This is a genomic window from Streptomyces sp. TE5632 (assembly GCF_054061295.1).
In genome coordinates, this window is record NZ_JBSSEA010000003.1 from 2,647,844 (window position 1) to 2,761,402 (window position 113,559).

General features: G+C 71.7%; 98 protein-coding genes and 4 pseudogenes (2 of these 102 only partly in view). 52 read left to right on the top strand and 50 right to left on the bottom strand.

Features of this window, described 5'->3' with window-relative positions; all coding sequences use genetic code 11:
* Positions 1-363, top strand: partial view of a TrmH family RNA methyltransferase gene (locus tag ACVW19_RS17270; RefSeq protein ID WP_457460246.1) — the 3' end only. 447 nt of this gene lie to the left of the window's left edge; 363 of the gene's 810 nt are visible here — the last part of the coding sequence; its start codon lies beyond the left edge, outside the window; the stop codon is at positions 361-363.
* 36 nt (positions 364-399) lie between these two features.
* Here ACVW19_RS17270 and paaN read toward each other — a convergent pair whose 3' ends face one another.
* Positions 400-2,091: a phenylacetic acid degradation protein PaaN gene (gene paaN / locus ACVW19_RS17275; protein WP_457460247.1), complete on the bottom strand. Its 1,692-nt coding sequence runs from the start codon at positions 2,089-2,091 to the stop codon at positions 400-402.
* A 154-nt stretch (positions 2,092-2,245) separates the two neighbouring features.
* On the opposite strand from paaN, the gene ACVW19_RS17280 reads away from it, so the two are divergent.
* Positions 2,246-3,805: a 3-hydroxyacyl-CoA dehydrogenase gene (locus tag ACVW19_RS17280; RefSeq protein ID WP_457460248.1), complete on the top strand. Its 1,560-nt coding sequence runs from the start codon at positions 2,246-2,248 to the stop codon at positions 3,803-3,805.
* Positions 3,802-4,392, top strand: a complete 591-nt coding sequence (locus ACVW19_RS17285; RefSeq protein WP_457460249.1) for a TetR/AcrR family transcriptional regulator — start codon at positions 3,802-3,804, stop codon at positions 4,390-4,392. The genes ACVW19_RS17280 and ACVW19_RS17285 overlap by 4 nt, the downstream gene beginning before the upstream one ends.
* Before the next feature lie 30 nt (positions 4,393-4,422).
* Here the strand turns inward: ACVW19_RS17285 and ACVW19_RS17290 are convergent, their stop codons facing one another.
* Entirely contained in the window at positions 4,423-4,908 is a 486-nt protein-coding gene (locus tag ACVW19_RS17290; RefSeq protein ID WP_457460250.1) for an Lrp/AsnC family transcriptional regulator, read from the bottom strand.
* Positions 4,909-5,097: 189 nt separating this feature from the next.
* Between ACVW19_RS17290 and pdhA (ACVW19_RS17295) the strand changes: the two genes are divergently transcribed.
* The 6 genes from pdhA (ACVW19_RS17295) (at position 5,098) to ACVW19_RS17320 (ending at position 12,289) form a co-directional block, all read left to right on the top strand.
* Positions 5,098-6,246, top strand: coding sequence for a pyruvate dehydrogenase (acetyl-transferring) E1 component subunit alpha (gene pdhA / locus ACVW19_RS17295; protein WP_457460251.1), 1,149 nt, complete (start codon positions 5,098-5,100; stop codon positions 6,244-6,246).
* Positions 6,243-7,247, top strand: coding sequence for an alpha-ketoacid dehydrogenase subunit beta (locus ACVW19_RS17300; protein WP_457460252.1), 1,005 nt, complete (start codon positions 6,243-6,245; stop codon positions 7,245-7,247). The genes pdhA (ACVW19_RS17295) and ACVW19_RS17300 overlap by 4 nt, the downstream gene beginning before the upstream one ends.
* Positions 7,247-8,620, top strand: a complete 1,374-nt coding sequence (locus ACVW19_RS17305; RefSeq protein WP_457460253.1) for a dihydrolipoamide acetyltransferase family protein — start codon at positions 7,247-7,249, stop codon at positions 8,618-8,620. Before ACVW19_RS17300 ends, ACVW19_RS17305 begins: the two co-directional genes overlap by 1 nt.
* An 83-nt stretch (positions 8,621-8,703) precedes the next feature.
* Positions 8,704-9,762, top strand: a complete 1,059-nt coding sequence (locus tag ACVW19_RS17310; protein ID WP_457460254.1) for an NTP transferase domain-containing protein — start codon at positions 8,704-8,706, stop codon at positions 9,760-9,762.
* The gene (locus tag ACVW19_RS17315; protein ID WP_457460255.1) at positions 9,759-11,195 is read left to right on the top strand and encodes a molybdopterin molybdotransferase MoeA; all 1,437 of its coding nucleotides are present in this window, start codon (positions 9,759-9,761) and stop codon (positions 11,193-11,195) included. The genes ACVW19_RS17310 and ACVW19_RS17315 overlap by 4 nt, the downstream gene beginning before the upstream one ends.
* On the top strand, positions 11,192-12,289 hold the full coding sequence (locus tag ACVW19_RS17320) for a potassium channel family protein (RefSeq protein WP_457460256.1): 1,098 nt from the start codon (positions 11,192-11,194) through the stop codon (positions 12,287-12,289). Before ACVW19_RS17315 ends, ACVW19_RS17320 begins: the two co-directional genes overlap by 4 nt.
* A gap of 89 nt (positions 12,290-12,378) precedes the next feature.
* Here ACVW19_RS17320 and ACVW19_RS17325 read toward each other — a convergent pair whose 3' ends face one another.
* The gene (locus tag ACVW19_RS17325; RefSeq protein ID WP_457460257.1) at positions 12,379-13,230 is read right to left on the bottom strand and encodes an ABC transporter permease; all 852 of its coding nucleotides are present in this window, start codon (positions 13,228-13,230) and stop codon (positions 12,379-12,381) included.
* Positions 13,227-14,303, bottom strand: a complete 1,077-nt coding sequence (locus ACVW19_RS17330) for an ATP-binding cassette domain-containing protein (RefSeq protein ID WP_457460258.1) — start codon at positions 14,301-14,303, stop codon at positions 13,227-13,229. Before ACVW19_RS17330 ends, ACVW19_RS17325 begins: the two co-directional genes overlap by 4 nt.
* Before the next feature lie 194 nt (positions 14,304-14,497).
* On the opposite strand from ACVW19_RS17330, the gene ACVW19_RS17335 reads away from it, so the two are divergent.
* Positions 14,498-15,478 (top strand): NAD(P)H-quinone oxidoreductase, encoded by a 981-nt coding sequence (locus ACVW19_RS17335; RefSeq protein WP_457460259.1) that lies wholly within the window; start codon positions 14,498-14,500, stop codon positions 15,476-15,478.
* A gap of 35 nt (positions 15,479-15,513) precedes the next feature.
* Here the strand turns inward: ACVW19_RS17335 and ACVW19_RS17340 are convergent, their stop codons facing one another.
* Positions 15,514-16,008: a hypothetical protein gene (locus ACVW19_RS17340; RefSeq protein WP_457460260.1), complete on the bottom strand. Its 495-nt coding sequence runs from the start codon at positions 16,006-16,008 to the stop codon at positions 15,514-15,516.
* Between the two features lie 595 nt (positions 16,009-16,603).
* On the opposite strand from ACVW19_RS17340, the gene ACVW19_RS17345 reads away from it, so the two are divergent.
* Positions 16,604-17,146, top strand: coding sequence for a bacterial proteasome activator family protein (locus ACVW19_RS17345; protein WP_457460261.1), 543 nt, complete (start codon positions 16,604-16,606; stop codon positions 17,144-17,146).
* Between the two features lie 102 nt (positions 17,147-17,248).
* Here ACVW19_RS17345 and ACVW19_RS17350 read toward each other — a convergent pair whose 3' ends face one another.
* Entirely contained in the window at positions 17,249-18,925 is a 1,677-nt protein-coding gene (locus ACVW19_RS17350; protein ID WP_457460262.1) for a protein kinase domain-containing protein, read from the bottom strand.
* 358 nt (positions 18,926-19,283) lie between these two features.
* Between ACVW19_RS17350 and ACVW19_RS17355 the strand changes: the two genes are divergently transcribed.
* From ACVW19_RS17355 to ACVW19_RS17370, 4 genes are all read left to right on the top strand, one after another.
* Complete coding sequence (locus ACVW19_RS17355) at positions 19,284-20,894, top strand: protein kinase domain-containing protein (RefSeq protein ID WP_457460263.1); 1,611 nt, start codon at positions 19,284-19,286, stop codon at positions 20,892-20,894.
* Positions 20,895-21,571: 677 nt separating this feature from the next.
* On the top strand, positions 21,572-22,855 hold the full coding sequence (pdhA, locus tag ACVW19_RS17360; RefSeq protein ID WP_457460264.1) for a pyruvate dehydrogenase (acetyl-transferring) E1 component subunit alpha: 1,284 nt from the start codon (positions 21,572-21,574) through the stop codon (positions 22,853-22,855).
* Position 22,856: 1 nt separating this feature from the next.
* Positions 22,857-23,849, top strand: a complete 993-nt coding sequence (locus ACVW19_RS17365; RefSeq protein ID WP_457460265.1) for an alpha-ketoacid dehydrogenase subunit beta — start codon at positions 22,857-22,859, stop codon at positions 23,847-23,849.
* An 11-nt stretch (positions 23,850-23,860) separates the two neighbouring features.
* The gene (locus tag ACVW19_RS17370; RefSeq protein ID WP_457460266.1) at positions 23,861-25,267 is read left to right on the top strand and encodes a dihydrolipoamide acetyltransferase family protein; all 1,407 of its coding nucleotides are present in this window, start codon (positions 23,861-23,863) and stop codon (positions 25,265-25,267) included.
* Between the two features lie 106 nt (positions 25,268-25,373).
* Here the strand turns inward: ACVW19_RS17370 and ACVW19_RS17375 are convergent, their stop codons facing one another.
* A complete protein-coding gene (locus ACVW19_RS17375) occupies positions 25,374-26,372 on the bottom strand; it encodes a BRO-N domain-containing protein (protein WP_457460267.1) in 999 nt (332 codons plus the stop codon).
* A 194-nt stretch (positions 26,373-26,566) separates the two neighbouring features.
* Entirely contained in the window at positions 26,567-27,466 is a 900-nt protein-coding gene (locus ACVW19_RS17380) for a D-alanyl-D-alanine carboxypeptidase family protein (protein ID WP_457460268.1), read from the bottom strand.
* Between the two features lie 183 nt (positions 27,467-27,649).
* On the opposite strand from ACVW19_RS17380, the gene ACVW19_RS17385 reads away from it, so the two are divergent.
* On the top strand, positions 27,650-28,303 hold the full coding sequence (locus tag ACVW19_RS17385; RefSeq protein ID WP_457460269.1) for a GntR family transcriptional regulator: 654 nt from the start codon (positions 27,650-27,652) through the stop codon (positions 28,301-28,303).
* Positions 28,300-29,616 (top strand): MFS transporter, encoded by a 1,317-nt coding sequence (locus ACVW19_RS17390; protein WP_457460270.1) that lies wholly within the window; start codon positions 28,300-28,302, stop codon positions 29,614-29,616. The genes ACVW19_RS17385 and ACVW19_RS17390 overlap by 4 nt, the downstream gene beginning before the upstream one ends.
* 79 nt (positions 29,617-29,695) lie before the next feature.
* Here ACVW19_RS17390 and ACVW19_RS17395 read toward each other — a convergent pair whose 3' ends face one another.
* The gene (locus ACVW19_RS17395) at positions 29,696-30,520 is read right to left on the bottom strand and encodes a maleylpyruvate isomerase family mycothiol-dependent enzyme (RefSeq protein WP_457460271.1); all 825 of its coding nucleotides are present in this window, start codon (positions 30,518-30,520) and stop codon (positions 29,696-29,698) included.
* A 218-nt stretch (positions 30,521-30,738) separates the two neighbouring features.
* On the opposite strand from ACVW19_RS17395, the gene ACVW19_RS17400 reads away from it, so the two are divergent.
* Complete coding sequence (locus tag ACVW19_RS17400) at positions 30,739-31,557, top strand: carbon-nitrogen family hydrolase (RefSeq protein WP_457460272.1); 819 nt, start codon at positions 30,739-30,741, stop codon at positions 31,555-31,557.
* Positions 31,558-31,624: 67 nt separating this feature from the next.
* On the opposite strand, the gene ACVW19_RS17405 is transcribed toward ACVW19_RS17400, so the two are convergent.
* The 5 genes from ACVW19_RS17405 to ACVW19_RS17425 form a co-directional block, all read right to left on the bottom strand.
* Complete coding sequence (locus tag ACVW19_RS17405; protein WP_457460273.1) at positions 31,625-32,005, bottom strand: VOC family protein; 381 nt, start codon at positions 32,003-32,005, stop codon at positions 31,625-31,627.
* A 26-nt stretch (positions 32,006-32,031) separates the two neighbouring features.
* Positions 32,032-32,523, bottom strand: a complete 492-nt coding sequence (locus ACVW19_RS17410; RefSeq protein ID WP_457460274.1) for an LURP-one-related/scramblase family protein — start codon at positions 32,521-32,523, stop codon at positions 32,032-32,034.
* A 139-nt stretch (positions 32,524-32,662) separates the two neighbouring features.
* Positions 32,663-32,911, bottom strand: a complete 249-nt coding sequence (locus ACVW19_RS17415) for a DUF6458 family protein (protein ID WP_109381478.1) — start codon at positions 32,909-32,911, stop codon at positions 32,663-32,665.
* Between the two features lie 102 nt (positions 32,912-33,013).
* On the bottom strand, positions 33,014-34,321 hold the full coding sequence (locus tag ACVW19_RS17420) for a M18 family aminopeptidase (RefSeq protein WP_457460275.1): 1,308 nt from the start codon (positions 34,319-34,321) through the stop codon (positions 33,014-33,016).
* A gap of 442 nt (positions 34,322-34,763) precedes the next feature.
* Positions 34,764-36,590, bottom strand: coding sequence for an acyl-CoA dehydrogenase (locus ACVW19_RS17425; protein WP_457460276.1), 1,827 nt, complete (start codon positions 36,588-36,590; stop codon positions 34,764-34,766).
* 299 nt (positions 36,591-36,889) lie between these two features.
* Here ACVW19_RS17425 and ACVW19_RS17430 point away from each other — a divergent pair, with 299 nt between their 5' ends.
* From ACVW19_RS17430 to ACVW19_RS17440, 3 genes are all read left to right on the top strand, one after another.
* A complete protein-coding gene (locus ACVW19_RS17430) occupies positions 36,890-37,363 on the top strand; it encodes an SseB family protein (protein WP_457460277.1) in 474 nt (157 codons plus the stop codon).
* A 189-nt stretch (positions 37,364-37,552) separates the two neighbouring features.
* Entirely contained in the window at positions 37,553-38,533 is a 981-nt protein-coding gene (locus ACVW19_RS17435) for a pirin family protein (RefSeq protein ID WP_457460278.1), read from the top strand.
* A gap of 176 nt (positions 38,534-38,709) precedes the next feature.
* Positions 38,710-39,789, top strand: coding sequence for an AI-2E family transporter (locus ACVW19_RS17440; protein WP_457460279.1), 1,080 nt, complete (start codon positions 38,710-38,712; stop codon positions 39,787-39,789).
* Here ACVW19_RS17440 and ACVW19_RS17445 read toward each other — a convergent pair.
* Positions 39,781-41,955, bottom strand: a complete 2,175-nt coding sequence (locus ACVW19_RS17445; protein WP_457460280.1) for a SpoIIE family protein phosphatase — start codon at positions 41,953-41,955, stop codon at positions 39,781-39,783. The genes ACVW19_RS17440 and ACVW19_RS17445 overlap by 9 nt on opposite strands.
* A 170-nt stretch (positions 41,956-42,125) precedes the next feature.
* Here ACVW19_RS17445 and aspS point away from each other — a divergent pair, with 170 nt between their 5' ends.
* Positions 42,126-43,889, top strand: coding sequence for an aspartate--tRNA ligase (gene aspS, locus ACVW19_RS17450; protein WP_457460281.1), 1,764 nt, complete (start codon positions 42,126-42,128; stop codon positions 43,887-43,889).
* 70 nt (positions 43,890-43,959) lie between these two features.
* Here aspS and ACVW19_RS17455 read toward each other — a convergent pair whose 3' ends face one another.
* The 5 genes from ACVW19_RS17455 to ACVW19_RS17475 form a co-directional block, all read right to left on the bottom strand.
* Complete coding sequence (locus tag ACVW19_RS17455) at positions 43,960-47,055, bottom strand: FG-GAP repeat domain-containing protein (protein ID WP_457460282.1); 3,096 nt, start codon at positions 47,053-47,055, stop codon at positions 43,960-43,962.
* A gap of 304 nt (positions 47,056-47,359) precedes the next feature.
* On the bottom strand, positions 47,360-47,725 hold the full coding sequence (locus tag ACVW19_RS17460; protein WP_457460283.1) for a hypothetical protein: 366 nt from the start codon (positions 47,723-47,725) through the stop codon (positions 47,360-47,362).
* 99 nt (positions 47,726-47,824) lie between these two features.
* On the bottom strand, positions 47,825-48,190 hold the full coding sequence (locus ACVW19_RS17465; RefSeq protein WP_202274765.1) for a PH domain-containing protein: 366 nt from the start codon (positions 48,188-48,190) through the stop codon (positions 47,825-47,827).
* 101 nt (positions 48,191-48,291) lie between these two features.
* Complete coding sequence (gene metG / locus ACVW19_RS17470) at positions 48,292-50,019, bottom strand: methionine--tRNA ligase (RefSeq protein WP_457460284.1); 1,728 nt, start codon at positions 50,017-50,019, stop codon at positions 48,292-48,294.
* A 130-nt stretch (positions 50,020-50,149) separates the two neighbouring features.
* The gene (locus ACVW19_RS17475; protein WP_457460285.1) at positions 50,150-51,748 is read right to left on the bottom strand and encodes a VWA domain-containing protein; all 1,599 of its coding nucleotides are present in this window, start codon (positions 51,746-51,748) and stop codon (positions 50,150-50,152) included.
* Between the two features lie 276 nt (positions 51,749-52,024).
* Here ACVW19_RS17475 and ACVW19_RS17480 point away from each other — a divergent pair, with 276 nt between their 5' ends.
* A complete protein-coding gene (locus ACVW19_RS17480) occupies positions 52,025-54,112 on the top strand; it encodes a PhoX family protein (protein WP_457460286.1) in 2,088 nt (695 codons plus the stop codon).
* A 123-nt stretch (positions 54,113-54,235) separates the two neighbouring features.
* On the opposite strand, the gene ACVW19_RS17485 is transcribed toward ACVW19_RS17480, so the two are convergent.
* From ACVW19_RS17485 to ACVW19_RS17495, 3 genes are all read right to left on the bottom strand, one after another.
* Positions 54,236-55,237 (bottom strand): endonuclease/exonuclease/phosphatase family protein, encoded by a 1,002-nt coding sequence (locus tag ACVW19_RS17485; RefSeq protein ID WP_457460287.1) that lies wholly within the window; start codon positions 55,235-55,237, stop codon positions 54,236-54,238.
* Positions 55,238-55,334: 97 nt separating this feature from the next.
* Entirely contained in the window at positions 55,335-56,285 is a 951-nt protein-coding gene (locus tag ACVW19_RS17490) for a hypothetical protein (RefSeq protein WP_457460288.1), read from the bottom strand.
* A gap of 185 nt (positions 56,286-56,470) precedes the next feature.
* On the bottom strand, positions 56,471-56,911 hold the full coding sequence (locus tag ACVW19_RS17495) for a hypothetical protein (protein ID WP_457460289.1): 441 nt from the start codon (positions 56,909-56,911) through the stop codon (positions 56,471-56,473).
* A gap of 138 nt (positions 56,912-57,049) precedes the next feature.
* Between ACVW19_RS17495 and ACVW19_RS17500 the strand changes: the two genes are divergently transcribed.
* Both ACVW19_RS17500 and ACVW19_RS17505 read left to right on the top strand, forming a co-directional pair.
* Entirely contained in the window at positions 57,050-58,252 is a 1,203-nt protein-coding gene (locus ACVW19_RS17500) for a PP2C family protein-serine/threonine phosphatase (protein WP_457460290.1), read from the top strand.
* A gap of 100 nt (positions 58,253-58,352) precedes the next feature.
* Entirely contained in the window at positions 58,353-59,522 is a 1,170-nt protein-coding gene (locus ACVW19_RS17505) for a hypothetical protein (RefSeq protein ID WP_457460291.1), read from the top strand.
* Positions 59,523-59,774: 252 nt separating this feature from the next.
* Here ACVW19_RS17505 and ACVW19_RS17510 read toward each other — a convergent pair whose 3' ends face one another.
* Positions 59,775-59,942 carry a hypothetical protein gene (locus tag ACVW19_RS17510; protein ID WP_457460292.1) on the bottom strand — a complete coding sequence of 56 codons (168 nt, stop codon included), beginning with the start codon at positions 59,940-59,942 and terminating at the stop codon, positions 59,775-59,777.
* A gap of 98 nt (positions 59,943-60,040) precedes the next feature.
* Here ACVW19_RS17510 and ACVW19_RS17515 point away from each other — a divergent pair, with 98 nt between their 5' ends.
* Both ACVW19_RS17515 and ACVW19_RS17520 read left to right on the top strand, forming a co-directional pair.
* On the top strand, positions 60,041-61,384 hold the full coding sequence (locus ACVW19_RS17515; RefSeq protein ID WP_457460293.1) for a helix-turn-helix domain-containing protein: 1,344 nt from the start codon (positions 60,041-60,043) through the stop codon (positions 61,382-61,384).
* Positions 61,385-61,446: 62 nt separating this feature from the next.
* Positions 61,447-61,713: a ribosomal protein L7/L12 gene (locus tag ACVW19_RS17520; protein ID WP_457460294.1), complete on the top strand. Its 267-nt coding sequence runs from the start codon at positions 61,447-61,449 to the stop codon at positions 61,711-61,713.
* A gap of 26 nt (positions 61,714-61,739) precedes the next feature.
* Here the strand turns inward: ACVW19_RS17520 and ACVW19_RS17525 are convergent, their stop codons facing one another.
* Positions 61,740-62,543 carry a hypothetical protein gene (locus tag ACVW19_RS17525; protein ID WP_457460295.1) on the bottom strand — a complete coding sequence of 268 codons (804 nt, stop codon included), beginning with the start codon at positions 62,541-62,543 and terminating at the stop codon, positions 61,740-61,742.
* A gap of 421 nt (positions 62,544-62,964) precedes the next feature.
* Between ACVW19_RS17525 and ACVW19_RS17530 the strand changes: the two genes are divergently transcribed.
* Complete coding sequence (locus ACVW19_RS17530) at positions 62,965-63,960, top strand: nucleoside hydrolase (RefSeq protein ID WP_457460296.1); 996 nt, start codon at positions 62,965-62,967, stop codon at positions 63,958-63,960.
* A 75-nt stretch (positions 63,961-64,035) separates the two neighbouring features.
* Here the strand turns inward: ACVW19_RS17530 and ACVW19_RS17535 are convergent, their stop codons facing one another.
* Positions 64,036-64,995, bottom strand: coding sequence for an LAETG motif-containing sortase-dependent surface protein (locus tag ACVW19_RS17535; RefSeq protein ID WP_457460297.1), 960 nt, complete (start codon positions 64,993-64,995; stop codon positions 64,036-64,038).
* Between the two features lie 314 nt (positions 64,996-65,309).
* Here ACVW19_RS17535 and ACVW19_RS17540 point away from each other — a divergent pair, with 314 nt between their 5' ends.
* Complete coding sequence (locus ACVW19_RS17540; protein WP_457460298.1) at positions 65,310-67,100, top strand: glycoside hydrolase family 13 protein; 1,791 nt, start codon at positions 65,310-65,312, stop codon at positions 67,098-67,100.
* A gap of 27 nt (positions 67,101-67,127) precedes the next feature.
* Here the strand turns inward: ACVW19_RS17540 and ACVW19_RS17545 are convergent, their stop codons facing one another.
* Positions 67,128-67,829 (bottom strand): TetR/AcrR family transcriptional regulator, encoded by a 702-nt coding sequence (locus ACVW19_RS17545; RefSeq protein ID WP_457460299.1) that lies wholly within the window; start codon positions 67,827-67,829, stop codon positions 67,128-67,130.
* Between the two features lie 144 nt (positions 67,830-67,973).
* Between ACVW19_RS17545 and ACVW19_RS17550 the strand changes: the two genes are divergently transcribed.
* Positions 67,974-69,182: a cytochrome P450 family protein gene (locus ACVW19_RS17550; RefSeq protein WP_457460300.1), complete on the top strand. Its 1,209-nt coding sequence runs from the start codon at positions 67,974-67,976 to the stop codon at positions 69,180-69,182.
* Between the two features lie 60 nt (positions 69,183-69,242).
* Here the strand turns inward: ACVW19_RS17550 and ACVW19_RS17555 are convergent.
* Positions 69,243-69,746, bottom strand: a pseudogene (locus tag ACVW19_RS17555) (TerD family protein); the annotation flags it as partial.
* Positions 69,747-69,997: 251 nt separating this feature from the next.
* Here ACVW19_RS17555 and ACVW19_RS17560 point away from each other — a divergent pair.
* The 3 genes from ACVW19_RS17560 to ACVW19_RS17570 all read left to right on the top strand — a co-directional run bounded on the left by ACVW19_RS17560 (position 69,998) and on the right by ACVW19_RS17570 (position 71,417).
* On the top strand, positions 69,998-70,369 hold the full coding sequence (locus ACVW19_RS17560) for a DUF6479 family protein (protein WP_457460301.1): 372 nt from the start codon (positions 69,998-70,000) through the stop codon (positions 70,367-70,369).
* Positions 70,370-70,591: 222 nt separating this feature from the next.
* Positions 70,592-70,972: a MerR family transcriptional regulator gene (locus ACVW19_RS17565; protein ID WP_457460302.1), complete on the top strand. Its 381-nt coding sequence runs from the start codon at positions 70,592-70,594 to the stop codon at positions 70,970-70,972.
* Between the two features lie 241 nt (positions 70,973-71,213).
* Positions 71,214-71,417, top strand: a complete 204-nt coding sequence (locus ACVW19_RS17570) for a cold-shock protein (protein ID WP_004985680.1) — start codon at positions 71,214-71,216, stop codon at positions 71,415-71,417.
* 252 nt (positions 71,418-71,669) lie between these two features.
* Here the strand turns inward: ACVW19_RS17570 and ACVW19_RS17575 are convergent, their stop codons facing one another.
* Entirely contained in the window at positions 71,670-71,996 is a 327-nt protein-coding gene (locus tag ACVW19_RS17575) for an antibiotic biosynthesis monooxygenase family protein (protein ID WP_202274736.1), read from the bottom strand.
* Between the two features lie 46 nt (positions 71,997-72,042).
* The gene (locus ACVW19_RS17580) at positions 72,043-72,981 is read right to left on the bottom strand and encodes an SCO2400 family protein (RefSeq protein WP_457460303.1); all 939 of its coding nucleotides are present in this window, start codon (positions 72,979-72,981) and stop codon (positions 72,043-72,045) included.
* A 480-nt stretch (positions 72,982-73,461) separates the two neighbouring features.
* Between ACVW19_RS17580 and ACVW19_RS17585 the strand changes: the two genes are divergently transcribed.
* Positions 73,462-74,559: a sugar ABC transporter substrate-binding protein gene (locus ACVW19_RS17585; RefSeq protein WP_457460304.1), complete on the top strand. Its 1,098-nt coding sequence runs from the start codon at positions 73,462-73,464 to the stop codon at positions 74,557-74,559.
* Between the two features lie 29 nt (positions 74,560-74,588).
* Here the strand turns inward: ACVW19_RS17585 and ACVW19_RS17590 are convergent, their stop codons facing one another.
* A complete protein-coding gene (locus ACVW19_RS17590; protein ID WP_457460305.1) occupies positions 74,589-74,960 on the bottom strand; it encodes a hypothetical protein in 372 nt (123 codons plus the stop codon).
* Positions 74,961-75,087: 127 nt separating this feature from the next.
* Positions 75,088-76,420, bottom strand: a pseudogene (locus tag ACVW19_RS17595) (lipase family protein).
* Positions 76,421-76,671: 251 nt separating this feature from the next.
* Here ACVW19_RS17595 and ACVW19_RS17600 point away from each other — a divergent pair.
* Positions 76,672-77,332 (top strand): annotated as a pseudogene (locus ACVW19_RS17600) (response regulator); the annotation flags it as partial.
* A gap of 40 nt (positions 77,333-77,372) precedes the next feature.
* On the opposite strand, the gene ACVW19_RS17605 reads toward ACVW19_RS17600, so the two are convergent.
* Entirely contained in the window at positions 77,373-78,884 is a 1,512-nt protein-coding gene (locus ACVW19_RS17605) for a DEAD/DEAH box helicase (RefSeq protein ID WP_457460306.1), read from the bottom strand.
* 321 nt (positions 78,885-79,205) lie between these two features.
* On the bottom strand, positions 79,206-79,409 hold the full coding sequence (locus ACVW19_RS17610) for a cold-shock protein (protein ID WP_109379033.1): 204 nt from the start codon (positions 79,407-79,409) through the stop codon (positions 79,206-79,208).
* Between the two features lie 307 nt (positions 79,410-79,716).
* Between ACVW19_RS17610 and ACVW19_RS17615 the strand changes: the two genes are divergently transcribed.
* On the top strand, positions 79,717-81,633 hold the full coding sequence (locus ACVW19_RS17615) for a glycoside hydrolase family 5 protein (protein WP_457460307.1): 1,917 nt from the start codon (positions 79,717-79,719) through the stop codon (positions 81,631-81,633).
* A gap of 155 nt (positions 81,634-81,788) precedes the next feature.
* On the opposite strand, the gene ACVW19_RS17620 is transcribed toward ACVW19_RS17615, so the two are convergent.
* From ACVW19_RS17620 to ACVW19_RS17665, 10 genes are all read right to left on the bottom strand, one after another.
* On the bottom strand, positions 81,789-82,853 hold the full coding sequence (locus ACVW19_RS17620; protein ID WP_457460308.1) for an iron-containing redox enzyme family protein: 1,065 nt from the start codon (positions 82,851-82,853) through the stop codon (positions 81,789-81,791).
* Entirely contained in the window at positions 82,850-83,095 is a 246-nt protein-coding gene (locus ACVW19_RS17625; RefSeq protein WP_457460309.1) for a CDGSH iron-sulfur domain-containing protein, read from the bottom strand. The genes ACVW19_RS17620 and ACVW19_RS17625 overlap by 4 nt, the downstream gene beginning before the upstream one ends.
* Positions 83,079-83,792: a HemK2/MTQ2 family protein methyltransferase gene (locus ACVW19_RS17630; protein WP_457460310.1), complete on the bottom strand. Its 714-nt coding sequence runs from the start codon at positions 83,790-83,792 to the stop codon at positions 83,079-83,081. Before ACVW19_RS17630 ends, ACVW19_RS17625 begins: the two co-directional genes overlap by 17 nt.
* 11 nt (positions 83,793-83,803) lie before the next feature.
* Positions 83,804-84,406: a flavodoxin family protein gene (locus tag ACVW19_RS17635; protein ID WP_457460311.1), complete on the bottom strand. Its 603-nt coding sequence runs from the start codon at positions 84,404-84,406 to the stop codon at positions 83,804-83,806.
* A 179-nt stretch (positions 84,407-84,585) separates the two neighbouring features.
* Positions 84,586-85,215, bottom strand: a complete 630-nt coding sequence (locus ACVW19_RS17640) for a DUF4291 domain-containing protein (protein ID WP_457460312.1) — start codon at positions 85,213-85,215, stop codon at positions 84,586-84,588.
* Positions 85,216-85,554: 339 nt separating this feature from the next.
* Positions 85,555-85,875 carry a GYD domain-containing protein gene (locus ACVW19_RS17645; protein ID WP_457460313.1) on the bottom strand — a complete coding sequence of 107 codons (321 nt, stop codon included), beginning with the start codon at positions 85,873-85,875 and terminating at the stop codon, positions 85,555-85,557.
* Positions 85,876-86,111: 236 nt separating this feature from the next.
* Positions 86,112-86,822: a hypothetical protein gene (locus ACVW19_RS17650; RefSeq protein ID WP_457460314.1), complete on the bottom strand. Its 711-nt coding sequence runs from the start codon at positions 86,820-86,822 to the stop codon at positions 86,112-86,114.
* Complete coding sequence (locus ACVW19_RS17655; protein ID WP_457460315.1) at positions 86,819-87,370, bottom strand: RNA polymerase sigma factor; 552 nt, start codon at positions 87,368-87,370, stop codon at positions 86,819-86,821. Before ACVW19_RS17655 ends, ACVW19_RS17650 begins: the two co-directional genes overlap by 4 nt.
* Before the next feature lie 4 nt (positions 87,371-87,374).
* Positions 87,375-88,409, bottom strand: coding sequence for a serine/threonine-protein kinase (locus tag ACVW19_RS17660; protein ID WP_457460316.1), 1,035 nt, complete (start codon positions 88,407-88,409; stop codon positions 87,375-87,377).
* Complete coding sequence (locus ACVW19_RS17665) at positions 88,406-90,289, bottom strand: ABC transporter ATP-binding protein (protein WP_457460317.1); 1,884 nt, start codon at positions 90,287-90,289, stop codon at positions 88,406-88,408. The genes ACVW19_RS17660 and ACVW19_RS17665 overlap by 4 nt, the downstream gene beginning before the upstream one ends.
* Before the next feature lie 455 nt (positions 90,290-90,744).
* On the opposite strand from ACVW19_RS17665, the gene ACVW19_RS17670 reads away from it, so the two are divergent.
* A complete protein-coding gene (locus ACVW19_RS17670) occupies positions 90,745-91,221 on the top strand; it encodes an SRPBCC family protein (RefSeq protein WP_457460318.1) in 477 nt (158 codons plus the stop codon).
* A gap of 313 nt (positions 91,222-91,534) precedes the next feature.
* Here ACVW19_RS17670 and ACVW19_RS17675 read toward each other — a convergent pair whose 3' ends face one another.
* The 3 genes from ACVW19_RS17675 to ACVW19_RS17685 form a co-directional block, all read right to left on the bottom strand.
* Positions 91,535-91,762, bottom strand: a complete 228-nt coding sequence (locus ACVW19_RS17675; protein WP_457460319.1) for a DUF6480 family protein — start codon at positions 91,760-91,762, stop codon at positions 91,535-91,537.
* A gap of 85 nt (positions 91,763-91,847) precedes the next feature.
* Positions 91,848-92,084: a CBS domain-containing protein gene (locus tag ACVW19_RS17680; protein ID WP_457460320.1), complete on the bottom strand. Its 237-nt coding sequence runs from the start codon at positions 92,082-92,084 to the stop codon at positions 91,848-91,850.
* Positions 92,085-92,390: 306 nt separating this feature from the next.
* A complete protein-coding gene (locus ACVW19_RS17685) occupies positions 92,391-93,056 on the bottom strand; it encodes a histidine phosphatase family protein (protein ID WP_457460321.1) in 666 nt (221 codons plus the stop codon).
* A gap of 212 nt (positions 93,057-93,268) precedes the next feature.
* Between ACVW19_RS17685 and ACVW19_RS17690 the strand changes: the two genes are divergently transcribed.
* The 8 genes from ACVW19_RS17690 (at position 93,269) to ACVW19_RS17725 (ending at position 101,843) form a co-directional block, all read left to right on the top strand.
* Positions 93,269-93,934 (top strand): response regulator, encoded by a 666-nt coding sequence (locus ACVW19_RS17690; protein WP_457460322.1) that lies wholly within the window; start codon positions 93,269-93,271, stop codon positions 93,932-93,934.
* The gene (locus ACVW19_RS17695; protein ID WP_457460323.1) at positions 93,931-95,034 is read left to right on the top strand and encodes a sensor histidine kinase; all 1,104 of its coding nucleotides are present in this window, start codon (positions 93,931-93,933) and stop codon (positions 95,032-95,034) included. Before ACVW19_RS17690 ends, ACVW19_RS17695 begins: the two co-directional genes overlap by 4 nt.
* Before the next feature lie 111 nt (positions 95,035-95,145).
* Positions 95,146-96,792 (top strand): PucR family transcriptional regulator, encoded by a 1,647-nt coding sequence (locus ACVW19_RS17700; RefSeq protein WP_457460324.1) that lies wholly within the window; start codon positions 95,146-95,148, stop codon positions 96,790-96,792.
* A gap of 209 nt (positions 96,793-97,001) precedes the next feature.
* A complete protein-coding gene (locus tag ACVW19_RS17705) occupies positions 97,002-98,303 on the top strand; it encodes a diaminopimelate decarboxylase (RefSeq protein ID WP_457460325.1) in 1,302 nt (433 codons plus the stop codon).
* Between the two features lie 244 nt (positions 98,304-98,547).
* Positions 98,548-98,679, top strand: a complete 132-nt coding sequence (locus ACVW19_RS17710) for a hypothetical protein (RefSeq protein ID WP_457460326.1) — start codon at positions 98,548-98,550, stop codon at positions 98,677-98,679.
* A 304-nt stretch (positions 98,680-98,983) separates the two neighbouring features.
* The gene (locus ACVW19_RS17715; protein ID WP_457460327.1) at positions 98,984-99,793 is read left to right on the top strand and encodes a bestrophin-like domain; all 810 of its coding nucleotides are present in this window, start codon (positions 98,984-98,986) and stop codon (positions 99,791-99,793) included.
* Positions 99,794-100,131: 338 nt separating this feature from the next.
* Positions 100,132-100,770 (top strand): RNA polymerase sigma factor, encoded by a 639-nt coding sequence (locus ACVW19_RS17720; protein ID WP_457460328.1) that lies wholly within the window; start codon positions 100,132-100,134, stop codon positions 100,768-100,770.
* Positions 100,767-101,843 carry a CU044_5270 family protein gene (locus tag ACVW19_RS17725; protein WP_457460329.1) on the top strand — a complete coding sequence of 359 codons (1,077 nt, stop codon included), beginning with the start codon at positions 100,767-100,769 and terminating at the stop codon, positions 101,841-101,843. The genes ACVW19_RS17720 and ACVW19_RS17725 overlap by 4 nt, the downstream gene beginning before the upstream one ends.
* Positions 101,844-101,948: 105 nt before the next feature.
* Here the strand turns inward: ACVW19_RS17725 and ACVW19_RS17730 are convergent, their stop codons facing one another.
* On the bottom strand, positions 101,949-103,271 hold the full coding sequence (locus ACVW19_RS17730) for a helix-turn-helix domain-containing protein (RefSeq protein ID WP_457460330.1): 1,323 nt from the start codon (positions 103,269-103,271) through the stop codon (positions 101,949-101,951).
* Between the two features lie 210 nt (positions 103,272-103,481).
* Positions 103,482-103,832 carry a hypothetical protein gene (locus ACVW19_RS17735; protein ID WP_457460331.1) on the bottom strand — a complete coding sequence of 117 codons (351 nt, stop codon included), beginning with the start codon at positions 103,830-103,832 and terminating at the stop codon, positions 103,482-103,484.
* On the opposite strand from ACVW19_RS17735, the gene ACVW19_RS17740 reads away from it, so the two are divergent.
* The 7 genes and pseudogenes from ACVW19_RS17740 to ppk2 all read left to right on the top strand — a co-directional run bounded on the left by ACVW19_RS17740 (position 103,822) and on the right by ppk2 (position 113,122).
* Positions 103,822-104,199: a DUF4232 domain-containing protein gene (locus ACVW19_RS17740; protein ID WP_457460332.1), complete on the top strand. Its 378-nt coding sequence runs from the start codon at positions 103,822-103,824 to the stop codon at positions 104,197-104,199. The genes ACVW19_RS17735 and ACVW19_RS17740 overlap by 11 nt on opposite strands.
* A 203-nt stretch (positions 104,200-104,402) precedes the next feature.
* Positions 104,403-104,768, top strand: a pseudogene (locus ACVW19_RS17745) (IS200/IS605 family accessory protein TnpB-related protein); the annotation flags it as partial.
* A 494-nt stretch (positions 104,769-105,262) separates the two neighbouring features.
* Positions 105,263-106,582: a phosphatase PAP2 family protein gene (locus tag ACVW19_RS17750; RefSeq protein ID WP_457460333.1), complete on the top strand. Its 1,320-nt coding sequence runs from the start codon at positions 105,263-105,265 to the stop codon at positions 106,580-106,582.
* 594 nt (positions 106,583-107,176) lie between these two features.
* Positions 107,177-107,509 (top strand): CU044_2847 family protein, encoded by a 333-nt coding sequence (locus tag ACVW19_RS17755; RefSeq protein WP_457464651.1) that lies wholly within the window; start codon positions 107,177-107,179, stop codon positions 107,507-107,509.
* Positions 107,510-107,517: 8 nt separating this feature from the next.
* Complete coding sequence (locus tag ACVW19_RS17760; RefSeq protein WP_457460334.1) at positions 107,518-111,729, top strand: nSTAND1 domain-containing NTPase; 4,212 nt, start codon at positions 107,518-107,520, stop codon at positions 111,727-111,729.
* Positions 111,730-111,890: 161 nt separating this feature from the next.
* Positions 111,891-112,133 carry a DUF6411 family protein gene (locus tag ACVW19_RS17765; RefSeq protein ID WP_457460335.1) on the top strand — a complete coding sequence of 81 codons (243 nt, stop codon included), beginning with the start codon at positions 111,891-111,893 and terminating at the stop codon, positions 112,131-112,133.
* Positions 112,134-112,165: 32 nt separating this feature from the next.
* Positions 112,166-113,122, top strand: a complete 957-nt coding sequence (gene ppk2, locus ACVW19_RS17770; RefSeq protein WP_457460336.1) for a polyphosphate kinase 2 — start codon at positions 112,166-112,168, stop codon at positions 113,120-113,122.
* 159 nt (positions 113,123-113,281) lie between these two features.
* Here the strand turns inward: ppk2 and ACVW19_RS17775 are convergent, their stop codons facing one another.
* Positions 113,282-113,559: the 3' portion of a DUF4190 domain-containing protein gene (locus ACVW19_RS17775; protein ID WP_457460337.1), read on the bottom strand. The gene runs 10 nt beyond the window's last position; the window shows 278 of its 288 coding nt (coding positions 11-288); the start codon falls outside the window, past its right edge; the stop codon is at positions 113,282-113,284.

The following is a 113,559-nucleotide window of genomic DNA, read 5'->3' on the forward strand; positions in this document are numbered from 1 at the left end:
GCCGGTTTCGGGGCGACCGGTGTCGTCACCACCGGCACCCTCGACCCCTGGCACCCCACGGTCGTGCGTGGCGGGGCCGGGCTGCACTTCGCGACCGCCGTGGAGCGGCTGCCCGTCGACGAACTGCCCGCCGGCCCGGTGTTCGCGCTCGACCCGGAGGGCGAGGACATCCGCGCGCTGAAGCTGCCGGACGACGCGCTGCTCGCCTTCGGCTCGGAGCGCAGCGGGCTCTCGGCGGAACTGCGCGCGCGGGCCGACCACCTGGTGGCGCTGCCGATGCGCCCCCAGGTCTCCAGCTACAACCTCGCGACCAGTGTGGCCATGACGCTGTACCACTGGAGCGCCACCGGGGGCGCGTCCTAGCGGGGTCCGCGCGCCCGCGTCCGCCTCATCTGGCCGTCACGCCTCCCGGCGTACCTCGATCACCCGGAAGCGGTTGGCCACGAACGCCGCGTCGGTGAGGGCCGCGTTGGCCGCCGGGTTGCCGCCGGAGCCGTGGAAGTCGGAGAACGCGGCCGTCTGGTTGACGTACACCCCGCCGGTGAGGTTGAGGGAGAGCTGGGCCGCCTCCTCCAGGCACACCTCCCGCACGGTCTCCTCGACCTCGGGGGAGGTCGTGTACGCGCCGACGGTCATCGCGCCCTTCTCGCGGACGGTGCGCCGCAGGAGCTCCGCCGCGTCCGGGGCGGAGTCGACCGCGACGGCGAAGGAGACCGGTCCGAAGCATTCGCTCATGTAGGCGGCCTCGGCGTCCGGCTTCGAGCCGTCCAGCTTCACGATCACGGGGGTGCGGACCACCGCGTCCGGGAACTCCGGATGGGTGATCTCCCGGGAGGCGAGGGCGACTTCGCCGAGACCGGCGGCGGCCTCCAGACGGGCCTTGACGCCGGGGTTGACGATCGCGCCGAGCAGCGCGTTCGCGCGCGCGTCGTCGCCGAGCAGGCCGTCGACCGCCTTCGCGAGATCGGCGACGACCTCGTCGAAGGACTTGGGGCCCCGGTCGGTGGTGATGCCGTCGCGCGGGATCAGCAGGTTCTGCGGGGTGGTGCACATCTGGCCGCTGTAGAGCGAGAGGGAGAACGCCAGGTTGGCGAGCATGCCCTGGTAGTCGCCGGTCGACTCCACGATCACCGTGTTGACGCCGGCCTTCTCGGTGTAGACCTGCGCCTGGCGGGCGTTGGCCTCCAGCCAGTCGCCGAACTCCGTGGAGCCGGTGTAGTCGATGATCCGGATCTCCGGGCGCGTGGCGAGCGTCTTGGCGATGCCTTCGCCGGGCCTCTCGGCGGCCAGCGCCACCAGGTCGGGGTCGAAACCGGCTTCGGTGAGCACCTGGCGCGCGATCTGCACCGTGAGTGCGAGGGGCAGCACCGCGCGGGGGTGCGGCTTGACCAGGACCGCGTTGCCGGTGGCGAGGGAGGCGAACAGGCCGGGATAGCCGTTCCACGTCGGGAAGGTGTTGCAGCCGACGACCAGGCCGATGCCGCGCGGGACCGGGGTGAACCGCTTGGTCAGCGTCAGCGGGTCGCGCTTGCCCTGCGGCTTGGTCCACTCCGCGGTGTCGGGGGTGCGCGTCTGCTCGGCGTACGCGTACGCCACCGCCTCCATGCCGCGGTCCTGCGCGTGCGGGCCGCCGGCCTGGAACGCCATCATGAACGCCTGGCCGGAGGTGTGCATGACCGCGTGGGCGAACTCGAGCGTCCGGTCGCTGATCCGCTTGAGGATCTCGAGGCAGACCACCGCCCGGGTCTCGGCGCCCGCGTCCCGCCAGGCCCGCATCCCGGTCCGCATGGCGGGCAGCAGCACGTCGAGGTCCGCGTGCGGGTAGCTCACGCCCAGCTCGACGCCGTACGGGGAGGTCTCGCCGCCCACCCAGTCGTCCGTGCCGGGCTGGCCGAGGTCGAGGCGGGTGCCGAGCAGGGCGTCGAAGGCGGCCTTGCCCGCCGCCAGGTCCAGGCTGCCGTGCTCCCCGTAGGCCTTGGGGTGCTCGGGGTGCGGGGACCAGTACGCACGGGTGCGGATCGCTTCCAGTGCCCGGTCCAGGGTGGGCCGGTGCTGGGTGATCAGCTGCTGCGCGGTGAGTTCGGCGGCCATCGGGGACCAACTCCTCGTCGAGTTCGTGGGCCGGGCCCAAGCATGGGCGGGGGATGTCGGAACACGGGCGGTCAGGGTTAGAGTAACCGAACGATCGGTCGGGACAAGGGGTCCGCCGCATCTGTGGACCGGCTCGTGCGGGAGGATCGCGCACATGACAGCACTCGACCTCAGCAGTCCCGTGGCCGTCGTCGGCACCGGCACCATGGGCCAGGGCATCGCCCAGGTCGCACTGGTCGCGGGTCATCCCGTGCGGCTGTACGACGCCGTTCCCGGCCGGGCCCGGGAAGCGGCCGACGGGATCGTGGCCCGGCTCGACCGGCTGGTGGCCAAGGAGCGGCTCACCGCCGCCGACCGGGACGCGGCCCGCGCCCGCCTGCGGCCCGTCGACGACCTCGCGGGACTCGCGGACTGCGCCCTGGTGGTCGAGGCCGTCCTGGAACGCCTGGACGTCAAGCAGGAGCTGTTCCGGGCGCTGGAGGACGTCGTCGGTGACGACTGCCTGCTCGCCACCAACACCTCGTCCCTGTCGGTCACCGCCATCGGCGGCGCACTGAGAGTTCCCGGGCGCTTCGTGGGCCTGCACTTCTTCAACCCGGCCCCGCTGCTGCCGCTCGTCGAGGTCGTCTCCGGCTTCGCCACCGAGGTCGCGCACGCCACGCGCGCGTACGAGACGGCCCGCGCCTGGGGCAAGACGCCGGTCGCCTGCGCCGACACCCCCGGCTTCATCGTCAACCGGGTCGCCCGGCCCTTCTACGCCGAGGCCTTCGCGGTGTACGAGTCCCAGGGGGCCGACCCGGCCACGATCGACGCGGTGCTGCGCGAGTCCGGAGGCTTCCGCATGGGCGCCTTCGAACTGACCGACCTCATCGGGCAGGACGTCAACGAGTCCGTCACCCACTCGGTGTGGCAGGCCTTCTTCCAGGACGTGCGTTTCACGCCCTCCCTGGCCCAGCGCCGGCTGGTCGAGTCCGGCCGTCTCGGCCGCAAGAGCGGCCGGGGATGGTACGACTACTCCGACCACTCGGACCACTCGGACCACTCGGACCACTCCGACCGCACGGACGGCGCCGGGCGTCCCGAGCCGCACACCGCGGAGCAGGCGGCGCCGCCCGCGTACGTGGTCGCCGAGGGAGATCTGGGCCCGGCCTCGGACCTGCTCGCACTGATCCGGGAGGCGGGCATCCAGGTCCGCGCGGAGGACGAGGACAACGGCACCCGGCTGGTGCTGCCCGGCGGTGGTCAGCTGGTGCTCGCGGACGGTCAGACGTCGGTGGAGTTCCGCGACGTCGTCTATTTCGATCTCGCCCTCGACTACCGCGAGGCCGGCCGGATCGCCCTGTCCCACTCCCAGGACACCTCCCCGCGGACCGTCGCCGAGGCCACCGGCCTGTTCCAGGCGCTCGGCAAGAAGGTCAGCGTCATCGGCGACGTCCCCGGCATGATCGTCGCGCGCACGGTGGCACGGATCATCGACCTGGCGCACGAGGCCGTCGCCAAGGGCGTGGCCACCGAGGAGGACATAGACACCGCGATGCGCCTGGGCGTCAACTACCCGCTGGGGCCGCTGGAGTGGAGCCGACGGCTCGGTGGCACCTGGGCCTGCTCCGTGCTGGACAACCTGCACGAGTGCGACCCGTCCGGCCGCTACGCGCCGTCACTCGCGCTGTACCGCCACGCCTACACCTCGGACAAGCGGGAGGGCACCCCATGACCACCGCCAGGCGCGACACGTACACCCCGGAGACCCTGCTGTCCGTCGCCGTGCGGGTGTTCAACGAGCGTGGCTACGACGGCACCTCGATGGAGCACCTCTCCAAGGCGGCGGGCATCTCCAAGTCGTCGATATACCACCACGTGGCGGGCAAGGAGGAACTGCTGCGGCGTGCGGTGAGCCGGGCGCTGGACGGTCTCTTCGGCATCCTCGACGAGGAGCACGCGTGCGTGGGGCGTGCCGCCGAGCGGCTGGAGTACGTCGTGCGGCGCATGGTCGAGGTCCTGATCGCGGAGCTGCCGTACGTGACGCTGCTGCTGCGGGTGCGCGGCAACACGGACACCGAGCGGTGGGCCCTGGAGCGGCGGCGCGAGTTCGACCACCGGGTGGCGGCCTTGCTGAAGGCCGCGGCGGCGGAAGGGGACGTGCGCGGCGACATAGAGGTGCGCCTGGCGACCCGGCTGGTCTTCGGGATGATCAACTCGCTGGTCGAGTGGTACCGGCCCGACGGACGCGGCACCAGCGAGCGCGAGGTGGCCGACGCGGTGGTCCAGCTGGCCTTCTCGGGACTGCGCAGGGCGGCCTGACCGGGCCGGCGCCCCGCTGACGCCCCCGCTTCAGCCCTGCGGTTCCAGGTCCTCCTCCTCGAACACCAGCAGCGTGCGTGTGCTGAGCACCTCGGGGATCGCCTGGAGCCGGGTCAGCACCAGCTCGCGCAACGTCCGGTTGTCCGGCGTGTGTACCAGGAGCAGCACGTCGAAGTCGCCGCCCACCAGGGCGATGTGGGAGGCGCCGGGGAGCTGTCTGAGCTGCTCGCGGACCGTGCGCCAGGTGTTCTGGACGATTTTCAGGGTGATGTACGCGGACGTGCCGTGGCCGGCGCGTTCGTGGTCGACGCGGGCCCCGAAGCCGCGGATGACGCCGTCCTCCACGAGCCGGTTGATCCGGGCGTAGGCGTTGGCGCGCGAGACGTGGACCCGTTCGGCGACCGACCGGACCGAGGCGCGGCCGTCCGCCTGGAGCATGCGCAGGATGTCCTGGTCCACGGCGTCCAGGGGGCGTGCGGGCGGCAGCGGTCCGGTGCCCCCCGGTCCTTCGGCCATTTGTTCAGACGACACGCGCCCCCGCCTCTCCGTCATGGACGTACTGCGTCCATCTCAGGCTGTGGAGAACCGTTTGTCCACAGCCTGGTACCACCCGTAGCCAAAATGCACCGGCGACCGAACAATCGGTTGGTGAGGCGCGTCACAGACGCCGCGCCTCCACAGCCGCTCCCACGAGGAGGTGCCGTCATGACGGTCATGGAGCAGCGGGGCGCTTATCGGCCGACCCCGCCGCCCGCCTGGCAGCCCCGTACCGACCCCGCGCCGCTGCTGCCCGACGCGGAGCCGTACCGGGTGCTCGGCACCGAGGAGGCCGGCCAGGCCGACCCGGAGCTGCTGCGCCGGTTGTACGCGGAACTGGTGAAGGGCCGCCGCTACAACGCGCAGGCCACCGCCCTCACCAAGCAGGGCCGTCTCGCGGTCTACCCCTCCAGCACCGGCCAGGAGGCCTGCGAGGTAGCCGCCGCGCTGGTCCTGCAGGAGCAGGACTGGCTCTTCCCGAGCTACCGCGACACGCTCGCCGTCGTCGCACGCGGAGTGGACCCCGTGCAGGCGCTCACCCTGCTGCGCGGCGACTGGCACACCGGTTACGACCCCTACGAGCACCGGGTCGCGCCGCTGAGCACCCCGCTCGCCACCCAGCTGCCGCACGCCGTCGGACTCGCGCACGCCGCCCGCCTCAAGGGCGACGACGTGGTCGCGCTGGCCATGGTCGGCGACGGCGGCACCAGCGAGGGCGACTTCCACGAGGCGCTGAACTTCGCCGCCGTGTGGCGGGCCCCGGTCGTCTTCCTCGTCCAGAACAACGGCTTCGCGATCTCCGTTCCGCTTGCCAAGCAGACCGCGGCCCCGTCGCTGGCCCACAAGGCCGTCGGTTACGGCATGCCCGGTCGGCTGGTCGACGGCAACGACGCCGCCGCCGTCCACGAGGTCCTGGCCGACGCCGTACGCCACGCGCGTGCGGGTGGCGGCCCGACCCTGGTCGAGGCGATCACCTACCGCGTGGAGGCCCACACCAACGCCGACGACGCGACCCGCTACCGCGGCGACGCCGAGGTGGAGGCCTGGAAGAAACACGACCCCGTCGTGCTTCTGGAGCAGGAGCTGACCCGGCGCGGCCTCCTCGACGACGACCGCGTCGCCACCGCCCGCCAGGACGCCGAAAGCATGGCCGCCGACCTGCGGGAACGCATGAACCAGGACCCCGCGCTCGACCCCATGGACCTGTTCACCCACGTCTACGCCGAGCCCACCCCCCAGCTGCTGGAGCAGCGGGAACAGCTGCGGGCCGAGCTGGCGGCCGAGGCCGGGGCCGAGCCGGAAGGGACACAGCGATGACCACCGTCGCCGCCAAGCCGGCCACCATGGCGCAGGCACTCACCCGCGCGCTGCGCGACGCCATGGCCGCTGACCCGTCCGTGCACGTCCTGGGCGAGGACGTCGGCGCCCTCGGCGGTGTCTTCCGTATCACCGACGGACTCGCCGAGGAGTTCGGCGAGGACCGCTGCACGGACACCCCGCTGGCCGAGGCGGGCATCCTCGGCACGGCCGTCGGCATGGCGATGTACGGCCTGCGGCCGGTCGTGGAGATGCAGTTCGACGCGTTCGCCTACCCGGCGTTCGAGCAGCTGGTGTCGCACGTCGCCAGAATGCGCAACCGCACGCGCGGCAGGATGCCCCTGCCGCTCACCATCCGTATCCCCTACGGGGGTGGCATCGGCGGCGTCGAGCACCACAGCGACTCCTCCGAGGCGTACTACATGGCGACTCCGGGGCTCCATGTCGTCACGCCCGCGACCGTCCCGGACGCCTACGGGCTGCTGCGCGCCGCCATCGCCTCCGACGACCCGGTCGTCCTGCTCGAGCCCAAGCGGCTGTACTGGTCGAAGGACTCCTGGGACCCCGAGGAGCCGACATCCGTCGAACCGATAGGCCGTGCGGTGGTGCGGCGCTCCGGCCGGAGCGCCACGCTCATCACGTACGGGCCGTCCGTTCCCGTCTGCCTGGAGGCGGCCGAGGCGGCCCGGGCCGAGGGCTGGGACCTCGAAGTCGTCGATCTGCGTTCCCTGGTGCCGTTCGACGACGAGACGGTGTGCGCCTCGGTGCGGCGGACGGGACGCGCGGTCGTCGTCCATGAGTCGGGCGGCTTCGGCGGTCCCGGCGGGGAGATCGCGGCCCGGGTCACGGAGCGCTGCTTCCACCATCTGGAGGCACCGGTGCTGCGGGTGGCCGGGTTCGACCTCCCGTATCCGCCGCCGATGCTGGAGCGCCACCACCTGCCCGGCGTGGACCGGATCCTGGACGCCGTGGGGCGTCTGCAGTGGGAGGCCGAGAGCTGATGGCACAGGTGCTGGAGTTCAAGCTCCCCGACCTCGGTGAGGGGCTCACCGGGGCGGAAATCGTGCGCTGGCTGGTCGAGGTGGGCGATGTCGTCACCGTCGACCAGCCGGTGGTCGAGGTCGAGACGGCCAAGGCGATGGTGGACGTGCCCTGCCCGTACGGGGGTGTGGTCACCGCCCGCTTCGGCGAGGAGGGCACCGAACTGCCGGTGGGCGCCCCGCTGCTCACGGTGGCCGTGGGCGGACCGGACGCCGAGCGGCCGCCGGGTGAGGACCGCCCGTCCGCCGCCCCGAGCGAGGCCTCCGGCAACGTCCTGGTGGGTTACGGCACCTCGGAGGCTCCGGCCCGGCGCCGCAGGGTGCGGCCGGGACAGCCGGTGTCCGCCACGCGGACCACGCCCGCCACGCGCACCGCTTCCGCCCCCGCCGCTTCCGCGGCCGGGGCGCTGGACGGTCCGGTCCCCGTGATCTCACCCCTGGTGCGCAGGCTGGCCCGGCAGAACGGCCTGGACCTGCGGGAGATGACGGGCTCCGGGCCCGAGGGGCTGATCCTGCGGGCGGACGTGGAGCACGCGCTCCGGGCCGCCGACGCGCAGCAGGTCCGCAAGGACCGGACGGCCGTCACCGAGCCGCACGCGCGTGCGGCTCGGGCCCACACGCCGGCCGCCGGTACCGCGGTCCCGGGTGTCGTCCGCGTCCCCCTCAAGGGCATCCGGGGTGCCGTGGCCGACAAGCTCTCCCGCAGCCGCACCGAGATACCGGACGCGACCTGCTGGGTGGACGCCGACGCGACCGAGCTGATGCGGGCGCGGGCCGCGATGAACGCCTCGGGCGGTCCGAAGATCTCCGTGCTCGCCCTGCTGGCCCGGATCTGCACCGCCGCGCTGGCCCGCTTCCCCGAGCTCAACTCCTCCGTGGACACGGAGGCCAGGGAGGTCGTCCGGTACGCGGCCGTGCATCTCGGTTTCGCCGCGCAGACCGAGCGGGGGCTGGTCGTCCCCGTCGTCCGGGACGCGCACACGCGGGACGCGGAGTCGCTCACGGCGGAGTTCGCCCGGCTGACCGAGGCGGCCCGGTCCGGGGCGCTGACGCCCGCGGAACTCACGGGCGGCACCTTCACGTTGAACAATTACGGCGTCTTCGGCGTCGACGGCTCCACCCCGATCATCAACCATCCCGAGGCCGCCATGCTCGGCGTCGGCCGCATCGTCCCCAAGCCCTGGGTCCATGAGGGCGAGTTGGCGGTGCGACAGGTCGTGCAGCTCTCGCTCACCTTCGACCACCGGGTCTGCGACGGCGGCACGGCGGGTGGTTTCCTGCGCTACGTGGCGGACTGCGTAGAGCAACCGGCGGTGCTGCTGCGGACGCTGTGAGGTCCGCTTCCCCCCGCCGTGCCCGTTCCCGGACACCGTGCCCCCGCGTTCCCCGCGATCGCGGGGGCACGCATACTCGAGGGGTGACCGAGTACGAGCTCCCGGGTGCTCCCGGTGCCGGACCCGATGCCGTTGGTGACCGCGACCGCGAGCGCGACCGCGAGCGCGATCGGGACCCCGCGCCGGGCACGGCGGCGCCGCTCGAGCCCACCGCGTACGACGCCCTCGTGCTCGCCGGTGGTGGCGCCCGACGGCTCGGGGGCGCGGACAAGCCCGGCGTGCGGGTGGGCGGTCGGGCGTTGCTCGACCGGGTGCTCGCGGCCTGCGCCGACGCCCGCACCACCGTGGTCGTGGCCGAACCCCGCCCCACCCCCCGGCCCGTGCTCTGGGCGCGCGAGGAGCCGCCGGGCGGCGGACCGCTCGCCGCGCTCGACGCCGGGATTCGGCTCAGCACCGCGGAGTACGTCGTGCTGCTCTCCGCCGACCTGCCGTTCCTCGACGGCCGCACGGTCGACGAACTGCTGACCACCCTCCGTACGAGCCCGGGCGACGGGGTCGTACTGACCGACGCCGACGGCCGGGACCAGCCGCTCGTGGCCGCGTACCGCACGGCGGCCCTGCGCCGCGAACTCGCCGTGCTCGGCGAACGGCACGGCCGACTGGCCGGACTGCCGCTGCGCCGGCTGACCGGCTCGCTCCACCTCATCCGGATCTTCGGCCCGGTGGCGTCCTTCGACTGCGACACCTGGGACGACATCGCCGCCGCCAGAGCACGCATCAGGGAGCATGGACACGTGTTGGATGAATGGATTACCGCAGTCAAGGACGAGCTGGGCATCGATCTGGACGTCGACACCGGCGTACTCCTCGACCTCGCCCGTGACGCCGCCCACGGCGTGGCCAGGCCGGCGGCGCCGCTGACCACCTTCCTCGTCGGTTACGCGGCGGCCCGCGCGGGCGGTGACCGGGAAGCCGTGGCCGAGGCCGTCCGCAAGGCCGCGGCCCTCGCCACCCGCTGGGCCGACGAGGACACCCCCGCCGCCGCCCCCGCCGCCCCCGCCGCCCCCGCCGCCCCCGCCGCCTCCGACGCCGCCCCCGCCGCCTCCGACGCCGCTCCCGGCACGAGCCCGGACGCCCGATGACCGCGCCCGACGCCCGATCCGACGAGGACACCGAAAGCGCCGAGGACGCCGATGATCTAGACGTCGAGGAGGCTCTCGCCCTCGTGAACGAAGATTCCGGTCGCCCCCCCGGCCGCACTCCCGGTGCCCCCGGGCACGCCCCCTCCACGCCCCGCCCGCGCCGCCACGGCGTCCCCTGGACCGACGCCCGCGCCATCGCCGAGCGCGCCGGCCGCAACGGCACCGCCCGCCCCGGCACCGGAGGCCGTGCCACCCACCGTGCCCCGGTCTCCGTGCCGCTCGACGCCGCCCTCGGCCTCACCCTGGCCGCCCCCCTCACGGCCCTCACCGACCTGCCCTCCTTCGACACCTCGGCCATGGACGGCTGGGCGGTCTCCGGCCCGGGTCCCTGGACCGTGCGGGAGGAAGGCGTCCTCGCCGGGCACGCCGCGCACACGCCGCTCACCGACGGCGAAGCCGTCCGTATCGCCACCGGCGCCCGTGTCCCCCCGGACACCACCGCCGTCCTCCGCAGCGAACACGGCCGCACCGACGCCAAGGGCCGCCTGCACGCCATCGCACCCCGGGGCGGCAGCACGGCCCAGGCCGGGCCCGCCGCCCCGGTGGCGCACGGTCAGGACATCCGTCCCCGCGGCCAGGAATGCCGCAGCGGCGACCAGCTGCTGTCCGTCGGCACCCTGGTGACGCCCGCCGTGCTGGGCCTCGCCGCGGCCGCCGGATACGACACGCTCAGCACGTTCCCCCGGCCCCGCGTCGAGGTCCTCGTCCTCGGCGACGAGCTCCTCACGGCGGGCCTTCCGCACGACGGGCTGATCCGGGACGCCCTCGGCCCGATGCTGCCGCCCTGGCTGCGCGCACTCGGCGCCGAGGTCACCGCGGTCCGCCGGGTCCGCGACGACGCGCACACGCTGCACAAGGCGATCACAAGGTCCGACGCCGATGTCGTCGTCACCACCGGCGGCACCGCCGCGGGCCCGGTCGACCACGTCCACCCGACGCTGAGCCGCATCGGGGCCGAACTCCTCGTGAACGGGGTCGAGGTGCGCCCCGGCCACCCCATGCTCCTGGCCCGCACCAAGGAGAACCAGCACCTCGTCGGCCTGCCCGGCAACCCCCTCGCCGCCGTCTCCGGACTGCTCACGCTCGCCGAACCCCTGCTGCGTACCCTCGCGGCCCGCCCGGCTCCCGAGCCGTACACGATGCCGCTGCGGGACGCGGTCCACGGGCATCCGCACGACACCCGGCTCATCCCCGTCGTGCTGCGCGGGGACATCGCCCTGCCGCTGCACTACAACGGTCCCGCCATGCTGCGCGGCGTCGCGGCGGCCGACGCCCTCGCCGTCGTACCACCGGGCGGCACGCGGCCCGGCCAGGAGGCGGAACTGCTCGACCTCCCCTGGGCATCCGGGGGAATCGGGGTGTGTTTCACGTGAAACTTCCGGGTCAGGACGCCATTGCTCGCCAGGCGGACGAGCACTTGGTGACGCATCGGGTGAAACTGCCGAGGAAGGTGGTCGAGCACCCGATCCGCCAGGTCACCAAACGGCTGTCCATGGCTTTGCTGATCCTCGTGGTGACGGCGTTGATCGTGTACCTCGACCGCGGCGGCTACAACGACGGCGCCGACGGCACCCTCGACTTCCTCGATGCCTTCTACTACGCGACCGTCACCCTCTCCACCACGGGATACGGCGACATCACGCCGGTCAGCGACAGCGCCCGGCTGACCAATATCCTCATCATCACGCCGTTGCGCGTGATGTTCCTGATCATCCTGGTCGGCACCACCCTCGAAGCTCTCACCGAACGCACCCGGGAGGAGTGGCGACTGAACCGCTGGAGGTCCACGTTGCGTGATCACACCGTCGTCGTCGGATTCGGCACGAAGGGCAGGTCCGCGATCCGGACCATCTGCAAGACGGGGCTCCGCAAGGAGCAGGTCGTGGTGGTCGACCCCAGCGGCAAGGCGATCGAAGCCGCCGCGGCCGACGGATACGCGGGCGTCATAGGGGACGCGACGCGCAGCGAGGTGCTGAAGCGGGCCGAGGTGTACCGGGCGAAGCAGATCATCATCGCCACACAGCGCGACGACACCGCCGTGCTGGTGACGCTGACGGCCCGCCAGCTCAACCGCGGCGCGAAGATCGCGGTCGCGGTGCGCGAGGAGGAGAACGCTCCGTTGCTGAAGCAGTCCGGCGCCGACGCGGTCATCACCAGCGCCAGCGCGGCCGGCCGGCTGCTCGGGCTGTCGCTGCTCAGCCCCGCGGCCGGCGTGGTGATGGAGGACCTCATCCAGCAGGGCACGGGGCTCGACATGGTCGAACGGCCGGTCATAAAGGCCGAGGTGGGCAAAACGCCGCGAGAGCTCGACGATCTGGTGGTGAGCGTCCTGCGCGGGCACCGGTTGCTCGGCTACGACGACGAGAACGTCGGGACGCTCGAGCTGACCGACCGGCTGATCACGATCGTGCGGAGGACGCCGGCCAGGCAGGTGGCGCCCGACATGCGCCCGCTCCCCCGGGACTAGGGCCCGGGCAGGCCCTGACCACCGGCCACACGGACGACACGGGCCCCGGGGCTGCCCGCCCGGGGCCCGCACCGTCCGCGGGACCCGCGTCACTTGCGGTTGTAGAGCCGCATCGTGATGGGTCCGAAGACCAGGACGAACAGGGCGGACCAGCCCAGTGACCAGGCGACCTCGTCGGCCGGCCAGTCACCCGCCATCAGCCCGCGCACCGCGGACGCCAGGTGCGTGACGGGACTGTTGTTGACGAACGCCTGGAGCCAGCCCGGCATGGTGCGCGGGTCGACGAAGACGTTGGACAGGAAGGTGAGCGGGAAGATCACCATCATGCTGACGCCCATGACCGACTTCTCGGTGCGCAGCATCAGCCCGAACATCGTCCAGATCCACGAGAACGCGAACGCGAACGCGACCAGCAGCACGATCCCCGCGAGCACACCGGCCACCCCGCCGTCCGGGCGGTAGCCGAGGAGCACGCCCACGGTGAGCATCACGACCGACGCGATGGTGTACCGCAGGGCGTCGCCGAGCAGATAGCCGACCATCGTCGACGGACGCCAGATCGGCAGGGTGCGGAACCGGTCGAACACACCCTTCTCGATGTCCGTGTTGACCGAGACACCGGTGTACATCGTGATCATCACGACCGACATCACCAGGATGCCGGGCAGCAGGAACTGGATGTACTCCTTCGGCGAACCGGCCAGCGCCCCGCCGAAGAGGTACGTGTACATCAGCACCATCATGATCGGGAACGCGGTGACGTCGAACAACTGCTCCGGCACATGCTTGATCTTGAGGATCGCGCGCCAGCCGAAGGTCAGTGAGGCCGACCACGCGCCGGGCCGCGGCGGGCGCTCCTCGGCGACCAGCAGCTCGGCCAGGGAGTCGGTACGGACCGGGGCGAGTTCGGCGCTTTCGGTGGTCGTCGTCGCGGTACTCATGCCGCCACCTCGTCCTTCGGGTGGTGGGAGTGGTCGCCACCGGAGCCCGATCCCGAGTTCGGCCCTTGTCCCGAGCCGGGTCCCGAGCCCGAACCGGATGCGTGGGTGTCATGGCCGGTGAGGGCGAGGAACACCTCGTCCAGGCTGGGCTGGCCGAGCGAGAAGTTGTCGACGGTGATGCCGGCCGCGGCCAGTGCGCTCAGCGCGCGAGCGGCCCGTTCGGCGGCGGTGTCGTGGTGCGCGGCCGACCCCAGGCGGGCGGTGAGCGTCACCGGGTCGGGTTCGAGCTGCACCTGTGCGTCGAGTGCACGGCGCAGCAGGTCCGCCGCGCGGGGCCGGTGGTCCGGATCGCGCAGCCGCAGATGGACGGAGCCGGCGCCGACGGACGCCTTCAGCTCGCCCTTGGTGCCCTCGGCGATCACCTTCCCGCGGTCGATGACGGCGATCCGGGACGCCAGCTGGTCGGCCTCGTCCAGGTACTGCGTGGTCAGCAGCACGGTGGTGCCCTGGGCGACCACCGCGCGCACGATGTCCCACACCTGGTTGCGGCTGCGCGGGTCCAGGCCGGTCGTCGGTTCGTCGAGGAACAGCAGGTCGGGGGTGTTGAGGATGGACGCGGCGATGTCGATACGCCGCCGCATGCCGCCCGAGTAGTGCTTGACCTGCTTGGCCGCCGCCTCCGTCAGGCCGAAGGCCTCCAGAAGCTGGGCGGCACGGGTGCGGGCGGCCGGTTTGCGGTGGCCGAGGAGCCGGGCCAGCAGGATCAGGTTCTCCGCGCCGGTGAGGTCCTCGTCCACGGACGCGTACTGCCCGGTGAGGCTCACCAGGCCGCGCACCGTGTCGGCCTCGCGCACGACGTCGTGACCGAAGACATGCGCGTCGCCGCCGTCCGGTCGTAGGAGGGTGGCGAGCATTTTCACGGTGGTGGTCTTGCCTGCGCCGTTCGGTCCGAGGACGCCGTACACCGTGCCGGCCGGCACGGCGAGGTCGACCCCGTCCACGGCCCGTGTCTCACCGAAGGCCTTGACCAGGCCGGCGGTCTCGATCGCCAGGCCGGACGTCTGCGTGCTCATGCTGGGGGTCCTTCCGCATGCTTGGGCTACGCATGGAGAGACCATCACCGTCGCGCGAATTCATCGCTCTCGCACATGGTTTTCCCCGAGAACCGTTCCGACGACGGACCCGCCTCCGCCCATCGACCCGCGCCGGCCGACCGATGGCGCGCGGGCGGCGCGGGCGAAGTAGGCCAGGGAGTAGCGTCGCCCCCATGTATGCGATCACGATTCCCGAACCCGGTGGGCCCGAGGCGCTGGTGTGGGAGCAGGTCCCCGATCCCGTTCCCGGCCCGGGCGAGGTGCTTGTCGAGGTGGTGGCCGGCGCCGTCAACCGCGCCGACATCATGCAGCGGCAGGGCTTCTACGACCCCCCGCCCGGCGCCTCCCCCTACCCCGGCCTGGAGTGTTCCGGGCGGATCACCGCACTCGGACCCGGTGTGACCGGGTGGGCGGTCGGTGACGAGGTCTGCGCGCTGCTCGCCGGCGGCGGCTACGCCCAGCAGGTCGCCGTCCCGGTCGGACAGTTGCTCCCCGTCCCCAGGGGGCTCGACGTCAAGCAGGCGGCGGCGCTCCCGGAGGTCGTCTGCACGGTCTGGTCGAACGTCTTCATGGTGGCCCACCTCCGCCCCGGCGAGACCCTGCTCGTGCACGGTGGATCCAGCGGCATCGGCACCATGGCCATCCAGCTCGCCAAGGCCGTCGGTGCCAAGGTCGCCGTCACCGCCGGAACCAAGGAGAAGCTGGACCACTGCGCCGAACTGGGTGCCGACATCCTGATCAACTACCGCGAGCAGGACTTCGTCGCCGAGCTGAAGGAGGCGACCGACGGCGCGGGCGCGGACGTCATCCTCGACATCATGGGCGCCAAGTACCTGGACCGTAACGTCCAGGCCCTCGCCGTCAACGGCCGACTCGCGATCATCGGCATGCAGGGCGGCGTCAAGGGCGAACTGAACATCGGCGCCCTCCTGCGCAAGCGCGCCGCGATCAGCGCGACGTCGCTGCGCGCCCGGCCACTGGAGGAGAAGGCGGCGATCGTCGCGGCCGTCCGGGAACACGTGTGGCCCCTGATCGCCGACGGCCATGTCCGCCCCGTCGTCGACCGCGAGCTCCCGATGTCGGAGGCGGCCGACGCCCACCGTGTCGTGGAGGAGAGCGGCCACGTCGGCAAGGTGCTGCTGGTCGCGCCGTAAGGCCGCCGGACCACTGGATTCGTGGGCCCGGGGTTTCAGCTCCGCCGGAGTCTCAGGCCCACGAACGCCAGCCCCAGCCCGAGCCCCATGAGGACCAGCCCGCCCCCCAGCGGCAGGATGCGCACCATGGGCTCGGCGCCGGTGGCGGTGTTCGACGCGGGACTCCGTGACGTCCCGGAGGGCACCGGAACGGCCTCCCCCGACTCCGGCGCCCGGCGGGGGACGTCGACGCCGCCTTCCTCGGGCACGCGCGTACCGGCTGCGGCATCCGCGGCGTCCGGCGCTTCGGGCAGAACACCGACGCCTGCCTCCTTCGGCTCCCCGGCGCGCGCGCCGTCCCCGAGGCCGGAGGACTTCGGCACCGCGCTCACACCACCGCGCTCGGCCTCGCTTCCGCTGTCACGTGGTCCGCCGTCGTGTCCGCCACGCGGACCCGCCTCCCTGGATCTCCCGGATTCTTCAGGCGTCCCGGGCTCCCCGGGTTTCCTGTGCTCGTCGGTCTTCTCCGTCTCCTCGCTCTGCTCCGTCATCTCGGGCACCTCCCGCCCCGGCCGCTTCCGTCCTTCCCCCGGCCGGCTTCCGGCCCTGGAGGGCTCGGCGGAGGGCGCCGGTGACGGCGACTCCGCAGACGAGAGGGGTGAGAGGCGCGAGGAAGGTGAGAAAGGAGAGAGGGGCGAAAAAGGCGAGAAAGGTGAGAAAGGTGAGAAGGGGGAGAGGGGTGAGAGCGGTGAGAGGGGTGCGTGGAAAGGAGAGGGCAAGGGCTCTCGGGACGGCACGTCCGTGTGCTCGTCCGGCGCTTCCTGGGGTCCGGCGCCCGCCCTCTCGGCCCCGAAAGCCGCAGTCGTACCGAAAGGCGCCAGGGCCGGGCCGTACGGCATCACCACCCCCGCACCTGCCGCCACCCCGAGCACGACGCCCGCTCGCAGGGCGATCCCCGCCCCCACTACACGCAGCCATGGAGCCACGACTGTGACCTCCCGCGCCGGGCCGGTGCCCGTTCGCACCGTCGGCTAGATGGGCCGGATGGACTCCCACAGGTTCCCATTCCTCCGCACACCCGGCATTACGGATACCCCCGTCAGGGGGGCCCGGAAGCGTGCGGTGGACGTGCGAGAGAATGGCCGTATGGAGATGCCGAGGAACGAACGGTCGCCGGACAATCCGCAGGTACTGGTCGTCGGCCAGGACGGCATGGCGCTCGGTGGCGGCACCGGGGACGAGGACTCCCGCGAGGTTCCGGTGACGGAGCAGGTGGAGCAGCCCGCGAAGGTCATGCGGATCGGCAGCATGATCAAGCAACTGCTGGAGGAGGTGCGCGCGGCTCCTCTGGACGAGGCCAGCCGGGCGCGGCTCAAGGAGATCCACGCCAGCTCGGTGAAGGAGCTGGAGGACGGGCTCGCGCCGCAGCTGGTCGAGGAGCTGGAGCGGCTCTCCCTGCCCTTCACGGACGAGGCGACCCCGAGCGACGCCGAACTGCGGATCGCGCAGGCCCAGCTGGTGGGCTGGCTGGAGGGCCTCTTCCACGGCATTCAGACCACGCTCTTCGCCCAGCAGATGGCCGCGCGTGCCCAGTTGGAGCAGATGCGCCGCGCCCTCCCGCCGGGCATGGGCGACAGCGGCCAGGAGGAACCCCCGTTGGGCGGCCGCGCGGGCGGTCCGTACCTGTAGTCGTCCCGGCGCGGGACACGAACCCACGCGGCACACGAACATAAAGGGGTCCGGCCCGGAAGCCGGGCCCCTTTCACATGAGCCGTACCCGGTGGTGCCCGGTCAGGCGGACGGCGGGTTGCCCGTGGAGACGTAGAGCTGGATCGTGGGCATGTCCTCGGGGTCGACGTTTGTGCCGGCGGCGGGGAACTGGTTCATGACCGCTCCTTCGCCGTAGGTGTTCTCGTCGACGTCGCGCACGTCCAGGTCCCAGCCGGCTTCCTGGAAGCACTCCTTGACCGACTTGATGTACTTGAACTTCAGGTTCGGCATCTCGATCTTGTCGGGGTCGTTGTACGACTCCTTGGGCTCCGTGCACTCGTCCGGGTCGATCGTCCTGGCCGGATCGGGCCCGCGGAACCCGGCCACCTTCTCGGCGGACGCGGACGCCGACGCGGTGCTGCCCCCGCCGCCCTGGTCGTTGCCGGTTCCCCCGCCGTTGGACAGCAGCGCCGCGACCAGGCCGCCGACGGCGAGCACGGACACGACGATCGAGCCGATGATCACCGGCTTGTTGTCCCTGCCGCGGCCCGAACCGCCCGGAGCCGGGTTCTGGGGTGTCAGGTTGTACGGCGGCGGGGTCGACGGGCCGCCCTGCTGCGGGGCGTACGGCGACGGGTGGGGCGTCTGGTAGCCGCCCTGCTGCGGATAGCCGTACCCCGCAGACGGCACGGACGGCGCAGACGGCGCGGGGACCGGAGTGCCGTACGGGTTCGGGTGCGGGGCCGGCTGGTACGGCGTCTGGACGCCGCCCTGGGCCCCCGGCGCCGACGACTGGTCGACCGGCGGGAACACCGCGGAGCCGACCCCCGAGCCGCTCTGCCCGTGGGGACCGGGGACGATGTTCGGCGGGGCCGCCTGGAAGGACTGGCTCACCCGCAGGCACTCGCCGCGCATGGCCTCGGCGCTGGGAAAACGCTCGTTCGGATTCTTCTTCAGCGCGCGGGTGATCAGCGCGTCGACGGCCGGGGGCAGCGCGCGGTTGACCGAGGAGGCGAGCGGTGGCTCCTCCTGCACGTGCGCGTACGCGATGGCCAGCGGTGAGTCCGCGTCGAACGGGAGTCGCCCGGTGACCAGTTGGAAGAGCATGATGCCGACCGAGTACAGGTCGGAGCGCGCGTCGACGCCCCGGCCGAGCGCCTGCTCCGGCGAGAGGTACTGCGGGGTGCCGACGACCATGCCGGTCTGCGTCATCGACGTCACGCCGGACTGCATGGCGCGGGCGATGCCGAAGTCCATCACCTTGACCACGCCGCGCTTGGTCATCATCACGTTGCCCGGCTTGATGTCCCGGTGGACCAGGCCCTTCTCGTGGCTGATCTCCAGGGCGGCCAGCACGTCGGCGGTGATCTTCAACGCCTTGTCGGCGGGCATCGCGCCCTGCTGCCGCACGTCCTCGTCGAGCACGGAGCCGAGCGGGCGGCCCTCGACGTACTCCATGACGATGTACGGCGTCGTCATGCCGTCCACATCGTCCTCGCCGGTGTCGAAGACCGAGACGATGTTGGTGTGCGTGAGTTTCGCCACGGCCTGGGCCTCGCGGCGGAAGCGCTCGCGGAAGGCCTGCTCCCGGCCGAGTTCCGTGTGCAAGGTCTTGATGGCGACCTGGCGGTCGAGCACGCTGTCGTACGCGAGGTGGACCGAGGCCATGCCGCCCTGGCCGAGCAGGTCCCGCAGTTGGTAGCGGCCACCGGCGAGCGCCCGCCCCGGATTCTGGCCCTGTGCGCCGTCCTGGCTCATGTTCCGCGTCCCCCGTAGCCTCTCCGGCGCTGCCGTCGGCGACCGATGCCTCATAGATCGAATGCGCTATTCCCGGCCAAGTCTGCCGCAGGCCACTGACACGTCAAGCAGGGGGCCCGTTCCGTGACGGTACGGAAAAGAAGCGTCGCGGAAGCGTTACAGGGGAGGTGTGGCCGAAGCACCACCTGGTACACAGAATTTGCATGACGATACGGAGAACGGGTTTCATGGCCGGTCCGTCTCGTGCTGGTCCTGGCAACCCGTCTCGGACCGGAGGCCCCCGTAGAGGCTGTAGCGTGGCCGACGGAGACCGTGACAACACCGCGCGCACCGCGGGCAGAAACGACGGCGAGGACCGATGGCACAGCAGCAGCGCGCTCAGGGCCCGTCCGACCCCGAGGCGACTGGCGGCGGAATGTCGGACGCGCCGGACAACTGGGGTAACGGCGGGCTCATCGGCGATGGCCGTTACCGGCTGACGCACCGACTCGGCCGGGGCGGCATGGCCGAGGTGTTCGCCGCCGAGGACGTGCGCCTCGGGCGTACGGTCGCGGTCAAACTGATGCGTGCCGATCTCGCCGAGGACCCGATCGCCAAAGCGCGGTTCACGCGCGAGGCGCAGTCGGTGGCCGGCCTCAACCACCATGCGATCGTCGCCGTGTACGACTCCGGCGAGGACACGGTGGGCGGCCAGGCCGTGCCGTACATCGTCATGGAGATCGTCGAGGGCCGCACGATCCGCGATCTCCTGCTCAACGCCGAGGCGCCCGGCCCCGAACAGGCGCTGATCATCGTCTCCGGAGTTCTGGAGGCGCTGGCCTACTCGCACCAGCACGGCATCGTGCACCGCGACATCAAGCCCGCCAACGTCATCATCACCCACAACGGCGCCGTGAAGGTGATGGACTTCGGCATCGCCCGCGCCATGCACGGCGCGTCCACGACGATGACGCAGACCGGCATGGTCATGGGCACCCCGCAGTACCTCTCGCCGGAGCAGGCGCTCGGCAAGGCCGTCGACCACCGGTCCGACCTGTACGCGACCGGCTGCATGCTGTACGAACTCCTGGCGCTGCGGCCCCCGTTCACCGGTGAGACGCCGCTGTCCGTGGTCTACCAGCACGTCCAGGACATCCCCACGCCCCCGTCGGAGGTCTCGGACGCCAGCCCGCCGGAGCTGGACGGGCTTGTCATGCGCTCACTCGCCAAGGAGCCGGACGACCGGTTCCAGACGGCGGAGGAGATGCGCGGGCTGATCCAGTACGGGCTGCAGATGCTCTACGACCAGGGCGGCCACACCGGCACCTGGAACACCGGCGTGGTCGACGTGCACGACGGCCGGCACACCCCGTCGGCCGGTTTCGCCGGTACGACGGCGATGCCGCACCCGGACACCACCGGCACCGCGGCCATCCCGCAGCCGATCCTGCCCAACCGGTACGGGAGCGGGGACGACGGCGGCTTCGAGGGCGGCGGCAGCCAGGGCAGCGGCCGCGGCAAGCTGTGGATCCTCGCGGTGCTCGCGGTGATCGCCATCACGGCGGGTGTCGCACTGGCGTTGAGCAGCGACGACACGGGCAAGGGCGGCGGCAGGACGACCGAGTCCCCGACCTCCTCGCAGTCCAGCGAGAAGGAGAAGGAGAAGACCAGCGAGTCGCCGAGCGACGACGTCACCGAGGAGCCGCAGGCGCCGAACACGGACACCGGCAACGGCAACGGCAACGGCAACGGCGGCGGCAGCTGGAACCAGCCGTACAACCCGGCGCCGGAGCCGACGCAGACCCAGTCGGAGACCGAGGACCCGACGGACGACCCGACGGACGTCCCGACCACGCCGACGGAGACGGAGACGAACGAGGAGCCGCCGCCACCGCCGGAGACCGAACCGGAGACGGGCGGCGCGGACGGCGGCCCGGTCAACGGCGGTACGGAGGGCGGCGGAGACATCGGCGCCGTGACCGGCGGCTGACCAGGGGCGGGCCTCGTGCCCGCCCCGCTCCGTGAGTACCTCCGGGAGCCGTGGAGGCGGCCCTGCCCCACGCGGCGCACTGCGGTGGGGCCGCGATCCCGCCCCGGCCGAGCGGGCTGAACGGGTGGACACCGCCGCACCCACCCCGCGTGCCCCGCGCGGCGGACGTCGGTCGGCGTGCCGCTGCGCCCAGTGGGGGGCGCGTGAGGAGCGGGGGGCGGTCCACGTAAGCCCGACACTCCGCCGGATGGCCGAGCTTCGCGCACCCCTGTGAGCTGGGAATTGTCTCGCTCGGTAATTATTAGTCGCATTGTGTGCTCGATCTGGCGCGGGGCGCGAAACTCAACCCTTCCCGAGCCCGGGGTCCCCGGGATAACGTGCCGTTGCTCCGGCCTCCTGCAAGGCTGTGACCAGCGCGCCTTCCCGGCCTTTCCGATTTACTTGGAAATCCAAGCAAAATCCCAGGTCAGGGGGGTTTCACAGAAATGTGGCGCACTGGGTAACGTGCTTGTTGCAGGTCGCTCGCCGGGGCACCTGTCACGCCTGTTCCCGGCCGAGCGGCACCCACCCCGTGCCCGTGGTCGAGAAGAGGTGAGCCTCCCCCAGGCCTTGACGAGCTGGAGGAGGACCCCAGACCTACCGGCAACCCCGGGGGTCGGACCGACGGAGGAGCACACGTGACCGTGGAGAGCACTGCCGCGCACGCACCGCGACGCAGCGCCGGAAGCAACGCCGGCGCCACCGGCACCAAACGCACCACCAGCACCACTGGCAAGAAGACCACCGCGGCCAAGAAGGCCACCACGGCCAAGAAGCCCGCCCCCGCCAAGAAGGCCGCCACCGCCGCGAAGAAGGCCGGCGGCGCGGTGAAGAGCGCCGAGCCCCGTCTCGTGCAACTGCTGACGCCCGAGGGCGAGCGCGTCAAGAACGCCGAGTTCGACCAGTACGTCGAGGGCATCACCGCCGAGGACCTCCGCGGCCTGTACCGCGACATGGTGCTCACCCGCCGCTTCGACGCCGAGGCGACCTCACTGCAGCGCCAGGGCGAGCTGGGCCTGTGGGCCTCGCTGCTGGGCCAGGAGGCGGCGCAGATCGGCTCCGGCCGGGCGCTGCGCGACGACGACTACGTCTTCCCCACCTACCGGGAGCACGGCGTCGCCTGGTGCCGGGGGGTGGACCCGACCAACCTGCTCGGCATGTTCCGCGGCGTCAACAACGGCGGCTGGGACCCGAACGGCAACAACTTCCACCTGTACACGATCGTCATCGGTTCCCAGGCGCTGCACGCCACGGGCTACGCGATGGGCGTCGCCAAGGACGGTGCGGACAGCGCGGTGATCGCCTACTTCGGCGACGGCGCCTCCAGCCAGGGCGACGTGGCCGAGGCGTTCACCTTCTCCGCGGTCTACAACGCCCCGGTGGTGTTCTTCTGCCAGAACAACCAGTGGGCGATCTCCGAGCCGACCGAGAAGCAGTCCCGCGTCCCGCTGTACCAGCGCGCGCAGGGCTTCGGCTTCCCGGGCGTGCGGGTGGACGGCAACGACGTGCTGGCGAGCCTCGCCGTCACCCGGTGGGCCCTGGAGCGGGCCCGCGCCGGTGAGGGGCCGACGCTGATCGAGGCGTTCACCTACCGCATGGGCGCCCACACCACCTCCGACGACCCCACCCGCTACCGCCACGACGACGAGCGGGCCGCCTGGGAGGCCAAGGACCCGATCCTGCGCCTTCGCCGCTACCTGGAGTCCGCACACCACGCGGACGAGGGATTCTTCGCGGAACTGGAGAGCGAGAGCGAGGCGTTGGGTAAACGAGTGCGCGAAGTGGTCCGCGCCATGCCGGACCCGGACCACTTCGCCATCTTCGAGAACGCGTATGCGGACGGACACGCCCTCGTCGACGAGGAGCGGGCGCAGTTCGCCGCCTACCAGGCGTCGTTCGACGACGCGGACGGGGGCAAGTGACATGGCGGAGACCGTGACATTCAAAAACATGGCCCTGGCCAAGGCGATCAACGAATCGCTGCGCCGTGCCCTGGACACCGACCCCAAGGTCCTCGTCATGGGCGAGGACGTCGGCAAGCTCGGCGGCGTGTTCCGGGTGACGGACGGGCTGCAGAAGGACTTCGGCGAGAGCCGCGTCATCGACACCCCGCTCGCCGAGTCGGGCATCGTCGGCACGGCGATCGGCCTCGCCCTGCGCGGCTACCGCCCGGTGGTCGAGATCCAGTTCGACGGTTTCGTCTTCCCGGCGTACGACCAGATCGTCACGCAGCTGGCGAAGATGCACGCCCGTTCACTGGGCAAGGTGAAGCTCCCGGTCGTCGTGCGCATTCCCTACGGCGGCGGCATCGGCGCGGTCGAGCACCACTCCGAGTCCCCGGAGGCGCTGTTCGCCCATGTGGCGGGCCTGAAGGTGGTCTCCCCGTCCGACGCGTCGGACGCGTACTGGATGATGCAGCAGGCCATCCAGAGCGACGACCCGGTGATCTTCTTCGAGCCCAAGCGGCGCTACTGGGACAAGGCCGAGGTCAACACCGAGGCGATCCCGGGACCGCTGCACACCGCGCGCGTGGTCCGCGAGGGCACCGACCTGACGCTGGCGGCCTACGGGCCGATGGTGAAGCTCTGCCGGGAGGTCGCGGACGCCGCCGCCGAGGAGGGCCGCTCCCTGGAGGTGCTGGACCTGCGCTCGGTCTCCCCGCTCGACTTCGACTCGATCCAGGCGTCGGTGGAGAAGACCCGCCGTCTGGTCGTCGTCCACGAGGCGCCGGTGTTCTTCGGTTCGGGCGCGGAGATCGCCGCGCGGATCACGGAGCGCTGCTTCTACCACCTGGAGGCCCCGGTCCTGCGGGTGGGCGGCTACCACGCCCCGTACCCGCCGGCCCGCCTGGAGGAGTCCTACCTCCCGGACCTGGACCGGGTGCTGGACGCCGTCGACCGCTCGCTGGCGTACTGAGGGAGAGGGTCGTGACGACGATGACGAACGCGTCCGTACGCGAGTTCAAGATGCCGGACGTGGGCGAGGGGCTGACCGAGGCCGAGATCCTCAAGTGGTACGTCCAGCCCGGTGACACGGTCACCGACGGCCAGGTGGTGTGCGAGGTCGAGACGGCGAAGGCCGCCGTCGAACTCCCCATCCCCTACACCGGCGTGGTCCGCGAGCTGCACTTCCCCGAGGGCACCACGGTGGACGTGGGCACGTCCATCATCGCGGTGGACGTCTCGGGCGGGGCGGCACCGGCCGCGGAGGAGACACCCGCCCCGGTCGCCGAGCCCGAGCAGGCGCCGGAGGAGCCGGCGGCCGGGCCCCCGGCCCGCCAGCCGGTCCTGGTCGGCTACGGCGTGGCGACGTCCTCGACGCGCCGCCGCCCGCGCAAGGCGGCCCCGGACGCCGCTGCCCAGCCGACGGCGGCGCCCGTCCAGGCGGAACTGAACGGCTACGGTGCCCCGGCCGCTCCTCAGGAACGCCCGCTGGCCAAGCCGCCGGTGCGCAAGCTGGCGAAGGACCTCGGCGTCGACCTGGCGACGGTCACCCCGACCGGCCCGGACGGCATCATCACCCGTGAGGACGTCCACGCGGCGGTGGCCGCGCCCGAGGTCCCGGCACCCGAGGCCCCGGCTGCCGCTCCGGCCGTCCCGGCCCCGGCTCCGGCCCCGGTGTCGTACGACACGGCGCGCGAGACCCGCATCCCGGTCAAGGGCGTCCGCAAGGCGACGGCGGCCGCGATGGTCGGCTCGGCGTTCACGGCGCCGCATGTCACGGAGTTCGTGACGGTCGACGTGACGCGCACGATGAAGCTGGTCGAGGAGCTCAAGCAGGACAAGGAGTTCACCGGCCTGCGGGTGAGCCCCCTGCTGCTGATCGCCAAGGCCCTGCTGGTCGCGATCAGACGCAACCCCGAGGTCAACGCCTCGTGGGACGAGGCGGCCCAGGAGATCGTGGTCAAGCACTACGTCAACCTGGGCATCGCGGCGGCCACTCCGCGCGGCCTGATCGTCCCGAACATCAAGGACGCCCACGCCAAGACGCTGCCCCGGCTCGCCGAGTCCCTGGGCGAGCTGGTGTCCACGGCGCGGGAGGGCAAGACCTCCCCGTCCGCGATGCAGAACGGCACGGTGACGATCACCAACGTCGGCGTCTTCGGCGTCGACACGGGCACGCCGATCCTCAACCCCGGCGAGTCGGCGATCCTCGCCGTCGGCACGATCAAGCTCCAGCCGTGGGTCCACAAGGGCAAGGTGAAGCCCCGTCAGGTCACCACCCTGGCCCTGAGCTTCGACCACCGCCTGATCGACGGCGAACTCGGCTCCAAGTTCCTGGCCGACGTGGCCGCGATCCTGGAACAGCCGAAACGGTTGATCAGCTGGGCGTGACGGGGTCCGATCGAGTAGCGTCAGGGACCTGAAGGGGGCGGTCGCAACTACGGTTTGCGACCGCCCCCTTCGCCTTGCCCCAGGGCTGCTGATGCCCGATCAGGGATCAGGCCTGGTGGAGCACATACACGGGCGTACCGTCCTCCGCGCCACCCTGCGACCGGATGCAGGCGTGCTTGCGCAGCATGCGCAGACACTCGTTCACACGGCGCACCGGCAGACCCGTACGGGCCGCGATCGATTCGAGCGGCTCACGGAGCTCGCCCCGCTCCACGAGAACGGGGGCGATCACCACGGCCACCGCCCACACGTCCTCCGCCACGGACAGCCGCTGCCGCCAGTCGGCCAGGACCGTTTCGGTGGTGGGCAGCGCGGCGAGGTGGACCTCGGGCGGCCGACGTTCGAGGACGAGGGTGTCGAACCGGTCAGCGATGCGTTCCATCGCCCGGACCATGGCCTGCTGCACGGCGAGGGTGGCCTGTTGCACGGCGAGCGTGCCCTGCTGTGCGGCCAGCATTTCCCTCTGCAGGGCCAGCGTCTCCTTGTGCAAAGCGATCGATTCGCGCTGCCCGTCGGCCAGCTCCTCGTCCAGCTGAAGGTTGTGTGCTTCCAGTCGGACGATGGCCTCGGCGACCTGTTCCGGCATGGCGTAGGCGATGGGGGCACCCGGCTCGGGTGACTGCACCTCGGCCTCGTCGAGGGAGTAGGACCCCTCGCGCTGCACGGTCTCGATGACTTCGGCGACCCACTGCTTGAAGGGCGCGCAGGCCGGTTTGGTGCAGGCGTTGACGAGCAGGATGAGACCTTGGAGATCGATGAGTTGCAGGTCTCGTCGCCAGCTCCTACCTGCGGGAATGCTGAGACAGTGACTTCCAGTCACTGTCTCGAGATTGTCTCGATGCTCCTCTGGAACATGGTCGAGGAGCGCCTTTCGGGGCGTGGTGTAGCCCAACTGCTTGCAGACGTCCACCGCCGGAAACCAGTGTGTTCCGTCCGGCGTCGTCAGCCTTCGGACCCGGGCGCCGGTCGCCGCGTAGACGAAGTCGCTGACGTCGATCGCCTCGTGCCGCTCGGCATGCTTCGGTCGTTTGCTGGGTTCGTTCATGCGAACCACCTCCGCTGCGGAAAGTAGAGCGGGGCGGAGTGAATATGCCAGCCGGTTCGAGGATGTTCACGACTGCGAGCGAAGAAGATCGAAACCGCTGCCCCGGCCGACGGGAGTGTGTATGGCGGACGGCAGCGTGAGGCACGGGAAAGGGGCCCACATGAAACTGTGGGCCCCTGCCCCGGCCCGTGATGTCAGGCCTTGCTGAAGCCGTAGCCCAGGAGCTTCTTGGCGTCCGTCTCGCGCTGGGCGGACGAGGTGGAGGCGAGGACCGTGCCGATGACGGTCTTGCCGTTCCGCGTCGCGGCGAAGACCAGGCAGTACTTGGCGGTCGGTCCCGAGCCGGTCTTCACGCCGATCGTGCCGCTGTAGCTGCTGAGCAGACCGTTGGTGTTGGTCCACGGCGCCATGGTGCGGGTGCTGCCCGTCTTCGTGACGGTCTTCGCCGTGTAGGTCTTCGTCTTGACGATCGCGCGGAAGTTGGCGCTCTTCATCGCACTGCTCGCGATCTTCGTCAGATCGCGCGGCGTGGAGTAGTTGTTGCCCTTGCCGATGCCGTCGAACGAGTCGAAGTGGGTGTTCTTCAGACCCAGGTTCTTCGCGTCGGCGTTCATCTTGCCGATGAAGGACTTCACGCGCGCGGCCCGCGTCGAGCCGGTGCCGAACTTGTCCGCCAGGGCGTACGCGGCGTCGCAGCCGGACGGCAGCATCAGCCCGTACAGCAGCTGGCGCACGGTGACCTTGTCGCCGACGATCAGCCGCGCGGACGACGCGTTGTTCGCCACGATGTAGTCGCTGTACGCCATCTGGATCGTGACCTTGGCGTCGAGGTTCAGGTTCTTCTGTGCGAGCACGACCTTCGCGGTCATGATCTTCGTCGTGGAACCGGTCGAGAGGCGGGTGTCGGCGGCCTTGGTGTAGAGGGACTTGCCGGTCCCGTTGTTCATCACGTAGCCGCCCTTGGCGGCGATCGTGGGCGCGGCGGCGGCCTGTGCGGGCGCCGCGGAGAGGGCTCCGGAGGCCAGCACGGCGCCAGTGGTCACGACGACGCCGACGGCTCTGCGAATACGGATGCCCTGAATGACGGTATTCAAGTAAGGTACCCCGATTGCGTTGAATGCCCTAATGGTGCGGCCGAGTTGAGGCGCGGCCGACAGGGGCCGCACATTTCTGACGCATACCTGGCACGGATGGTTGTGCGCGGGGGGCGGGTGGCTTCGGGGTCCGCATCGTGGACGGATGCTTCCATGGGTACGTGTTGTATCTATCCTGTCGGCATGAGCCTGGCCCCCGTGAAGCAACCCCCCGCCGCCGATCGCGTCTACACCCATGTCAAGCAGGGCGTCCTCGACCGCCGTTACGAGGGCGGCACGCTCCTGACGGAGGGTGAGCTGGCCGAGGCCGTCGGGGTCTCGCGCACGCCGGTGCGTGAGGCGCTGCTGCGGCTGGAGGCCGAAGGGCTGATCCGGCTCTACCCGAAGAAGGGTGCCCTCGTCCTGCCCGTCTCCGCGCAGGAGATCGCCGACGTCGTCGAGACCCGGCTGCTCGTCGAGGAACACGCGGTGCGCAAGGCCGTGCCCGCACCCCCCGGGCTCATCGAGCGCCTGGAGGGACTGCTCGCCCGGCAGCGGGAACAGGCCGCCGCCGGTGACTTCGCCGCCGCGTCCGTCACCGACCGCTGCTTCCACGCGGAGATCGTCCGCAGCGGCGGCAACGAGATCCTCTCCCGTCTCTACGACCAGCTCCGCGACCGCCAACTGCGCATGGGCGTCGCCGTCATGCAGTCGCACCCCGACCGCGTCGCCAAGACCCTCGCCGAGCACCGGGAGATCCTCGACGCGCTGCGCTCGGGGGACCCGGAGGCGGCCGCCGGCGCGGTCAACCGGCATGTCGGCTGGTTCTCCCACCTGGCCCGGGGAGAAGTGCGATGACCCGCGCGAACAACGGTGCCCCGAGTGCCCGTCCGCCCGGTGACCCCCCGGGCGGACGACGTGCCCTCGCGGTGTGGGGGGTGGGCGTGGCGGTCTACTTCGTCGCGGTCATCTTCCGTACGTCCCTGGGCGTGGCCGGTCTCGACGCGGCCGACCGCTTCGATGTCAACGCCTCCGCCCTGTCCACCTTCTCCATCCTCCAGCTGCTGGTCTACGCGGGCATGCAGATACCCGTCGGCCTGCTGGTCGACCGGCTCGGCACCAAGAAGGTGCTGGGCATCGGTGCCGTGCTGTTCACGGTCGGGCAACTCGGGTTCGCGCTCTCCCCGACGTACGGCATGGCGCTCGCCTCCCGCGCCCTGCTCGGCTGCGGGGACGCCATGACGTTCATCAGCGTGCTGCGGCTGGGCACCCGGTGGTTCCCGGCCCGGCGCGGTCCGCTGGTCGCGCAGTTCGCCGCGCTGGCCGGGATGGCGGGCAATCTCGTCTCCACGCTGGTCCTGGCCCGGCTGCTGCACGGCATCGGCTGGACGGCTGCCTTCGCGGGCAGTGCGCTCGCCGGTGTCGTGGTGCTCGTCCTGCTCGTGCTGTTCCTCAAGGACCACCCCGAGGGCCGCGAACCGGAGCCCGCCCCGCACCAGGGCGCCGCCTACGTACGCCGTCAGATCGCGGCCTCCTGGCGGGAACCGGGGACCCGGCTCGGGATGTGGGTGCACTTCTCCACCCAGTTCCCGGGGATGGTGTTCCTGCTGTTGTGGGGCATGCCGTTCCTCGTCGAGGCACAGGGGCTGTCCCGGGCCACGGCCGGTGAACTCCTCACCCTCGTGGTGCTGTCCAACATGGTCCTCGGGGTCGTCTACGGCCAGATCATCGCCCGGAACCACGGTGCGCGGCTGCCGCTGGTCCTGGGGACCGTGGGGGTGACGGCCCTGCTGTGGGCGGTCACGCTGTTCCACCCGGCCGAGACGGCGCCGATGTGGCTGCTGGTGGTGCTGTGCACGGGGCTGGGTGCCTGCGGTCCGGCCTCGATGATCGGCTTCGACTTCTCCCGCCCGGTGAATCCGTCGGAGCGGCAGGGAACCGCGGCCGGCATCACCAACATGGGCGGTTTCACCGCCTCGATCACGACTCTGCTGGCCGTCGGCGTCCTGCTGGACGCCACCGGCGACGACTACGCCGTCGCCTTCTCCGCCGTCTTCGTCCTCCAGGCCCTCGGGCTCACCCAGATCCTGCGGCTGCGCGGGCAGGCGGCGCGCAGGGAGCGGGAGCGGCTCGTCGCCGGCCGGGTGGAGAGCGTGCACGTGCCGGTGTGAGGCCGCGTGCGGCTGCGGACAGGCGGGGCAGGGCCCGGGAACGGCGCCCCGGGCCCTGCGCGCCGTGTCGGCCCGGACCCTACGGAGTCACCGCGAAGTGCCGCAGGATCGCCGCCGCCAGGTCCGGGTCGCCCTCCGTCTTCACCCGGTCCGACACCGCGTCCGGTGTCACCCGGCCGCAGGCCATGCGGACGTACGTCTCCCAGTCGAGGGTGAGGGTGACGGCGGGGCCGAGCGCCGGGGCGGTCTCCAGCGTGCCGCGGCCCTGGATGTCGACGCGGATGGTGCGCAGGAACTCCACGGGGCCGTGGACGTCGATGACCACGGCCGAGCTGCGCGGCGCCTGCGCCAGATCGGCCACCACCCGGGGCAGCTCGGCGAGCAGCACGTCGCGGGCGACGTGCGCGCCGGGGGAGTCGAGGTTGCCGGGGCGGCCGAGGGCCGCGCGCAGGTCCTGCTCGTGCACCCACACGTCGCACGCGTGCCGGCGCATGGACTCCTCCAGCGTGAGCTCCGTGCCGAGCGGGCCGCGCACCTTCGCGGCCGGGTCCCGCGACTCGTTCCGCAGCTGGCGGTTGCGGCGGATGATCATGTACTCCAGCTCGGAGGTCATCTCCGGCGCCGTGTGGTGGCGGCGCACGTCGACCTGCATCTCCGTGTAGCGCTGCTGGTCGTTGGTGACGTGGAACAGGTCGCGCGGCAGCGTGTGGATGGGGCGGGGGTCGCCCAGCATCTCGGAGTCCAGTCCGATGACGTGGGAGACCACGTCGCGGACCGACCACCCCGGGCACGGCGTCCGCCGGTTCCAGTCGGCCTCCACGAGGGGCCGCACCAGCTCGGATATCGCCTCGACGGAGTGGGTCCAGGCGTCGGCGTAGGGCTGGAGGGTGGGATGCAGGCTCACGGAACGGGACCCCTCGGCGGTCGGTACACGGGCAGGTGGTGGCGGCGGTGCCAGTGGGCGGTGGCTGCACTCGGCGGGCGTCTCGGGACTCCCCAGGTTCTCGGCTTCGCTCGAACCGGGAGGGCCCCAAGTTACGCTGTCGTGAGGCACCCCGGCAGTGCTTTCGTGTGACGATCGTAGGCCGTGCCGACAAGTCGAATGCCAGGACGGGTGGTATTGTGCGCGCTTCTTTGCTCCAAGTCGCCGTGAACGGGGGCGAAACGGTCGAATCGCGTCGTCGTCGGGTTGCCGCTCTGGTACGGGAACAGGCCGGAGCCGATCTCGTCGTCCTGCCGGAGCTGTGGACGACGGGCGCGTTCTCCTACGAGGACTTCGGGCGCGAGGCGGAACCCCTCGACGGGCCGACCCACGAGGCGATGGCCGAGGCCGCGCGCGACGCGGGCGTATGGCTGCACGCGGGCTCCGTCCCGGAGCGGGGCGCCCCGGACGGCGGCTCCGCCGCGGACGAGGGCCCGCTCTACAACACCTCGCTCGTCTTCTCCCCCTCCGGTGAGCTGGCCGCCGTCTACCGCAAGATCCACCGCTTCGGCTTCGACAAGGGTGAGGCCGTGCTGATGAGCGCGGGCGACGCACTGGTGACGGTGCCGCTGCCGCACACCACGCTCGGGGTGGCGACCTGCTACGACCTCCGTTTCCCCGAACTCTTCCGCTCGCTCGTCGACGCCGGTGCCGAGACGCTCGTCGTCCCGGCGGGCTGGCCGGACCGCCGCCGCTCCCACTGGACGCTGCTGGCCCGGGCGCGGGCCGTGGAGAACCAGGCGTTCGTCCTCGCGTGCGGAACGGCCGGGACGCACGCCGGGGTTCCGCAGGCGGGTCACTCGATCGTGGTCGATCCGTGGGGCGAGGTCCTCGCGGAGGCCGGTCCCGACGAGCAGGTCCTCACGGTCGACTTCGACCCGGCGAAGGTCGCGAAGACCCGCGAGCAGTTCCCGGCACTGAAGGACCGGGTGCTCGGCCTGGCCCGACCGCGCGGCTGACCGACCGCGCGCCTGACCGACCGCGCGCCTGACCGCCCGCAGCCGGTGCGGCCCGCCTCGACTGCCGCTACCCGTGCCTGACCAGGCAGAAGGGGTGCCCGGCAGGGTCGGCGTACACCCGCCAGCCGCGACCGCCGGACCCCGCGTCCAGGACGGTCGCGCCGAGCGCCGTCACCCGTTCCTCCGCGCGGTCCAGGTCCGGCACCCCGAAGTCCAGGTGGAACTGCTGCGGCACCGAGGGATCCGGCCAGGTCGGCGGCCGGTGGTCCGGGACCCGTTGGAAGGCGAGGGCCGGCCCGGTGGGAGTGTGCAGGGTCGCCCAGTCGTCACCGGACGCCCACCGCCGGTCGGGCCGGTCCACCTCGCCCCCGAGCAGCTCCCGGTAGAAGGAGGCGAGAGCCGCCGGGCGGGGGCAGTCCAGCACCACGCACTGCAGTTCGGCGATCACATCGCCCATCCTACGGGCGCGAAGTACTACTCCCCCCGCTCCTTCTCCGCCAGGTGGATCACGCACACCGCCACCGCGATCAGCAGGGCCGGGTCCGCGTCCTCGCGTACGACGTCGACGCCGTAGGTCTCCCGGATGTGCAGCCAACGCCGCGAGACCACGGCGAGCAGTTCGCCGTCGTACTCGACGGCGAACTCACGGTCGAGGATCCTGCCGCTGACGTCCAGCTCGGAGCCGTCGGCCAGGGCGACCCGGTAGTGGTTGCGGAGCAGGGACAGCCGCTTGCGCCGGATCGTCGCCAGCGCCTCGCCGTCCCGCTCGATCACCATCGTGTCCCGCAGGGCGAACATCTTCTTGTGGATGTCGATGAGGACGCGGCCCTGGACGTCCTTCAGCTCGAAGGTGTCCCGCAGCCGCATGGCCTTGCCGTCGACGAGGAAGACCCTGTTGCCCCGGTCGTCCTCGATCCAGTAGTCGTCACCGATCCCGAGGATCCGGTCGCGTACGAGGAATCTCATGACACCAGGGGTGCCCTCTCTCCCGTTCTCCGACGCCGCCGCTGGGCCGATTGCCGGAACCGGCCGTCGACGTCCCGTCGGACTCCTTACTCGTCGGCACTCGTCGGCACTCGTCGGCACTCGTCGGCCCCCGTGCTCGTCAGACTCCGTACCCGTCGCTGTAGCCGTCGCGGCCGTGCGGGCGGGTGTCGTCGACGACCGGTGTGGCGGGCGGTACGACGACCCGCCGACGCCGGGCGATGCTGCTGAAGACCGCCACACCGATCAGCCCGACGACCATGAAGATGACGCCGACCAGGTTCACGTTGACGCCCTGCATGTCCCAGTCGGTCGCGAACGTGAGAATCGCTCCCACGGCGATGAGGATGATGCATCCGCCGAGGCCCATGAGTGCCGCCTTCCTGCCCGGTCCTTCCGGTTGCATCCGGGTACCCGGTCGGCCATCACTCATGCAGTACCGGCGGGTTGACCGACCGTCGGCAGCCCGCGACTACGACTCCAGGAACGCCACCAGCGCGTTCGCCAGCAGGAACGGGTCCTGGGCGCCGCACAGTTCGCGCGCGCTGTGCATCGACAGGATGGCCACGCCGATGTCGACGGTCCGGATGCCGTGCCGGGCCGCGGTGATCGGGCCGATGGTGGTGCCGCACGGCATGGCGTTGTTGGAGACGAACGACTGGAAGGGCACGCCCGCCTTCTCGCAGGCGGCGGCGAACACCGCCCGGCCCGAACCGTCCGTGGCGTAACGGTTGTTGACGTTGACCTTGAGGAGGGGGCCGCCGTCGATACGCGGGTGGTGCGTCGGGTCGTGCCGCTCCGCGTAGTTGGGGTGGACGGCGTGACCGGTGTCCGAGGAGAGGCAGACGGTGCCGGCGAAGGCACGCGCCCGGTCCTCGTACGAGCCGCCGCGGGCGAACACCGAGCGCTCCAGCACGCTGCCGAGCAGCGGCCCGTCCGCGCCGGTGTCGGACTGGGAGCCGTTCTCCTCGTGGTCGAAGGCGGCGAGGACGGGGATGCAGGACAGTCCGGCCGGTCCGGCCCCGGCCGTCGCGACCGCCGCCAGTGCGGCCGTGCCGGCGTGCACGGACAGCAGGTTGTCCATGCGGGGGCCGGCCAGCAGCTCCTTGTCACGGCCCAGGTACGCCGGCGGCTCCACGGAGTGCACCATCAGGTCCCAGCCGGTGACCTCGCCGGAGGGGATGCCCGCGGTCTCCTCGAGGAAGGCGATGAGGTCGCCGTCGCGCACGTCGTCGCCCAGGCCCCAGACGGGCTGCATGTGGCGCTGCTTGTCGAGCTTGAGGCCGTCGGCGTTGACCGAGCGGTCCAGGTGGATGGCGAGCTGCGGGACGCGCAGCAGCGGCCGGTCGACGTTCACCAGCCGGGTGGAGCCGTCCCGCAGGGACAGCCGACCGGCCAGGCCCAGGTCGCGGTCGAGCCAGGAGTTGAGCAGCGGACCGCCGTAGATCTCCACGGCCACCTGGCGCCAGCCCTGCGCCCCGCTGTCGGGCCGCGGCTTCACCCGCAGGTTGGGGGAGTCGGTGTGGGCGCCGACGATCCGGAACGGGGTGTGCGGGTCCGCGCCCTCGGGGACGTACCAGGCGACGATGGCGCCGCCGCGCAGCACGTACTTGCCGCCCGACGTCCCGTCCCAGGCGTCCGTCTCCACGACCTGCCGGAAGCCTGCCTTCTCCAGCCGCTCGGCGGCGTTCGCCACCGCGTGGTACGGCGTGGGTGAGGCGGCGAGGTAGGTCATGAGGTCGTCGGTGTGGCCGCGGTCGAAGGGGGAGGGGGCGCTCATCATGTTCCTCCGTGGATACTCCGCCCTTCGGGGCGGAGAGGAAGCGGACTCCTGCGGAGCAGGGCAGGGGGAACCGCCATCGTGACGGATCCCGGCGCTCTGACCCGCAGGTTTGTTGGCTGTGGGTGGTTACGCTAGCTCGTGGACGTTAACGCGAAGTATGTGAAGCGGGCGTTTGAGTGCCGCTTCCGGCCGCCGGGCCGGCGGTGCCTGGCTGTGGAGCTGGTGCAAGACCTCAACGGAGTTCTCCGGGCGGGCGGCGGTCGGCGGTGAAGCGGAAAATCCCACGGCGCGAGCCGTGGGAACCCCCTCGTTCACGAGGGGGAGGGAGCCAAGGGTTCACCTTAACGAGGCGAGGGCCCGCTTCCCCTGTGCGGAAGCGGGCCCTCGTGCGGGCTCGGAGGGGATCGGACGGATCCCGTGCGGTCTGTGCCGGAAGGTCCTAGAAGGCGGCCTCGTCCAGTTCCATCAGGTCCAGCTCGACGCCCTCGGCGACCTTGCGGGCCAGCGTGACACCGGGCAGGACCTCGGCCGCGAAGAACCTCGCCGCGGCGATCTTGCCGGTGTAGAAGGCGACATCCTTGGCGGAGGCCGTCTGGAGCTTGTCGGCGGCGACCGCGGCACCCTTGAGCAGCAGGTAGCCGACGATCACGTCACCGGAGGCCATCAGCAGGCGGGTGGTGTTCAGACCCACCTTGTAGATGTTCTTGACGTCCTTCTCGGTGGCCGCGAGGTCCGTGAGCATCAGGCCGACGATGGCCTCCAGCTCGACGGCGGCCTTGGCCAGGTGCTCGCGGGCGCCCGCCAGCTGCTCGCCGCCGATGCCGAGGGCGAGGAACTGCTTGATGTCCTCGGCGAGCGAGTTCAGGGCCGCGCCCTGGTTGCGGACGATCTTCCGGAAGAAGAAGTCCTGGCCCTGGATCGCCGTGGTGCCCTCGTACAGGGTGTCGATCTTGGCGTCGCGGATGTACTGCTCGATCGGGTACTCCTGCAGGAAGCCGGAGCCGCCGAAGGTCTGCAGCGACTGGGCGAGCTGCTCGTAGCCCTTCTCGGAGCCGTAGCCCTTGACGATGGGCAGGAGGAGGTCGTTGAGCGCGTGCTCCGCCGACACGTCCTCGCCCGCCGCCTCCTTGATCGCGATGCCGTCCTGCACCGAGGCGGTGTAGAGGACGAGCGCGCGCATGCCCTCCGCGTACGCCTTCTGCGTCATCAGCGAGCGGCGCACGTCGGGGTGGTGGGTGATGGTGACCTTGGGCGCGGCCTTGTCCATGAAGTTGGCGAGGTCCGGGCCCTGGACGCGCTCCTTGGCGTACTCCAGCGCGTTGAGGTAGCCGGTGGAGAGGGTGGAGATCGCCTTCGTGCCGACCATCATGCGGGCGAACTCGATGATGCGGAACATCTGGCGGATGCCGTCGTGCTTGTCGCCGATCAGCCAGCCCTTGGCGGGGTGCCGGTCGCCGAACGTCATCTCGCAGGTGTTGGACGCCTTCAGGCCCATCTTGTGCTCGACGTTCGTGGCGTAGACGCCGTTGCGCTCGCCCAGTTCGCCGGTCTCGGCGTCGAAGAGGTACTTCGGGACGAGGAAGAGCGACAGGCCCTTGGTGCCGGGTCCGGCGCCCTCGGGACGCGCGAGCACGTAGTGGAGGATGTTCTCCGACATGTCGTGCTCACCGGAGGTGATGAAGCGCTTCACGCCCTCGATGTGCCAGGAGCCGTCCTCCTGCTGCACGGCCTTGGTGCGGCCGGCGCCCACGTCCGAGCCGGCGTCCGGCTCGGTGAGGACCATGGTGGAGCCCCACTGCTTCTCGACGGCGATCTGGGCGATCTTCTTCTGGGTGTCGTTGCCCTCGTCGTACAGGATCCCGGCGAAGGCGGGACCGGACGAGTACATCCACACGGCGGGGTTGGCGCCCAGGATCAGCTCGGCGTACGACCAGATCAGCGAGGGGGGAGCCGTCGTGCCGCCGATGGCCTCGGACACGCCCAGGCGCCAGTACTCGGAGTCCATGAAGGCCTGGTAGCTCTTCTTGAAGGACGCCGGGACCGGCGCGGTGTTGGTCTCCGGGTCGAAGACCGGCGGGTTGCGGTCGGCGTCGGTGAAGGACTCGGCCAGCTCGTTCTCCGAGAGGCGGGTCAGCTCCTCGAGGACGCTCTTGGCGGTCTCGACGTCCATCTCCTCGAACGGCCCGGTGCCGTACAGCTTGTCGCGTCCGAGTACTTCGAAGAGGTTGAACTCGATGTCGCGGAGATTGGACTTGTAGTGCCCCATGGTGACGGCTCCCGGCTCCGTAGAGAGATCGGCGAGGCACTTCGTTCCTCGCACGGGTTTGCATACCAGCAAGTAGCTACGACTATGCTACCCGCCAGTAATAAGAAGCAAGCCTGATCCGGTCATCTGTGACGCGTTACGCGTCACGCGTCACGCGCTCCGCCGGCGGCCGGCGGGCGGCCCGCACCGGCGTCGCGAGACGCCGAAGTGCCCTCGAAGTGTGCTCGAAGTGCCTTCGGTGCGGCCCGTACCCGCCCGTACCGGCCCGGGGCTCCGGCGCTCTCGGTACGCTTGCGCGCATGTACGGCTACGACCAGAACGTAGGGGCACAGCAGGGGTACGTCCCACCGCAACAGCAGCAGCAGATGCCGGGCGGCTACGGGCAGCAGCAGCCGCCGCTGTACCCGGAGCCGTCCCCGCCCTCGCTCGCGGACGCGGTGCGCGCGTTCACCACGGGCCAGGTGGCCGCCGAGGACTTCCAGCAGGTCTTCGCGACGTCCAAGGTGTACTGCCCGCGCGGCGACAATCCCGGGTTCCTCGCCCTGCACAACACCCAGCAGCCGGTGATCCCGATGTTCACCTCGCTGAAGGAGTTGCGGCGGTACGCGGGCAAGGAGTCCAAGTACTTCGTGATCACCGGCGCCGAGGTGATCGACCTGCTGCCCACCGGCTACGGCTTCGTGCTCGACATGGAGGGTGAGCACCGGATGGTGTTCGACGCGAAGGCCGTCGAGCAGATGGTCGAGTTCGCGATGCGACGCATGTATGGCTGAACGCCGCGGTCGTAGCCGGCAGCGCCGTGAGCGCCACCGCGACCGCCACCGTCACGTGCCGGGCGGGTGACTCCCGCCCGCCCCGGAATCTCTGCAGCCCGGAGGGAATGCCCTCCGGGCTTTCTTCGTTGGGAGTGGCAGGAAGTTCAACGTTCAACTAAGATGGCCGTACAAGAGGGAGGTACCGACATGCCTGCAGTGACCGTCGAGAACCCGCTGACGCTGCCCCGTGTGGCCGCGCCCGCCGACGCCGTGGCCCGACCCGTGCTCACCGTCACGACCGCGCCGAGCGGTTTCGAGGGTGAGGGCTTCCCGGTGCGCCGGGCGTTCGCCGGGATCAACTACCGCCATCTCGACCCGTTCATCATGATGGATCAGATGGGTGAGGTGGACTACGCGCCGGGTGAGCCCAAGGGCACCCCCTGGCACCCGCACCGCGGATTCGAGACCGTCACCTACATCATCGACGGCGCCTTCGACCACCAGGACTCCAACGGTGGCGGCGGTTCCATCACCGACGGTGACACCCAGTGGATGACGGCCGGTGCGGGTCTGCTGCACATCGAGGCGCCGCCGGAGCAGCTCGTCATGTCGGGCGGGCTGTTCCACGGTCTGCAGCTGTGGGTGAACCTCCCGGCCAAGGACAAGATGATGGCGCCGCGCTACCAGGACATCCGCGGCGGCAGCGTCCAGCTGCTCACCTCCCCCGACGGCGGCGCGCTGCTGCGCGTCATCGCCGGTGAGCTGGACGGCCACGAGGGCCCCGGCATCACGCACACGCCGATCACGATGGTCCACGCGACGCTTGCGCCGGGTGCGGAGCTGACCCTGCCGTGGCGCGAGGACTTCAACGGGCTGGCGTACGTCATGGCCGGGCGCGGCGCGGTCGGCACCGAGCGCCGTCCGGTGCGCATGGGGCAGACGGCCGTCTTCGGCGCCGGTGGCACGCTGACCGTCCGCGCGGACGAGAAGCAGGACTCGAACACGCCGGACCTGGAGGTCGTCCTCCTCGGCGGCCGGCCGATCCGCGAACCGATGGCCCACTACGGCCCGTTCGTGATGAACACCCGTGAGGAGCTCCAGCAGGCCTTCGAGGACTTCCAGAAGGGCCGTCTGGGCACGATCCCGGCGGTGCACGGGATGGCGGGTTCGGGACCGCGGGAGTCCTGACCGGCCGAGTGTGTGGGGTGGCCCCGTCCGATTCCGGGCGGGGCCACTCGCCGTTCCCGGGCGGAGGCTGTTCGGCCATGCGCCGTTTTCGGGTGGGCCAATCGCCGTTTCTAGAGCAGGGCCCGGGCGGGGCGGCGGAGTTGGACAGGGTGTGTCGGGCGTGATCGTGTGGGGGTGTGCAGGACTCCTCTCCGCCTCCGCTGCTGCCCGAATCCGTCCGGCGTCTCGCCGCCTGGTGTGCCGTCGCCCTGCTCGTCTCCGGGGTCGGCTACGTCGGGATCCTGCTGTGTGTGCAGCTCCGGACGGCCGTGATCCCCGTACTGCTGGCCCTCCTCGGTACGGCGCTGTTGCTGCCCCTGCACCGGCGGCTGGTGCGGGCCGGGGTGCAGCGGTCCCTGGCGGCGGGGCTCACATGTGTCGCGGTCGTCGCCGTGGTCGGCGGCGCGGTGTACATCGTCGTGTCCGCGCTGATCGACTCCGGGGACCAGATCATCGCCTCGCTCAGGATCGCGGCGCGGGATCTCACCCGGCACTTCGGGGCGGCCGGCACCTCGCTGGACGACATCGCGGGGAACGCGCGCGAACTGCTGTCCAAGTTCGGCGGTACGGCCGCGTCGGGTGTCCTCAGCGGGGTCAGCGTGGTGGGCCAGGCAATCGCCATGGCGGTGCTCGCGCTGCTGCTGGTGTTCTTCTTCCTGCGTGATTCCGACCGCGCCGCCGACACCCTGCGCGGGCTGGTGCCGCGCGGCTCCGGGGACACGGCGATGGCCGTGGCCCGCCGGGCCTTCCAGGCAGTCGAGGGGTTCATGCGCGGGACCACCTTCATCGCACTCATCGACGCCCTCTGCATCACCGTCGGGCTGCTCGTCCTCAAGGTGCCGGGCGCCGTCGGTCTGGGCGCGCTGGTCTTCGTCGGGGCGTACATCCCCTACCTCGGGGCGTTCATCTCCGGGGCGGTGGCCGTGCTGGTGGCGCTGGCCGACCGGGGGTTCGTCATCGCGCTGTGGGTGTTCGGCGTGGTGCTCGCGGTGCAGTTGCTGGAGGGGCACGTGCTCCAGCCGATGATCCAGAGCCGCACCGTGCAGATGCATCCGGCGGTCGTGATGCTCGCCATCACCGCGGGTGCCTCGGTCGCCGGGATCGTCGGCATGCTGATGGCGGTGCCGCTGACGGCGGCGGCCGTCGGCGTCCTGAGCGAACTGCGCCGGCGCCACACCGCACCGGGGGAACAGGCTCCGCCGCAGGCATCACCGTGAGGGCCCGGCCCTCGCCCGAGCGGCGGCGTCCGGCGCGGCAGCCGGTTCGTGCAGCTCGTGCAGCTCGTCCGGTTCATGGGGTTCACGCGGTTCGTGCAGCTCGAACCAGATGCTCTTCCCCTTGCCCCGGGGGGCGACGCCCCAGGTGTGGGCCAGGAGTTCGATCAGGAGGAGGCCGCGGCCGGACGAGGCCAGCTCGCCGGGTGTGCGCCGGTGCGGGAGGGCGTCGCCCGCGTCGGTGACCTCGATCCGCATCCGGCGTCCCTCCCGTCCGTCGACGACCTCGGCGAGGAGCAGCGCGTCGGTGTCGGTGTGCACGAGGACGTTGGTGAGCATCTCCGACAGCAGCAGTACCGCCGAGTCGACCTGGTCCGGCGAGCACCAGTCGTGCAGCAGTTCGCGCAGGTGCTGCCGGGCCTCCGAGACCCGTTCCGGCTCGGCCTGCTCCACCGTCAGCATGGTGCGGCGCACCCACGGCTGTTCGGTGCCGTGGCCCTGTCGGGAGAGCAGCAGCAGGGCGATGTCGTCCTCGCGGCGGTCGATCAGGGGCCCGGTGGTGTGGTGCGAGGAGGGGCCGTGGACGGCCTGCACCAGGGCGTCGGCCAGCCCCTCCAGGTCGCCCCGGTGGTGTTCGAGGATGCCGCGCAGCCGCTGCCAGCCGGTGTCCAGGTCATGGCCGCCGGTCTCGATCAGACCGTCCGTGCAGACCAGCATGGTCTCGCCGGGCTCCAGGACCATTCGGGTGGTGGGGTAGTCGGCGTCCGGGTCGATGCCCAGCGGGAGCCCGCCGGCCGTCGGCCGGGTCAGCACGGTCGCGTCGGGCATGCGGACCGCCGGATCGGGGTGTCCCGCACGGGCGAGTTCCAGTACCCCGCCGACGGGGTCGACCTCGACGTACAGGCAGGTCGCGAAGCGCAGCTCGTAGGGGTCGGCCTCGCCGATCCCGTACAGGAAGCGGGAGGCGCGGGAGAGCACGGCGTCGGGCCGGTGCCCCTCGGAGGCGTACGCCCGCAGGGCTATGCGCAGCTGGCCCATGATCCCGGCCGCCTGGACGTCATGGCCCTGCACATCGCCGATGACCAGGGCGAACCGTCCGCTCGGCAGCGGGATGACGTCGTACCAGTCGCCGCCGACCTGGAGGCCGCCGCCGGTGGGGACGTACCGGGCGGCGACGCTCATTCCCGGGATGCGCTGCGGGCCGAGTTTCGGCAGCATCGAGCGCTGCAGGCCGTCGGTGAGGGCCCGCTCGCTCTCGGCGGTCCCCGCGCGGGACAGCGCCTGGGCCAGCATCCGTGCCACGGTGGTCAGCACCGACCGCTCGTCGGGGGTGAAGGCGACCGGGTGGGCGAAGGCCGCCAGCCAGGTGCCCATCGTGTGGCCGGACACGACCAGCGGCAGGAACGCCCAGGACTGACGGCCGAAGCGCTCGGCGAGCGGCCAGGTGAGGGGGTAGCGGGCTTTGTACTGCTCCGGGCTGGAGAGATAGACGGCGCGGCCCGTTCGTATCACCTCGGCGGCCGGGTAGGCGGTGTCCAGCGGCATGTGGAACGAGCCCTCGGCGCCGGGTTCGTGCCCGTGGTGGCCGATGACGGTGAGCTGGTCGCCCGCGACGCCGAACAACGCGAACCCGTCCGGTGAGAAGCCCGGCATCGCCAGGTTGGCCGCGACCCGCAGTACCTCCTGGGTCGAGCGCGCCTCGGCCAGCGCCCGGCCGGCGTCCAGCAGGAACGCCTCCCGTGACCGGCGCCAGTCACCGATGACCGCCCTGCGTCCCGCGGGGGTGCCCGGCGCCGGCTCGGTGACCTCCTGAAGGGTGCCGGTCAGTACGTACGCCTTGCGCAGGGGGTCGAAGGTCGGCTTGGAGCGGCTGCGCACCACCCGCACGACCTGCCCCCGGTCGTCCATGACCCGGATGCGCATCTCGGCGAGCGTGCCCTCGGTGACGGCGAGCTGGACCACCCCGGTGATCTCGTTCCAGTCGGCCGGGTGCAGCCGGGATCGCACCTGGGGCTCCGTGAGGGTGACCTCCTCGGCGGGCAGCCCCAGCAGTCGTGCCGCCACCCCGTCGACCACGACCAGCCCGGTCGCCGTGTCCCAGTGCCATCTGCCGGTGTCGAGGAGGGCGAGGACATCCCCCATGGACGGCAGGGGCTCACCAGTTCGCATTGCCCCACTTTATGAAGATTCGATGGGGAAACGCCACCGACGCTGTTCTCGTGACCGGCGGATCGTCCGGGGCAAGTGATCTTGGGGTGGCCGGTAGGCTTGGGGGAGTTTCACGTGAAACAAAGACCCCGACACCAAGACCCCGATCCGCGAAGGCTGGATGAACGACGATGCATCGGTACAGGTCCCACACCTGCGGCGAGCTCCGCGCCTCTGACGTCGGCACCGACGTCCGGTTGAGCGGCTGGCTGCACAATCGGCGCGACCTGGGCGGCATCCTGTTCATCGATCTGCGCGATCACTACGGCATCACGCAGCTCGTGGCCCGCCCGGGCACGACCTCCTACGAGACCCTCGACCGGCTCTCCAAGGAGACCGTCGTCCGGATCGACGGCAAGGTCGTCTCCCGCGGCACGGAGAACGTCAACGCCGAGCTGCCGACCGGTGAGATCGAGGTCGAGGTCGGCGAGGTCGAGGTGCTGGGCGCGGCGGCCCCCCTCCCCTTCACGATCAACACCGAGGACGGGGTCAACGAGGAGCGGCGCCTGGAGTACCGCTTCCTGGACCTGCGCCGCGAGCGCATGCACCGCAACATCCTGTTGCGCACGGCGGTGATCTCGGCCATCCGTCACAAGATGACGGCACTGGGCTTCAACGAGATGGCGACGCCGATCCTCAGCGCCACCTCCCCCGAGGGTGCCCGCGACTTCGTCGTCCCGTCGCGTCTCAACCCGGGCAGGTTCTACGCGCTGCCGCAGGCCCCGCAGCAGTTCAAGCAGCTGCTGATGATCTCCGGCTTCGACCGCTACTTCCAGATCGCGCCCTGCTTCCGCGACGAGGACGCCCGCGCGGACCGCTCGCCGGGCGAGTTCTACCAGCTCGACGTGGAGATGTCGTTCGTCGAGCAGGAGGACGTCTTCCAGCCCATCGAGAAGCTCATGACCGAGCTCTTCGAGGAGTTCGGCAACGGACGGCACGTGACCTCGCCGTTCCCGCGGATCCCGTTCCGCGAGGCGATGCTGAAGTACGGCTCCGACAAGCCGGACCTGCGCGCCAAGCTGGAGCTCGTCGACATCACCGACGTCTTCGAGGGCTCGGAGTTCAAGGCGTTCGCCGGCAAGCACGTCCGCGCGCTGCCGGTGCCGGACGTCTCCGCTCAGCCGCGCAAGTTCTTCGACCAGCTCGGCGACTACGCCGTCGCGCAGGGCGCGAAGGGCCTGGCGTGGGTGCGGGTGACCGAGGACGGTTCGCTGACCGGCCCGATCGCGAAGTTCCTGACCGAGGCGAACGTCGCGGAGCTGACCAAGCGGCTGGCTCTCGCCCCCGGCCACGCGGTGTTCTTCGGCGCGGGTGAGTTCGACGAGGTCTCCAAGATCATGGGCGCGGTCCGGGTGGAGGCCGCGAAGCGGGCCGGCCACTTCGAGGAGGACGTCTTCCGCTTCTGCTGGATCGTCGACTTCCCGATGTACGAGAAGGACGAGGAGACGGGGAAGATCGACTTCTCCCACAACCCCTTCTCCATGCCGCAGGGCGGTCTGGAGGCCCTGGAGACCCAGGACCCGCTGGACATCCTGGGCTGGCAGTACGACATCGTCTGCAACGGTGTCGAGCTGTCCTCCGGCGCGATCCGGAACCACGAGCCGGAGATCATGCTCAAGGCCTTCGAGATCGCGGGCTACGACCGCGACACCGTCGAGGAGCAGTTCGCCGGCATGCTGCGCGCGTTCCGCTTCGGCGCCCCGCCGCACGGCGGCATCGCGCCCGGTGTCGACCGCATCGTGATGCTCCTCGCCGACGAGCCCAACATCCGCGAGACCATCGCCTTCCCGCTCAACGGCAACGCCCAGGACCTGATGATGGGCGCGCCGACGGAACTGGACGAGGCCCGCCTGAAGGAACTCCACCTGACGGTCCGCAAGCCGCAGCCGAAGTAGGCCACGGGCACGGCATGAAAGCGGCTCGGAACCGGTGTCCGGTTCCGAGCCGCTTTCTGTTCGGACGCGGTCAGTACAGGGCCTTGTATCCGCCCCAGCCGGTGCCGATCTGGGTCCGTGCGCCGATGCCGCCCTTTCCGTTGCCGTAGTTGCGGAACAGCTTGCCGGAGGTGTCCCGGGAGATCAGGTCGCCGATGCCGTCGCGGTTGAGGTCGCCCACGCCGACGACGGCGTTGTAGGAGCCGCCCCACTTGGTGGCGATCTTGACGCGGGCCTTGAAGGTGCCGGTGCGTGTGCCGTTGTAGCGGTAGAGGTTGTTGGACTTGTCCTGGGCGAGCAGGTCGCCGACGCCGTCACCGGTGATGTCGCCGACGGCGACGATCTTCTTGTACGTCTTCCAGTTGCTCATGATCTTGACGCGGGCGGAGAGCTTGCCCGCGCTGGTGCCCTTGTAGAGGTACATGTCCCCGGTGGACGCCTTGCGGGCGATCAGGTCCGGGCGTCCGTCCCCGGTGATGTCACCGGTCGAGACCATGATGTCGTACTGGTTCCAGCCGCTCTTGCCGATCGTGGTGTACGGCGTCGACGCCTTCAGCGCGGCCCCGCACTTCGGCTTGTACAGCCGCAGCGAGCCGTTGCTCGGCCGTACGACGAGATCGTTGCAGCGGTCGCCGCTCAGGTCACCGAAGGGCACGACCGTGGTCCCCTTCGGCCAGCCGGTACCGCCCACCTTGGACGAGAGGGTGCCCTTGCCCGTGCCCCGGTGGACGGTCAGGGAGCCCGTGGAGTTCATGGTGAGCAGGTCGCCGGTGCCGTCCGAACCGCTGTAGTCGTGGCGTACGGGCGAGCCTCCGGTCAGCGTGCCGCTGCCGCTGCCGATGGTCACGGCCGTGGAGGTGCCGAGGCCGGTCGCCTTCAGGCTCCACTTGAACTGGCCGTTGGGGAAGCGGACACCGCCCGCCGTCCTGCCGTCCCAGTTCGCCGTCACCCGAGCGGTGGCGGCGCCGCCGGTGAGGGTGCGGGTGGCCTTGCCGGTCTCGCCGCTCTCCACGGACGTGAACGTCAGCGACCAGGAGGTGACGGGGCGGGACAGCAGCCAGGTGCCGGTCCAGGGTTTCGAGGCGGTCAGGTCCGCCTGGGCGGCGGCGTCCGTCGTGAACGCGGTCGGGGCCGACGGGGAGAAGCCGGTCGTGGCGACATGGGTGCGCTCGTGGATGTCGAACCAGGCCACCAGGCCCGTGTACTCGTCCACGGTCCAGCGGTAGCGGCGGTCGGCGGCCAGGCCGGTGTCCGGCACCTCGGAGGCCAGCACGCGGGTGGCGCCGGTGGCCGCGTCGGTCAGGACGAGGGTGCCGGCCGCGTGGTCGTGGCGGACCGTGAAGCCGTCGCCGAGCAGTACGTCACCCGGGGTGACGGCGCGGGAGGTGCCGGCCTTGGTGTCGTACACGCCCGCCGAGGAAGTTCCGCAGGACCAGTACAGCCAGCGGCCCGCCGCCTGCAGCTCGCTCGGGACGCAGCGCGCGCCCGGGACGGTGATCGTGGTGAGGGTCTTCTTCTCCGTCAGGCTGTAGGAGGTGACCCGGCCGGCGGTGGTGGTGGCGCTCCACAGCACGGGGCCGTTGAGGGCGGCGGCCTGGACCGGGCGCTTCAGCAGTTGGCCGTAGCCGAACCGGCCGACGTACTGGGCCGGGGCGGAACCGCCGGAGTTGTAGACCGCGTAGTCGTCGGAGACGTCGACGATGCTGCCGCCCGTGGTGTTGAACCCCAGGGCGTTGTAGCCGATCGGGACCAGCCGGTCCGAGCCCGGTACGGGGCCGTCCTCGTAGACGTCGGAGGCCCCCTCCAGGTAGACGTCCCGGGGCGAGGTGACCGTGTTGCCCCACAGGGCCGAGCACGCGGTGCCCGGGTAGGGGCACTTCGGGTGGATCTTGGCGCTCTCGGTGGCGGGGGGCGCGGTGAGGACCGTACCGCCGTTGGTCGTCAGGGCCCGTACGGAGGTGGTGTGGAGGCCGTTGGCGTTGCCGGGGTCGACCTGTGCGACCCGCAGGCTGCCGCGGCTGAGGGCGATGCCCGTCTTGGCGTTCTCGACCGCGGGCACCTGGTACAGCTTCGTCAGCTTCGGCGTGCCGTCCGCGGCCGTGCTCACGCGCTGCACCCACCAGTCGGTGGCGCCCGTGCCGCCGTTGACGAGAGCGGTGTCGCCGGGTCCGCGTACCGCGAACCTGCCGGCCTTCTCCAGCAGGGTGCGGGACGAGCCGTCGGTGAGGGAGAGGGCCGTCAGACTGCTGGCGCCCGTCTGCGGCGGCAGCAGCAGCCAGTCACCGATCAGGACCGGCTTGGCACTCTGGTAGGGACCCGGCAGCTCGACGAACTCCTCCTCGCCGCCCGGCTCGGTGCGCGGCTTGAAGTGCAGACCGCCGTCGCCGTACCAGCCGATCCTGTCCTTGCTCAGGACGGCGGGGGCGGTGGCGGAGACGCCGCTGAACGCCTTGGTGACGGCGGCCGACTCGATGTCGATGTAGTACAGGTTGGTGCCCGACCTGACCAGCACCCCGGCCGCGTCGGCGGCCAGGACATAGCCGTCGTCGACCACCACGTCGGCCGGTGCGAAGGGGCGCTCGCGGCGCTCGCCGTCCACGGTGTCGACGAGGGTACGGCTGGTGACGACGGTGGTCCCGGCCAGCGCCCGGTAGGGGTACGCGGACGTCACGGTCGACGTCTTGCGGGTGGCCGGGTCCCACAGGGTGACGGTGGTGGCGGACGTGCTCGTCGGCAGGGCGACGAGGTCGCCGTCCGAGCCGTACCAGGCCTGCCGGCACGTCGAGCCGAGGTCCTCGCACGGCGCCGTCTGCGTGAAGACGCCGTCCGGGGTCCGCACGCCGACGGTGGCGCCGTCGGCGTAGCTCGTCCACAGCAGTCCGGGGACTCCCGACTGCCGGTGCAGGAAGCCACCGGGACCGGCGGCGAACGGCCGTTCGCCGCGCGGCTGGGTCGAGGCCGGGTCGGTGAGCGTGATCCTGGTGGTGCCGGCCGCGCTCTGCGCGCCCGCGGCCCGCGCGGGGTCGCTGCTTCCGGTGAGGACGGTGACGGACGCGGCCGCGACGGCGACCGCGAGCGTGGCGACGGTGGCGGCCAGACCGCCCCGTCCCAGGGCGTGTCTGCCCATGTGAGGTTCCCTCCCGGCGAGGGCCTCCCCTGCCCTCGCACAAGTGAGCGGACTCTACCAGGGGGTTTTCAGCCCTTCTCACGCTCCCGGATCTCGAACAAGCCACGGGACCGCTTCCCGGACCTGCGCCGCGAGCGCACGCACCGCGACATCCTGCTGCGCACTGAGGAACTCCAGCTGACGGTCCGCAAGACGCAGCCGAAGCAGTCGCACAGCGACGAGGGCCCGGAACCGACGTCCGACATCGGTTCCGGTCCCTCGTCGTCGTTCACGACGGATGTGAGCGGCTACTGACGTCACGTCCTCATGGCTGTTCGGAGGCGTCCGTCGGCACGGTCGGGCCCTCCTTGAGAACGTCCTCGGCCGTGGTGGCCGTCAAGGAGCGATCGAACCAGGAGGTGAGCGTGTCGAGGTCGGTGCAGGTGGTGATGGGCTCGCGAACGCTGTCGGAGACCGTGGGCCCGCGTACCTGCAGTGCGCGCAGGATGTCCTCGGCCTTTCCCTCGGCCTTGCCCTCCAGGTACGTCTCCTCGACCAGGGTTCCGCTTCCCGGGTGGGGGAAGCCGCAGTGCCTCGAAGAGGGGTGCGAGGGCTTCCGGGTGCTCCTGGAAGAACCGATGGGAGACCTCGTGTGTCGAGGTGACCATGGGAGTGAGCCTGGTGGGCCCATGATCCCGGCGTGGGGCACATGCGGGGGCACTCACCCGTTCGGGAGCTGGGGAAACGTTCCAGGGAAGCGGGGCGTTGACTTGTTCCCCGGACGTCCGGTTCAGCGGGCCACGAACTGGGTGAGGATGGCCTGGACCTCGTAGATGTCGACGCCCTTGGTGAAGGTCTTCTCCACCGGGGCCGGGGTGCCCGAGATCCAGATCTTCAGCTCGGCGTCGAGGTCGAAGTGGCCGGCGGTCTCGACGGCGAAGTGGGTGATGCTGCGGTACGGGATCGAGTGGTACTCGGTCTTCTTGCCGGTGATGCCCTGCTTGTCGATCAGGATCAGGCGTCGGTCGGTGAAGAGGATGGTGTCGCGGATCAGCAGGTAGGCGGCGTGCACCTGCTCGCCGTGGCCCAGGAGACGGGCGTAGTCCTGCTGTGCCGACGCCGGGTCGATGCTGTGTGCGTTGCCGAACAGTGCCATGAGTGCTCCCCCTGCGTGAGTGGTCGTACCGCGACGCTAACGGACGCGTCAGGGCCCGGGAACCTTTGTTCCCGGGCCCTGACGTCGGTGGTGCGCGGTCGTTACGCGGACTCCGGCTCGCCGCCGAAGCGCTCCTTGTACGCCTCCAGGTCGTCGTCCGTCAGCTTGGCGAAGAGGACCGGCGGGACGGTGAAGGGGGTGCCTGCGGGGACCGAGGTGAGAGCGCGGGCCTCCTCGGCGGTGACCCAGGTCGCGGTGTCGTCGGCGAGGGAGAACGTCTGGCGCATCGCGGCCGCCGCCGTCGGGATGAACGGTTCCGAGACCACCGCGTACAGGTGGATCAGGTTCATCGCCGTGCGCAGGGTGAGGGCGGCGGCGTCCTTGTCGGTCTTGATCTCCAGCCAGGGGGCCTTCTCCTCCAGGTAGGAGTTGCCCGCGGACCACAGGGCGCGCAGCGCGGCCGCCGACTTGCGGAACTGCTTCGCCTCCATCTGGGACTCGTACTCCGCGAGGAGCCCCGCGATCTCCTCACCGAGCCGGTTCTCCGCCTCGCCGGGCTCGCCGTCCGCCGGGACCTCCTCGCCGAAGCGCTTCTTCGAGAAGGACAGGACACGGTTGACGAAGTTGCCGAGGGTGTCGGCCAGGTCCTTGTTCACCGTGGCGGTGAAGTGCTCCCAGGTGAAGGACGAGTCGTCCGACTCGGGCGCGTTGGCGATGAGGAAGTACCGCCAGTAGTCGGCCGGGAGGATGTCCAGCGCCTGGTCGGTGAAGACGCCCCGCTTCTGGGAGGTGGAGAACTTGCCGCCGTAGTACGTCAGCCAGTTGAAGGCCTTGACGTAGTCGACCTTCTTCCACGGCTCGCGGACTCCCAGCTGGGTGGCCGGGAACATCACCGTGTGGAAGGGGACGTTGTCCTTCGCCATGAACTCCGTGTAGCGGACGGTGTCGTCCGCCTCGTACCACCAGGACTTCCAGTCCCGCGTCTCGCCCTCGGGCGCGGAGTCCGCCCACTCCTTCGTCGCGGCGATGTACTCGATCGGGGCGTCGAACCAGACGTAGAAGACCTTGCCCTCGGCCGCCAGCTCCGGCCAGGTGTCGGCCGGCACCGGGACGCCCCAGTCCAGGTCACGGGTGATCGAACGGTCGTGCAGGCCCTCGGTCAGCCACTTGCGGGCGATGGAGGCCGCCAGATGAGGCCACTCCTCCTCGTGCCGGGAGACCCACTCCTCGACCTCGTGCTGGAGCTTCGACTGGAGGAGGAAGAGGTGCTTGGTCTCGCGGACCTCCAGGTCCGTGGAGCCGGAGATCGCCGAACGCGGGTCGAGCAGGTCGGTCGGGTCCAGTACGCGCGTGCAGTTCTCGCACTGGTCGCCGCGGGCCTTGTCGTAGCCGCAGTGGGGGCAGGTGCCCTCCACATAGCGGTCCGGGAGGAAGCGGCCGTCGGCCGGGCTGTAGACCTGCCGGATCGAGCGCTCCTCGATGAAACCGTTCTCGTTCAGACGGCGGGCGAAGTGCTGGGTGATCTCGACGTTCTGCGGCGACGAACTGCGGCCGAAGTGGTCGAAGGCGAGGTCGAAGCCGTCGTAGACCGCCTTCTGCGCGTCGTGCGCCTGCGCGCAGAACGTGTCGACCGGGAGGCCCTGCTCCTTCGCCGCCAGTTCGGCGGGGGTGCCGTGCTCGTCGGTCGCGCAGATGTACAGGACCTCGTGGCCGCGCTGGCGCATGTAACGGGAATAGACGTCCGCCGGGAGCATGGACCCCACCATGTTGCCCAGGTGCTTGATCCCGTTGATGTAGGGAAGGGCGCTGGTGATGAGGTGTCGAGCCATCGGTGGCTGCTCCCAGGTCGAAACGTACGGAACCTTCAAATCGTAGCCGACACGGGTACGCCGCCCGCTTCTCGTTTTACGTGCTGAGAAGCGGGCGGCGCGGGATGTGCTGGGGGTGCCCCCCGTGGGGCTACGGGCGCCAGGACTTCAGGACGGCCTCGTAGAGCTCCTTGTCGGTGAGTTCCAGGGGGGACGGGCCGGCGAGGAAGTGGGCCGTGTTCGGCGTCTTGAGTTTGCGGAGGTAGTCGAAGGCCTTGTTCTCCGGGTCGCCGAAGGCGACGAAGGAGAAGAAGACCGCGGGGTGGGTCTTCGCCGCCTCGGTGAGGGCCTGGGTGGCGGGGGTCTTCGCGTCGGGGGCGCCGTCCGTCTGGAAGACCACCAGGGCGGGGGTGCCCGCGGGGGCGGCCTTGTCGTGCAGGGCGAGGACCTCGGCCACGGCCGCGTGGTAGCTGGTCCGGCCCATGCGGCCGAGGGAGGCGTGCAGGGTGTCGATCTTGTTCTCGTGGTCGGTGAGGGTGAGCTCGCCGGTGCCGTCGACCTCGGTCGAGAAGAAGACGACCTTGACCGTGGTGGTCTCGGGGTCGGTGGTGAGGTGGGCGGCGAGGGCGAGGGTCTGCTCGGCGAGGGCCTGTGCGGAGCCGTCCTTGTAGTACGGGCGCATGGACGCGGAGCGGTCGAGTACGAGGTAGACGGCGGCGCGGGTGCCGGTGAGGTCGTGCTCCGCGAGGGTGGTGGCGGCGGTGGCGTGGGCGGTGGTGAGTGCCTGCGGCAGCGGGGGGGTGGTCGGCTCGGCCTCGGCTTCGCCTTCGGCCTCGGTGTGGTTCCCACCCGCACCACCCGTGCGGCTTTCGTTGTCGGGTGCGGGTGGCCCCTGTGGGGCGTCCTCGCCGTCGGCGGGCGCGAGCGCGGGCTTTGATTCCGGTTCCGGTTCCGGCTGTGCTTCCGGGGCGGCAGCCGTCGCAGGCTCCGGCTCGGTTTCGGCCTCGGGCTTCGCCTCCGGCTCGGGTGCGACCTCGGGCTCGGCTACGGGTGCCGCCGCGACCTCGGCCTCGGGGGCCTCGGGCGCGCTCGCTGCCTCGGGCTTCGCTTCCGGCTCTGCCTCTGCCTCTGCCTTTGCCTCTGCCTCGGGCTCGGCCTTCGCTTCGGGGGCGGCTTCAGGCTCGGGCTTGTTCTCGGCCTCTGCCTCGGGTTCGGCCTCCGTCTCGGCCTTCGCCTCGGGGGTGGCCTTCGCTTCGGGGGTGGCCTCGGGCTCGGGCTCGACCTCGGCTTCCGCCTCGGGTTCGGCCTTCGTTTCGGGCTCGGTTGTGGGCTCGGCCGCCTCGGGCTCGGCCGCCTCGGGCTCGGGGGTCGGCTTCGGGGCGGGGGTTTCTGTCGGGGGAGCGGTCGAGGGGGCCGGGGTGGTGGGGGTCGGGGGCGTTACGTTGTCGAAGGCCGCCGAGACGAGGTCGTGTTCGTCGGAACGGGGTTCCGGGACGGAGGCCTCGGCCTTCGGTGTCGGCGTAGGCGTCGGTTCGGGGGAGGGGGACGGAAGCCTCGGGGCCGCTGATGCGGCCGCGGCAGGCTCGTCGGTCCGGTCGGGCGGCGTCGGGGTGGCCGCGGTCGCCTCGTCCGCACGGGCGGATTGTTCCGCACCGTCCGTTTCGACGACCGGCGTCGCACCCTCCGCCTCTGCGGTGCTCGCCCTGCGTGACCGACCGAACGCGTTCCGCAGGAGAGTGAGAATGCCCATGTGCGCAACCCTTCGCGTGAGTTGTAGCCCGTCAATCCCTGGCCAGGACGGACACGTAAGGTTAGCGGCCCTTGTGGGTGATCTTGGGTAGGGTCGGGTATCGGGCGCCGCACTTGTCAAGGCCGTTATCCGGCCCGCGCGGGCCGTCGTGCCGCGCTCCCGGCAACTCCCTTCATGCTGCCGCAGGTTCACTCTCCGTTCACTCCGGCGCCCGGCTACCGCACGTATGTGCCCCTACGGTCGCGCTGACACCCCGGGTTTCCAAGGAGAGAACACGTGCGCAAGCTGCTGCCGTTGATCGGAACGCCGTCCAGTTCGCACCCCGGCGGCCGGTCCGCCATGACCTGTCGCTTCCGTTGTGGTGACGCCTGCTTCCACGAGGTGCCCAACACCAGCTCCAACGAGTACGTCGGTGACGTCATCTCCGACGCCCTCAGCCGTCGTTCGATGATGCGGGCCGCCGCCGCCGTCACGGTCGTCGCGGCCGGTGCCGGCGCCGTCGGCCTCGCCGGTGCCCCCGAGGTCCAGGCGGTGCCCGCGGCCGGGAAGGGCCACGGTCACGGCCACGGCAACAACAAGGCGGAGGGTGCCCGCGGTCTGCGGTTCACGCCGGTCGCGCCCAACACCGCCGACGCCGTCACCGTGCCGGAGGGCTACCGCCAGAACGTCGTCATCCGCTGGGGCGAGCCGATCCTGCGCGGGGCGCCCGCCTTCGATCCCGAGAACCAGACCGCCGCGGCGCAGGCCGGGCAGTTCGGATACAACGTCGACTTCCTCGCGCTGCTCCCCCTCAAGGGTGAGCGCGGCCGACAGGTGCTCGTGGCCAACCACGAGTACACCGACGAGATCCTCATGTTCCGCGACTACGACTCCGAGAACCCCACCCGTGAGCAGGTGGAGATCGCCTGGGCCGCGCACGGGCTCGCGGCGGTCGTCGTCGAGGAGGACGAGAAGAGCGGCAAGCTGACGCCCGTCACCCGGCACCACCTCAACCGGCGGCTCACGGCCACCTCCGAGTTCCGCCTGACCGGTCCCGTCGCCGGGTCCGACCTGGTGAAGACCTCCGCCGACCCGACCGGTCGCAAGGTACTCGGCACCCTCAACAACTGCGCGGGCGGCACGACCCCGTGGGGCACCACGCTGCACGCCGAGGAGAACTTCAACCAGTACTTCGCCAACGGCGGCCGCGCCACCGACAAGCGGTACGGGATCGGCACCGGTGCCACCGGCCGCAAGTGGGAGCGCTTCGACAAGCGCTTCGACCTCGCGCAGGAGCCCAACGAGGCGCACCGCTTCGGGTACGTCGTCGAACTCGACCCGTACGACCCGGACTCCACCCCGCGCAAGCGCACCGCGCTCGGCCGGTTCAAGCACGAGGCCGCGACCGTGCGGCTGACGCACGACGGACGGCCGGTCATCTACTCCGGTGACGACGAGCGGTTCGACTACGTCTACAAGTTCGTCGGCAGCAAGCGGATGAAGAACGGCAACAGCCGGGCCGCGCGCGAGCACAACCTCACGCTGCTCGACGAGGGCACCCTGTACGTCGCCAAGCTGACCGGTGACTCGCCGGCCATCGAGATCGACGGCACCGGCAAGCTCCCGAAGGACGGCGAGTTCGACGGCAGCGGTCAGTGGATCCCGCTGGCCACCGCCACCGCCGACGGCGCCGTCTCGCACGTCGAGGGCATGACCGCCGAGGAGGTCTTCGTCTTCACGCGCCTCGCCGGCGACAAGGTGGGCGCCACCAAGATGGACCGTCCCGAGGACGTCGAGCCCAACCCGGTCACCGGCAAGGTCTACGTCGCCCTGACCAACAACTCCAACCGCGGTGTCGGCTCGAACCCCGGGGCGGACGAGGCCAACCCCCGCAACGCCAACAAGCACGGCCACGTCCTGGAGCTGACCGAGCGCCGGAACCGGCCGGAGAGCACGAAGTTCGCCTGGTCGCTGTTCCTGGTGGCGGGCGACCCGCAGGACCCGGCGACGTACTTCGCCGGTTTCCCCAAGGACTCCGTCAGTCCCATCTCCTGCCCGGACAACGTGGCCTTCGACGACCACGGCAACCTGTGGATCTCCACCGACGGCGCCGCCCTCGGCTCGCACGACGGCCTCTTCGGTGTCGCCACGCGCGGAGAGCGGCGCGGTGAGCTGAAGCAGTTCCTGACCGTGCCGAGGGGCGCGGAGACCTGCGGCCCGATCATCCAGGACCGGCGCGTGCTGATCGCCGTGCAGCACCCGGGCGAGGTGGACGGGGCGTCGGTCGACAACCCGGGCAGCACCTGGCCCGACGGACCCGGCACGTACGTCCGGCCGTCCGTGGTCGCCGTGTGGCGTGCCGACGGGCGGGACATCGGCGTCTGACGTCGGTGCCGACGCCGACGGGTACCGGGCCGGCGGACACCGATACGCACACGGCCGGGGTGCGGGCTCCCGCGGGAGCCCGCACCCCGGCCGTCTCCGGGCGCGACGGGGGCCGGGCCCCGGTCAGCCGCCGCGGTGCAGGGTCAGGTCGACGACCAGCGCGCGGTGGTCGGTGTCGGCGAGGTCGAGGAAGCGGGCCCGGTCCGCGGCGAACCGCTCGGACACCAGCACGTGGTCGATCTGGGCGCCGAACGTCGGGGTGGTCCTGGCCGGCCAGGTCGGAATCCGGTACGAGCCGTCCAGCCGGGCGGCGTCGCTGAGACCGGTGTCGAGGATGCGCCGGAAGGCGGCGTGGTCCTGGGAGGCGTTGAAGTCCCCGGCGAGCACCGTCGGGGTCGTCCGGTCCGCGGCGGCCGCGTCGCGCAGCCCGGCGAGCTCGCGCTGCCAGACGTCCACCTGGCCGGGGAGCGGCGGCATGGGGTGGGCGAGTTGGAGCCGTACCGCGTGCCCGTCGACGTCGGCGACGGCGCCGGGCATGCCCATGGTGCCGGGGATGCCGTCGGTGCCCTTGAGCGGGAAGCGGCTGAGGATGACGGAGCCCTCGGAGCCGCCGCCCGCCACGGCCCGCCGGTGCGGATAGGCGGCCGCCAGTCCCCGCTTCAGCACCGCGTCGCAGGTGTACTCGCACTCCTGGACGAACACCAGGTCGGGTTTCTCCCGGAGCACGGCGTCGACCAGCCCTTCGGTGGCCCGGCCGAACTCGACGTTGGAGGTCATCACCCGCAGCTCGGCGACGGGGGGCCCGACGGGCTCGCCGGTCTTCCCGTAGGGCTCGATGAACCAGGCCAGCAGCCCGAGCAGGGCGACGCCCCACACCGCGCCGGTCCACCACCGGGCGAGCACGGTGCACAGGAGCCCGGCAGCGGTGGGTACGAGCAGCCAGGGCAGGAACGCGAGCAACTGGGGCACCGGGGTGACGCCGTCGGTGCCGACGGTCCGGCAGCCGACGACGACGCTCACCCCGGCGAAGAGCAGCGCCGCACACCACGCGCCGGACCGCCGCCCGCCGCCGCGGCGTCCGGCGCCGTCCTCGGTGGCCGCCCACTCGGCAGTCGCAGTCTCCAACGTCCGGCCTTCCGCTCGCGGGTGGGATGCACCCAGATACACGGAGATCCTCCCTCAAGGACGAGGGCGCACGACGGGAGGTTGCGGCGATCCGTGCTCAGACCCGCGCCCGGGACGGGGCGGCCGTGGGAGGTGCCGTCGTTCCGCGGCTCCGCGGGGCACGGCTGCCGTGCCGGGCGGAGCGACGACCGGTCAGCCAGGAGACGAGGGCCACCGTCAGGCCCAGCGCGAGCAGCAGCCAGGACGCGGTGCGCAACGCGGCGGTGAGGGCGTCGTACACCGCGCCCGCCGCAAGGCGGTGGGCCCGCTCGGGCAGGTCGGCCAGGGTGAGGTGGCGGCCGATGACGACGGCGACGGCGAGCAGACCGCCGCCCAGCGCGAGGCCGAGCCCGGTCGCGGTGACCGCGCGGCGGCGGCGGACGGCGACGGCGATCCCGGCGCCGGCCAGGACTACGGCCGCCGGCGGCAGCCGGAAGGCGGCGGCGTCCAGGACGCGGTACCCCTGCCGGAGCCCGGCCACCTCCCCCGCCGGCACCACCGCGACCTCGGTGTGCCGGACCGGAATGCGCTCGGCCCACGGCATGTGATCGGCGACGAGTCGTTGTTTCACCCGGGCGGTGACGGGCGCGAGGTCGACGGTGACCGGGCCGGGGGCCGCCCGCTCGTCGCGCAGGGCGTGCAGGACGGCGTCGTGGACGGTCCGGTTCCCCGCCTCCCACGCCGTGGCGAACGCCTCGGTGCGGGTGAACGAGCGGACCGCCTCCCGTACGAACGGCTCGAACGTGCTGCGCGCCGGCCCCGGGTCCAGCTTCCGCAGGACCTCGTCCCCGACGGCCTCGGCGACCGCGTCGCGTACGCCGGGGTCGGCTGCCAGCGGTGTCATCGTGTCGACGTACCGTCCGGTGTCGGCCAGCCCGTACGCCGCCCAGGCCGCGAGCGTGCCGCAGGGCGCGAGCAGGCACGCCAGGGCGACGAGCACCGCCGACAGGGCGTTGCGCAGGCGTGCGGGGGTCGGCTCGCGGCGGGGCGGTTCGGCGGCGGGAGACATCTCTCCAGCCAAGGTGCCGGGGGCCGGACACGCGAGCGCGGGGCGGGCATCCGGAGTACCCGGATGCCCGGAGCACTCGGATCACCCGTCCCGTGCCAGGCGCCCGCGATGCCGGACCGGCGGCCGCGGCGAAGGGACCGGCGGCCGCCGCGAAGGAGGCAGCGGGGGCGAGCGAGGAGGCCGTGTCACTCGAGGCGGTGGCCCTTCGCGTCCTCGTGCGTGTAGTAGCGGTAGAACAGGAACGCGAAGACGACCGCCGCGGTCGCCACCCCGAGCGCCGCCGACCGCAGCACGCTCGTGTGGGACTGGTTGACGAGGAAGCCGACCGCGATGCCGGAGAAGGCGCCCCACAGCACCGCGTGCACTTCGCGGCGCAGCTTCGGCGCGACGCTCAGCAGGGCCGCGCACAGGACGGCGAACACCAGCCCGGTGAGGAACCCGAACAGGAGGTTCCAACCGGTGATGGGCCCGCCGTAGCGGGCGTTGGCCGCCGCCCAGTAACCGTAGACGAGCCCGAGGACGACGGGCACCGCCAGCTTGGCGACGCCGTGGGCCCGGTCGCTGAAGACGCGGATCGTGCCGGGTCGCCTGCTCACGGTCCTGGTTCTGGGTGCCGCATGAGCCATGAGAGCGCTCCTCTCTCTCAGCTTCCCCTGGACGGGCTTCTCCTCGCTTGCTCCTCCAGAGCACACCGGTACGGGGCCGTCGGCAAGTCGGCGTACCGACCGGATGCGTGCCGTGCGGCCGCGTGCTTCGCTGGGGCGGTGCGCCAGGGCAGCAAGGGAGACGACCGGCACTCCCGGGCCGGTCGCGGGGACGCCGCGCACCGGTACGCACTGCTGCGGGTGCGAGGACGCAGTGTCGCCTGGGTACCGCCGCTCCTGCTGCTGGTCGTCATCGCGGTGGCCGACTACCACACCACCGGAGAGTTCCGGATCATCTCCTGGATCGTGCTGGTGCCGGGCATCGCCGCCGCGATCTGCGGGGTGTGGGGCACGGCCGTGTTCGCGGCGCTCGCGATCGGCACCTTCTCGGTCGTCGACAGCGCCTGGCCGCACGAGTTCCAGACGGGGCTGCCCGATTTCATCCTCGTCACCGTCGGCGGTGTCCTGGCGACGCTGGCGTGCGCGGTCCGGGTGCGCGGTGAGCGGCGCGCGCTGTACATGCGGGACGTGGCCGACACGGTCCGCCGCACGGTGCTGCGCCCCCTGCCGCCGCTCTGGGGCGGCCTGGAGCACGCGGGCGTCTACCTCAGCGCGGAGGTCGGCGCCCGGGTCGGCGGTGACTTCTACGACATCCAGCCGGGCCCGTACGGCACCCGGGTCCTCGTCGGGGACGTCCAGGGCAAGGGGCTGGGCGCGGTCGAGACGGCGTCGGTGCTGCTCGGCACGTTCCGCGAGGCGGGCTGCTACGAGCCGCTGCTGACGACCGTCGCCGAGCGACTGGAGGAGCGGATGCTGCGTCACCGGGACTACACCAGGGCCCTCGGCCGTACCGAGGTCGACCGCTTCGCCACCGCCGTGCTGCTGGGCTTCTCCGCGGCCCCCTCCGACACGGTGGAGGCCGTCGTCTTCGGCCACGAACCGCCGCTGGTCGTGGGGCCCGGCAGCGTACGGTCGCTGCCCGTGACCGGCGGTCTTCCGCTGGGTCTGCGCGAGCTGGACCCCGCCCCGGTGCGCGTGCACCGGTTGCCGCTGGCCGCCGACGAGACGCTGCTGATGGTCACCGACGGGGTGACCGAGGCGCGGGACGCCCACGGGGCGTTCTACCGGCTCGACGAGGAGGTGGCGCGGGCGGTCACGCGGGACCCGGGCCTCGCCGAACCGGACCGGCTGGCCGCCTTCGTGGGGGAGGGGACACTCCGGCACAGTGGCGGTCGGCTGACCGACGACACGACCGCCTTCGCCGTCCGCCGGATCCGCGCGCCCGGGGGCGAACGCCCCGAAGGGGGACGTTCACGGATCTGAGCCCCCCGGCGGGGGCCCCAGCGGTTACGGTGCTGGTCTGGGTGATCGACGGGCCGATCGACCGGGTGATCGACCGGGTGATCGACAGAGGGAGGGAACCGTGTCAGGGACCACGCCCGGGACCGTGCTGCTGCTGGCGGCCTCCCCGCTGGGGCGGGGGCGGCTGGTGGACGCGGCGTCGGTGCTTCCCGTCCTCGCGGCCGTACCGCCCGCCGTGCTGTCCGGCACGGACACCGCGAACGTCGTCGAACTCGCCGACCCGCTCGAGCCGCAGGCCGTCCTGACCCGGCTGCGTGCCGCCGCGACCGCTCCCGGACCGCTCACCGTGTACGTCACCGGACAGTTGCTGCTCGACCGCCGCCAGCGCCTGCCCCATCTGGCACTGGCCCGCACCACCGCGTCGACCGCGCGCTACACGGCGTTCCCGTGGCACTGGTTCCGGGAGGAGCTGCGGCTGCGGCCCCCGGGCGCCACGACGTTGATCCTCGACCTGTACGCGGACCCGGAGACCTGGCAGGCACTGTGCTCCCCGCAGACACCGGGTTCCCCGCAGACACCCCGGCTGCTGCCCCACCAGCAGCCCGTCCCGCAGGCCCCGGTGCCGGCCCCGGCGACGTCGCTCGTGCTCGACTCCGGCCGCGACACCGCCGTGTACGGCCGTGTCGCGCCGCCGCCCTCCCGTCGTGCGGTCGCGGTGCCGGCGTACATGAAGGCGGTCGCGACGCTGCTGCGCAGCGGACGGCGCCCGTCGAACGAGGAACTGCACCAGCAGGCGCTGACCCGGGTCGCCGCGGAGAGCGCGCACCCCGGTCTCGTACTGGCGCAACGCGGCTCCGGGCCCGCTCCGGGGGATCCGCACGCGGCCATCACGGCGGCCGTGCGGTCCGGCCGCCACGCGGACGCCGACGCGCTCGCCGCGCGGCACGAGCACAGTGCCGTCCTCGCGTACGGGCCCGCCTCCGAGGAGGCGCTGCACTGGGCCGAGGTCCGTGCCGATCTGGCGATGCTGGCCGGGGACGCGGCGCTCAGCTGCCGTACCTGGCTGACGGTGGCCGCCGCACGGCTGAACACCGGCCAGGCGGTGGACGCCTCCGTCGTCGAAACGGCCGTGGACCGGGCGCACCACCAGTGGGACCGGATCGAAGACCCGGTACGGGCCCGCGAACTCGGCCTGCTGCTGGCGGAGTTACGCGCCCGCGTACCCGGACGGCAGCAGGGGGCCCTGGACCACGTACGGCGGCAGCTGAGCCAGTTGCAGACGCAGAGCTGAACAACCCGCACGACGGTGAGCCACGGCTGAGGCGGCTCCTGCCGGAGAACCGGGGGCCGGCACGCCCTCCCCCGGGGACCCCCAGCCGCGCTGTCGTCGGTTGCCGACTCCCCCGCTCTCGGCTTCTCCCCCACTTCTCGACTGCGCTCGAGCGGGAGGGGCCCCATGAGCGGGAGGGGGCCCCATCGCCCCCGCTCACCCGCGCCGATGAGGCGCCGCCGATTCCCTACGACCTGATCCGCCGGACAGGCCCTAGCGGACCGCGGCCTCCACCGGGGCCGTGGTGCGCTGCTCCGACTCCTCGGCGTGGGTGGCCTTGGCCGGGCCCGCGTTGGCCGCCAGGACCAGTGCGGCGACCGCGGCGACGGCCGCGACGAGGCCTCTGGCGTAACGCCTGGTGGTGCGAATGCGTTCCAGCACGGCGACCTCGCAACAACGACGGGTTAAGCGGGTTTAATCCGCGGTTTAACCTAGGGGTTGTCGGTCTCGAACGGCAAGAGGCACAGGGGGAGTTGGCGGTGGGGGAGCGTGACGATCCGGACATCATCGGGCGCCGGGTGCAGCGGTTGCGCGTGCAGCGCGGACTGACCCAGAAACAGCTGGCCGAGCCGGTGTACACCCCTGCTTACGTCTCCACGCTGGAGGCCGGACGGGTGCGGCCCTCCGACGACGCCCTGCGGCATCTCGCCGACCGGCTCGGAGTCACGTTCGACGAACTGACGACCGGGCGTTCGGCGCGGCTCGTCACCGAGTTACGGCTCCGGCTGACCGAGGCCCAGCGCTCCCTCGCCCTCGGCGAGGCCGCGACGGCGGCGCGGCAGTACTCAGGGCTGCTCGCCGAGGCCGAGGCGCAGGGCCTCGCCGAGGAGCAGGCCGCCGCGCTGCTCGGGCTCGGTGAGTGCGCGCTGGAGGCCGGTGAACTGGAGCCCGGCCGCGAGTACTTCGAACGGGCGGAGGAACGTCTCGCCGACGCCCCGCTGCCGGCCCGGGTGCCGGCGCTGCGCGGACGGGCCGTCGCGCACTACCTCGCGGGCGAACTCCGGTACGCGGTCTACCTGCTGGAATCCACCATCGACGAGCTGAACCGGTCCGGGCTGCACGACCCGGACGCGCTGCTGCTGCTCTACGCCAGCGCGATCGGCCCGTACATGGACATGGGTGCACACGCGCGTGCCGCCCAGGCGGCGGAGCTCGCACTGACGCTCGCCCCGCAGGCCGGTGACCCGGCGCTGGTGGCGCGCATGCACCGGTCGGTCGCCCGCACCCTGCTCGCCGAGGGCCGGATCGCCGAGGCCGACGCCTCGCTGGCCAAGGCAGCCGAGCTGTACCGCGGGCTGCACCTGCGTACGGAGCTCGCCAACTGCCACTGGATGCGCGGGTACGTGTATGCGCAGAACGGCGAACTCGATCTGGCGGAAGGTGAGTTGCGTCGGGCGTTGGAGATGCTGTCGGCCACCCGTGCCGTTCTCTACAGCAGTCAGGTCACCGTGGAGCTGGCCGACGTACTGCACCGGCGCGGCAGTTCGCAGGAGGCGGCCGGCCTGCTGCGGGACGTGCTCGGCGGCCTCTCCCCCGAACGGGGCGCGGTGCACGCGGCGGCGGCGCACCGGCTGCTCGGCATCATCGCCGAGGACGTGCGCGACACCGAGCAGGCCGAGGAGCACTACGTCCGCGCGATGAGCCTGCTGGAGCGGGCGGGGGCGGCCGGCGACCTGGCCGACCTGTGCCGGCTCCTCGGCGACCTGCTCCGCCGCACCGGCCGCGTCGAGGCCGCCCTGGACGCCTACCGCACCGGTCTCGGCCACCGCACGGCCCCGGGCACCACGACCCTGGGACCGGCCCCGGCCCAGCCACCGGTCTGAGCGGGAGCACCGAGGGAGAAATCCTTCGGGTGAGTGCCGCCCCGACTGCCTAAGCTGCCGGAATGGACATATTCACCTTCCTCATCGTGTTCCTCGGCATCCTGACCATCAAGGTCGAGATCTCCCGGGCCGACCGCCGTGCCGCCCGTCTCGAACGCAAGCTCGACCTCGTACTCGAGCACCTGGACCTGCACGAGGAGGTCCCGCGCCGGGACGAGATCGTCGCGCTCGTGCGGGAGGGCAAGAGGATCCAGGCGGTCAAGACCTACCGCGAGGTCACCGGAGCGGGCCTGGCCGAGGCCAAGGAGGCCGTGGACCGTCTGGGCTGAACGGCACCGGGTGACCGGTACCGCGGTCAGACCTCCGCGCGCCCCTGCTTCCTGATCTCCGCCAGCCGGTCCGCCCCGAACTCCGCGATCACCTGGGTGAGTTCGGACAGAACCTCGCCGAAGCCGCCGTTGGTGAGGGTGATGGTGTCCTCACCGATGCGGACCACCGCGACGTCCAGGGTGAGATGAGTCGGCTCCCCGTCGGGCGCCTCGCCGGTCATGCTGACCCGCAACGCCTGCCGCGCGTCCCCGATCCCCGGCAGCCGCAACGCGTCGACCTCGGCCTCCTGCACGCCGTCCCGCTTGGTCGTCGCCTTGAACTTCCCGCACTTCTCCGGCAGTCCGCCGAGCCACTTCAGCGTGCGGTCCACGTCGGCGGGCCGGTACGCGGCGACCTGGTAGCGCAGTTGGGCGCCGTTGTAGGCGTCGTCCAGGGCGACCACGGCCCGCGGTCCGGTCGGCGTGCCGAACAGCTCCTCGGTGTAGAGGACGTCGAGCAGACGCCGGCAGTCGGCGTTCTTCGTGCTCGCCTTGAGCAGCCCGTCCCGCCAGGTCGCCGCGCCCCGCGTCGGCACCCAGGGCTGTCCCAGGTCCGTCTCCGTGATCAGCGCGGCCCGGACCTGGTCCTCGCTCAGCCCGGCGTCGGGCGGTGACGCGGAGGGCTGCGCGGCGGAGGACGGCGAGGCCGGAGCACGGGTGGAGACGGACGACGGCACCACCGTCCCGGTCCCGTCCCGCCCGCCGACGGAACAGGCGGCCGTGGTCAGCAGCGCGGACACCGACAACGCGGAGACGAGAAGGGCACGGGCGGCGGCCTGGGCGTGCGTCATCGGGGGTGCCTCCTGGTGGAGCCGGGCTGCGGCTGTGTTCTGCTCGCCCAGGGTCGGGGACGTGCTCTTGGAGCCCCGGACAAGAGGGGAGTCCGATCAGCTTGCGGCGTCTGGTGCGTGCGATCGCAAGGCACCGGAAGGTCCTCGTAGCGGAGCTACTGGGGCCTCTCGGCAACGCGGCGAGCGTGCGTGCCAGGCGTCGCGAGCCGGGCGCCCGTTTTGTTCGAGGCTCTTACGGCACCACCGAGCCGCCCGCCCCACCAGCGCGGCGGTCCGTCCGGGTGAGCGCGCGGGGGAAACCGTCCCTGCCCCCTTCGCGGCTCCTCTGTGTCACCGTTGTGTCCCCTTCCTGTCCGTGGTTCCCGTCCCCCGGCCCCAGCCCCCGGCTTTTCCCCGACCCCGCCCCGAAGGAGTCCGCGCCGTGCCGAACGGTCTGCCCATTCCGGTGATCATCGACTGTGACACGGGTGTCGACGACGCCCTGGCCCTGCTGTTCGCCGTCCGCCACCCGGGGATCGACCTGCGCGCGGTGACCTGTGTGGCCGGCAACACGGACGTGGACGGCGTCGTCCGCAACACGCTCATCGTGCTGGAACAGGCGGGCGCGCCCGGCATTCCGGTCGCCCGGGGCGCCGAGCGCCCGCTGATCGAGGCGCCGCGTTCCGCACGTCACGTCCACGGCCACGACGGGATGGGCGACCTCGGCCTGCCCGCCCCGCGGCGCCTCCCGGCGGATGTGGACGCGGTGGCCCTGCTGCGCCGCGAGATCCTCGCCTCCCCGCGCCCGGTCACCCTGGTGCCCACCGCCCCGCTGACCAACGTCGCGCTGCTGCTGCGGACGCATCCCGAGGTCACCCGCAACATCGAGCGGATCGTGTTCATGGGCGGCGCGGCGGGCGCCGGCAACGCCACCCCGGTGGCCGAGTTCAACGTCTGGCACGATCCGGAGGCCGCCGCGATCCTGCTCACCGCGGGGGTGCCGATCACGATGTACGGCCTGGACGTGTTCCACCGGGTCGTCGTCCCGGCGGCCGAGGTGCGCAGGCTGCGCGCGAGCACCGAACCGGGCGCCCGGCTGGCCGGTGACCTGCTGGCCCACCGGCCCGCGACACCCGGCAGCGCCCCCGACGACCCCACCGAGGACGCGGGCGGGCTCGGCGACGCGGGTGCGCTGTGCGCGGTCGTCGATCCGGAGGGCCTGACCACCCACCGGCTCCCCGTCGAGGTCTCCCTGGGCCCCGGCCCGGCCCGCGGCCAGACCGTGGTCGACCGCCGCCTCCGGACCGGCGAGTCCGAACTGCACGGGGGCACGCGCGAGCAGTGCCTGGTGGACGTCGGGCTGGACGTGGACGTACAGCGCTACGTGCGGCTCTATCTGGCGACCGTGGCGGGAGGAGGGCCCGGAGCGCGGCGGTAGGCCCGCCGTCCGCCCCGGACCCGAACGCCCGGCCCGCGGGGGAACGGGCCGGGCGTGTATGGGGGGCGCTACCGGTTACTGGCTGTCGGTGCCGGCGCTGGTGCGCTTGCGGCGGGTGACCACGACGAGCGCCGCGCCGCCCGCCAGCAGAACCGCCGCGCCGATCGCGAACGGGCCGGTGTTGCCGTCGGCGCCGGTCTCCGCGAGGTTGTCGCTGCCGCCGTTCGGCGAGGCCCCCGGCTCGGTGGCCGGCTCGGAGGGGGACTGGTCGGGCGCGTCGGTGCCGGGCGTCGTGGACGGCTCGCCCGGCGTCTCGGAGGCCGGCGGAGCGGTGTCCTCGGCGGGCTCCGACGGCTCCGACGGCTCCGGTGCGGAGGTGGACGGCTCGGGGGCCGGCTCCTCGGCCGGGGTGTCGGCGGTGCAGTCCCTCGTGCCGCCGTTCCAGGCCGCGATCAGCTTGTCCTTGATGACCGGACGGTCCGGCCCCTTCGGCAGCTCGCCGTGCTCGAAGCCGTCGTTCGCGTCCAGCTTGCCGTCGAACTTCACGGCGCCCCGGTAGAGGTCGATCTGCGCGAAGCAGCCCTTGTCCGGGACGGCGATGTCGAGGGAGTCGGTCGCGCCGGGCTTGACCGTCGCCGTGTCGAAGTCGACGAAGACCTGCTCGCCGGAGGAGGCGAAGGTGGCGCCGTGCGCCAGGTAGGAGGCGAGCGAGGCGGTGCAGGTGGTCGCGTCACCGGCGGTGCGGACCTCGATGCGGACCTTGCCGTCCTCACCGGGCCGCAGGTTCTGGTCGTCGACCTTGACGGAGTCGAAGAAGCTCTTGCCGTCGAGCGAGAACTGGCAGCGGTCGGTCTCGGTGACCGTGCCGGCACCGGTGCCCGGCCGGTAGTCGCCGCCCGACTTCCAGCCGTCCCCGCCGGGAGCGCCGTGGGCGGAGGCGGAGGTCGCGGCGACGGTGGTGGCCGCGCAGAGGGCGAGGGTCGCGGCGCCCGTCCCCAGCAGGCGGCGGGTGAGGACACGTCTCGCTATGGACATGCGGATCCCATTCTTGGCGTGTGCCGGAAGCCAGGGGCGCGGCGGCACGGCGGCAGGGCAGCACGCGGCGGCCGGCCGTCCCGGGCATGAGTGGTCGAAGAAACACGAGGCTCATCGGTCACATGTGCCTCAGTGCGCCTTCATGGTGGCCGCGCCGCATCACCCTGTCAACCTGCGGCGACGCAAGGGGAGTTGTGCACTCTTCACGCCTCCGTCACACAAGGAAGGAATGCCTCCGCTCCGCCCGTGTGTTCACTTTTGCGGCGTTCCGGACAGATTCATGCTGCCACCCGCATCCACCCGGAGGAGACCGCGTGACCGACCGCACCGATCCGCCCGCCTCCCAGCCCGCCCCGTCGGCCCCCGCCCCGGCCGCACCCGTCACCGGCGTTCCGTCCGACGCCGTGCCCGACCTTTCTTCGCGCAATCCCGACTGGTGGCGGCAGGCCGTCGTCTACCAGGTCTATCCCCGCAGCTTCGCCGACGCCGACGGCGACGGTCTCGGCGACCTGCGCGGCGTCACCCGGCGCCTCACCCACCTCGCCGCCCTGGGCGTGGACGCCCTCTGGCTGAGCCCGTTCTACCCCTCCGAACTCGCCGACGGCGGCTACGACGTCGCCGACCCGCGGGACGTCGACCCGCGCCTCGGCACCCTCGACGACTTCGGCGCGCTGGTCACCGAGGCCCACCGCCTGGGCCTCAAGGTGATCGTCGACATCGTCCCCAACCACACCTCCCACCGGCACGTCTGGTTCCAGGAGGCGCTGCGCGCCGGCCCCGGCTCCCCGGCCCGCGAGCGCTACGTCTTCCGCGACGGGCGCGGCCCGGGGGGCGAACACCCGCCCACCGACTGGCAGTCCGTCTTCGGCGGCAGCGCCTGGCGGCGGGTGCCCGACGGACAGTGGTACCTGCACCTCTTCGCCGCCGAACAGCCCGACCTGAACTGGGCGAACGAGGACGTCCGCGCCGACTTCCGCACCACCCTGCGGTTCTGGGCCGGCCGGGGCGTGGACGGCTTCCGCGTCGATGTCGCGCACGCCCTCGCCAAGGACCTGAGCGAGCCGCTGCGCGACCTCGGCGCCCCCGGACCGGGCGGCGAGGCCGCCCTCACCGAGTTCCCGCCCGGCACCCACCCGTTCTACGACCGGGACGAGGTGCACGAGATCTACCGTGACTGGCGCAAGATCCTCGACGCCTACTCCCCGCCCCGCACGGCCGTCGCGGAGGCCTGGGTCCCCGGCGCCCGGCGCGCCCTGTACGCCCGGCCGGACGAACTGGGCCAGGCCTTCAACTTCGAGTATCTGCAGGCTCCCTGGGACGCGGAGGCGCTCCGCCGGGTCATCACCGACTCGCTCGCGACCGCCCGCGCGGCCGGCGCCTCGGCGACCTGGGTGCTCTCCAACCACGACGTCGTACGCCACGCCTCGCGCCTGATGCTGCCGCCGGGCACGGACGACAACGCCTGGCTGCTGTCCGGCGGACACGCCCCGGCCGTCGACGCCGCCGCCGGGCTGCGCCGGGCCCACGCGGCGACCCTGCTGATGCTGGCGCTGCCCGGCTCGGCCTACGTCTACCAGGGCGAGGAACTCGGCCTGCCCGAGGTCGCCGACCTGCCCACCGAGGTGCTCCAGGACCCGATCTGGGAGCAGACCGGCCACGTCCGCAAGGGCCGCGACGGATGCCGGGTGCCGCTGCCCTGGACGACGACCGGACCGTCGTACGGCTTCGGCGCGGGCGGCGCCTGGCTGCCGCAGCCGCCGGACTTCGGCGCGTACGCCGTCGAGGCGCAGGACGGGGTGCAGGCGCGGGAGGGGGTGCCGGGCTCGACCCTGGAGCTGTACCGCGCGGCCCTGCGCCTGCGCCGCAAGCTCCAGGAGGGCGAGACGCTGACCTGGGCGGATGACACCCCTGCCGGGGTGCTGCGGTTCGACCGCAACGACGGCTGGCGCTGTGTGGCCAACCTGTCACCCGGCCCGGTCCCCCTCCCCGCGGGCGAGGTCCTGCTGTCCAGCGCACCCCTGACCGACGGCAGCCTGGGCCCGGACACCACGGTGTGGCTGCTCCCCGAGACACCCCCCGCCCCGAACCCCCGGCCCGGCTCCTGATCCTGTCCCTGTTCCGGCTGTGGGTGCTCACCCGGCTCCGCCGGCCCGTGACCGGTGCGGACCCATCTCCTGGAGCACGTCACCGAGTTCGACACCGGTGAGGGCACGGCCCGGCAGCGGCGGCGGCGGGGCGGTGCGCAGGCCGTCGAGGAACAGGGCGAGGGGGCGGCGCCAGGCGTCGGGGGCGGTGGCCGTGGTGAGGGGCGGTACGGCGCGGCCCAGGGCGGCGAGGGCGAACAGGACGTCCTCCGCGGTGACGTCGGGACGCACGGTGCCCTCCTCCCGGCCCCGGTCGAGCAGCAGTTCCACCGTCCGGCGGTTGTGGGCGTGCACGGACTGGAGGGACTCGACGTCCGGCAGGTGGGTGGTCATGAGGTCGTTGGTGCCGCGGTCGGCGGCCAGGGTGCCGAAGACGACGTCGAGGTAGTCGTTCAGACCCGTCCAGGCGTCGGGGGCGGTCCGGGCCCGCTCGCCTGCCGCCATCGTGTCCGTCAGCTGGTCGTGGAACACGGCGTGGACGAGTGCCGCGCGGGCGGGGAAGTGCCGGTAGAGCGTCGCGTTGCCGACGCCTGCCCGGCGGGCGATCACGTCGAGCGGCGCGTCGAGCCCCTGCTCGGCGAACACCTCGTGGGCCGCCGCCACCAACCGGTCCCGGTTGCGCCGGGCGTCGCGCCGCTGCCGGGGCGCGGGTTGCGGCTCCGGGGCCGTGGAGTCCTCGCCGACGCTCATGGCCGTCCCTCCGTCCACCATCCGTCCGTCCATCCGTCTCCGTGTGAAGCGGGGAGTGCTCCCCGGTGAGGATGTTATCGTCGGGACGTCAAGCGGGGAGTGCTCCCCGTTTAAGCTGCTTCGAAGCGTCGGAGAGGACACCTGATGGGCGAAACCGCACTGGTGTTCGGGGGCGACGGCGCGGCGGCCGAACCGTACGCCGTCTACGCGGCGCTGCGCGCCGAGGGCCCTGTGCACCGCGTCCACGTCCCCGGCAGCGGGGACAGCTGGCTGGTGGTCACGCACGAGGCGGTCCGCCGCGCTCTGACCGACCCTCGGCTGCGCAACGACATCCGGCACTCCGCGAGCTGGGAGACCGACGGCGGCCACGCCGTCGGCCGCAACATGCTCCAGAGCGACCCGCCACGGCACACGCGCCTGCGGCGGCTGGTGGCGGGCCACTTCACACCGGGCCGGATCGCCGGGCTGCGTCCGCGCATCGAGGACGTCGCGCGGGAACTGCTCGCGGAGCTGCCCGAGCAGGGCACCGCCGACCTGGTGAGCGGTTACGCACTGCCGCTGCCCGTCACGGTGATCTGTGAGGTGCTGGGCGTGCCCGTGGCGGATCGCGCGGCCTTCCACACCTGGTCGAACGAGCTGGTCATGCCCACCGGTGAGGAGGCCGCCGCCGCTTCGGCGGGCGCCCTGGCCGGTTACCTCACCGAACTGATCGCTGAGAAGACCCGTGTTCCGGACGGCTCCCTGCTCGCGGCCCTGGCCGCGGCGACCGACGACGCGAGTACGGGCCCCGCCCCCGAACCCGAAGCCGGCGGCCTCACGCCGGAGGAGCTGCTCGGAATGGCCTTTCTCCTCCTCGTCGCCGGCCACGAAACGACGGTCAACCTGATCTCGGCGACCCTGTACAGCCTGCTGACCCACCCGGACCAGCTCGCCCGGCTCCGCGCCGACCCGTCGCTCATCGACGGGACGATCGAGGAGTCCCTGCGCTACAACTCTCCCGTCCACGCGGGCGCGTTCCGCTTCGCGGCCGAAAGGCTGGACCTGGCAGGCACCCGCGTCGACGCGGGAGACGCGGTGCTGGTGTCGCTGGCGGCGGCCTCCCGTGACCCGTCGGCCTTCCCGGACCCCGACCGTTTCGACATCACCCGCCGTCCCCGGGGCCACCTGGGTTTCGGCCACGGCCCCCACCACTGCCTCGGCGCCCCACTGGCCCGCGCGGAGGCCACGATCGCCCTGCGACTCCTCCTCGACGGCTGTCCCTCCCTCGCCTTCGCCACCGATCCGACGGCCCTCGTCTGGCGAACGAGCACCCTGCTGCGCGGCTTGAAGGAACTACCGCTTCGCTTGGGCTGACCGGAGAGCCGAGCGGCGGCACAGGGCCGCCGGCCCGGCAGTCCTGACGGCGCGCACCCCTCACGCGGGCGTCGACTCGGCCTTCCGGACCGCCGGCCGTTCGAGGTGAACCACGACGGCGGGACAGAACCGGTCGACGGCGTCGTCCACGCCGCGGATGAACCCGGACCCGGCATTGCCGCGGGTGCTGCCCATGCCCTTGAAGAGGGCCGGCCGGAAACCGGTGATCGGCGTGCCGTTCTTCGGAAGCAGATCCCCCGGCTCGGGCCGAAGCCGTTCCGGAGTGCCCCGCGGCCCGCCCGCCCAGGCATCGGGCGTCTCGACGTGCAGGTCGGCCGACGCCTCGCTCAGCCACTTGATGAGCCGCTTCACCCGGGGCAGGGGGCGGCCCTGATCGGGTGCCGGGATCTCGATGGACGTGCGCGACTCGCCGGTCCGCAGGTCGGCGCTGATCGCGAGAACGCCCGGTGTGCCCTCGATCCGCACCTCGGCCTGCGGTCTCCCCTCCGGGCGCAACTGCTCTGCCGTCTGCGCACGGCGCTCCCCGGAACAGGCTCCCCGCTTGATGTCCGTGGGGCGGGAGGCGGGCTCCCGCGCCGGGCGGGGTGAGCGGGAAGGCCGGGGGCGGGCCCCGAGCTGCACACGTGGGGACGCGACGGCCCGTCCCGGCCTTCCCTCCGTCAGCAACTTGTCATGGCACGGAGGCCGCCGCCTGCCGGAGCGGCCGAACGAGCGTGGGGCGCTCACCGAGGCCCCCGAATGGACAAGTAGGGCATTCGGGTGCTTTATCTCACTTTCTCATCCATACTCGGACCATGAACACGGCAACGTATGAACTGCTGGCCGCGAGCCAGCAAGTGCTGAGTCTGCTCGCGGCCTTCGTCGGCGGGCTGGTCGTGGCCGGTGCGCTGATCTGGGCCGTACGTGTCGGCATGAAGGTCATGGATCAAGAGGAACGCCGCCCCAGCCCCGAGGACCAGCCGAAGCTGCCGGAGACCGGAGCGGTCCACGAGATGCGGGAGATGCGGGAGCCGGACGAGATGCCGACGGTGCCCAGGGACGGTGAACGGCTCATGCCCTACCAGCTCCATCACTCCGCGACCAGAACCGGGAAGGACCAGCAACGACGGCGCTGGCTCCCCGGTTCCAGCGGCGGCTTCGGCAGCGGCGGTCCCGGGCACGTCTGAGCGCCCTCCCTCGTGAGAGGCGGATTCCCGTCTCCCCGCGAGCGGAAGGTGCCCCACCCGGCGTGAACGCCGGGCGTCCACGCGGGAGACCGGGAGGCCGGCGGCGGACAGGGACATCTGTAGGCGCCGTGACAGTTTTTCCGCCGAGGCGATTAGAGTTCCGGTGTGGGGAACCCGTCCCCGTAGCGGTCCGTGTCCCCTGCGGTCCGCAGGAAGGTGCGCATGCCCCCGGAGAGTCAGCCGTACGTCGACGCCTCGCAGCCGGACGACGCCCGGCTGCCCGTCGCCGACCGGCTCGACGACGACCACTTCCCGGCCTACACCATGGGCAGGGCCGCCGAACTGGTCGGAACGACACCGGCCTTCCTCCGTGCCCTGGGTGAGACGGGACTGATCACCCCGATGCGTTCGGAGGGCGGCCACCGCCGCTACTCGCGCCACCAGCTGAAGCTCGCCGCCCGGGTCCGCGAACTCGTCGACCAGGGGACTCCGGTCGACGCCGCGTGCCGCATCATCGGCCTGGAGGAGCGGCTGGAGCAGGTCGAGCGGCTCAACGAGGAGCTGCGCCGACGGGGCGCGGGCGCCGTGCACCAGCATCACTGAAAATCTGCTCCCGCCGGAACAGAAATCCAGTAACCGTCACGGAAATCTATTTCCTTAAACGCGTTGCCGACATTATTTTTTGGTGATTCTCCTCGCTTGCCGTGGATATGGTCCATGCTAGGCTGACGTCAGTTGCAGTTGTGGTTGCCAGTTTGCTACCGGTTCTCCGGGCAGGTGATCATCGCGACGATGAGGGAATTCGTAAAGTGCGTTTTCCCAGCACTGTCTCAGGAGATTTGATATGGCCACCGGTACCGTGAAGTGGTTCAACTCGGAAAAGGGCTTCGGCTTCATCGAGCAGGACGGCGGCGGCGCCGACGTCTTCGCTCACTACTCGAACATCGCCACCTCGGGCTTCCGCGAGCTCCAGGAAGGCCAGAAGGTGACCTTCGACGTCACGCAGGGCCAGAAGGGCCCGCAGGCCGAGAACATCGTTCCCGCCTGACCCGTACGTACGCGAGTACACAGGGATTTCAGCAGGGGCCCCGCACATCGGTGCGGGGCCCCTGCTCCGTGTTTTGCGGGCTCCGGGCTCCGGCTCCCGCACGTATCTCCGCTGCCCGGGAAAGAAAGGGCCGGCGGATCGAGCCCGGCCCTTTCCGTCGAGTGCCCGCTCGTCGGCTCGTGCGCCTCTCCGCCGGGCGGGTGACCGCCGTATCCGCGGTTCGGGTGAACGCGGGGACGCCGTAGCGGTGGGTCAGGCCTGCTGGGGGCCGGTCTGCTGGACCACCTCGAAGGACCACAGCGTCGCCCCCGTGGCCGCGGGCTTCGGGCGGTCGCCCTGCGCGCCCTCACCGCCGTGCGCTGCCTGGGCGCGGCCCTCCATCCAGCGCTGGAAGTCCTCCTCGGACCGCCAGCGGGTGTAGACGAGATAGGTGTCGGTGCCCTCCACCGGGCGCAGCAGCTCGAACCACTCGAAGCCGTCCGAACCCTCCACCGCCCCCGCCCGCGCGGCGAACCGCTGCTCCAGCGTCTCCCGCTGCTCTTCCGGGACCGTGAGTACGTTGATCTTGACGATGCTCATGTCCCGATTGTTCCCCAGTACCGGTACGGGCACGTGCGGGGGGCGGTCAGCCGAGGCAGATCACCAGCAGGCACAGCTCGGGGCGGGACGTGCTCGGTGAGTCGGGCGGGGGCGTCGAGGGGTCCGTCGCGGCGGGCTGCGAGCCGCTCCGGCCTCCCGGCCCCCGGCTCCCGCCGTCCCCGCCGCCGCTGCCGGAGGCGTCCACGGGCGGGCTCGTCGGACGGGTCGCCGCACCGGAGCCGGAATCGGCACCGGTGCCCCCGACGGAACCGGAGCCGGAGCCGGCTTCCGCGCCCGAGCCGGTGGACGGCGAGGTGGTCCGCGGCGGGGACGTCGCCGTCGTGGGCGCGTCGGTGGCGCCGTCCGGCCGGGTGTCCGACGCGATGGCGGGTGTCGACGCGGCGCCGGTCGACTGCGGGTCCGGGGCGTCGTCCGGGGCCGGCTGCGCGGGCCGGTCCGGGGAGGACCGGTGCGTGCCGGGCGGGGTCGCCGCGGGCGCGGGGTCGCCGTACTGTTCCGCGGGCCCCTCCGCGCCACCCATACCGGTGACCTCGGGTGCCGTCGCGGCCTGGGTGCGGTTGCCGGAGCCCCGGTCCATCGAGGCGACGGTGAGACCACCGCCGACGAGCGCCACCGCCGTGGCGACCAGGGCGCGGCGCTGGGTCTTCTTCCACCGCGCCAGCTGCCGTCGCCGCGCGGCCCGCCCCGTGGGCGCGGACATCGCGGACGCGGACGTCAGCGCGGGATCGGGATCGGGGCCGGGGTCGAAGTCGGGGGCGCGGAGCGTACCGACACCCGTGTCGACACGCTCCGTGACCTCGGTGCCCCCGGTGGCTTCCGTGTCCGGGGGTGCGGTCGTCGTCGCCGGGCCGGGGGCCGTGCGACCGCCCATGACGCTCGGTGCGATGTCGGGAGCGTAGGCGCCGCATCCGGGGCACACCAGTGCGCCGTTCAGATGCCGGCGACACGTGGAGCAGTAGTCCATCCGTTGTCTTCCTGAGTCGACATGCACGCACCCGCCGAGCCGGAGACGGCCCGTTCGCGTTCCCACGTGAGAGCGAGTGGAGCAGGAACAGCAACGCTAACGACACCCGCGAGCCGCTGTGTGCAGTCTGTGTGTCACTCCTGCGCACGTTCTCTGCCCGCTTCGCGTGAATGCCGTGAGCATGTGCGGCGCCCGGTGCCCGGGGCGCTCCCGACTGAATGATGTTCAGTGAAAATCCCCTGGAACAACGGCGGTTCCGGAGCGGAGCGCACAGCCCATTCGGGTCGTCGTGACCACAAATCGGACCGGTGCCGGCCGCTCGGACCGTGGAACCGGCAGAGGGGGCCGCGTGACGGGCACGGCTTGACGCTGCCGGGCCGCGCGGCGTTGGCTGCCCCTCACCGGTCGCCACGCTGCACCCTCGCCCGGAAGGCACCTGATGTGAACCCCTGCACTTCTCGCACCACCCGCACCACTCTTGTGACGGCCGGCCTCACGGCCCTCTCGCTCCTCTCGCTCTCCGCGTGCGGTGCGTTCGGCGACACCGGCGAGAGCCGTGACTCCGCGTCGCCGAGCGAGCGCAACGACATCACGGTGGGTCTCCTCCTGCCCGACAACGACGCGGCGCGCTACGAGAAGTTCGACCGCCCCCTCATCGAGGAGCGGGTCGGCGTTCTCACCGGCAGGAAGGGCAGGGTCGTCTACGCCAACGCCGGGGGGAGCACGGCCGAGCAGAGCCGGCAGTTCGGCCGGATGATCGACGACGAGGTCGACGTGATCCTGGTGAACGCGGTGGACTCCAGGGCCGTCGGGCCGGACGTGAAGAAGGCCAAGGCCGCGGGCATTCCCGTCATCGCCTACGACCGGCTCGCCGAGGGCCCGATCGACGCGTACGTGTCGCACGACAACGAGCTCGTCGGCGAGGTGCAGGGCCGCGCGATCGTCGACGAGCTCGGCGGCGAGGGGGAGAAAGGCAAGGTCGTCGTGATGAACGGCGCGCCCGCCGACCCGAACGCGGCCCTGTTCAAGAAGGGCGCGTTCAACGAGTTGAACGGGAACGTGGACATGGCCAAGACGTACGACACCGAGAAGTGGAGGCCCGAGGTCGCCAAGGCGAACATGGAGAAGGCGATCGACGCCATCGGAGCCGACAACGTCGACGCCGTCTACGCGGCGAACGACAGCATGGCCGGAGCCGTCATCGAGGCGCTGCAGGAGGCGGGCGTCTCCGACCTCCCGCCGGTGACCGGGCAGGACGCCGATCTGGAGGCCGTGCAGCGGATCGTCGAGGGCACGCAGCACATGACGGTGTACAAGTCGTTCCTGCTCGCGGCGGGCGGCGCCGCGGAGATCGCGGTGGCCCGGGTCCAGGGGCGGGACATCCAGTTCGACTCGCTGACCGTCGACCGCGTCGACAGCTCGACGCGGAAGGACATCCCGACGATGCTGATACCGGTGGTCGCCCTGACCCGGGACAACATCGAGGACACGCTGATCCGGGACGACGTCTACGACGTCAAGGAGATCTGCACCGCCGAGTACCGGGCGGCCTGCGCCTCGGTCGGCCTCATCCCGTAGACCACCGGCCGACCGGCCTCGTCCGCGCGCTACGTCAACTGGTCCGCGTAGCCGATGTCCCCCACCGTCCAGGCGCTCACCTCGGCGAGGGCGACGCGGTACATCCCCCCGGTGTCGGGGATGCCGTAGCTCCCCTGGAGGATGCGGGCGACGTGGAAGTGGAGGTGGGAGGGGCGTGACGGGTCCCCGCCTCCGCGGGCCTCTCCGAACGGGACGGCGAAGTGGGTCAGCCGCGCGGAGTCGCGCAGCACCTCCGCCACCCGCTCTCTCCACAGGGCCTCGGGGGCCAGCCGTCCGGTGATGACGGCACCGGGGACCACCACGGTGAGTGACATCCGGCTGTCCCGGTCCGCCTCGACCATCGCGGCGACGGCGACGAGCAGATCGTCAGGGTGCGACATGGTCGAAGAGCGTAGCCGAGCCCCGGCCCGGCGGGGGGCCGGCGGTCCGGATCACTTCGACGTGGCGGCACTTCGCGGTGGCGGTGCCCGGCTTCCGGGAGCCGGGCACCAGGACCGATCGTCGTCGTCAGGGCTGTACGGGCATGCTCCGGCAGTTGGAGGTGGCCCGCTTGCCGGACAGCCGGTCGGTCAGCCAGTCGATGGCGCTGCCCTGGTCGGTCAGCAGCGGGGCGAAGTGGTTGAGCAGTGCGCTGCCGACGTCGGGCAGGACGACGGCCTTGTAGGTGACGTCGGCGCCCTTGCGGCACCAGTCGACGGCGAGGTCGCGGGCCTGTCCGTGCGGTACGAGGTCGTCGCTGACGCCCGTCGCCACGCGGACGGGGCCGGACGGTTTCAGCGTGCCGACGCGCTGGCTGTCCAGGAACGCCCGGAGGGCCGGCGTGGCGGCGATGATGTCGCTGATGGAGCGCCCGTCGCGGGTCCACTCGGTGCTCTTGGTGAAGCCGTGGCCGAAGAGGGCGTCGCCGACGCACATCGTCGACAGGTCGGTGAGAGCCGCCTTGCCGACGGCGTTCAGATGCGCCTCGGCGATGGGTCTCAGGGACGGGTCGGACTGGAGGAAGCCGTTCAGCGACCAGCCCAGCGCACCCGCCAGTTCGCTGCCGTCGATGGCCCTGGTGACCGAGGTCAGGTCGGCGGGCGGTGCTCCGGCGTACGTCCCGGCGAGGGGGACGTCGGGGGCGTAGGAGGGCTGGAGTTCGGCGGCCGCCGCGCTCGCCCCGCCGCCCTGGCTGTATCCGAAGAGCCCGACCGGGGAGTCGGCGGTGACCGAGGCCCCGCGCACCGAGCGGGCGGCGCGGACGGCGTCCAGGACCGCGTGGGCCTCGTCGACCCGGTTCACATAGGTGTGCAGCCGGTCGGTCGTGCCCAGGCCCGCGTAGTCGGTGACGACCACGGCGATGCCCTTCGCGAGGAGGCGGTGGATCGCCAGGTTCTCGTAACCGACGGACACCGTCCGGCCGTTGAGCGTCAGCGGGCGCTCGAGCCCCAGGGACGCGGCGCACTGGTCGCCCTGCCCCATGGTGCCGGGTGCCACCGCGACCAGGGGCCGGGGCCCGTCGCCCTTCCAGCGGGCGGCCGGTTCGAGGTAGGGCGCCGGTGACGGCGACCGGTTGCCCGCTGGAGTCGGTGGACTTGTACATCAGCCGGGTCGCGCTTCCCGGCAGCGGGCCCTTGAGGCCGGGCAGGCTCAGGGCCGGCGGGAGGGGCTCGCTCCGGACGAGGGTGCCGTCGGCGGCGGGCAGGTGGGCGGGCGGGTGGTAGAACGCGGGGATGGTGACACCCCGGGACACGACCTCGTCCGTCGCCGCGGCGGGGGCGGCGGCGACCGCTTGGGCGCCGAGGCAGGCGGCGGCGGTGACCGTCACGGCCAGAAGCCTGGTGCGCGGGCGTGGGGGCATGGCGAACCTCCTGTGAAGCAGCCGGCGGGAAGCGGCCTCCGCGCCGCTCGGGGGTGGTCCGGACTGAACTTACCCAGAAGTAAGTTACTCGCGGTAGCAGCAGGGGGTCACGGTTCGGCAATGTGCCGACGGGTCCGGACCCGGTCCCCGGACCCGGTGCGTGGTCGGTGTCGTGGTGTCATCACCGGTGGGAGCCCGGTGACCTGACGCCGCGTCCGTACGACGCCCCCGCCCCCGATTCCGGCGCCCCGATGCGTGTCCTGGTCGGCGACGACCGGGAACTCGTACGCACCGGCTACGGCACCGTCTTCGGCGCACAGCCGGACCTCGAGGCCGCCGGAGAGGCGGGAGACGGCCGCGCCGCGGTGGAGGCGGCGCGGCGGCCGCGCCCGGACGTGGTGATGACGGACATCCGGATGCCGCTCCTGCACGGAATCGAGGCGACCCGCCTGCCGGCCGGCCCGGGTGTCGCCGAGCCGATGAAGGTCCGGGTGGTCACCACCTTCGACCTCGACGAGTACGTGTACGAGGCGCTGCGGGCCGGCGCGAGCGGATTCCTGCTCGCGGACTCACCGCCGCGCGACCTGGTCGACGGCATCCGCACGGTCGCCGCCGACGAGTCGCTGCCGTCGCCCGCCGTCGCCCGCCGTCACCCGCAGGCTCGTCGGCAGGTTCGCCTACCGCATCCGCCGCCCCCGCGGGACCCCCGTCACCGAGGCGTTGTCCGCCCTGGCACCCCACGAGACCGAGGTGCCGAAACTCGTCGCCGAGGGCCTGTCGAACGCCGAGATCGCCGACCGGACGGTCATCAGCCGCGAGACCGTCAGGACGTACGTGTCGCGCACCCTGGCCGAACTCGACCTGCGCGACCGGGTCCGGGCGGTCGCGCTCGCCCACCGCGTGGGCCCGGTCGCCCCCACGGCTGACCCGCCCCGCGCGGCCGGAGCCCGCCCTACCCCTTGGCGGACGGGCGGCGGCGGCCCTGGCCGGGGCGGCCGCGTCGGCCGCGGGACGAGGACCCGGAACGCGCGGGCTTGTTCTGGACGGGCGGCGGAGCGAGGACGACGGGCACGCCCGAGGGCGCCTGGGCTCCGGTGATGCGGTTCAGCTCGGTCCCGCCGGGGCGTACCCGGGTGGTCTGCGGGGTGATGCCGGCGTCGCTCATCAGGCGGGTCATGTCGCGGCGCTGGTGCGGCAGGACCAGGGTGACGACGGTGCCGGACTCACCGGCCCGGGCGGTGCGCCCGCCACGGTGCAGATAGTCCTTGTGGTCGCTGGGCGGATCGACGTTGACGACGAGGTCCAGGTTGTCGACGTGGATGCCGCGGGCCGCGACGTTGGTGGCCACCAGGACCGTGACGTGGCCGTCCTTGAACTGGGTCAGGGTCCGGGTGCGCTGGGACTGGGACTTCCCGCCGTGCAGGGCCGAGGCGCGCACCCCGACGGCGAGGAGCTTCTTGGCCAGCCGGTCGGCGGCGTGCTTGGTGTCCAGGAACATGATCACGCGTCCGTCGCGGGCGGCGATCTCCGTGGTGGTGGCGTGCTTGTCGTCGTCGTCCACATGCAGCAGGTGGTGCTCCATCGTGGTGACCGCGCCCGCGGACGGGTCGACCGAGTGGACCACGGGATCGTGGAGGTAGGTGCGCACCAGACGGTCGACATTGCGGTCCAGCGTCGCGGAGAACAGCATGCGCTGGCCCCCGGGGCGCACCTGGTCGAGCAGGGCGGTCACCTGCGGCATGAAGCCCATGTCGGCCATCTGGTCCGCCTCGTCCAGGACGGTGACGGCGACCTGGTCCAGGCGGCAGTCGTTCCGGTCGATGAGGTCCTTGAGCCGGCCGGGTGTCGCGACGACGACCTCGGCCCCGGCGCGCAGAGCGCTCACCTGCCGGCCGATCGACACCCCGCCGACCACGGTGGCGATGCGCAGACGCAGCGCGCGTGCGTAGGGGGTGAGGGCGTCGGTGACCTGCTGGGCGAGTTCCCGGGTGGGTACGAGGACGAGGGCCAGCGGCTGCCGGGGTTCGGCCCGCTGCCCGTCGGTGCGGGCCAGCAGGGCGAGGCCGAAGGCGAGCGTCTTGCCCGAGCCGGTGCGCCCGCGGCCCAGAACGTCCCGGCCGGCCAGCGAGTTCGGCAGCGTCGCGGCCTGGATCGGGAACGGGGTGGTCACGCCCTCGGCTCCGAGGGCGGTCAACAGCCGCTCGGGCATGTCGAGTTCGGAGAAGGACTCGACCGGCTCCAGTGCCGGGGTGAGGGTGACCGGCGGGGCGAACTCCCCACCGGACACGGCGGGACGGCCGCCGCGGCCGCCGCCGCGCCCGGCCTTGCCCGAACGGGAGGCGGCGCCCTGGCGGCCCGCCCCCTGCGAGCGGACGCGGGCGCCCCGGCCGGAGCCCGTGGAGGCCTTGTCCGTACGGGAGCGGGAGGAGTTGCTGGTCGAACGGGCTGTGTGGTTGCGGTTCATGCGGAACCTTCCTCGACGCGGCACGTATCGAGGAATTCCTCCCAGCGGGGACCTGCACGGCCGCATGAGGATTCGCAAGAATGAGCCGAAGTGACAGTGAGACGGAGAGTCGGTCGGCGGCCGGGAGCGGCGGATCGCGAGAGCGAGAGCGGGGCGCGCCGTGGTGCGGGAACGGCGCCGGCTTCGTTGCCGGGCCGAGGACCGGGGAAATGCGGCGGACCGCAGGGAACGCGGAGAGCGCGGAGAACGCAGTGGGCCGGGGCCCGCATCACAGAAGTGCGGGTCCCGGCCACGCGGCGCGCGTCGGCGTCGACGTCGGTGTCAGGCGGGAACGATGTTCTCGGCCTGCGGGCCCTTCTGGCCCTGCGTGACGTCGAAGGTCACCTTCTGGCCCTCCTGAAGCTCGCGGAAGCCCGAGGTGGCGATGTTCGAGTAGTGAGCGAAGACGTCGGGGCCGCCGCCGTCCTGCTCGATGAAGCCGAAGCCCTTTTCCGCGTTGAACCACTTCACGGTGCCAGATGCCATATTGAATCTCCCTTGAGGGCAGTGCTCGGGGCCCACACCCTGTGGGCCCGTCGTTGCAGCAACAGTCCACCCGGCTGTATTCCTGGTGAGCCGCGAAGCTTTCCAGCAACAAAAAAGAGTGCTCGTCGACGGAGGGTCGGAAGAGCACTCAAAGTCTCTGGTAACCGAAACTGCAACTCTTCACGGTAGCACAGCCCCGGTGCGCGCCGAATCGGCCGCGCGCAGGACTGGACCAATGCCGCTCCGGCCCTCATGATGGTCACGGCATGGGAATGGGCATGACAATTCGGTTCTCGGGGTGGTGGCCGTGCGCGGATTCCTCGGCAGGGCGGCTCTGGCCGCCGTACTCGTCCTGGCGCCCCTGACGCCCGCCGCCGCGACCGAGGCGCCGCAGGAGCCCGTCCCCGGGCGGGCGTCCGCCTCCGCCGAGGACTGGACGGCGCCCCTCAGCACCCGGGGCCGCTGGATCGTCGACGCGGACGGTGACCGTTTCAAGCTGCGGTCCGGCAACTGGCACGGAGCCAGCGGCACATGGAACGGCTCGGGAAGCAGGGACGAGGACGCCAACCACCACGCCGGGGAGAACTCCGGCCGGATGCCCCTCGGCCTGGACCGTGCCCCCATGGCCGAGATCATCGCCGGCTTCCGGGAGATCGGGATCAACAGCATCCGGCTGCCCTTCTCCAACGAGATGATCCACGACGACCGTCCCGTCACGGACGGCTCCGTCGCCGCGAACCCCGTCCTGCGCGGGAAGACCCCGCTCCAGGTCTACGACGTCGTGGTCCGCGAACTCACCGCCTCCGGACTCGCGGTGATCCTCAACAACCACACCAACACCACCCGTTGGTGCTGCGGCGTCGACGGCAACGAACGCTGGAACGCGAGCCGGTCCACCGAGGAGTGGGAGAACGACTGGCTGTTCATGGCCCGCCGCTACAAGGACAACCAGCGAGTGGTGGGCGCCGACCTGTACAACGAGGTCCGCCGCACCGTCTGGGACGACCCCAACTGGGGTCTGGGCGACCGGCACGACTGGTTCACCGCCTCCCAGCGCCTGGGCGACCGCATCCTGACGGAGGCGAACGCCGACCTCCTCATCATCGTCGAGGGCATCAACTGGACCGGCATCCCCGTGGACGGCTTCGCGCACGAACGCCCCACGCTGGAGCCCGTACGCCGGCTCTCGCACACCCTCGTCGACTCCGGCAAGCTCGTGTACTCCGCCCACTTCTACGGCTACACCGGCCCGAACCACAGCGGCGCCACCGGCATCGGCGAGACCAGCGACCCCTGCTACCAGGACCTCACCCCCGCCGAACTGATCGACGTCCTGAACCGCCAGGCCTTCTACGTCTCGGCCGAATCGGACCGGCACTTCACCGCCCCCGTCTGGATCAGCGAGTTCGGTGTCGGGGGCCGCGGCGAGACGGGCGCCGTGCAGCGCGCCTGGTTCGAGAACTTCGTCGACCACCTGATCCGTACCGACGCCGACTTCGCGTACTGGCCGCTCGTCGGCTGGCACGACAACCGCGCGGGCAACGGCTGGGCGCTGCTGCACTGGGACGCCGCGGGCCGCCGCATGGGCCTCTACGACGGCGACGACTGGCGCGCCGCCGCCTGGACCCGGCTCATCGGGGCTCCCGGCCGCACCGGCCCCGTCGCCCCCGTGGCCCACTGGTCGATGCTCAGCCCCGACCACGCCGACTTCGTCGCCTCGCGGCGCATGCGCGCGCTCCCCGACTGGGACTCCGGCGCCCGCAAGGCCGTCTGCCCCGACGGACAGCGCCTCCTCGGCCTCAGCCACACGGGCAACCGGGGCCTGTGCTCCGACGTGACCGCCGGGCCCTTGTGGGACCCGGCCCGCGGACACGAGGTGGTCACCGACGAGCGGCACGTCGCTCCGGGCGGCGACTGGGCGTCCGGCTACACCAAACTCCAGTGCCCCGTCGGGTACTTCCTCACCGGTTACAGCGTCCGCGGCTCCGCCGTTTCGGCCGCCCTGTGCGCGGCCGCCCGGCCCGGCGCGATCACCGCCACGGCCGGCCGTACGGTCTGGTTCGACCGGGGCGACAACAGGGGCCCGGCCCCCGGCGGCGACTTCGGGCACGGCCACTACAAGGGCCAGTGCGCGGACGGCGAGTACGCGGCCGGCATCGCCTACACCGGCCGCCTCGGCTCCTCCCGGACCCCGGACGCGCTGTACTGCCGCGCCCTCGGCTGACCGGTCCCCGTGGCCGAGGGGCGGGCGGTCCCGGTGCTCGGGGGCGCGGCGGGGTACTCCCCGATGAGCCGCCGCGCCTGAGCCGCCGACCGTGCGCGACGTCTCACCGTACGGAGCGGCAGCCCGTCTCACCGGCCGCTGAACCGGAGAGCGGGTCAACCCGAAGCGCGGAGGACGCCCTCCAGCGGCCTGTCCCCGCGCAGTGCCGTGGCACCCTCGCGCCAGGCGCCGAGCAGTCCGGCCGCCAGGCGGTCCTCGAGATGGGCGGTCGCGCGGATCCCGAACACCACCTCGGGGTCCAGGTGCGGTTCGCCCTCCAGGAGCCCGCCGACGACGTCGTGCCGTACGACCTGCTCGTGCACCGCGTCCGCCTCCACGTGCTCGGCGTAGAACCGTACGGCCGCAGGGCCCGCGCCCACCCGGCGCAGCGCCTCGGCGAGGCGGCGCGAGCCCGGGGACGAGGTCGTCTCGACGGCGGCGAAGTGCCCGACGAGCGCCGCGCGCAGGGCTCGGTGCAGACCGAACAGGGACATCAGGTTGACGGTGGCGAGCGCCTCGGCCGGCGCGGCGTCGACGTAGTGGCCGTACGCCGTGTCCAGCCGCAGGTCCTCCATGAGGTCGGCGAACAGTTCCGCGTGGATCTCGTCGGCGCGGCCCGCGCCGAACTCGTCGAACTCGACGGCGACCATGGCGGCCTTGGCCCGCCCGTGGAGCCGTGGGAGGACCCAGGCGTGCGGATCCGCCTCCTTGAGGTGGTACAGCGAGCGCAGCGCGGCGTACTCACGCAGGTGCTCGAGGCTGCCCTCGTCGCGGAGGAAGTGGGAGACGCCGCTGCCGTCGTCGCCGACCGGTTCGAGCTGGAGTTCGTCCAGCGCCTGCCGGGCCGTGTCCGTGCCGTCCACCGGCACGTCCTCGCGCAGCGCGCTCAGGAAGCGGCGCTCGAGCGCACCGCGACGGGCCAGCAGGCCACTGTCCCACTCAAGGCTGTCGGGGACGCCCTGGAAGCCCTGGTAGTGCAGTTCGTAGAGGACGTAGAGGGCGAGTTGCAGGTCGTCGCCGTAGGCGGAACACCGCTCGGGAGACGGCACACTCCCGGGGTCCGTACTCCCGGGGCCCGATCCCCGCAGCAGAGCGGTCACCGCGGCGGAGAGCGGGCCGCGCGGTTCGGGCAGCGGCGGAGGCAGCAGCCGGAGATGACGCCGGGGGGCGGGGCCGGTCATGGGGTGCCGCCCTCCTTCCGCTCGGAACGGGAGCCCGGGCCAAAGGGTTTGCAGCGGCGCCGATGGCTGGTGTCGCACCAGGGGAAGATGCGGCTCCGGCGACAGGTGCAGACGGCCACGGTGAAGCGCCGGGAGACCGTCACCTCGCCGTCCTCGCCCACCACTTCGACCGGCCCCTCGATGAGCAGCGGCCCGTCGCGCTGGACGCGGACGCGGCGGGGTCGTTCAGGCGTGTTCGGCACGGATGACCACCAGCTCCTCCGTCGTTCCGTCGGCCGCCAGACCCTGCTCGCGCAGCCAGGCGAGCCGTGAGCGCAGCACCCGGCCGAAGGGCAGCCGGGTCCGGTCGACCACCTCCGGGCGCAGACCGGCTTCCTCCAGACGGGTCAGGGTGTCGTCGACGCCGCACAGGTGCGAGTGCACGATCAGGAGCTTTCCCGTCGGCCGCAGGACCGTCGGCGCGCTGTCGCAGATGCGGTCGATCAACAGCCGGCCGTCCGATCCGGCGTCCCAGGCCCGGGCGGGGCCCCGCGGCGGCGCGGTGCTCGGAGCGGGCACATAGGGCGGGTTGGTGATCACCAGGTCGAAGCGGCGGCCGGGCACGGCCGTCGCCAGGTCGCCGTGGCGCACCCGCAGGGACTGCCCGTTCAGCCGGGCGTTCCACCAGGTGGTGGCGAGCGCCCTCCACGAGATGTCGACCGCGGTGACCTGGCCGCCGAGCCGGGCCGCCTCCACCGCGAGCAGGCCGCTTCCGGTGCCGAGGTCCAGCACGTCCGTCTCTCCCGTGATCCGCTCGCGACGCAACGCCCGCCTGAGGAGCCCGGTGTCGGTCTGAGGGGTGTACACGCCCCGGGGGACCCAGCAGCGGAGACGGGGGGCGGCGGTGGGGGATTCGGCCGGTACGGGAGCTGATGTGGTGCCTGACGTGGGGCTTGTCATGGGCGTCTCCCTCAGTCACCTGCCCGCAGGGGCAGCGCCGACAGGGCCCGCGCGACACCGAGGAGGTTGTCGGCCATGGCGTGACCGGTGCTGTGCGCCCAGTCGCGGCCCCGTTGCTCGTCCAGGTGGTCGGGCCCCGGGCCGGGGCCGAGGTGCCAGTACGTCCAGGCCCGGCCGGGGATCGTGCAGCCGATGTCGGCGAGGCCCCCGGAGATCTCGCTGATGACGTGGTGCGCGCCGTCCTCGTTCCCGGTGACGACCACGCCGGCCACGCGGTTGTAGGCGACGGGACGGTCCTCGTCGTCGGTCTCGGACATCATCGCGTTCATGCGTTCGAGGACGCGCCGCGCCACCGAGGACGGCCGGCCCGGCCAGGTGGGCGAGGCGGTGATCAGGATCGCGGACTCCAGGAGTCTCGAGTGGACCCGGTGCCACTCGTCGCCGTCGCCGGCGTCGGTGACCACGCCGGGGGCGAGGTCGAGGTCGACGGCCCGTACGGACGTGACCTGCACGTTCTGTTCCGAGAGCCGCTCCGCGACCACGGAGGCCAGTGCCTCGGTGTTGGAAGGTTCGGGGGACCGCTTGAGGGTGCGGTTGACGACGAGTGCTTTCACGATCGCTCCGACATCGGGGACGGGTGGCCCGCTGTGCGCACATCCACCGGCAGCGCCCCACGAGTACCCCGTGGCGCCGGAGGTAACGAGCTCGGAGAAGTCGCCGTCCCGCCCCCGGGTGGTTCCCACGAAGCCACCCGACTCCGGGCCACGGCGGACGTCTCAACGGGCGGCTGCCCTCATGGACGCAGGTGATCCAGGAGCCCCTCGGGAACGGGGTAGGGCGGCTCATGGGGAAGAAGCCGCCGGGCGGCTTCCAGGTCGCCGTCCCGCACAAGCCCGTGGATCTCGTGTGCGAGAGCGGTGGTGTCGGTGATGGAGACCGTCCACTCGTCCGCGTAGCGGCGTGCCGCTTCGCCGGTGAGCCCGAGCTGCAGCGAGCGGTGGGCCAGCGGCCGCAGGTGCACATCGCGCTCGGGATCCCACTGCACCCGCGCCGGGGCCCGCTTCAACCGCCGCTTCCAGGCGGCCCGGTCGGCGTGCAGTCCGCGCTCGTAGTGGGACAGGCAGGCGTGCTCCAGTGCCCACTCGAAGCCTTCCCGGGTGATCTCGACCGCGAGGACGACCTCCTGCCCTTCCTTGGCTCCCCATCCGCAGCGGTACATCATCCAGAGGAAGGACGGCTTGATCCATGTCATCCGGTCTCGCTTCCAGGCCGCCGGGAAGTGGCCCTCCCGGGCCGCGGGCAGGCCGATCTCCGGTGGATACGCCTGGTGGACGACGACCGTGGAGTCGGTGTGGCGGGCGCGGATCCGGTGCTTGAGTTCTCCCACGGTGACAGCGTGCGGAACCCGTCCGGCGCGCGCCATCGAATTACCCGGGCACTCGGCTGCCGAGCCTTCGTTCATGTGGAGGCGCTCGGCGCGAGGTTGTTCACGGGTCAGCCAGGTGCGGGCGGTCATCGGGCGGGAGATCGCTCAACGGCTGTCCCCGCCGGTCGGCGCTCGGCTCCGCCCGGGCCGGTGCAGAGGAGGCGTGTCCGAGCATCCGGCAACCGAGGGGCTTCACCGGGTGACAGGGCTGTCCGGCGCCGGGCCGGGACGGCCGTATCGGCGGTGCGGTGGGCGGGGGTGCGGGCGGCCCGGCGCCGTGGGTGCCGCGTCCCTGGGGGAAACCGGGGCTTGCCGGAAACAACTCGTGGCTGCCGGCTACCTGCCGGGGGCGCGGAAGGTGACCTCTCGGCGGGTGGCCTCGTCGATCTCGTCGAGGGTGAGGAGCGGGGTGGCCCGGGTCTGGAGGGCGCCGCTGGCCTTGACGGCGAGACTGACGGCGGCCATGGAGACCGCGTCGGGGAAGTCGACGATGAGTACGGTGTCGTTCTCCCCGAAGGCGAAGTACATGGCCTCGACCTTCCCGCCGAGGCCGGTGACGACCTGGTCGACGGCGGCGCGGCGGCCGCTCGCACCGTCCTTGAGCAGGCCCTTCGCGCCCTCGGACGTGTAGGTGGCCTGGATGAGGAACTTCGGCATGGGGACGCTCCGTGCTCATCGGTTGTCGGTGTGCAGAGTGACCTTCCCGCTGTCACGCCGACCGTCGGCCACCGAGCGGCCGGATTCACCCGTTGGAGCTGAACCATGGCGTAGGGCCGGGAGGGGCGCGGGCACGGCCTGCCGCGTCCTCCGCGATCGGAGCACCGGGATTCCGCCAAAACCAGATCGGAGGCGGGCCACGAGGCGGGCCCGGGCAGGGCCCTGGCCGGGCCCGATCAGTCGGACGGGTGGAGGGTGGCGCTGGCCACGACCGACCTGTCGGCCGCGAGCAGGTGCACCTCGGTCACGGGCGGTGAGCCGGCGGGATAGGGGGCGACCCAATGGGCGTAGCCGGAGGCCAGGGAGAAGGTGCCGATGACGGTGGTGGAACCGTCCGCCCGTTCGATCTGGCAGGTGAGTGTGCCGTGCAGGGCCGCCCGGGCGCGTGCGGGGAGGTCGTCGGCGTCCACCGACATGTACACCCAGTGCGGCCGGCCCGTGTAGGCGAAGACGCGTCCGACGTCCCGGCTGTGGGAGGTGAGGTCGGCGCTGAGCAGCCGGTCGGGCCGGGCGGGGCCGGTGTCGGACGGTGAGGACGCCGAGGTGACGCCGATCGCCCATCCCCCCACGGCCAGCGCCGCGGCTGCCACGGCGGCTGCGAGGCCGAGGGCGAACCGTTGGCGCAGTGTCCGGCGACGGCGGCGGGGCGACAGTCCGATGCGCTGGAGCACGCGGGTTTCGAACCCCTCCGGCGGCTCGCGTCCGGGAATCAGGTGGAGCAGTTCGTCGGCCGTGCGCGCCAGCTCCCGGACGTTCTCCCGGCAGGCGGGGCAGCGCTGAAGGTGGGCCAGGGTCTCGGCGCGCTCCTGGGCGGGCAGTACTCCCAGTGCCATTTCGGCGGCGCTGTCCCGCAGCCGTCGGCACGCGAACGTGTCGTCGCCGGTCATGATGTCGTGTCCTGCCTGTGCGTCAGGGTTTTGCGCAGCTTGGCCAGCGCCGTCCTGATCCGGGTCTTGGCGGTGCCGAGGGGGATCTGCTCCAGGTCCGCGACTTGCTGCGCGGTCATGCCGTAGATGCCGGCCATGACGATGGCGCGGGCCTGGCCCGGCGGCAGCCCCGCGATGGCCCGCCGCAACTCGGCCGACTCCTCGTCGGCCACCGCCAGCCGCTCGGGGGTGTCGGTGGTCACTTCCAGCAGCGGCGCCATCCGGGTGGGGTCCACGGGAACGGCCCTGCGGGAGCGCACGGCGTCGATCGCCAGGTTGTGGGCGATGGCCGCCAACCAGGTACGGACCGATCCGCGGCGCGAGTCGTAGACCTGGGCGTGGCGCCAGGCCTGTTCGAAGGTCTGCTGGGCCACGTCCTCCGCGAGCTGGGCGTCGCCGGTGACCGTCATGGCCACCCCGAAGACCTTGTGCTGGAACCGGCGGACGAACGCCACCGCGAACTCGGGGTCGCCGGTCGTCAGTCCCGCCAGCAGCGCGTCATCGGGCATCTGCTCAAGAGAAAGCCCCAGATGGTGCATATCCCTCATACGTAGCATCCTCGGGGAGGGATTGTCCCGGGGCCTGCTCGGGCGCCGGTGGTTCCACGTCCCTGCGGTGGGAGGGCAGCAGCGCGTCGAGCGCCGCGGCGAGGGAACCGATGCCCGGCCGGGCGGCGGGGTCCGGTTCCAGGCACGCGTCGATCGCGGTGGCGAGCGCACGCGGCAGGCGGCGCCGGGTGCCCACGGGCGCGGCCCTGCCCTCAAGTTGCGGGTACCGGTGCTCTCGGCCGCAGGTGTCGCCGAGGCTCGCGGACACCGGCGGGGAGCAGGAGCCGTCGGCGGGCTCTTCGTCCGTCGTGGCGGAGGTGACCTCGGGGAACGGGAGGTCGCCGGTGGCGGTCTCGTACAGGGTGATGCCCACCCCCCACACATCCGCGGCGGCGGACAGGCTGCCGCCGCGTGCCTGCTCGGGGGCGAGGTAGCAGCGGGTGCCGATGCCGGCGGGCGCGGGCCCCGGCGGGCGGGCGACGCTGAGGTCGAGGAGTTTGGCGCGCCGGCAGTCGATGATCACGTTCGAGGGCTTCACGTCCAGGTGCAGCAGGTCCCGGCCGTGCAGGTAGTGCAGTGCGGAGCACAGGTGCAGGCCCAGGAAGGCCACGTCATGGGCGGCGAGCCGGTGCCGCAGGCGGCCGATGAGGTGGGTGACGGTCTCGCCGGTCAGTGTCTCCAGGACGACGAGGGGCTCGGGCATCTCGACGGTCTCGTACGCGCGGACCAGATGCGGGTGGCTGAACGCCTGCAGCCAGCGGCCCTCGCGCAGGAGCCGTTCGCGCAGCCGTGGTTCGTGCCGGCGGTCCGGACGCAGCGTCTTCACCAGGCAGCGGCAGTCCCGCTCGTGGCTCCAGGCGTCGTACACGTCGAGCCATCCGGTCCTGGTCAGGTGGGCCAGGATCTCGTAGCCGGCGACCGGGGTCGCTCCCGGCGGCAGGGGCGGGACGGCCCGGTCTCGGGGGACCGCCCGCGGCGTGGGGAGGTTCGGACGGCTCATGGGAACGCCTTGATCACGGAAGCCGTGGCAGCGGGGTCCGCCGGGGCGTGGAACCGGTGCAGTCGGGCATAGGTCCTGCCGCTCAGCAGCAGGTCGTGGTGGGTTCCCTGTTCGACGACCCGGCCGTGGTCCAGCACCAGGATCCGGGTGGCGTCGCGGACGGTGAGCAGGTTGTGGGAGATGACGATCGTGGTGCGTCCGGCCATCAGCCGGCGCAGTGGCTCCATGACACGTCGGCCCGACTCGGCGTCCAGGCCGGTGGTCGGCTCGTCCAGGATGAGCACGGGCGCGTCGCGGATCATGGCCCGGGCGATCGCCAGGCGCTGGCGCTGGCCTCCGGACAGCAGACTGCCGCGCTGGCCCACGACGGTGTCGTAACCCTCCGGCAGAGCGGTGACGAAGTCGTGCGCGTCCGCGGCGCGGGCCGCCGCGACGACCTCCCGCTCACTGGCGCCCGGACGGCCGTAGAGGATGTTCTCGCGCACGGTGCCGTGCAGGACGAGCGTCTCCTGGAGCACCACGGCCACGTTGTCCCGGACGTCGGCGAGCCGCAGGGTCCTCAGGTCCGCGCCGTCCAGCCGGACGGCGCCGTGCTCGGGGTCGTAGAAGCGCAGCAGGAGTTTGGCGACGGTGGACTTCCCCGCGCCACTGGGCCCGACCAGCGCCACGGTCTGCCCGGGCTCCACACGCAACGACACGTCGCACAGCGCGGCCCGGTCGGTCCCCGGATAGGTGAAGCCGACGCCGTCGAACTCCACCTGCCCGCGAGCGCGCCCGAGCCGGACGGGGGAGGGGGCCTCGTTCACCTGCGGGCGCTGGTCGAGCAGCTCGACGATCCGCTCCGCGGCGGCGGAGGCCGCGTAGAAGGTACTGGTCAGCTGGGACATGCCCTGGATCGGGCTGTAGAGCTTGCTCAGCAGGGCCAGGAAGACCAGCAGCTCGCCCAGGGTGAGACGGCCGCGGGCCAGTTGCCAGGTGCCCAGGCCCATCACCAGGAGGGCCCCGCTCAGCTCTACGAGGTCGACCAGCGGCCCGAAGACGGCACGGATCCTGGTCGAGGCCATGGTGGCGCGGTACCGGCCGAGGATCTCGCGCTGGAACCTGCCCTGCTCCCACTCCTGGCGGTTGTACGACTGCACCAGGGCGATGTTGCCCAGCACCTCCTCGGCGACCGCGCTGACCGAACCGCTGCGCCGGCGGCGTTCCCGGGAGGCGGCCTTCACCAGCCGGGAGAAGTACCGGGCCGCGCACCAGAACAGCGGCACGATGACGAGGGCGAACAGCGTCAGGTCCCAGCTCAGGTAGAAGAGCATGCCCAGGAAGATGCCCAGCCGCGTCAGGTACCACAGCGCCTCGGCCACGCCCGAGAGCAGGAACGTCTCGACCGCGTCGACGTCACCGGTGACCCGGGCCAGCACATCGCCGAGCCGGCGCCGTTCGAAGAACCCCAGGGAGAGGCTCTGCACGTGCCGGAAGACGTCCGCCCGCAGCGCGAGCAGGAATCGCTCACCGACCCAGGTGGAGGTCACGTCGTCGGCGAACGACACGATGCCCGAAGCGAGGCTGAGCCCGACGTACGCCAGGGCGATCGGCAGGAACGGGCTGAGATCGCGCTGGACGAGCACCTCGTCCACCACCACCTTGAACAGCCATATCTCGGCCGCGTCGATGGCGGGGCCGACGACGCAGAACGCCACGAGCGGCAGCAGCCACCTGCGCCCGCCGTGCGTGTACGGCCAGAACCGCCGGAAGATCTGCCCCACCGGCAGTGCCGGCGCGGCAGCGACGACCTGTTCGCCCTCCGGCTCGGCGACAGAGAGCAACCGCCGCAGCGCCGCGACCGGGGCGGCGCTGCGGACGGCGTGACGGCGCAGGTTCACGGAACCGCGACGTGCCGGACGCCGTCCCCCGGCGACCGGAAGACCATGTCCACCGGTCGCCGAGGGGCGCCGGCGTCACTTGTACTTGTCGGAGTCGGAGTCATGACGACGGTGTCCGTGGTTGTGGGACCTCCTCCTCTGCCCGGTGGTCGTGTCCTTCTTGTCATTGGAGTGCCTCCTGGCGGGTGCCAGGTGACTGAAGAGCGACATGGTCCTTCCCTTCATCTCGCACGGTTCACTAGGACATACGTGCGACCTCCCTCGGGGGATGGCGGTTCGACAAGATTTTTTCCGCGTACGGAGTCCTCTTCACTGCTCACGGGCGACCTGCGCCGGCACGTCGTGTCCGACGAACGTGGACCGGCGAACGTGGACCGGGCTCGATCCGGGTCTTCATGTCTCCGGACCCGGGTACCCGGTGTCGTGCCCGAACGACTGCGAGTGAGGAGGAGTCAGTGAGCACGGTGAAGGAAGCGGTGGACGTCGAGGTGCCCGTCCACACCGCCTACAACCAGTGGACGCAGTTCGAGGACTTCCCGAAGTTCATGGAGGGCGTCGAGGAGGTGCGGCAGCTCGACGAGCGGCACAACCACTGGAAGACCAACATCGGCGGGGTGCGGCGAGAGTTCGACACCGAGATCGTCGACCAGTTGGCGGACGACCGGATCACCTGGCGGGTCGTCGACGGCGAGACCCGGCAACGGGGATCGGTCAGGTTCGAGCGGCTGGACGACACCCACACCCGCGTGGAGCTCACGATGGACGTCGAGCCCACCGGCATGGCCGAGAAGGGCGCGGACGCGCTGGGCGTGATCGACCGCCGGGTCAAGGGAGATCTGCGCCGCTTCAAGGACCACATCGAACAGCGCGGCGGAGAGACGGGCGCCTGGCGAGGACGCATCCGGCCCGAGGGGTCCGACTCGGCCGTCTGACGACTCGGGGCGCGAAGCAGGGAGTCACGCCGAACGAGCCGAACGAGCCGAACGGGCAGCCGGGCTCCGCTCGGCTTCCGGAAGCGGCCGGATTCATCGCCCCTGTCGGCCGAGTCGCTCGGCCGACAGGGGCGACCGAGCGACCAAGCCGCACTTCCTTCTGCTCACCCGGGTCCGGCGTCGACGCATGGCGTCGGCACGGGCTGAGCCCGGGACCGCCGTCAACTCCGCCGCTCGACCGGCCGGGAGCGCAGGCCGAGAGCCGTGTCCCCCGACGACACCTGGCGGCGCCCCTGGGAGTGCGCGGGAGGTGTCACGCGATCAGGGACACCACCATGGCGATCAGTCCGATCGCCACCAGCGCCACCACCACCATGATCAGGACGAGCGCCATCGGCCCCCATCCCTTACGCGGTTCGTGCGGCTCCGGATACGAGATGCCGGAAGTGCCGCCTTCGGCGGGTGGCGTCTCACCGGGGGACACGCCGCCGCCCGGTTTGATCCCCGGGGTTCGCTTCGGATCGGGATCAGGATTCGTCATGGCGCACGCTCCTCTCGGGGCTCGTCTGCCATCTCCCCATGGGTCGGTCCTCCTGGAAATCGCACCACCCTCGTGCGGGGGCGCGTCACCGGTCGGGTTTCGCGGCGCCGATGTCGCCGAGATCCGACTCGGGGTCGCCGTCGGCCAGGGCGTGCCCCGCCAGGTCACGGTCACTGACCAGCCCGCGCGGCCGCTCGCCCTCGGTGACCGGAACGGCGCCGACGTCCTCGTCCCGCGTCATCCGGGCCACGGCCGTCACCGGGGCCTGAGGCTCGACGGTCGCCGGGGCGCTCGTCATGGCCCCGCTGACCCGCTGAGCCATGGAACCACCCTTCCGTGTGGCGTGGGCGGTGTTCTCACCGCCTCTCAACTTTCCGGGTACCCGTGGGCGACCGGTCCTCACGCTGTCACCAGGGGCATGCGGACGACGGCCAAAACCGGTGATCGTGCACGGGCTCCGTACGCACCGGCCGGGCGAGGAGCCACCGGCGGCCCTCACCACCTGTCCGCGGGTCTCGGAGCACGGGTTCTGCGTTCTCGGCGTTCTCAGCCCTGTCGGCGTTCTCGGCGTTCTCGGCCCTCCACGCCGGTGGCCCCGTGGGCCGCGCCCACCGACCCCGACGGCGCGCTACGGGTACGCGTCAGGAGTCGCCGAGCCGAGCACGGCGCTCAGCGGGTTGCGGCGAGCCCGACACCTTGCCGCAGGGGTCGCCCGGAAACGGCCCGGCTCGCCCCGGGGCGTGGGACCGAGGTGCACGTGCCAACGGCCGTCCCGGGAGGACAGGGACACCGTGACCAGCGGCGGCACCGTGATGTGCCGGAACGCGCGCACCGGTTCCGACAGGGCGTGGACCAGCGCGGCCCGGGCCACGGCCGGTTCGGTGACGGCCACCACGTGCCCCGCGTGTGGCGGCAGGCCGTTGAGCCAGTCCGTGACCCGTCGGCAGAACTGGCGCACGGATTCGCCCCCGTGAGGTACGGCATCCGGGTCCGTCAGCAGGGCGGAGAGCCCGTAGGGGTCGGTGGCGGCGACTTCGGCAGCGGTACGGCCGCGCCACCTGCCGTAGTCGAAGTCGCGCAGCGCGGGCTCCACCTCGGTCGTGAGGGCGAGAGCGTGAGCGGTCCGCGCGCAGCGGAGGGAGGGCGCCCGGACGGCCGTCGAGTACCGGGGCAGGACCGCTCCGACGGCGTCCGCGCCGAGCGGGCCGCGCTCGCGCACCGCGACGTCACCGAAGATCGTTCCGCTCGTGTCGTCCCCGGCGATCGAACAGAGAAACGTCAGACTGATCGGCATCCGGCTGATCTCCTTCCTGGGACGAGGCATCGACTGCTGCCTCCACAGTCGGGCGCTGCCGCTCGTGAACCCATCCGGCACATGTCCGGAGTCGTCCCGCCGACCGGCTGGAACAGCCCCGCCACCCGGCGGCTGTCGGTCTCGGCACCGAAAGGCGCGCCCGGCAGCGGGTACGCATCGGAGGGTGGGGCCCGACGGCGAGTGGAGCACGCATGATCCGGGTGATGGTGGTCGACGACGAGGCGCTGATCCGTACCGGTTTCCAGCACATTCTCGAGGCGGCGGACGACATCGAGGTCGTGGCGGCGGTTCCCGGCGGCCAGGCGGTCCGAACGGCACAGGAGCGACGTCCCGCCGTCGTCCTGCTGGACATCCGCATGCCCGACGTGGACGGCCTCACCGTCCTGGCCGACCTGCGCGGACTGCCGGATCCTCCGGTGGTGGCCATGCTCACGACGTTCGGCATGGACGAGTACGTCACCGCGGCACTTCGCTCGGGCGCCGCCGGTTTCCTGCTCAAGGACACCGACCCGGAGCAACTGCCCTCCCTGGTGCGGACTCTGGCAGACGGCGGCACCGTCCTGTCGTCGGAGGTCACCAGAACCGTCGTGGACGGCTACCTGAACGCCGGCCCGCAGCAGGAGGCCGTCCGCAGCCTCGACCGGCTCACCGACCGCGAGCGTGCCGTACTCGCAGCCGTTGCCGAGGGCCTGACCAACGCCGACATCGCCGCACGGATGCATCTGAGCACCGGCACGGTCAAGGACCATGTGAGCGCCGTCCTCACCAAGCTGGAGGTGGGCAGTCGCGTCCAGGCCGCCCTGCTCGCGGAACGTTCCGGCTTCCTCAGGGCACCGCGGGACCGGGAGGAGCCATGAGCACCCGCCGTCCGCCCGCCCCCCTGCTGGACGCCGCCCTCGTCGCAACGGCACTGCTCGATGTCTGGGTCCATGCCGATGCCTCCGAGCCGCTGCGCATGGCCTGCGCCCTGGTCGCCGCGTCCGCCCTTCTCCTGCGCCGGCGCCTGCCGAGGCTCACGTTCCTGCTCACCCTTCCCGCCGTTCTCCTCTCCGACTCGATCTTCGCCGCCCTGGCCGCGCTGTACACGCTCGCCTCGCTCACCCGTGGTCGCACTCTGCCGGTCGTCTGCGCCGTGGCGTTCACCTTCAGCGATCTGATCTCGTTGCCCTCGCCGGGACTCGACTTCTCGGCACCGTCGACCTTCATCGCCCTGGGCTACACGGCGGCGACGGCAGCCGCACCGGTCTTCCTCGGTCAGCTCGTGCAGGCCCGGCGCGATCTGTCGCTGCGACTCGCGGAGATCTCCCGGGCACGCGACCACGAGCGGCAACTGACCGCCCAGACCGTGCTGGCCAGGGAACGCACGACACTCGCCCGCGAAATGCATGACGTCGTCGCTCACCAGGTCAGCCTCATCGCGGTGCGGGCCGGGGCACTCCAGGTCGGCAGCCGCGACGCCGAAGTCCGGCAGGCCGCAGCCACGATCCGGAAGCTGAGTGTGCAGACGCTGGAAGAGCTGCGGCACATGGTCAGCGTCCTGCGCACCGCCGGGGGTGATCCTGTGGAACTGGTTCCGCAGCCCTCTCTCGCCGATCTCCGGCGGCTGGTCGACAACAGCGGTATCGAGACCGAGCTGCGGACGGACCTGCCGGACGGCCTGCCACCGCCGGTCCAGCGCGCCATCTACCGCACCGTCCAGGAGGCGCTGACCAACGTGCGGAAGCACGCACCCGGCGCGACAGCGGTCGTACGCATCCGCCACGAGCACGCGGCGGTCCGCGTCACCGTCACCAACGCGCCGCCGACGCGTCCCGCTCTTTCCCTTCCCGGCGCCCACCACGGCCTGGTCGGCCTGCGCCAGCGTGCCGAACTGCTCGGCGGCACCGTCACCTGCGGCCCCACAACGGACGGCGGCTATCGACTGAGCCTGACCCTCCCGGCCACCGGCACACGGTGACGAGGCGAGCCGGGTGCTCAGCCGACCCGCGTGCACACGCCTCGCGCCGTTTCTGTGACTTCTCCTACACTCACCGTCACACGACGCACCGACGTGAGGGGGGGCCGAAGGGTGCTGAACGGAACGGCCGGGCAGGGGGAAGCCACCGCGGCGGGGCCGACGCTGGAAAGACTGCTGTCGGTCATGGGGGCCGGTGCGCTGGAGCCGTGCGTGGCTCCACGTGGCCTGGAGGGCGTGGTCGAGGGGATCACGGTGCTGGACCCGCTGGAGTCGGGGCCGCCGCGAGGGCAGGTGTTGCTGGCAGTGGGCATCGAGCCGCAGTCGGCCGCCGCCGTCGACCTCGTGCGCGACGCCGCCGGCTCGGGAGCGGCCGCGGTGGTCTTCGGGCCGGGCAGGTCGGGGCGGCTCCCGGACACGCTGCGGGCGGCGGCCGAGGACGCCGGTACGGCGGTGCTCTTCCGGACGGCGTGGTGCGGCTGGACCGAGTTGGTCGGCGCGCTGCGGGCCGGCCTGGTCCTGTCCGGAGCCCCCGCCGACCCGGCTGTGGCGGCCGTGACGCCGGGCGACCTGAACGGGCTGGCCGACGCGGTGGCGGTCCTGGTCGGCGGCGCGGTGACGATCGAGGACGTGGAGTCCCGGGTCCTGGCGTACTCGTCCACGAAGGAGGACGTGGACGAGTTACGCCGGCTGACGATCCTCGGCCGCCGGGTGCCGGAGTGGCGCGTGGCCGCCATGCGGGAGGCCGGGTTCTTCCGGGCGTTGTGGGGCTCGGGGGACGTCATCCACCGGCCGGCGCACGGGGAGAATCCCGAACGTCTGGTGGTGGCCGTCCGGGCGGGCGGAGAGATCCTGGGATCGATCTGGGTGGCGGCCGCGGGCGGCGACCTCCCGCCACACGCCTCCGACACACTGCGGTCGGCGGCGCGGGTGGCCGCCGCACATCTGCTGCACCACCGGTCGCACCGCACGCACGCCCGGCTGGTCGAGGACGCGGCCCGTGCGCTGCTCGACGGACGGGGATCCGCCGGCGTACTGACCGAACGCATCGGGATTCCGGCGCACGGGCACTGCGCCGTCCTGGCGGTATGCCCCGGAACCTCCTGCAAGGGGGAGGAAACCGGAAGGCTGTGCGCCCTGCTGGCGGTGTACTGCGGCTCGAACGACCTCACGCCGGTGGTGGTGCCGGTGGGCCGGGGGGCCCTGGTCCTGGTGGGCGCGCTGCACCAGGACATGCGGCGGGCCGTCGAACAGGTCGCACGGCTGGGGAGGTCACTGGTCCGGCAGGTGGCCGACGTGTTCGGGCCGGAAGCGAGAATCGGGCTGGGCACGGTGGTCGAGGCCCTGGCGGACCTGCCCGAGTCCCGCCGGTCGGCGGACCTGGCACTGAGAGCCCTGCTCTCGACCGGAGGGCACCGCACCGTCGCCTTCGCGAGCGAGGTGGCCGAGACGATCGCCCTCAACCAGATGCTGGACACGCTGCCGGGGCCGGCCCCGGCAGCGGAGACACCGGTGGCACGCCTGGTGGCGTTCGACGCCGGGCACGGCGGAGGCACCATGGTGCAGACCCTGCGGGCGTACCTCGACCACTTCGGTCACGTGCCGGACACCGCCCGGGCGCTGGGTGTGCACGCGAACAGCCTGCGGCACCGGATCAGCCGGATCACCGAGGTGTCCGGGCTCGACCTCCGCAGTCCGGACGCCCGGCTCCTCGCCCACCTGCAGCTGCGCCTTCTCGAGCGCGGCGGCCGGGAGGAGTGAGCCTTCGGGCACCGCCACGAAGAAAGGGCCGCCTTTTCGTGCCCGAGCACCATGGCGGCTGTGCCGCGTCCGCGGTTTCGCTCCACGGTGAGAACCGCGCGGCGGAACACCGGGACTCCCGACGAAGACACCCGCACCGCTCCGACGGGAGTCTGGTGGTCCGCCCCACGGCAGCCGTGGGGGAGACCTCGGCTCAGGGAGGGTGCACGATGAGCGGTTCGGACAAGGCCGGCCGGCGTGAGCGGATTCTGCGGGCAGCCGTACAGCAGGGACTCCTGGAACCCGAGACGGCCGTACTGGCCGGGTTCGTCGACCTCGACGGCGTCAACGAGACCGTCACGTCCCTGCGGGGCGCGTTCCCCGACTCCCTCCGGGTCCTGCACGCGTTCGCGGCCAAGGCGAACTGCCTGGTTCCCGTACTCGAGGAACTGCGCCTGAGCGGCATGGGCTGCGAGGTCGCCAGTGCCGGCGAACTCGCCCAGGCGCTGGAGGCGGGCTTCGAACCCGCACACATCGTGTTCGACTCCCCCGCCAAGACGCGGGCCGAACTGGTCCGGGCACTGAGCCTGGGGATCGCGGTGAACGCGGACAGCTTCCAGGAGCTCTCGCGGCTGGACGAGATCCTGGCGACCCGCCGTTCCGACTCGCGCATCGGCGTGCGCGTCAACCCCCAGGTCGGCGCCGGCTCGATCACCGCCATGAGCACGGCCACCGCGACCTCGAAGTTCGGTATCCCCCTGGAGGACGAGGACAACCGGCAGCGACTGCTCCGGACGTACCGGGACCGTCCCTGGCTCACCCGGGTGCACACGCACGTCGGTTCGCAGGGCTGCCCCCTGGACCTGATCGCCCGGGGCATCGCGAAGGCGGTGGAGTTCGCCGGGGAGATCAACGCCCACCTCGGCCGCCGACAGGTCACCGGCATCGACATCGGGGGAGGACTGCCGGTCAATTTCGACAGCGACGAGACGACGCCCGGCTTCGACACCTACGTGGACCACCTGCGCGAGCACGCACCGGCCCTCTTCTCGGGCGAGTACGAGATCATCACCGAGTTCGGCCGTTCCGTGCTGGCCAAGAACGGGTTCACCGCCGCGTACGTCGAGTACACCAAGACCGTCGGCGGACGTCCCATCGCGATCACCCACGCCGGCGCTCAGGTGGCCACACGGACGGTGTTCGCCCCCGACGCGTGGCCCCTGCGGATCGAGGCCCACGATCCCCGCGGCCGGGCCAAGCGCGGCCGGCCCGTGGCGCAGGACATCGCGGGCCCGTGCTGCTTCGCGGGTGACCTGCTGGCACGCGACCGTGCGCTGCCCCTCCTCGACGTCGGCGACCTCGTCGTCGTCCCGGACACCGGCGCCTACTACTTCTCCACGCCCTTCCACTACAACAGCCTGCCCGAACCCGCCGTGCACGGCGCCCGCGTCGACGCCGACGGCCGGGTCACCTTCCGGCAGCTCCGCCCCGCACAGGCCGTCCATCCGGTCCCGGCCCTTGCCGGACGGTGACACGCGCTCTCCCGCGTGCCCCCACCAGAACGCCGATCACAGCCACTTGGCCACTTGAGCCGGCACGACCCGAGCGAGCACGCCCGGCTGCCCGGAGAAAACCACAACGCCGAGAAAGACAGGTGTAAACGCCATGAAAGTACGGTGCGCCCGGTCAGGGCGTCCCACGGAGAAAGCGACACCCCCGGGCCGACGGGGAGCCGTCGGACGACGGCTGTCCGCCACGAAGGTGCGCTGCGGCCGAGTGACGGGTGAGGTCGCGCGGTGGATCTCACGACGTCGGCGCATCGCGGCCGACCAGTTCCTCCGGGGCGCGTGCTACGGGGCGGGCACGGCCGTAGTGGGTCTGCTGGCGGTGTGGGCGCGCACCCGCTGACGAGGAGGAGAGCCCCGGACCAATGGTCCGGGGCTCTCCTCCTCGTGCCGCGTCCTCAGGGCGCCGGCCTCTTCAGCAGCGGGACGGGCGCGGCGGCCGTTGTCAGGACAGCCTCGTACTGGGCCGTCTGGGCTGTACTCGGCTGTTCGGCCGACGAAGCGGGATGCCGTGCCGGGCGTCGCGAGCGTCAAAGGCCTTCGACCTGTGACCATTGAGCGTTCCGTTCATTGAATGTGATCGACGAGGAGCTCCGAGCCGCAGTGACCGATGTGTCGCCGCCGTGGGCTGCTCATGGAAACGCGCTGTGGGTGATGTGGTGGACTGGTTGACCTCGCTGCCGGCGGTGGTGCTGGTGGTGGGCGGGCTCTTGCTCGCCTTACTGGTCGCGGCCGTGGCGCGGGTGGGCGTCCGGGCGCTCGTACCGGTTGGGGAACGGGACCGGGTGCCGCAGATCGCCACGCCCCTGATGCCGACACTCGGTGCTGCCTTCGCGATCTTCGCGGCACTCTCACTGGCCAGCGAGGCCGGCTACCTGCGCGCAGCAGAAGGGCTGGTGAGCGACGAGGCGGCCGCGGCCTCCCGCCTGGCATGGGCGGCGACAAGTCCACGAGTCCAGTCGGAGCCGATCCACGCGGCGCTGCTGGACTACTTGCAGACCACGCGTGCCAGGGAATGGAAGAGTCCGGCAGCGGCGTCCGGTGACGATCCGGCCACCGCTCGCGCGATCGCACAGCTGGAGCGGACCGTGCGCGCCGAGGCGGCCCGGCCCGAGGTGGGGACCACGACAGGCACGGAGCTGGTGGTTTCCCTGGACGGTGTCACCAGTGGTCGTCGTGCCCGCATCGCGGCCGCCTCGCGCGACGTTCCCACGCTCTACGTCGTCACGCTTGTGGTCAGCGGACTGGCCTTGATCGTGAACTCCGGCGCACTGGTCTTCCGCAGCAGCCTGCGAACGTCACTGCTCATCGTGGGTGTGGCGAGTGTGGTCGGGCTGAGCCTGGCGTTGCTCTTCGCACTCAGCGTGCCCTGGAGCGGACCGTTGATCGTCAGTGGGCATCCACTCGACGCCGTCCTCGGGGACCTGAAGTCCGGCTTCTTCGCCGGCGGGCCGTAGGCGACGGGCGCGATCAGTACCCCGCCCCTTGCTCACCGGCCTGACCGACCAGCAAGCCTGAGGAGGCCCACGGCTCTGACCCGTTCAGATGCCGTGAGCCTTTGTCGTTGTCGGTCGGCATCGGGTGACCTCGGACGGCCAGGGCCGGCCCGGCGGCCGATCACTGCGGCTGCCGCTGAGCGGACCACTCGGGACCGGACCGGGAACCGCCCGCGCCGGAGAACGAGCGCCGGAGTTCGGCGCCGACCTCACCCCCGGCACATGTGGCGCAGGCCACAGGAACTCCCCTGCCCGTGCAGAGAGTAAGAAGTGTGAGGCATACAGAACCAGCAGAGTCGTTGCGTGCGCGTATACGGGCAGGGGACCGTGAGGCTTTCGCCGACCTGTACGACCAGTACGCGCGGGCGGTCCACCACCATGCCCTGCGGTTGACCGGCAACTGGTCGGAGGCCGAGGAAGCCATGTCCGAGACCTTCCTCGCCGCCTGGCGTACCCGGGAGACGGTGGAGCCGGAGGGCGGTTCGCTCAAACCCTGGCTGCTCGGCATCGCCACGCACAAGGCGCACAACGCCAACCGCGGTCTGCGCCGCCGGCTCTCCTTCCTGGCCCGATGCCCGCCCCCGTCCCCGGTCGAGGACTTCGCCGACGAGACGGCGGGCCGGATCGACGACGCCCGCCGCCTCGCGGCGGTCCACGACGCGCTGCGCCGGCTACGGCGCAAGGACCGCGAGGTGCTCGCCCTGTGCGTGGCGGCCGGGCTGGACTACCGGCAGGCCGCCGAAGCCCTCGGCGTCCCGGTCGGCACCGTGCGTTCGCGGCTGTCACGCGCCCGTGCGCGACTGGCCCGGCTCAGCGCCGATCAAGCAGGCCAAGCAGGCCAAGCAGGCCATGAAAAGGCGGAACCGCGGAGCCCCCGCGGAGAGGTGGAGAGTGAGGCCGCGTTCGCGGCCCTGTTCCTGCAGGAGGAAACCCGTTGAACGCCGACAACCTGCCCCACGCCGGCGCGCCCCGGAGCCGGGCCGAGAAGTTGCTGGCGGCTCCCCCCGCAGGGGACCTCTCGCCGAGCCGCTACCTCCACCACAAGGAAGTCCTGATGCAACAGATCGACCGCGACAACGCCCTTTCCACCCAGTCGTCGCAGTCGTCGCAGCCGTCGTCGGCACCGCGCCGTCGCCGACTGCCCCGCCCGGCTCTGGTGCTGCCCGTCGCGTCGGTGGCGCTGGCCGGCGCACTCGCCGTCACCTTCCTCGGCGGTGGCCACGGCTCCGCCCCGACGACCGGAGCGGTCACCGCGACCACCGGGGGGAACAGCGCGTCCGTCACCCTCGACCGGATCGCCGCCGCGGCGATGAGGACCGACGCGACGCCGGTGAAGGACGGTCAGTTCGTGTACGTGAAGAGCCTGGTCCGGGAGAACACGGGCACGTTCGACGGTCCCGTGCGGCTCGGTGCCCTGCACCAGCGGGAGGACTGGACAGCGCAGAACCCCGGCCCCACCACCAGGACCGGGTGGATCCGCGAGACCGGGAAGGACGCGGTGATGCCCGGCCAGGTGATCCCCGTCGAGTCCGCCGGCCCCGTCCCGGTGGGCATCGACCGCCCCACGTACAAGTGGCTGGCCTCGCTGCCCACCGATCCCGACACCCTGCTCGACCTGCTCTACGCCCGGACCACGGTGGAGGAGGGCGAGTCGAGGGACCAGGCCGTGTTCGAGACGGTCGGCGGCCTGCTGAGTACGACGGTCATGCCGCCTGCCACTGCCTCCGCCCTCTACAAGGCGGTCGAGAAGATACCCGGCGTGACGGAGATCCCCGACGCCGTCGACGCCGCCGGCCGCCACGGCATCGGCATCACCCGCGAGGACGCCTCCTCCGCGACACGAAGCGTGTGGATCTTCGACAAGGACACGTTCGCCTACCTCGGCTCGCGTGCGTACCTCAAGGACAAGGCCAGAGGCATCACGACCGACACCCTGTACGGCATCGACGCCGTCATGGAGCGCGCGGTCACCGACCGGCACGGCGAGGAACCCGCGAAGACCGGCAGCTGACCGGGACCGGCGCGAGGTGCGGTGGCCGACCCGGGCCGCTCTTTGCACCCGCACGCCCAGGCCGGACGCCGATTTCCGGCTGTGCCGCCGCTGCCTGCCGGGCGTTCAGCCGGGAACGCCGGGGTTCTCCTCGTCCTTCCCCCACTCGGAGGAACCGAGCGGATGGGTGTACGTGGGCCGTCCCGTGTTCCCGCTCGTCCGGAAGGGCTCGCCGTGGTCGTCGACGCGCACGGTGCCCCGCCGGTCACCACTGGACCAGGCCAGCTCCAGGTACCAGCTCACGTGGTGCGCCCGCGCGTCCGCGAAGACGTAGAAGACTTCGGGATCGGACTCACTCACCTTGTACGGGAAGTCGCGCTGACCGGCCCGGGGGGAGAGCGCGGGCCGCCCGGCGTCGAGGTCCACCCCGAAGGCCGCCGTCTCCACGTCACCACCGCACCCGACGCCCATCGTGAAGTCGTTCCAGGCGAGGGGCGCGCTCTTCTCCACCACCCGTACGTGCAGTTCCTCCAGGACGACGGTGGCCCTCCCGGTGCCCTGCACGGTCAGCGCGAGCATCTGCTGCCCGCCGGCGACCCCGCCCAGCGCGGTGACCCACCCACGCGCGTCCGGCTCACCCGGCGGCGGAGGCACCTGCTCGGGCTTCCGGTCGATCAGGTAGTGCTGGCTGCACGGCCCTTCCCACTTGTACGGATTGACGGCGACGGTGGGCGCGGTGGCCCCGTCCTCGGAAGCGCCGCCCCGGGCCGCACCGGCCGCACCGTTCTGGGAGGCGGAGGCGGAGGCGGAGGCGGACGTCGTGGGGGTGCCGCTGTGCGAGGCGGACGGCGAGGCCGACCGGTCCTTCGCGTCGGCCGGCTCGGAGGCGTCGGGGTTTTCGCCGACGGGGCCGACGGACCGGGAGGCGGCTCCCACCGGCCGCTTCCCGCCCGGGTCGTCATCGCCGTTGCTGAGCACGAAACTCACCACGAGCGCGGTCGACACGACGGCGGCGGCCCCGGCGAGGGCGACGGTACGCCGCCGCGCCACGGGAGCCTTCGCCGCGGACCGCCGCTCACCCTCGGGACCGGCCTCGGCCGCCGCCCCGGTCTCAGCCGTCCTGGTTCCGGTCTCCGCTGCCCCGGGGTCGGCCTCCGCCGCTGTCCGTGCCCGCGGTTCCTTCTCGGCAGGGGCCCCGCCCGCCTTCTGCCTCCGCCGGGCATCCGCGAGTACCCACCGCCGATGCAGTTCCACCAGTTCCTCGGGCGTCGCCCTGCACACCCGCGCGAACCGTTCCACGGGCGCGTAGTCCGTCGGCACCGCGTCCCCGTTGACGTACCGGTGAAGCGTGGACGCGCTCGTGTGCAGCCGCTTCCCGAGCACCCCGTAACTGAGCCCGGACCGCTCCTTCAACCGCCCTAACAGCTCGGAGAATTCGTCTCCCGCCATGGTTCCGTTCCCTCCCCACGTCCCGGACCCCCGTTCCAGGGGGAGGTCATTCCCCCAGGTCAGAGCCGTCGCAAGCGTTCCAGCGTCCCGGATTCCCCGGCAGTCGTGGCGGTCGGGACGGATCACCGCACAAGCTTGGGCCATCCAAGCACGCCGCTCCCGGAATCCGGGCGAACGGCCCCTGCCACAACACGTACTGCCCATGGGGGATCACATGTCCACACGCACCCACCGCACCCGTGTGTTCGCCGCCGCCGCGTTCGCGGCCGCCGCGCTGACGTTGACGGCATGCAGTAACGGAGAGGGCGTCCACGACGAGGGGGCACCGGCAGGATCCACATCCACGTCGGCGCCCGCGTCCTCGCCCGAGGCGAGCGGGGAAAACTCCGCCGGGGCGGGGCAGACCGACCCGGCGGGCTGGGCTTCCGGAGACTCGACCGGCGGCACGGCCGGTTCGAGCGGCACGACGGGTGCCACGGGCTCGTCGGGTTCCGCGGGCTCCAAGGACTCGGAGTCCGCCTCGACCCCCTGCTCCAGCACCTCCATCCGGATGACCGCCACGGAGGTCTCCCGCCCCCTGAACCACCTTCTCCTCACGGTCACCAACACCGGTTCGAAGAACTGCGACCTCATCGGCTATCCGGCGGTCCGGTTCGGCGAGGCCCAGTCCGTCCCGCCGGCCTTCGAGGACTCCAAGCCGCAGGCGGTGGTCACGCTGGCCCCCGGCGAGTCGGGCTATGCGGGCGTCCTCCTCTCGGCCGCGGACGGCAGCGGCTCCAACGGCTACACGGCCAAGTCCCTCGCGGTCTTCTTCAACGACGGCGCGGGCACCGCCCGCCCGTCACTCCCCGCGAAGGGCGTGTACGTGGACGACTCGATCGGAGTCTCGTACTGGCAGTCGACCATGGCCGACGCCCTGGCCTGGTGAGGCACCGGCTCACCGACGCCACGGTTCGGAAGGCCAGGATCACGGCCGCGGCAAAGGCGTCCGCCGAGCCTCCCGGCACAGATCCGGTGCGCGACCACTGATCACAGCAGACGGCGAGAAGGCCCGGGTCTCTGACCCGGGCCTTCTCCACGGAGCGGGTGACGGGAACAGGACCCGCGCTCCCGGCTCGGGAAGCGACGGCGGACCCGGCCCACACCAGCAAGTGGGGCGCCCAGCACTGGCAAGAGCCGCTGGCCGGCCCCACCCGTAAGACCACCCGGCACGATGCGGCGAGCATCGCGATCGGACGACGCGCCCAGGGGCACCCGATCCGGCGACGGACGACACCGCCCCGTGCACACCGGAGCGATGTGCACGGGCATCGGACCGTCCAGGCCGACCGGCGTGTCCCTGGGGGTGAGGGACCCCGTCCCCGCATCCCCGGACCACGGACACGATCCGTGCCGCCGGACGCGGCGAGTACGCGGGCGACCAGGACATCCAAAACCGTTCGGGGTGTCCGCAGTGACCGGATACGGGTCCAGGACTCACTCCTGCTCACTGACTAGGAACGGTGTGAGGTGTCTCGGGACGTCGGGAGACGCATCGGGATCGTGGGCGAAGCGACTGCTTCGCACATGCGCCCACCTCGGCCGGGCCCGCCCCGACAGCGGGCGCCACGAGGCCGATGCTCCTTGTACGGCGGCCCCGTACCCCCTGCCGGCTTACCCCTGCCGCCCCGTAGTGGTCCTCGTACGTCCGCCGGACGAACCCCCTGACATCATCGTCACCGCTGTCGCACCGCGGGTTTTCCCGGGAGTCGCCCGCGACGACGGACCCGCCGCAACCCGGGCTGTGGTCTTTCCGTCTTGCTTCGAAGGGCAGCTCTTCGCGAGAGGAAAGCGGTTCCAACCGGAAGGCGACGAGCGAAAACCGCCCTGACACGACCAACACCTAACAAAGCAGCCGAGAATTGAGACACATACCATCGCGGGACTTTTCGCGAACAAACCGAAGAACCACGTTCTCCGCGGAGCGTCGATCACGGGCGAGACTCTGGGCCGTGGCGGGTGTCGTGGCCCTCGGATTCCTCATCCTGCTGGAGTTCGCCGCGCGTCGCCACGGTCTGCCGGGGCCGATCACCACCCAGGTGCGAGAGGTGGTGGTCGCTCCCAAGTCGGGCGGCCTGCTGTACGCCGCCATGGCGTTGACGATGGTGGTCCTCACCTGGCGGCAACGGTTCGTCGCGACGGGTGCGGCGATCGGTGTCGACCTCGCCTTCTCGCTGGTCCGCTGGGCGGTGGACGCCGAGACGGCCGGCGGCCACCCCTTCGGCAACGGTGCGTTGTGGGTGATTCTGGGCTGCGCGGTCATCGCTGTCACCCGCCGCACCGGCCGGGAACGTGTCCTGCTGCTGAAGGGCGTCGGGCTGGGCCTGCTGCTGGTGGCCGGCCGCAAGACCGGCGACACCTGGCTGCTCCTCACCTCGAAGACCCGCCCCATGGTGCTCGACCAGTACGTGGCCACAGCCGATCACGCGCTGGGCGATCCGTCGTGGCTGGTGGGCCGGGTCGTCACCGCCACCGGCCCCATCGGCTTCAACGTCCTCGACGTCGTCTACGGTCAGCTCGCGGTGGCCGCGGTCGTCGTCGCGCTGTACCAACTGCGCGGCGTGGCGGTCGAGCGCCGCTTCCCGGGCCATCACCTGGTGCGCACCTTCCTGGTGATCGGCCTCGTCGGGCCGGCCTTCTACATGATCTTCCCGGTGGTCGGACCGCTCTTCGCCTACGGCACCGGCACCGAGTACTGGGCGACGGTCAGCCTGTGGGCGCCGGACATTCCGTCCAGCGAGCGCTGGGCGGTGGCCGACCTGTGGCCGCAGACACCGCCGCCGCTCAGTACCCCGCACCCCATGCCGTTCGACGGGATCACCCCGCGGAACTGCATGCCCAGCCTGCACACGGCGTGGGCTGTCGCGCTCTTCATCCATTCCCGGAAGGGCCCGCGCGTTCTGCGGTACGCAGGCACGTTCTGGCTGATCGCCACGCTCACCGCGACGCTGGGATTCGGCTACCACTACGGCGTGGACCTGATTGCCGGCGTGGTGTTCGTGCTCACGATCGAGGCCGCTCTGCGGTCGTTCGACCGCGGCTGGGACCGGTCGGGGATCCGGCTGGTCGCTCACGGAACGACGGTCTTCGTCGCACTGCTGGTGTCCTACCGCTTCCTGCCGTCGCAGATGGCCGAGCATCCGTGGGTGTCCGGACCGCTGCTCGTGCTGGCGATGACCTCCGTGATCCACGGCTACGTACGGACCACCGCGGCGTGGGAATCGAAGGCCACACCCGCCCGACGACCGGAACCGCAACCGGAACCGATCTGAACCGTGTTGCACCGGGTCGCCGACTGCGGGTGGCCGCGGATTTCGGAGACGCGGAGTGCACCGTCGCCTGAGCCGGCCGCCGCTCCTGACGCCCGGCACGGGCAGCTCTCCGGCGCGCTCCAGAACCCGTGGGAGCACCCGCGCGGGCAGGGAAAGCCCTCGGCGACACACAAGGCCCAGGCCGCCGGCCTGAGGTTTCGCTCCGGAGCGGGTGGTGAGGATCGAAACCGCGCTCTCGGCTCGGGAATCCACGCCGCTTGGCCGGGAGCGGGATGGTGGCCCGCGGAGGTACGCACCGTCACGTCAGTCGCGGAGGTGGTGGGGCGCCGCTGGGTACCGCTGTTCGTCGTTCTGAAGGGCACTCGGTGGGCGTGAAGCGCAGACGCGGCCCCCGACGGGGCTGCGTGATTCCCGGGGTCGTCAGGATCTTCGACCTTGGTGCCGGCGCCGAGGGAGTCGTCTTGAGCCGGAGCCCGCCTGCCGTGAACGAACGGTGTCGATGCCATCGGCGGGCCGCGAAACGCCTTATAGGCTGGGCCAGTTGATGACTGGACGGGTTTGTGGCGATCTTCGAGTGCGAAGGACTGCGGCGTGATGCGGATCGGGGAGATGCGGCTCGATGACGGGACCGCGGTGCGGGTCGAGGTCGATGGTCAGCAGGACAGTGGGATCGACCGGGTGGGCCGTGGGTCGGTGTCCGGGGTCGTCCGCGGCTCGGCACACACCCTCCAGGAGGCACTCGCGCACATCGGACCCGCGGTCGAGGCGGTGGCTGACAGCGTTCGGGGCCTGGCGAGCCGACCCGACTCGGTGAGTGTGGAGTTCGGGATCAAGCTGTCCGCGGAAGCGGGCGTCGTGGTGGCGAAGGCGGCGAGCGAGGCCAACTTCGCCGTACGTCTGGAGTGGGACGCCCGCGACCCGGGATAATCGGGTACATGACAGCGTTACGGGGGGAAGCGGCGCTGGAATCGGGCCTCGTCCGCATACAGGGCGCCGATGAGGTCGCGGGGGCGGGTTTTCTCGTGGCGGCTGACGTCGTCTGCACCTGCGCACATGTCGTCGCGGACGCGCTGGGGCTGCCGCGGGACACCGTGACCGCGCCCTCCGAGGCCGTACAGGTGGAGTTCCCGCTGGTGCGCGATGCGGAGGGAGGGATCCCCGCCCGTCGTGCCCGGGTCGTCTCCTGGCAGCCGCCGGCGGAGGACGACAGCGGTGACGTGGCCCTGTTGCGTCTCGACGCACCCGTCTCCCACGCCCGTCCGGTGCCACTGGTGGACGGGACGTCCGTATGGGGGCACTCCTTCCGCGCGTACGGGTTTCCGGGCGGCGGCGACCACGGGGTGTGGGCGACCGGCATGCTGCGGAGCGTTCAGGGTGCGGGCTGGGTGCAGATGGACACCGGCCCCGGCGGCCCGCGGGTGACCAACGGCTACAGCGGCGCGGCGGTGTGGGACGACGTGCAGGGCGGGGTCGTCGGGCTGACTGTGGCGGCCGGTCGCGGCGATCTGGCGGGTACCGCGTTCCTCGTTCCGTCCGCCGCGCTCGTGGACGAGGAGGTGCTGCGCCCCACCTGCCCGTTCCGCGGCCTCGACGTGTTCGAGGAGGAGGACACCGTGTTCTTCCACGGGCGCGAGGACGACACCGAGCGGCTTGCCGCATCGATCACCGAGCGTCCCCTCACGGTGATCGTCGGCCCTTCTGGATGTGGCAAGTCCTCACTGATCCGCGCCGGTCTGCTGCCGCGGCTGCGAGCGGACGGTATGGGCGTGAGCGTTCTGCGCCCCGTGTCCGGTACACCGCCCGAGACGCTGCTGGCGCACGCGCTCGTACCCGTCCTGGAGCCGGGGAGCGGGGAGGTCGACCGGATGAGCGAGGCGGGGAAGCTGGCTCGGCTGCTGGGCGGTGAGTCCGGCGGCCCAGCCGGGACCGTGGATCCGGCGGGAGCGGACAGCGGACGAACCCCGCACGCCGTCGCCGCTCTGCGCGCTTCGCTTGAAGAGAAGGCCGGCCGAAGCGGTCATCTGATCGTCGTCGACCAACTGGAGGAGTACGCCGGCGCCGAACCCTCGGCCGCGCGCACCCTGCTCCGCCTCCTCCTCGCGCTGACCGAGGGCCCGGGTGCAGGGCGCGGGCTGCGCGTCGTGGCCACCGCGCGTCAGGAATCCCTCGACGTCCTGCTGACCTCCCGGACGTCCGGCTCCCTGAGCGATGCCGTCCTCTTCCTCGCCCCGCTCGACGCGGAGAACCTGTACCGCGCGATCACGGGTCCCGTCGACGCCGTACCGGGGCTGTGGCTGGAGCCGGGGCTCGCCGAGCGCATCGTCGAGGACGCCGCGGACGAACCCGGTCGGATGCCGCTGGTGGAGTTCACCCTCACCAGGCTCTGGGAGCGGCGCGAACGCTCCATGCTCACCCACGCCGCCTACGACGAACTCGGCGGTGTCGCCGGAACCCTGGTGGGCTACGCGGACGACGCCTACCGAACGCACGTGTCCGCGGCCGACGAGGGCCTCGCGCGCAGACTGTTCGTACAACTGGCCCGCCCCGACGACCAGGGCGGATACATCCGGCGTGCCGTCCCCGCCGCCCGGCTCGACCCGGCTGCCGCGGCGCTCGCCCGTCGCCTCGCCCGGGGGAAGCTGGTCGTCATCGGCAGAACGGCCGAGGGCACGGAGATCGTCGACCTCACGCACGAGGCCCTCACCCGGTTGTGGCCCAGGTTGCGTGCCTGGTTGGACGACAGCAGGAACTTCCGGCAATGGCAGGAGCAACTGCGGGCGGACATGGCGCGATGGGAGGCGAAGGACAGGGAGACGGGGGCCTTGCAGCGCGGCAAGACCCTTGCCGAGGGCGAGGAGTGGCTCCGGCGGCGACCCGAGGACGTGACGGCGGACGAGCGCGCCTACATCGAGGCGGGCCACCGCTACGAGCAGCGGACGGTCCGCAGACTGCTGGCGGGGGGTGCGCTGCTGACGGCGCTGCTGCTGGTGGCGGGGACGCTGGGCGCGATCGCCTGGGACACCGGTCGGGAGCTCAAGACCCAGCTGCGTACCCTCGCGTCCCGCGCGCTCGCGGAGGAGTCCGGCAGCCGACAGGCCCAGGAACCGGGCACGGCGGTGCAGTTGGCCCTTGCCGCCTGGCACGCCGACCGGACGCCGCAAGCGAGGGAGGCCCTGCTCGCCCAGTACGTGCGGGTCCAGTACGCACGCGGCCTCCACACCGGCCTGTGGCGGGGCCGGGTCCGGGACCTGGCCGCCACCCCGGACGGCCGGACCCTCGTGGTGCGCTCCAAACCCGACAACGACCACCCGTACGAGGTGTCCGTCGTGACCGGCGTACTGGACGGCACACCGCAGCACTACACGCTCGGCGGGGTGCCCGAGACCGAGCAGCGCGGCGCGGTCAGCCCCGACGGGCGGCACTATGCCACGGCCATGCCCGACAGCACGGTACGGCTGTGGCGGCTGGACGGACAGGGCAGCGAACCGACGCGACTCGGCGGACGGCTCACGAGCGGGCGCGAGGGGGTTTCCGGCCGTGTCGCCGCCGGGCTGGACTTCAGCGCGGACGGAAGCCGGCTGCTGCGGTGGTTCGACCTCCACACCCCTGACGACCCGAAGGCGAAGCCGAGGGCCTTCCTCGACGTGTGGGACCTGGACGGTCTCGAGCCGCTGCCGGTGGCTGACACGGTGGTGTCGACCGTGGGGGACCAGAGCGTGCGTTTCGGCGAGGACGCCGACACCGTCGAGGTCACGACGACCAACTCCGAGAACGCCGGAACACCCGACGGCACCGTGCTGCGCGACCTGGACACGGGGCGCGTGCTGCGGAAGATCACGGACGACGGTGCTTCCGGCGGCTGGACCGGCTCCGACGCCACGGGCGCCTACGGGTACGACACGGCGGATCTCGCCGAGTTCGGCTACGCCGACCTGACCCTCGGCAGGCGGGGCACGGACGACACGTATGTCACCCGACTTCCCCTGGACGACGAACCGGGCTACGAGGGACCGGAATTCACCGTCGTCGAGGCTGAGGAGGGCGGACTGACCGTGCTGTCCCCGGTCGGAAACACCCTGGTCGTGGCCCACGCTCCCGCCGCGCCCCGCCCCGACCCGGCACTGTCGAGCGGTCTGGCGGTCCTGTCGCCGGACGGTGACAGGAGCGCGCGGCTGACGGAGCACGGGCTGCGGGTGGCGGACCTCGTGCACGGAGGAACCACGACCGGCGAACTGCCGACCGGGTACGACGAATACACGTCGAGCCTCGTGTGGACGCGGGACGGCAAGTACCTCGTGCTCGCGCAGGAGGGCGGTTCACGCCTGCATGTGTACGACGCCGACACGCCGTCCGACCGCGTCGACGTGCCGTTGGACGAGGGCCGGACGGCCGATGACGAGCAGGAACTCGCCGGCGTGCTCGAGCCCCTGCCCGACGGCGACGTCGTCGCCCTGACCCGCAGCGGCAGCCTGCTCCGGGTGGACCCGGAACGGGGTGCGTGGACAGGGGAACCACTGACGGTGGGCCCCTCCCCGCGCGGCCTGGTCTTCCCCCAGGTCGTGAGCCAGATCCTGAGCCGCCCGAACCATCCGGACCAACTCGTCGTGGTGACGCCCGACGGCGTGGACAACGGCACGATCCAGATCTGGGACCTGCGGACCCGTACCCGGACGACGACGCTGGAGGGCGACGAGGTCGGCTGGGCCTTCGCCGGCGACGACACGGACAACCTGGCCTTCTCCCCGGACGGCCGCTACCTGGCGGTGGCCCACAACGACGGCATGCTGCACCGCTGGGATCTGAGGAAGAAGGCACGCGTCGGCACACCCGTCCCCATCCACGCGGGCGAGAGTGTCCTGGCGGTCACGAACAGCGGAGTGGTGATCACGGCCGAAGGAGGGGCATTCGGCCTGTGGGACCCTGACGGCATCCGCATCGGCACGATTCCGAGCAGACCGTACTCCACGGCGGTCCTGCGGGGGACACAGCTGATCGTGGAGTACGAGGACCGGCGCACGGCCTTCGCCCTGGACCCCGGCACCTGGCTCAGCCACCTCTGCGAGCACGCGGACCGCGCCTTCACCGCCGAGGAACGCGAACACCTCCCACCCGGCACCCCGCCAGAACCGCCGTGCACCGGTGCGTAGACGGGTGGGTCCGCCCCCGCCTCCACGGTCGAACCTGTCGTCGCAGGAGTGGCGGAGACGGGGAGCGCGCAGCGGTTCCCCGGTCCGGAGCCTTCGCCGCGCGCATGTGCGGGGTGGGGCGGGGCACCTGTATGTCCGTCCACCAGTGAAGGGAGCCGAGCATGGTAGTCGTCGCCGTCATCGCCGTGTGTGTGGTCCTGGCCGTCCTGGCCTTTCTCGTTCCCCGTCTCTCCCGCCATCCCGAACGCGGCACGCAACGTACGCTCGGTGCCGGGGCGCGGGTCGGCGGCAAGGCGCCCGGCATCCTGGGCCGGCTCTTCAGCAAGCCCTTTCACACCAGTTCGCGTGCGGTGAGCCGCAGCAGTTCGGCAGGCCGCCGCTCCCGCGGCCGTATGCCCTTCTGACCGGCTGTGCGAACCGAGCGGGGAACCAGGTGATGAACGCCGAAGACGTGGACAGGCTGCTGGACGGGCTGACTGTGGACGCCAGTCGGCGAGAGCAGCCGATCGTGCTGGACGCGGACGGGCGTCCCCTCCGGACATGGCGGGAGAACCATCCGTACGACCGCAAGGTGAGCCGCAAGGAGTACGAGCGGACCAAGCGCATCCTGCAGATCGAGCTGCTCAAGCTCCAGCGGTGGGTCAAGGACACCGGCGCACGCCTGGTCGTCGTGTGCGAGGGGCGTGACGCGGCGGGCAAGGGCGGCACGATCCAACGGCTCACCGAGCGGCTCAACCCGCGTGGCGCACGCGTGGTCGCTCTGGACAAACCCACCGAGCGCGAGACGGGCCAGTGGTACTTCCAGCGGTACATCGCGCACCTGCCGACGGCCGGGGAGATCGTCTTCTTCGACCGCTCCTGGTACAACCGGGCCGGCGTGGAACGCGTGATGGGATATTGCTCCAAGGACGAGTACGAACTGTTCCTCGACCAGTGCCCGGCCTTCGAGCGGATGCTGGTCGACGACGGCATCCTGCTGGTGAAGTTCTGGTTCTCCGTGTCCCGCTCCGAGCAGCGCACGCGCTTCGCGATCCGGCAGGTCGACCCGGTGCGCCAGTGGAAGCTCTCGCCCACCGACCTGGCGTCGCTGGACCTCTGGGACGACTACACCGAGGCGAAGGTCGACATGTTCCGCGCCACGGACACCGCCCACGCCCCCTGGACCGTCGTCAAGAGCAACGACAAGCGGCGCGCCCGGCTGGAGACCATGCGCAGTCTGCTGTCGCGCATCGACTACGCCAGCAAGGACGATGAGGCGGTCGGCACACCCGACCGCCTCATCGTCGGCGCCGCCGACACCCTTCTGGAGCCCGGTGAGGAGGACACCGTCCTGTCACCCACTCCGTTGTCCCCCGGCGCCGAGGGGCCCGGCAAGCACCCCGGGACCGACTGACGCCACGGGCTGTGAGGTTCCCCGAGATGCGGCGAGGCGGCGGCCTGATGGGGTGGATCGCCCGGTTCCCCGCATTCTGCGGAATTCTGCGGACCGGCACGCCGGCCTCGGCGGCCACCCACCCGCCGGCCGCGTCAACAACGCCGCGGGTCGATGCACCTAGCCGCCCACGTACCAGCTGAATCCGCCGTTGCTGGTGGCGACGGCCAGGAGCACGAGCCAGAGGACCACGTCGACGATGCCGAGGATGATGCCGGCCTTCGCCATTCCGGCGCCGTTCCTGACTGCCGCCTGGCGGCGGGCGACGGCACCGAAGACGATGGCCAAGGGGCCCAGAACGATGTTCAGGAAGAACAGTCCGACGATGCCGCAGCAGAGGCTCGCGATCGCCAGGCCGTTGGTGCGCGATCCGGAGGACGCGGCAGAGGAACTGCCAT

Excerpts from the sequence above, each read along its gene's own strand:
- paaN (WP_457460247.1), bottom strand. The coding sequence starts at position 2,091 with ATGGCCGCCGAACTCACCGCGCAGCAGCTGATCACCCAGCACCGGCCC.
- ACVW19_RS17280 (WP_457460248.1), top strand. The coding sequence starts at position 2,246 with ATGACAGCACTCGACCTCAGCAGTCCCGTGGCCGTCGTCGGCACCGGC.
- ACVW19_RS17285 (WP_457460249.1), top strand. The coding sequence starts at position 3,802 with ATGACCACCGCCAGGCGCGACACGTACACCCCGGAGACCCTGCTGTCC.
- ACVW19_RS17290 (WP_457460250.1), bottom strand. The coding sequence starts at position 4,908 with ATGGCCGAAGGACCGGGGGGCACCGGACCGCTGCCGCCCGCACGCCCC.
- pdhA (WP_457460251.1), top strand. The coding sequence starts at position 5,098 with ATGACGGTCATGGAGCAGCGGGGCGCTTATCGGCCGACCCCGCCGCCC.
- ACVW19_RS17300 (WP_457460252.1), top strand. The coding sequence starts at position 6,243 with ATGACCACCGTCGCCGCCAAGCCGGCCACCATGGCGCAGGCACTCACC.
- ACVW19_RS17305 (WP_457460253.1), top strand. The coding sequence starts at position 7,247 with ATGGCACAGGTGCTGGAGTTCAAGCTCCCCGACCTCGGTGAGGGGCTC.
- ACVW19_RS17315 (WP_457460255.1), top strand. The coding sequence starts at position 9,759 with ATGACCGCGCCCGACGCCCGATCCGACGAGGACACCGAAAGCGCCGAG.
- ACVW19_RS17325 (WP_457460257.1), bottom strand. The coding sequence starts at position 13,230 with ATGAGTACCGCGACGACGACCACCGAAAGCGCCGAACTCGCCCCGGTC.
- ACVW19_RS17330 (WP_457460258.1), bottom strand. The coding sequence starts at position 14,303 with ATGAGCACGCAGACGTCCGGCCTGGCGATCGAGACCGCCGGCCTGGTC.
- ACVW19_RS17335 (WP_457460259.1), top strand. The coding sequence starts at position 14,498 with ATGTATGCGATCACGATTCCCGAACCCGGTGGGCCCGAGGCGCTGGTG.
- ACVW19_RS17340 (WP_457460260.1), bottom strand. The coding sequence starts at position 16,008 with ATGACGGAGCAGAGCGAGGAGACGGAGAAGACCGACGAGCACAGGAAA.
- ACVW19_RS17345 (WP_457460261.1), top strand. The coding sequence starts at position 16,604 with ATGGAGATGCCGAGGAACGAACGGTCGCCGGACAATCCGCAGGTACTG.
- ACVW19_RS17350 (WP_457460262.1), bottom strand. The coding sequence starts at position 18,925 with ATGAGCCAGGACGGCGCACAGGGCCAGAATCCGGGGCGGGCGCTCGCC.
- ACVW19_RS17355 (WP_457460263.1), top strand. The coding sequence starts at position 19,284 with ATGGCACAGCAGCAGCGCGCTCAGGGCCCGTCCGACCCCGAGGCGACT.
- ACVW19_RS17365 (WP_457460265.1), top strand. The coding sequence starts at position 22,857 with ATGGCGGAGACCGTGACATTCAAAAACATGGCCCTGGCCAAGGCGATC.
- ACVW19_RS17375 (WP_457460267.1), bottom strand. The coding sequence starts at position 26,372 with ATGAACGAACCCAGCAAACGACCGAAGCATGCCGAGCGGCACGAGGCG.
- ACVW19_RS17385 (WP_457460269.1), top strand. The coding sequence starts at position 27,650 with ATGAGCCTGGCCCCCGTGAAGCAACCCCCCGCCGCCGATCGCGTCTAC.
- ACVW19_RS17390 (WP_457460270.1), top strand. The coding sequence starts at position 28,300 with ATGACCCGCGCGAACAACGGTGCCCCGAGTGCCCGTCCGCCCGGTGAC.
- ACVW19_RS17410 (WP_457460274.1), bottom strand. The coding sequence starts at position 32,523 with ATGAGATTCCTCGTACGCGACCGGATCCTCGGGATCGGTGACGACTAC.
- ACVW19_RS17415 (WP_109381478.1), bottom strand. The coding sequence starts at position 32,911 with ATGGGCCTCGGCGGATGCATCATCCTCATCGCCGTGGGAGCGATTCTC.
- ACVW19_RS17420 (WP_457460275.1), bottom strand. The coding sequence starts at position 34,321 with ATGAGCGCCCCCTCCCCCTTCGACCGCGGCCACACCGACGACCTCATG.
- ACVW19_RS17425 (WP_457460276.1), bottom strand. The coding sequence starts at position 36,590 with ATGGGGCACTACAAGTCCAATCTCCGCGACATCGAGTTCAACCTCTTC.
- ACVW19_RS17430 (WP_457460277.1), top strand. The coding sequence starts at position 36,890 with ATGTACGGCTACGACCAGAACGTAGGGGCACAGCAGGGGTACGTCCCA.
- ACVW19_RS17435 (WP_457460278.1), top strand. The coding sequence starts at position 37,553 with ATGCCTGCAGTGACCGTCGAGAACCCGCTGACGCTGCCCCGTGTGGCC.
- ACVW19_RS17445 (WP_457460280.1), bottom strand. The coding sequence starts at position 41,955 with ATGCGAACTGGTGAGCCCCTGCCGTCCATGGGGGATGTCCTCGCCCTC.
- aspS (WP_457460281.1), top strand. The coding sequence starts at position 42,126 with ATGCATCGGTACAGGTCCCACACCTGCGGCGAGCTCCGCGCCTCTGAC.
- ACVW19_RS17455 (WP_457460282.1), bottom strand. The coding sequence starts at position 47,055 with ATGGGCAGACACGCCCTGGGACGGGGCGGTCTGGCCGCCACCGTCGCC.
- ACVW19_RS17460 (WP_457460283.1), bottom strand. The coding sequence starts at position 47,725 with ATGGGCCCACCAGGCTCACTCCCATGGTCACCTCGACACACGAGGTCT.
- ACVW19_RS17465 (WP_202274765.1), bottom strand. The coding sequence starts at position 48,190 with ATGGCACTGTTCGGCAACGCACACAGCATCGACCCGGCGTCGGCACAG.
- metG (WP_457460284.1), bottom strand. The coding sequence starts at position 50,019 with ATGGCTCGACACCTCATCACCAGCGCCCTTCCCTACATCAACGGGATC.
- ACVW19_RS17475 (WP_457460285.1), bottom strand. The coding sequence starts at position 51,748 with ATGGGCATTCTCACTCTCCTGCGGAACGCGTTCGGTCGGTCACGCAGG.
- ACVW19_RS17490 (WP_457460288.1), bottom strand. The coding sequence starts at position 56,285 with ATGTCTCCCGCCGCCGAACCGCCCCGCCGCGAGCCGACCCCCGCACGC.
- ACVW19_RS17495 (WP_457460289.1), bottom strand. The coding sequence starts at position 56,911 with ATGGCTCATGCGGCACCCAGAACCAGGACCGTGAGCAGGCGACCCGGC.
- ACVW19_RS17520 (WP_457460294.1), top strand. The coding sequence starts at position 61,447 with ATGGACATATTCACCTTCCTCATCGTGTTCCTCGGCATCCTGACCATC.
- ACVW19_RS17525 (WP_457460295.1), bottom strand. The coding sequence starts at position 62,543 with ATGACGCACGCCCAGGCCGCCGCCCGTGCCCTTCTCGTCTCCGCGTTG.
- ACVW19_RS17535 (WP_457460297.1), bottom strand. The coding sequence starts at position 64,995 with ATGTCCATAGCGAGACGTGTCCTCACCCGCCGCCTGCTGGGGACGGGC.
- ACVW19_RS17545 (WP_457460299.1), bottom strand. The coding sequence starts at position 67,829 with ATGAGCGTCGGCGAGGACTCCACGGCCCCGGAGCCGCAACCCGCGCCC.
- ACVW19_RS17550 (WP_457460300.1), top strand. The coding sequence starts at position 67,974 with ATGGGCGAAACCGCACTGGTGTTCGGGGGCGACGGCGCGGCGGCCGAA.
- ACVW19_RS17560 (WP_457460301.1), top strand. The coding sequence starts at position 69,998 with ATGAACACGGCAACGTATGAACTGCTGGCCGCGAGCCAGCAAGTGCTG.
- ACVW19_RS17565 (WP_457460302.1), top strand. The coding sequence starts at position 70,592 with ATGCCCCCGGAGAGTCAGCCGTACGTCGACGCCTCGCAGCCGGACGAC.
- ACVW19_RS17570 (WP_004985680.1), top strand. The coding sequence starts at position 71,214 with ATGGCCACCGGTACCGTGAAGTGGTTCAACTCGGAAAAGGGCTTCGGC.
- ACVW19_RS17575 (WP_202274736.1), bottom strand. The coding sequence starts at position 71,996 with ATGAGCATCGTCAAGATCAACGTACTCACGGTCCCGGAAGAGCAGCGG.
- ACVW19_RS17580 (WP_457460303.1), bottom strand. The coding sequence starts at position 72,981 with ATGGACTACTGCTCCACGTGTCGCCGGCATCTGAACGGCGCACTGGTG.
- ACVW19_RS17590 (WP_457460305.1), bottom strand. The coding sequence starts at position 74,960 with ATGTCGCACCCTGACGATCTGCTCGTCGCCGTCGCCGCGATGGTCGAG.
- ACVW19_RS17605 (WP_457460306.1), bottom strand. The coding sequence starts at position 78,884 with ATGAACCGCAACCACACAGCCCGTTCGACCAGCAACTCCTCCCGCTCC.
- ACVW19_RS17610 (WP_109379033.1), bottom strand. The coding sequence starts at position 79,409 with ATGGCATCTGGCACCGTGAAGTGGTTCAACGCGGAAAAGGGCTTCGGC.
- ACVW19_RS17620 (WP_457460308.1), bottom strand. The coding sequence starts at position 82,853 with ATGACCGGCCCCGCCCCCCGGCGTCATCTCCGGCTGCTGCCTCCGCCG.
- ACVW19_RS17630 (WP_457460310.1), bottom strand. The coding sequence starts at position 83,792 with ATGACAAGCCCCACGTCAGGCACCACATCAGCTCCCGTACCGGCCGAA.
- ACVW19_RS17640 (WP_457460312.1), bottom strand. The coding sequence starts at position 85,215 with ATGGCGCGCGCCGGACGGGTTCCGCACGCTGTCACCGTGGGAGAACTC.
- ACVW19_RS17645 (WP_457460313.1), bottom strand. The coding sequence starts at position 85,875 with ATGCCGAAGTTCCTCATCCAGGCCACCTACACGTCCGAGGGCGCGAAG.
- ACVW19_RS17650 (WP_457460314.1), bottom strand. The coding sequence starts at position 86,822 with ATGACCGGCGACGACACGTTCGCGTGCCGACGGCTGCGGGACAGCGCC.
- ACVW19_RS17655 (WP_457460315.1), bottom strand. The coding sequence starts at position 87,370 with ATGCCCGATGACGCGCTGCTGGCGGGACTGACGACCGGCGACCCCGAG.
- ACVW19_RS17660 (WP_457460316.1), bottom strand. The coding sequence starts at position 88,409 with ATGAGCCGTCCGAACCTCCCCACGCCGCGGGCGGTCCCCCGAGACCGG.
- ACVW19_RS17675 (WP_457460319.1), bottom strand. The coding sequence starts at position 91,762 with ATGACGAATCCTGATCCCGATCCGAAGCGAACCCCGGGGATCAAACCG.
- ACVW19_RS17680 (WP_457460320.1), bottom strand. The coding sequence starts at position 92,084 with ATGGCTCAGCGGGTCAGCGGGGCCATGACGAGCGCCCCGGCGACCGTC.
- ACVW19_RS17685 (WP_457460321.1), bottom strand. The coding sequence starts at position 93,056 with ATGCCGATCAGTCTGACGTTTCTCTGTTCGATCGCCGGGGACGACACG.
- ACVW19_RS17690 (WP_457460322.1), top strand. The coding sequence starts at position 93,269 with ATGATCCGGGTGATGGTGGTCGACGACGAGGCGCTGATCCGTACCGGT.
- ACVW19_RS17695 (WP_457460323.1), top strand. The coding sequence starts at position 93,931 with ATGAGCACCCGCCGTCCGCCCGCCCCCCTGCTGGACGCCGCCCTCGTC.
- ACVW19_RS17705 (WP_457460325.1), top strand. The coding sequence starts at position 97,002 with ATGAGCGGTTCGGACAAGGCCGGCCGGCGTGAGCGGATTCTGCGGGCA.
- ACVW19_RS17730 (WP_457460330.1), bottom strand. The coding sequence starts at position 103,271 with ATGGCGGGAGACGAATTCTCCGAGCTGTTAGGGCGGTTGAAGGAGCGG.
- ACVW19_RS17740 (WP_457460332.1), top strand. The coding sequence starts at position 103,822 with ATGACCGCCACGGAGGTCTCCCGCCCCCTGAACCACCTTCTCCTCACG.
- ACVW19_RS17755 (WP_457464651.1), top strand. The coding sequence starts at position 107,177 with ATGCGGATCGGGGAGATGCGGCTCGATGACGGGACCGCGGTGCGGGTC.
- ACVW19_RS17760 (WP_457460334.1), top strand. The coding sequence starts at position 107,518 with ATGACAGCGTTACGGGGGGAAGCGGCGCTGGAATCGGGCCTCGTCCGC.
- ACVW19_RS17765 (WP_457460335.1), top strand. The coding sequence starts at position 111,891 with ATGGTAGTCGTCGCCGTCATCGCCGTGTGTGTGGTCCTGGCCGTCCTG.
- ppk2 (WP_457460336.1), top strand. The coding sequence starts at position 112,166 with ATGAACGCCGAAGACGTGGACAGGCTGCTGGACGGGCTGACTGTGGAC.